Origin of the sequence: Phytohabitans kaempferiae, from assembly GCF_042433955.1 — a bacterium.
Taxonomy (GTDB): domain Bacteria; phylum Actinomycetota; class Actinomycetes; order Mycobacteriales; family Micromonosporaceae; genus Phytohabitans; species Phytohabitans kaempferiae.
On the sequence record NZ_JBHLUH010000009.1, the window covers coordinates 1 to 113072 of the forward strand.

General features: G+C 72.1%; 100 protein-coding genes and 2 pseudogenes. 45 read left to right on the forward strand and 57 right to left on the reverse strand.

Annotated features, from left to right (window positions below):
• Nucleotides 1–77 precede the first annotated feature (77 nt).
• Nucleotides 78–1004, reverse strand: coding sequence for a PPOX class F420-dependent oxidoreductase (locus ACFFIA_RS06765; RefSeq protein ID WP_377247115.1), 927 nt, complete (start codon nt 1002–1004; stop codon nt 78–80).
• Between the two features lie 85 nt (nt 1005–1089).
• Here ACFFIA_RS06765 and ACFFIA_RS06770 point away from each other — a divergent pair, with 85 nt between their 5' ends.
• Complete coding sequence (locus tag ACFFIA_RS06770) at nt 1090–1830, forward strand: zf-HC2 domain-containing protein (protein WP_377248271.1); 741 nt, start codon at nt 1090–1092, stop codon at nt 1828–1830.
• Between the two features lie 196 nt (nt 1831–2026).
• Here the strand turns inward: ACFFIA_RS06770 and ACFFIA_RS06775 are convergent, their stop codons facing one another.
• Nucleotides 2027–3349: a glycoside hydrolase family 18 protein gene (locus tag ACFFIA_RS06775; RefSeq protein WP_377247118.1), complete on the reverse strand. Its 1323-nt coding sequence runs from the start codon at nt 3347–3349 to the stop codon at nt 2027–2029.
• A 272-nt stretch (nt 3350–3621) separates the two neighbouring features.
• Here ACFFIA_RS06775 and ACFFIA_RS06780 point away from each other — a divergent pair, with 272 nt between their 5' ends.
• The 4 genes from ACFFIA_RS06780 to ACFFIA_RS06795 all read left to right on the forward strand — a co-directional run bounded on the left by ACFFIA_RS06780 (nt 3622) and on the right by ACFFIA_RS06795 (nt 7787).
• On the forward strand, nt 3622–4962 hold the full coding sequence (locus ACFFIA_RS06780) for an ABC transporter substrate-binding protein (RefSeq protein ID WP_377247121.1): 1341 nt from the start codon (nt 3622–3624) through the stop codon (nt 4960–4962).
• A complete protein-coding gene (locus tag ACFFIA_RS06785) occupies nt 4962–5816 on the forward strand; it encodes a carbohydrate ABC transporter permease (RefSeq protein WP_377247124.1) in 855 nt (284 codons plus the stop codon). Before ACFFIA_RS06780 ends, ACFFIA_RS06785 begins: the two co-directional genes overlap by 1 nt.
• Nucleotides 5813–6628, forward strand: a complete 816-nt coding sequence (locus ACFFIA_RS06790) for a carbohydrate ABC transporter permease (protein ID WP_377247127.1) — start codon at nt 5813–5815, stop codon at nt 6626–6628. The genes ACFFIA_RS06785 and ACFFIA_RS06790 overlap by 4 nt, the downstream gene beginning before the upstream one ends.
• Nucleotides 6629–6713: 85 nt before the next feature.
• Entirely contained in the window at nt 6714–7787 is a 1074-nt protein-coding gene (locus ACFFIA_RS06795) for an ABC transporter ATP-binding protein (protein ID WP_377247130.1), read from the forward strand.
• Nucleotides 7788–7808: 21 nt separating this feature from the next.
• Here the strand turns inward: ACFFIA_RS06795 and ACFFIA_RS06800 are convergent, their stop codons facing one another.
• Complete coding sequence (locus tag ACFFIA_RS06800; RefSeq protein ID WP_377247133.1) at nt 7809–7997, reverse strand: hypothetical protein; 189 nt, start codon at nt 7995–7997, stop codon at nt 7809–7811.
• A gap of 145 nt (nt 7998–8142) precedes the next feature.
• On the opposite strand from ACFFIA_RS06800, the gene ACFFIA_RS06805 reads away from it, so the two are divergent.
• The 3 genes from ACFFIA_RS06805 (at nt 8143) to ACFFIA_RS06815 (ending at nt 10325) form a co-directional block, all read left to right on the forward strand.
• The gene (locus tag ACFFIA_RS06805) at nt 8143–9177 is read left to right on the forward strand and encodes an ABC transporter permease (RefSeq protein ID WP_377247136.1); all 1035 of its coding nucleotides are present in this window, start codon (nt 8143–8145) and stop codon (nt 9175–9177) included.
• A gap of 156 nt (nt 9178–9333) precedes the next feature.
• Entirely contained in the window at nt 9334–10017 is a 684-nt protein-coding gene (locus tag ACFFIA_RS06810) for a GntR family transcriptional regulator (protein WP_377247139.1), read from the forward strand.
• The gene (locus ACFFIA_RS06815) at nt 10017–10325 is read left to right on the forward strand and encodes a cupin domain-containing protein (protein ID WP_377247142.1); all 309 of its coding nucleotides are present in this window, start codon (nt 10017–10019) and stop codon (nt 10323–10325) included. Before ACFFIA_RS06810 ends, ACFFIA_RS06815 begins: the two co-directional genes overlap by 1 nt.
• A 673-nt stretch (nt 10326–10998) precedes the next feature.
• Here ACFFIA_RS06815 and ACFFIA_RS06820 read toward each other — a convergent pair.
• The 8 genes from ACFFIA_RS06820 to ACFFIA_RS06855 all read right to left on the reverse strand — a co-directional run bounded on the left by ACFFIA_RS06820 (nt 10999) and on the right by ACFFIA_RS06855 (nt 19856).
• The gene (locus tag ACFFIA_RS06820) at nt 10999–11292 is read right to left on the reverse strand and encodes a hypothetical protein (RefSeq protein ID WP_377247145.1); all 294 of its coding nucleotides are present in this window, start codon (nt 11290–11292) and stop codon (nt 10999–11001) included.
• A 50-nt stretch (nt 11293–11342) separates the two neighbouring features.
• The gene (locus ACFFIA_RS06825) at nt 11343–12326 is read right to left on the reverse strand and encodes a carbon-nitrogen hydrolase family protein (RefSeq protein ID WP_377247148.1); all 984 of its coding nucleotides are present in this window, start codon (nt 12324–12326) and stop codon (nt 11343–11345) included.
• Between the two features lie 51 nt (nt 12327–12377).
• Nucleotides 12378–13454: an ABC transporter permease gene (locus ACFFIA_RS06830; protein ID WP_377247151.1), complete on the reverse strand. Its 1077-nt coding sequence runs from the start codon at nt 13452–13454 to the stop codon at nt 12378–12380.
• On the reverse strand, nt 13451–15007 hold the full coding sequence (locus ACFFIA_RS06835) for a sugar ABC transporter ATP-binding protein (protein ID WP_377248274.1): 1557 nt from the start codon (nt 15005–15007) through the stop codon (nt 13451–13453). The genes ACFFIA_RS06830 and ACFFIA_RS06835 overlap by 4 nt, the downstream gene beginning before the upstream one ends.
• 2 nt (nt 15008–15009) lie before the next feature.
• Nucleotides 15010–16020: a sugar ABC transporter substrate-binding protein gene (locus ACFFIA_RS06840; protein ID WP_377247154.1), complete on the reverse strand. Its 1011-nt coding sequence runs from the start codon at nt 16018–16020 to the stop codon at nt 15010–15012.
• 64 nt (nt 16021–16084) lie between these two features.
• Nucleotides 16085–17521: an aldehyde dehydrogenase family protein gene (locus ACFFIA_RS06845; protein WP_377247157.1), complete on the reverse strand. Its 1437-nt coding sequence runs from the start codon at nt 17519–17521 to the stop codon at nt 16085–16087.
• A 279-nt stretch (nt 17522–17800) separates the two neighbouring features.
• Nucleotides 17801–19270, reverse strand: coding sequence for a flavin-containing monooxygenase (locus ACFFIA_RS06850; protein WP_377247160.1), 1470 nt, complete (start codon nt 19268–19270; stop codon nt 17801–17803).
• A gap of 142 nt (nt 19271–19412) precedes the next feature.
• On the reverse strand, nt 19413–19856 hold the full coding sequence (locus ACFFIA_RS06855) for a GbsR/MarR family transcriptional regulator (RefSeq protein WP_377247163.1): 444 nt from the start codon (nt 19854–19856) through the stop codon (nt 19413–19415).
• Nucleotides 19857–20116: 260 nt separating this feature from the next.
• Between ACFFIA_RS06855 and ACFFIA_RS06860 the strand changes: the two genes are divergently transcribed.
• Together ACFFIA_RS06860 and ACFFIA_RS06865 are read left to right on the forward strand one after the other, a co-directional pair.
• Nucleotides 20117–21016 (forward strand): SDR family NAD(P)-dependent oxidoreductase, encoded by a 900-nt coding sequence (locus ACFFIA_RS06860; protein ID WP_377247166.1) that lies wholly within the window; start codon nt 20117–20119, stop codon nt 21014–21016.
• Entirely contained in the window at nt 21013–22416 is a 1404-nt protein-coding gene (locus ACFFIA_RS06865; RefSeq protein WP_377247169.1) for a dipeptidase, read from the forward strand. The genes ACFFIA_RS06860 and ACFFIA_RS06865 overlap by 4 nt, the downstream gene beginning before the upstream one ends.
• A gap of 113 nt (nt 22417–22529) precedes the next feature.
• Here the strand turns inward: ACFFIA_RS06865 and ACFFIA_RS06870 are convergent, their stop codons facing one another.
• Both ACFFIA_RS06870 and ACFFIA_RS06875 read right to left on the reverse strand, forming a co-directional pair.
• Nucleotides 22530–24119 (reverse strand): GMC family oxidoreductase, encoded by a 1590-nt coding sequence (locus ACFFIA_RS06870; protein WP_377247172.1) that lies wholly within the window; start codon nt 24117–24119, stop codon nt 22530–22532.
• 372 nt (nt 24120–24491) lie between these two features.
• A complete protein-coding gene (locus ACFFIA_RS06875; protein WP_377247175.1) occupies nt 24492–25055 on the reverse strand; it encodes a carboxymuconolactone decarboxylase family protein in 564 nt (187 codons plus the stop codon).
• 1138 nt (nt 25056–26193) lie between these two features.
• Between ACFFIA_RS06875 and ACFFIA_RS06880 the strand changes: the two genes are divergently transcribed.
• Complete coding sequence (locus ACFFIA_RS06880; RefSeq protein WP_377247178.1) at nt 26194–26607, forward strand: MmcQ/YjbR family DNA-binding protein; 414 nt, start codon at nt 26194–26196, stop codon at nt 26605–26607.
• Here ACFFIA_RS06880 and ACFFIA_RS06885 read toward each other — a convergent pair.
• From ACFFIA_RS06885 to ACFFIA_RS06900, 4 genes are read right to left on the reverse strand one after another with little or no spacing between them, the layout of a single operon-like run.
• Complete coding sequence (locus ACFFIA_RS06885; RefSeq protein ID WP_377247181.1) at nt 26586–27224, reverse strand: SRPBCC family protein; 639 nt, start codon at nt 27222–27224, stop codon at nt 26586–26588. The genes ACFFIA_RS06880 and ACFFIA_RS06885 overlap by 22 nt on opposite strands.
• Nucleotides 27221–27637 (reverse strand): ArsR/SmtB family transcription factor, encoded by a 417-nt coding sequence (locus ACFFIA_RS06890; protein ID WP_377247184.1) that lies wholly within the window; start codon nt 27635–27637, stop codon nt 27221–27223. The genes ACFFIA_RS06885 and ACFFIA_RS06890 overlap by 4 nt, the downstream gene beginning before the upstream one ends.
• Before the next feature lie 33 nt (nt 27638–27670).
• A complete protein-coding gene (locus ACFFIA_RS06895) occupies nt 27671–28042 on the reverse strand; it encodes a VOC family protein (RefSeq protein WP_377247187.1) in 372 nt (123 codons plus the stop codon).
• A 25-nt stretch (nt 28043–28067) separates the two neighbouring features.
• Nucleotides 28068–28208 (reverse strand): hypothetical protein, encoded by a 141-nt coding sequence (locus ACFFIA_RS06900; RefSeq protein ID WP_377247190.1) that lies wholly within the window; start codon nt 28206–28208, stop codon nt 28068–28070.
• Nucleotides 28209–28388: 180 nt separating this feature from the next.
• Between ACFFIA_RS06900 and ACFFIA_RS06905 the strand changes: the two genes are divergently transcribed.
• A complete protein-coding gene (locus ACFFIA_RS06905; protein WP_377247193.1) occupies nt 28389–30326 on the forward strand; it encodes a PPC domain-containing protein in 1938 nt (645 codons plus the stop codon).
• Between the two features lie 92 nt (nt 30327–30418).
• Here the strand turns inward: ACFFIA_RS06905 and ACFFIA_RS06910 are convergent, their stop codons facing one another.
• The gene (locus ACFFIA_RS06910; RefSeq protein ID WP_377247196.1) at nt 30419–31801 is read right to left on the reverse strand and encodes a YibE/F family protein; all 1383 of its coding nucleotides are present in this window, start codon (nt 31799–31801) and stop codon (nt 30419–30421) included.
• Nucleotides 31802–32022: 221 nt separating this feature from the next.
• Between ACFFIA_RS06910 and ACFFIA_RS06915 the strand changes: the two genes are divergently transcribed.
• Both ACFFIA_RS06915 and ACFFIA_RS06920 read left to right on the forward strand, forming a co-directional pair.
• Nucleotides 32023–33828 (forward strand): VanW family protein, encoded by a 1806-nt coding sequence (locus ACFFIA_RS06915; RefSeq protein ID WP_377247199.1) that lies wholly within the window; start codon nt 32023–32025, stop codon nt 33826–33828.
• Nucleotides 33829–33902: 74 nt separating this feature from the next.
• Nucleotides 33903–36116, forward strand: a complete 2214-nt coding sequence (locus ACFFIA_RS06920) for a peptidase M6 immune inhibitor A (protein ID WP_377247202.1) — start codon at nt 33903–33905, stop codon at nt 36114–36116.
• On the opposite strand, the gene ACFFIA_RS06925 is transcribed toward ACFFIA_RS06920, so the two are convergent.
• Nucleotides 36113–36550, reverse strand: a complete 438-nt coding sequence (locus ACFFIA_RS06925; protein WP_377247205.1) for a winged helix-turn-helix transcriptional regulator — start codon at nt 36548–36550, stop codon at nt 36113–36115. The two genes, ACFFIA_RS06920 and ACFFIA_RS06925, sit on opposite strands and share 4 nt — an antisense overlap.
• Nucleotides 36551–36658: 108 nt before the next feature.
• On the opposite strand from ACFFIA_RS06925, the gene ACFFIA_RS06930 reads away from it, so the two are divergent.
• Complete coding sequence (locus ACFFIA_RS06930) at nt 36659–38104, forward strand: MFS transporter (protein WP_377247208.1); 1446 nt, start codon at nt 36659–36661, stop codon at nt 38102–38104.
• 141 nt (nt 38105–38245) lie between these two features.
• On the opposite strand, the gene ACFFIA_RS06935 is transcribed toward ACFFIA_RS06930, so the two are convergent.
• From ACFFIA_RS06935 to ACFFIA_RS06945, 3 genes are read right to left on the reverse strand one after another with little or no spacing between them, the layout of a single operon-like run.
• On the reverse strand, nt 38246–38788 hold the full coding sequence (locus ACFFIA_RS06935) for an NADPH-dependent FMN reductase (protein WP_377247211.1): 543 nt from the start codon (nt 38786–38788) through the stop codon (nt 38246–38248).
• 26 nt (nt 38789–38814) lie between these two features.
• The gene (gene ligD, locus ACFFIA_RS06940; protein WP_377247214.1) at nt 38815–40032 is read right to left on the reverse strand and encodes a non-homologous end-joining DNA ligase; all 1218 of its coding nucleotides are present in this window, start codon (nt 40030–40032) and stop codon (nt 38815–38817) included.
• Nucleotides 40033–40044: 12 nt separating this feature from the next.
• Nucleotides 40045–40794, reverse strand: a complete 750-nt coding sequence (locus tag ACFFIA_RS06945; protein ID WP_377247217.1) for a TapB family protein — start codon at nt 40792–40794, stop codon at nt 40045–40047.
• 129 nt (nt 40795–40923) lie between these two features.
• On the opposite strand from ACFFIA_RS06945, the gene ACFFIA_RS06950 reads away from it, so the two are divergent.
• The 3 genes from ACFFIA_RS06950 (at nt 40924) to ACFFIA_RS06960 (ending at nt 44505) form a co-directional block, all read left to right on the forward strand.
• Nucleotides 40924–41448, forward strand: coding sequence for a PadR family transcriptional regulator (locus ACFFIA_RS06950; RefSeq protein WP_377247220.1), 525 nt, complete (start codon nt 40924–40926; stop codon nt 41446–41448).
• Entirely contained in the window at nt 41445–42158 is a 714-nt protein-coding gene (locus tag ACFFIA_RS06955; RefSeq protein ID WP_377247223.1) for an ABC transporter ATP-binding protein, read from the forward strand. The genes ACFFIA_RS06950 and ACFFIA_RS06955 overlap by 4 nt, the downstream gene beginning before the upstream one ends.
• A gap of 94 nt (nt 42159–42252) precedes the next feature.
• Nucleotides 42253–44505: an FtsX-like permease family protein gene (locus tag ACFFIA_RS06960; RefSeq protein WP_377247226.1), complete on the forward strand. Its 2253-nt coding sequence runs from the start codon at nt 42253–42255 to the stop codon at nt 44503–44505.
• Nucleotides 44506–44605: 100 nt separating this feature from the next.
• Here the strand turns inward: ACFFIA_RS06960 and ACFFIA_RS06965 are convergent, their stop codons facing one another.
• Entirely contained in the window at nt 44606–45082 is a 477-nt protein-coding gene (locus ACFFIA_RS06965; RefSeq protein ID WP_377247229.1) for an OsmC family protein, read from the reverse strand.
• A gap of 100 nt (nt 45083–45182) precedes the next feature.
• Complete coding sequence (locus tag ACFFIA_RS06970; RefSeq protein WP_377247232.1) at nt 45183–45692, reverse strand: MarR family winged helix-turn-helix transcriptional regulator; 510 nt, start codon at nt 45690–45692, stop codon at nt 45183–45185.
• Nucleotides 45693–45784: 92 nt separating this feature from the next.
• On the opposite strand from ACFFIA_RS06970, the gene ACFFIA_RS06975 reads away from it, so the two are divergent.
• Nucleotides 45785–46357: an NADPH-dependent FMN reductase gene (locus ACFFIA_RS06975; protein WP_377247235.1), complete on the forward strand. Its 573-nt coding sequence runs from the start codon at nt 45785–45787 to the stop codon at nt 46355–46357.
• Between the two features lie 177 nt (nt 46358–46534).
• Nucleotides 46535–46753, forward strand: a complete 219-nt coding sequence (locus ACFFIA_RS06980) for a hypothetical protein (protein ID WP_377247238.1) — start codon at nt 46535–46537, stop codon at nt 46751–46753.
• A 73-nt stretch (nt 46754–46826) separates the two neighbouring features.
• Here the strand turns inward: ACFFIA_RS06980 and ACFFIA_RS06985 are convergent, their stop codons facing one another.
• Nucleotides 46827–48551, reverse strand: a complete 1725-nt coding sequence (locus ACFFIA_RS06985) for a substrate-binding domain-containing protein (RefSeq protein ID WP_377247241.1) — start codon at nt 48549–48551, stop codon at nt 46827–46829.
• Nucleotides 48552–48731: 180 nt separating this feature from the next.
• Between ACFFIA_RS06985 and ACFFIA_RS06990 the strand changes: the two genes are divergently transcribed.
• Nucleotides 48732–49556: a DUF1206 domain-containing protein gene (locus ACFFIA_RS06990; RefSeq protein WP_377247244.1), complete on the forward strand. Its 825-nt coding sequence runs from the start codon at nt 48732–48734 to the stop codon at nt 49554–49556.
• Between the two features lie 47 nt (nt 49557–49603).
• Here the strand turns inward: ACFFIA_RS06990 and ACFFIA_RS06995 are convergent, their stop codons facing one another.
• Genes ACFFIA_RS06995 through ACFFIA_RS07005 form a run of 3 tightly spaced genes read right to left on the reverse strand, consistent with a single transcriptional unit; the run spans nt 49604 to nt 51872 of the window.
• Nucleotides 49604–50314, reverse strand: a complete 711-nt coding sequence (locus tag ACFFIA_RS06995; protein ID WP_377247247.1) for an anti-sigma factor family protein — start codon at nt 50312–50314, stop codon at nt 49604–49606.
• A complete protein-coding gene (locus tag ACFFIA_RS07000) occupies nt 50314–50853 on the reverse strand; it encodes a sigma-70 family RNA polymerase sigma factor (RefSeq protein ID WP_377247250.1) in 540 nt (179 codons plus the stop codon). The genes ACFFIA_RS06995 and ACFFIA_RS07000 overlap by 1 nt, the downstream gene beginning before the upstream one ends.
• A 59-nt stretch (nt 50854–50912) precedes the next feature.
• The gene (locus ACFFIA_RS07005) at nt 50913–51872 is read right to left on the reverse strand and encodes a DUF1996 domain-containing protein (RefSeq protein WP_377247253.1); all 960 of its coding nucleotides are present in this window, start codon (nt 51870–51872) and stop codon (nt 50913–50915) included.
• Nucleotides 51873–52041: 169 nt separating this feature from the next.
• On the opposite strand from ACFFIA_RS07005, the gene ACFFIA_RS07010 reads away from it, so the two are divergent.
• Complete coding sequence (locus ACFFIA_RS07010; protein WP_377247256.1) at nt 52042–53031, forward strand: hypothetical protein; 990 nt, start codon at nt 52042–52044, stop codon at nt 53029–53031.
• A gap of 113 nt (nt 53032–53144) precedes the next feature.
• Here the strand turns inward: ACFFIA_RS07010 and ACFFIA_RS07015 are convergent, their stop codons facing one another.
• The 4 genes from ACFFIA_RS07015 to ACFFIA_RS07030 are packed head-to-tail and all read right to left on the reverse strand — an operon-like array spanning nt 53145 to nt 55175.
• The gene (locus ACFFIA_RS07015; protein ID WP_377247259.1) at nt 53145–53630 is read right to left on the reverse strand and encodes a glutathione peroxidase; all 486 of its coding nucleotides are present in this window, start codon (nt 53628–53630) and stop codon (nt 53145–53147) included.
• A gap of 51 nt (nt 53631–53681) precedes the next feature.
• Entirely contained in the window at nt 53682–54215 is a 534-nt protein-coding gene (locus ACFFIA_RS07020) for a DUF2231 domain-containing protein (RefSeq protein ID WP_377247262.1), read from the reverse strand.
• Nucleotides 54216–54247: 32 nt separating this feature from the next.
• Nucleotides 54248–54712: an SRPBCC family protein gene (locus tag ACFFIA_RS07025; RefSeq protein ID WP_377247265.1), complete on the reverse strand. Its 465-nt coding sequence runs from the start codon at nt 54710–54712 to the stop codon at nt 54248–54250.
• 28 nt (nt 54713–54740) lie between these two features.
• On the reverse strand, nt 54741–55175 hold the full coding sequence (locus ACFFIA_RS07030; protein WP_377247268.1) for an ATP-binding protein: 435 nt from the start codon (nt 55173–55175) through the stop codon (nt 54741–54743).
• Nucleotides 55176–55318: 143 nt separating this feature from the next.
• Here ACFFIA_RS07030 and ACFFIA_RS07035 point away from each other — a divergent pair, with 143 nt between their 5' ends.
• Complete coding sequence (locus ACFFIA_RS07035) at nt 55319–56545, forward strand: PP2C family protein-serine/threonine phosphatase (protein WP_377247271.1); 1227 nt, start codon at nt 55319–55321, stop codon at nt 56543–56545.
• 691 nt (nt 56546–57236) lie between these two features.
• On the opposite strand, the gene ACFFIA_RS07040 is transcribed toward ACFFIA_RS07035, so the two are convergent.
• Genes ACFFIA_RS07040 through ACFFIA_RS07055 form a run of 3 tightly spaced genes read right to left on the reverse strand, consistent with a single transcriptional unit; the run spans nt 57237 to nt 58601 of the window.
• Nucleotides 57237–57644 (reverse strand): VOC family protein, encoded by a 408-nt coding sequence (locus ACFFIA_RS07040; RefSeq protein ID WP_377247274.1) that lies wholly within the window; start codon nt 57642–57644, stop codon nt 57237–57239.
• On the reverse strand, nt 57628–58269 hold the full coding sequence (locus ACFFIA_RS07045) for an SRPBCC domain-containing protein (RefSeq protein WP_446686959.1): 642 nt from the start codon (nt 58267–58269) through the stop codon (nt 57628–57630). The genes ACFFIA_RS07040 and ACFFIA_RS07045 overlap by 17 nt, the downstream gene beginning before the upstream one ends.
• Nucleotides 58266–58601 (reverse strand): ArsR/SmtB family transcription factor, encoded by a 336-nt coding sequence (locus tag ACFFIA_RS07055; RefSeq protein WP_377247277.1) that lies wholly within the window; start codon nt 58599–58601, stop codon nt 58266–58268. The genes ACFFIA_RS07045 and ACFFIA_RS07055 overlap by 4 nt, the downstream gene beginning before the upstream one ends.
• A 96-nt stretch (nt 58602–58697) precedes the next feature.
• On the opposite strand from ACFFIA_RS07055, the gene ACFFIA_RS07060 reads away from it, so the two are divergent.
• The 5 genes from ACFFIA_RS07060 to ACFFIA_RS07080 all read left to right on the forward strand — a co-directional run bounded on the left by ACFFIA_RS07060 (nt 58698) and on the right by ACFFIA_RS07080 (nt 63023).
• A complete protein-coding gene (locus tag ACFFIA_RS07060; protein ID WP_377247280.1) occupies nt 58698–59309 on the forward strand; it encodes a GvpL/GvpF family gas vesicle protein in 612 nt (203 codons plus the stop codon).
• A 30-nt stretch (nt 59310–59339) separates the two neighbouring features.
• Nucleotides 59340–60281, forward strand: coding sequence for an anti-sigma factor family protein (locus tag ACFFIA_RS07065; RefSeq protein ID WP_377248280.1), 942 nt, complete (start codon nt 59340–59342; stop codon nt 60279–60281).
• 2 nt (nt 60282–60283) lie between these two features.
• Nucleotides 60284–60847 (forward strand): RNA polymerase sigma factor, encoded by a 564-nt coding sequence (locus tag ACFFIA_RS07070; protein ID WP_377247283.1) that lies wholly within the window; start codon nt 60284–60286, stop codon nt 60845–60847.
• A gap of 170 nt (nt 60848–61017) precedes the next feature.
• Nucleotides 61018–62202: a phosphotransferase gene (locus tag ACFFIA_RS07075; RefSeq protein ID WP_377247286.1), complete on the forward strand. Its 1185-nt coding sequence runs from the start codon at nt 61018–61020 to the stop codon at nt 62200–62202.
• A 56-nt stretch (nt 62203–62258) separates the two neighbouring features.
• On the forward strand, nt 62259–63023 hold the full coding sequence (locus tag ACFFIA_RS07080) for a putative protein N(5)-glutamine methyltransferase (RefSeq protein ID WP_377247289.1): 765 nt from the start codon (nt 62259–62261) through the stop codon (nt 63021–63023).
• A 60-nt stretch (nt 63024–63083) separates the two neighbouring features.
• Here the strand turns inward: ACFFIA_RS07080 and ACFFIA_RS07085 are convergent, their stop codons facing one another.
• Together ACFFIA_RS07085 and ACFFIA_RS07090 are read right to left on the reverse strand one after the other, a co-directional pair.
• Nucleotides 63084–65642, reverse strand: coding sequence for a rhamnogalacturonan lyase (locus tag ACFFIA_RS07085; RefSeq protein ID WP_377247292.1), 2559 nt, complete (start codon nt 65640–65642; stop codon nt 63084–63086).
• Between the two features lie 86 nt (nt 65643–65728).
• Entirely contained in the window at nt 65729–66169 is a 441-nt protein-coding gene (locus tag ACFFIA_RS07090) for a hypothetical protein (RefSeq protein WP_377247295.1), read from the reverse strand.
• A 342-nt stretch (nt 66170–66511) separates the two neighbouring features.
• Between ACFFIA_RS07090 and ACFFIA_RS07095 the strand changes: the two genes are divergently transcribed.
• On the forward strand, nt 66512–67333 hold the full coding sequence (locus ACFFIA_RS07095; RefSeq protein WP_377247298.1) for a universal stress protein: 822 nt from the start codon (nt 66512–66514) through the stop codon (nt 67331–67333).
• Between the two features lie 559 nt (nt 67334–67892).
• Here ACFFIA_RS07095 and ACFFIA_RS07100 read toward each other — a convergent pair.
• Nucleotides 67893–68966 carry an ATP-dependent DNA ligase gene (locus tag ACFFIA_RS07100; RefSeq protein WP_377247301.1) on the reverse strand — a complete coding sequence of 358 codons (1074 nt, stop codon included), beginning with the start codon at nt 68964–68966 and terminating at the stop codon, nt 67893–67895.
• Nucleotides 68967–69023: 57 nt separating this feature from the next.
• Between ACFFIA_RS07100 and ACFFIA_RS07105 the strand changes: the two genes are divergently transcribed.
• Nucleotides 69024–69686, forward strand: a complete 663-nt coding sequence (locus ACFFIA_RS07105) for an ion channel (protein ID WP_377247304.1) — start codon at nt 69024–69026, stop codon at nt 69684–69686.
• A 7-nt stretch (nt 69687–69693) separates the two neighbouring features.
• Nucleotides 69694–70395 (forward strand): response regulator, encoded by a 702-nt coding sequence (locus ACFFIA_RS07110; protein ID WP_377247307.1) that lies wholly within the window; start codon nt 69694–69696, stop codon nt 70393–70395.
• 12 nt (nt 70396–70407) lie between these two features.
• Here the strand turns inward: ACFFIA_RS07110 and ACFFIA_RS07115 are convergent, their stop codons facing one another.
• Both ACFFIA_RS07115 and ACFFIA_RS07120 read right to left on the reverse strand, forming a co-directional pair.
• Nucleotides 70408–71523 (reverse strand): cytochrome c3 family protein, encoded by a 1116-nt coding sequence (locus tag ACFFIA_RS07115; RefSeq protein WP_377247310.1) that lies wholly within the window; start codon nt 71521–71523, stop codon nt 70408–70410.
• A gap of 173 nt (nt 71524–71696) precedes the next feature.
• Nucleotides 71697–73550, reverse strand: coding sequence for a hypothetical protein (locus ACFFIA_RS07120; RefSeq protein ID WP_377247313.1), 1854 nt, complete (start codon nt 73548–73550; stop codon nt 71697–71699).
• Between the two features lie 77 nt (nt 73551–73627).
• Here ACFFIA_RS07120 and ACFFIA_RS07125 point away from each other — a divergent pair, with 77 nt between their 5' ends.
• Complete coding sequence (locus tag ACFFIA_RS07125) at nt 73628–74809, forward strand: RNA polymerase sigma factor (protein ID WP_377248283.1); 1182 nt, start codon at nt 73628–73630, stop codon at nt 74807–74809.
• 35 nt (nt 74810–74844) lie between these two features.
• Nucleotides 74845–75507, forward strand: a complete 663-nt coding sequence (locus tag ACFFIA_RS07130; RefSeq protein WP_377247316.1) for an MOSC domain-containing protein — start codon at nt 74845–74847, stop codon at nt 75505–75507.
• Between the two features lie 8 nt (nt 75508–75515).
• Here the strand turns inward: ACFFIA_RS07130 and ACFFIA_RS07135 are convergent, their stop codons facing one another.
• Nucleotides 75516–76952, reverse strand: coding sequence for an MFS transporter (locus ACFFIA_RS07135; RefSeq protein WP_377247319.1), 1437 nt, complete (start codon nt 76950–76952; stop codon nt 75516–75518).
• 210 nt (nt 76953–77162) lie between these two features.
• On the opposite strand from ACFFIA_RS07135, the gene ACFFIA_RS07140 reads away from it, so the two are divergent.
• On the forward strand, nt 77163–77768 hold the full coding sequence (locus ACFFIA_RS07140) for a phosphatase PAP2 family protein (RefSeq protein WP_377247322.1): 606 nt from the start codon (nt 77163–77165) through the stop codon (nt 77766–77768).
• A gap of 20 nt (nt 77769–77788) precedes the next feature.
• On the opposite strand, the gene ACFFIA_RS07145 is transcribed toward ACFFIA_RS07140, so the two are convergent.
• The gene (locus ACFFIA_RS07145) at nt 77789–79021 is read right to left on the reverse strand and encodes an MFS transporter (protein WP_377247325.1); all 1233 of its coding nucleotides are present in this window, start codon (nt 79019–79021) and stop codon (nt 77789–77791) included.
• 56 nt (nt 79022–79077) lie between these two features.
• Between ACFFIA_RS07145 and ACFFIA_RS07150 the strand changes: the two genes are divergently transcribed.
• On the forward strand, nt 79078–79533 hold the full coding sequence (locus tag ACFFIA_RS07150) for a MarR family winged helix-turn-helix transcriptional regulator (RefSeq protein ID WP_377247328.1): 456 nt from the start codon (nt 79078–79080) through the stop codon (nt 79531–79533).
• 788 nt (nt 79534–80321) lie between these two features.
• Here ACFFIA_RS07150 and ACFFIA_RS07155 read toward each other — a convergent pair.
• From ACFFIA_RS07155 to ACFFIA_RS07170, 4 genes are all read right to left on the reverse strand, one after another.
• A complete protein-coding gene (locus ACFFIA_RS07155) occupies nt 80322–81431 on the reverse strand; it encodes an endonuclease/exonuclease/phosphatase family protein (protein WP_377247331.1) in 1110 nt (369 codons plus the stop codon).
• Between the two features lie 107 nt (nt 81432–81538).
• Nucleotides 81539–82822 carry a vanadium-dependent haloperoxidase gene (locus ACFFIA_RS07160; RefSeq protein WP_377247334.1) on the reverse strand — a complete coding sequence of 428 codons (1284 nt, stop codon included), beginning with the start codon at nt 82820–82822 and terminating at the stop codon, nt 81539–81541.
• A 135-nt stretch (nt 82823–82957) separates the two neighbouring features.
• Complete coding sequence (locus ACFFIA_RS07165; RefSeq protein WP_377247337.1) at nt 82958–85387, reverse strand: glycoside hydrolase family 3 N-terminal domain-containing protein; 2430 nt, start codon at nt 85385–85387, stop codon at nt 82958–82960.
• Between the two features lie 289 nt (nt 85388–85676).
• Nucleotides 85677–86597, reverse strand: coding sequence for a MerR family transcriptional regulator (locus tag ACFFIA_RS07170; protein ID WP_377247340.1), 921 nt, complete (start codon nt 86595–86597; stop codon nt 85677–85679).
• 106 nt (nt 86598–86703) lie between these two features.
• Between ACFFIA_RS07170 and ACFFIA_RS07175 the strand changes: the two genes are divergently transcribed.
• Nucleotides 86704–87612 (forward strand): phytoene/squalene synthase family protein, encoded by a 909-nt coding sequence (locus ACFFIA_RS07175; protein ID WP_377247343.1) that lies wholly within the window; start codon nt 86704–86706, stop codon nt 87610–87612.
• A 77-nt stretch (nt 87613–87689) separates the two neighbouring features.
• Here ACFFIA_RS07175 and ACFFIA_RS07180 read toward each other — a convergent pair whose 3' ends face one another.
• Nucleotides 87690–88577: a HEAT repeat domain-containing protein gene (locus ACFFIA_RS07180; protein WP_377247346.1), complete on the reverse strand. Its 888-nt coding sequence runs from the start codon at nt 88575–88577 to the stop codon at nt 87690–87692.
• A gap of 233 nt (nt 88578–88810) precedes the next feature.
• Between ACFFIA_RS07180 and ACFFIA_RS07185 the strand changes: the two genes are divergently transcribed.
• The 5 genes from ACFFIA_RS07185 (at nt 88811) to ACFFIA_RS07205 (ending at nt 94270) form a co-directional block, all read left to right on the forward strand.
• Nucleotides 88811–89311, forward strand: coding sequence for a sigma factor (locus ACFFIA_RS07185; RefSeq protein ID WP_377247349.1), 501 nt, complete (start codon nt 88811–88813; stop codon nt 89309–89311).
• 176 nt (nt 89312–89487) lie between these two features.
• Entirely contained in the window at nt 89488–91554 is a 2067-nt protein-coding gene (gene ligA, locus ACFFIA_RS07190; RefSeq protein ID WP_377247352.1) for an NAD-dependent DNA ligase LigA, read from the forward strand.
• A 158-nt stretch (nt 91555–91712) separates the two neighbouring features.
• A complete protein-coding gene (locus tag ACFFIA_RS07195) occupies nt 91713–92474 on the forward strand; it encodes a GntR family transcriptional regulator (RefSeq protein ID WP_377247355.1) in 762 nt (253 codons plus the stop codon).
• Between the two features lie 29 nt (nt 92475–92503).
• Nucleotides 92504–93772: a hypothetical protein gene (locus ACFFIA_RS07200; protein WP_377247358.1), complete on the forward strand. Its 1269-nt coding sequence runs from the start codon at nt 92504–92506 to the stop codon at nt 93770–93772.
• 129 nt (nt 93773–93901) lie between these two features.
• Entirely contained in the window at nt 93902–94270 is a 369-nt protein-coding gene (locus ACFFIA_RS07205; RefSeq protein ID WP_377247361.1) for a DUF6069 family protein, read from the forward strand.
• A gap of 30 nt (nt 94271–94300) precedes the next feature.
• Here the strand turns inward: ACFFIA_RS07205 and ACFFIA_RS07210 are convergent, their stop codons facing one another.
• From ACFFIA_RS07210 to ACFFIA_RS07225, 4 genes are all read right to left on the reverse strand, one after another.
• Nucleotides 94301–94525 carry a hypothetical protein gene (locus tag ACFFIA_RS07210; RefSeq protein WP_377247364.1) on the reverse strand — a complete coding sequence of 75 codons (225 nt, stop codon included), beginning with the start codon at nt 94523–94525 and terminating at the stop codon, nt 94301–94303.
• Nucleotides 94526–94589: 64 nt separating this feature from the next.
• A complete protein-coding gene (locus tag ACFFIA_RS07215; RefSeq protein ID WP_377247367.1) occupies nt 94590–95960 on the reverse strand; it encodes an aldehyde dehydrogenase family protein in 1371 nt (456 codons plus the stop codon).
• Nucleotides 95961–95990: 30 nt separating this feature from the next.
• Nucleotides 95991–96821 (reverse strand): fumarylacetoacetate hydrolase family protein, encoded by an 831-nt coding sequence (locus tag ACFFIA_RS07220; RefSeq protein WP_377247370.1) that lies wholly within the window; start codon nt 96819–96821, stop codon nt 95991–95993.
• Nucleotides 96822–96962: 141 nt separating this feature from the next.
• The gene (locus tag ACFFIA_RS07225) at nt 96963–98069 is read right to left on the reverse strand and encodes an ADP-ribosylglycohydrolase family protein (RefSeq protein WP_377247373.1); all 1107 of its coding nucleotides are present in this window, start codon (nt 98067–98069) and stop codon (nt 96963–96965) included.
• 59 nt (nt 98070–98128) lie between these two features.
• On the opposite strand from ACFFIA_RS07225, the gene ACFFIA_RS07230 reads away from it, so the two are divergent.
• A complete protein-coding gene (locus tag ACFFIA_RS07230) occupies nt 98129–100054 on the forward strand; it encodes a hypothetical protein (protein WP_377247376.1) in 1926 nt (641 codons plus the stop codon).
• A gap of 109 nt (nt 100055–100163) precedes the next feature.
• Here ACFFIA_RS07230 and ACFFIA_RS07235 read toward each other — a convergent pair whose 3' ends face one another.
• Nucleotides 100164–100982, reverse strand: coding sequence for an endonuclease/exonuclease/phosphatase family protein (locus ACFFIA_RS07235; protein ID WP_377247379.1), 819 nt, complete (start codon nt 100980–100982; stop codon nt 100164–100166).
• 104 nt (nt 100983–101086) lie between these two features.
• On the opposite strand from ACFFIA_RS07235, the gene ACFFIA_RS07240 reads away from it, so the two are divergent.
• Nucleotides 101087–102445, forward strand: coding sequence for a glycosyl hydrolase family 18 protein (locus ACFFIA_RS07240; protein WP_377247382.1), 1359 nt, complete (start codon nt 101087–101089; stop codon nt 102443–102445).
• Between the two features lie 37 nt (nt 102446–102482).
• On the opposite strand, the pseudogene ACFFIA_RS07245 reads toward ACFFIA_RS07240, so the two are convergent.
• Nucleotides 102483–103730, reverse strand: a pseudogene (locus ACFFIA_RS07245) (glycoside hydrolase family 6 protein); the annotation flags it as partial.
• Nucleotides 103731–104556: 826 nt separating this feature from the next.
• Between ACFFIA_RS07245 and ACFFIA_RS07250 the strand changes: the two are divergent.
• Nucleotides 104557–107695: pseudogene (locus tag ACFFIA_RS07250) on the forward strand (discoidin domain-containing protein).
• 145 nt (nt 107696–107840) lie between these two features.
• Here the strand turns inward: ACFFIA_RS07250 and ACFFIA_RS07255 are convergent.
• Nucleotides 107841–109478 (reverse strand): ABC-F family ATP-binding cassette domain-containing protein, encoded by a 1638-nt coding sequence (locus ACFFIA_RS07255; protein WP_377247388.1) that lies wholly within the window; start codon nt 109476–109478, stop codon nt 107841–107843.
• 241 nt (nt 109479–109719) lie between these two features.
• Here ACFFIA_RS07255 and ACFFIA_RS07260 point away from each other — a divergent pair, with 241 nt between their 5' ends.
• Nucleotides 109720–110631 carry a phosphatase PAP2 family protein gene (locus tag ACFFIA_RS07260; RefSeq protein ID WP_446686960.1) on the forward strand — a complete coding sequence of 304 codons (912 nt, stop codon included), beginning with the start codon at nt 109720–109722 and terminating at the stop codon, nt 110629–110631.
• Nucleotides 110632–111094: 463 nt separating this feature from the next.
• Here ACFFIA_RS07260 and ACFFIA_RS07265 read toward each other — a convergent pair whose 3' ends face one another.
• The 3 genes from ACFFIA_RS07265 to ACFFIA_RS07275 all read right to left on the reverse strand — a co-directional run bounded on the left by ACFFIA_RS07265 (nt 111095) and on the right by ACFFIA_RS07275 (nt 113037).
• On the reverse strand, nt 111095–111808 hold the full coding sequence (locus tag ACFFIA_RS07265; protein WP_377247391.1) for an SRPBCC domain-containing protein: 714 nt from the start codon (nt 111806–111808) through the stop codon (nt 111095–111097).
• Complete coding sequence (locus tag ACFFIA_RS07270; protein WP_377247394.1) at nt 111805–112410, reverse strand: winged helix-turn-helix domain-containing protein; 606 nt, start codon at nt 112408–112410, stop codon at nt 111805–111807. Before ACFFIA_RS07270 ends, ACFFIA_RS07265 begins: the two co-directional genes overlap by 4 nt.
• A gap of 90 nt (nt 112411–112500) precedes the next feature.
• Nucleotides 112501–113037 carry a hypothetical protein gene (locus tag ACFFIA_RS07275; RefSeq protein ID WP_377247397.1) on the reverse strand — a complete coding sequence of 179 codons (537 nt, stop codon included), beginning with the start codon at nt 113035–113037 and terminating at the stop codon, nt 112501–112503.
• Between the last annotated feature and the right edge of the window lie 35 nt (nt 113038–113072).

Sequence of the window (113072 nt, forward strand, 5' to 3'; positions counted from 1 at the left end):
CGGGACGCTGCCCCGCGTCCGGTCACCGTCGATTTTCGAGTTAGACGACCTATGGCGCGTATGACGCCACAAGTCGTCTAGATCTCACCGAGGGCGTGTGTCGGCGGCGAGTGCGGCGGCCAGCAGGGCGCGCAGCTCGGGCCGGTCGAGGTCGGCGGAGTCGCGGAGCTTGACGTGGCGGTGCACCTTGCTGCCTCCTCGGCAGCGGCGGGGCCCGCGGCGGCCGGGTCGGGGATCAGTTCGAAGTGGACGGTGCGGCCGGTCCTCGACCGCGCGAGGCGGTGCGTCAGCGGCACGGCGACGCCGTGCAGCAACGGATACTTGGCGCGCAGGACCCGCGCCGCGTACCGGCTCTCGGCGCCGTCGAGCAGACGCAGCGTCGCCGGTACCCCCGGACCCGTCTCCCGACCGCGACCGGTCGACGGCGCGATCACCGCGCGGGGGTCGCGGCGCAGCCGCCGGGTCTTGAGCGACCTCTCGAAGCTGCGCACGAAGGCGCGGTCGCCGTCCACCGCGATGCTCACCGGGCTGGCGCCCGGGCGACCGTCCCGGCGGTACGTGGTGAGCCGCACCGTCTTCTGCCGCGCGAACGGGGCGAGCGCCGGGCTGGTCGCCACCGCCACCGGGCCGACGACCCAGCCGAGCTGGCGCAGCCGTGCCACCAGCGCGGCGCCGGTGAGCAGTGCCATCGCGCCGATCAGCCAGGGGTCCGAGCCGCGGCCGCCGAGGTCGAGGTCGCCGGCGTGGTTGACCGCGTGCACGACGTTCGCGACGAGGAAGCCGGCCAACGCGGTGGCCAGCCCGTCCGCCCAGACGAGCGCGAGCAGCAGGGAGACGGCGAGGCCGAGCTGGAAGGCGCCCAGGTCGTGGACGAAGTGCTCGTGCCTCGGGAAGTCCACGAGGTCGGCGAACGAGCCGGGCGCGGCCAGGCACCACACGGCGGCCGTACCGGTCAGCAGGGCGCCCAGGAGCGTCACGATCGTGACGAAGGGGTTTTTGGTCATGTGGGAGGGACGGGCCGGCGTCGCGAATCGTGACAACCGGCACCCCGCCGGGAACCGGGGACGCCCAGTGACCGACTATCCCTACGTGGGGTGCGAAGAGTATCGCGAGGCGCTGTCGGCGCGCCTCGACGGGGAGGACGATGCGGCCGAGCGCGCGGCGACCGACGTGCACCTGGCCGGTTGCGCGGCGTGCCGGCGGTGGTTCGACGCTGCGGCGCGGGTGACCCGGATGGCCCGGACGAGCGTGGTCACGCACGAGGTACGGGTCAGCGACGCGGTGCTCGCCGCCGCTCCCGGCCGGGGTCGGGCCCGGCTCGTGCGGGGGGTGCGGGTCGCGCTCGGGGTGCTGGGCGTGGTGCAGTTCCTGCTCGGCGCGGCCCAGATCGGGGGGTTCGCGGCCGGGCAGCACCTGCACACGTTCGGCGTGGGGCCCGACCACCTGTGGCACGAGTCGGCCGCGTGGAACGTCGCGGTCGGTGCCGGTTTCGCCTGGATCGCACTGAGCCGTGGCCGGGGCTCGGGGCTGATCCCCACGCTGACCGCGTTCGTGGCGGCGCTCAGCCTGCTCACCGCCAGCGACGTGATCGCCGGCCGGGTCGACCTCGACCGCGTGCTGAGCCACGGGTTCATCCTCGCCGGGTACGTGCTGGTCGTCGTGCTCAGCCGTCTCCAGCCTGCGCGCGGTGAGCCGCCGAACGGCCAGCGCACGCCCCGGCCGGCGTGGCGGGCTCGCTTCGACGAGCCGGACCCCACGCCGGCCCGCCCGGCGCTCCGCCTGGTCCGCGAGCGTCCCGCCCAGGCCCGGGTCGGCCGCCGCGCCGCCTGAGGCCTGTCCGCGACCGCCGCTCAGGCCGGTCGAGCAGGCCCTTGCCACCACCGGGCTCCGCCGGCGCGGCGACCGCACTCCCCGGCAGGGCGGTGACGGCGGTCAGGACGGCGGCGAGGCTTCTGGGGCAGGACGACCGCGGAAGGCCCGAGCCTGACCGCCTGGAGTGGGTCGTCCTGCCCCAGAAGCCACACCGTCACAACAGACCGAAGTGGATGGTGCGGGTCAGCGTGGCGTTGTCGTCGTCGCCGTCGAGTGACCACATCATCGCGCCGCCGAGGCGTTGCGTGCGGATGTAGAGCATCTTCTGGAGCACCACGGCCGGGTCGTCGTACGTCCAGAAGGTCGTGCCGTTCCACAGCCAGGCGTGCCCGGCGCGCAGGTCGCGGTGCACGGTGAAGCCGTTGCCCGACAGCGTCTTCAGCTTCTTGTAGTCCTCGCTGCCCGCCTCGAAGGTGGCCGGTGCGGGGCCGGTCGCCGGGCCGAAGAGACCGTTGCGCCCGCCGGTCACGCCGGTCCAGCCGCGGCCGAAGTACGGGATGCCGAGCACGAGCGCCTTGCGCGGCGCGCCCCGGTCGATCCACGCCTTGATGGTGGAGTCGACGGAGAAGTCGGGGTTGTCGGGCGCGCCAGCCGGCACGCGCAGCGCCGACTGCTGGTTGGCCCGCAGCTCCCAGGTGCCGTGGAAGTCGTACCCCTGCACGGTCGCGAAGTCCAGGTACTTGAAGATCTTCTTGACCTCGAAGCCGGCGTCGATGGTGGCCGGCGCGGCCGGCACGAACGCGGTCAGCTCGTAGTGCTTGCGGTTCTTCTTGCCGAGCGCGTCGAGCTGCTTGCGGAACTCGGCCAGGAGCTTGGTGAAGTTCTGCTTGTCCTCCGGGCGGATGACGTTGCCCGGCTCACCGGCCGAGCCCGGCCACTCCCAGTCGAGGTCGATGCCGTCGAAGACGCCGGCGAGCGAGCCGGGGCCGCCGGCGCTGCCGTCCGGGTTGGGCAGGTCGCCCTTGAGGTACAGGTCGATGCAGGAGGCGACGAACTTCTTGCGCGCCGCGTCGGTGGCCGCCGCGTTGGAGAAGTACGTCGACCAGCTCCAGCCGCCGAGCGAGATGAGCACCTTCAGGCTCTTGTGCTTGGCCTTGAGCTTCTGCAACTGCCCGAAGTTGCCGTTGAGCGGCTCGCCCCAGGTGTCCGCGACGCCGTCGACGCTCTCCTCGGCGGGCACCGGACGCTGGTAGTCGGCCCACGGGTCGCCCTCGCCCGGACCGCCGTCCACATAGCAGCGACCGTCCTCGGTCACGTTGCCGAACGCGTAGTTGATGTGCGTGAGGCGGCTCGCCGCGCCGGAGGTGTCGAGGTTCTTGACCGGGAACGCCCGGCCGTAGATACCCCATTGGGTGAAGTATCCGACCCGGACGAAGCCGTCCCGGTGCTTCGTGGTGGCGCCGGCGGCGGTCGGGGCGGCGGCCGCGCCGGCGAGAACGGTCGTGATGGCTATTGCGGCGCCGAGCAGTCTGCGCATGGGCACTCCCGGATAGTGGCGACTGGAACTCTGGCCCGAGCTGCGCCCGGGCGGCTCGTGCGCCGTGGAGCCGCCCGGCAGGTCACGGTCGCTCCGGTCGCTCTCGCTCTGTGGCCCACGGGCGGCGGCGCCCTCTCGCAGAACAGTAAGGAGTCTTATCTGTTATGGCAAGACGGTGATGTGGTCGCCGATTCGTATCCGGTGGAACGGCAGCGGATCAAATACATTAACTCTCACGTATCGGTGCCGACATCAGTACCTGGGGAGTAAAGATGACGAACCGCATGGACAACCGACTCCGGATCTCCCGCCGTGGGCTGCTCGGACTCGGCCTCGGCGTCGCCGCGGCGCCCGCGCTGACCGCCTGCGGCGGCGTCTCGACCAGCGGCGCCGACGGGGGCGAGGGCGCCGTCAACTTCCTGTCCAGCCAGTTCACGCAGGTCGAGGAGAGACAGCGCTTCGAGAAGATCCTCGCCGACCGGATCAGCGGCCAGCGGATCGCGTTCAACCCCGTCGACGCGGGCACCTTCGCCACCACCGTCCAGTCCCAGGTGGACGCCGGGAAGGTGCAGCTCAGCCTCCTCGGCGGCCTGCACGGCGACCTCGCCCCGCACGCCGGCCGGCTGGCCGACCTCGACGACGTGCTGGGCTCGCTCGGCGACCGCGGCTTCGCCACCGATCTCACCGACCTGGCCAAGCTCACCGGCGGCACCACGAAGTACATCCCGTGGATGCAGGCGACGTACGTGCTCGCGCTCAACAAGAAGGCGCTGGAGTGGCTGCCCAGCGGCGCCGACGTGCGGACGCTGACGTACGACCAGCTGCTCGCCTGGATGACCGCCGCGCGCCAGGGCAACGGCGGCAAGCCGGTCTTCGGCCTCCCCGCCGGCCCGAAGGGGCTGTACCACCGCTTCTTCCAGGGCTACCTGCTGCCCAGCTTCACCGGCGGGCAGGTCACGACGTTCCGCGGCCCCGACGCGGTGGTGGCCTGGGAGTACATGAAGCAGCTCTGGGCGCAGACCGTGCCCGCCTCCACCAACTACGACAGCATGCAGGAGCCGCTCCAGCGCGGCGAGGTGCTGGTCGCCTGGGACCACGTGGCCCGGCTGCGCGACGCGCCCGGGGACAAGCCCGACGACTGGCTGATGGTGCCGGCGCCGAGCGGGCCGAAGGGACTGGGCTACATGCTGGTCGTCGCCGGACTCGCGATCCCCACCGGCGCGCCCGAGGCCGACCGGGCCAAGGATGTCATCAGGTCGCTGACCACCGGCGACGTGCAGGCCGAGGTGCTGCGGCAGAACGCCTTCTTCCCGGTCACCAACGCCCAGCTCCCGGCCGACCTGCCCGGCGCGGTCAGCCTGGAGGCCGCCGCGGTCAAGGCCCAGCAGGAGGCGGCGAACACGATCGTCTCGCTGCCGCCGGTCGGCGTCGGTGCCCGGGACGGCGAGGTCGGGCAGGTCTTCAAGAACGTGTTCAAGGAGGTCTGCCTCGACGGCCGGCCGGTCCAGCAGGTACTCGACGCGCAGGCCGGCCAGCTCAACACGATCCTCGACGAACTCAAGGTGGCGTGCTGGCGCCCCGACCCCGCCGGCAGCCCGTGCCGGGTCGCCTGATGCCGGGGGCGAGACGCCGGGCCCGGGTACCGGCGGCGGTGCTGCTCATCGCGCCGTCGCTGATCGTGATGACCGCGCTGTTCGCCTGGCCGCTCGTCGTGGGCATCGGCCAGGCGTTCAGCGGGCCGGACGGCCCCACGCTCGCCTACGTGCGGCGGATGCTCGACGACCCGTACTTCTGGCCGGCGGCCCGCAACACCGCGCTGCTCATCGTGGTGCTGATCCCGGTCCAGTTCGCGTTCGCGCTGACGATGGCGCTGCTGCTGCGCGAGCGGCCGCGCTTCGCCGGCGTGCACTTCTACATCTGGGTCATCCCGCTCGCGATCAGCGACCTGGCCGCCGGGCTGGTGTGGCTCTCCGTCTTCACCGACCGCGGCTACCTCAACTCCACACTGGACCACCTGGGGCTCGGCGGCTACGCCTGGCTCTCGTACGAGAACACCACCACGATGTTCCTCGCGGTGGTGGTGGCCGAGCTGTGGCGCTCCACCTCGCTGGTGCTCGTCATCGTGGTCGCCGGGCTCCAGGGCGTCCCGAAGGACTACGACGAGGCGGCGGCGGTCTTCGGCGCCACGTACTGGCAGCGGCTGCGGCACGTGGTGCTCCCCCAGCTCCGGCCGAGCCTTCAGGTCGCGCTGATCCTGCGCACGATCCTGGCGCTGGAGACGTTCGCGGTCGCGCAGGCGCTCACCGGCCGCAGCCTGCCGCTGCTCGTCGGCGAGACATACCAGTGGTACAACGCGCTCCAGAACCCCAACGTCGCCACCGCCATCGCGCTCGTCGTGCTGGCCGTGTCGATGCTGGCCGCCGCCGGCTACCTCCGGCTGCTGCGCGACCGGACGGTGGCGCGATGAGCCGCCGCCGTCGCTGGAGTCGCGCCGCGGTGCAGGCCGCGTGCGTCGCGATCACCCTCTTCATGGGGGTACCGCTGTACCTGATCACGCTCGCCGCGCTCTCCAGCCGCGAGTCGCTCAACCGCTTCCCGTTGCCGCTGCTGCCCACCGACCCGTCGACCGAGACGATGTCCACGTTCCTCCGGTCGACCGGCGTGACCGGCGGCTTCCTCAACTCGCTCACGGTCGGCCTCGGCACGGTGCTGCTCGCGCTTCTGGTGGGCGTGCCGGCGGGCTACGCGGTGGCCCGGTACGCGTTCCGCGGGCGGGACACGTACCAGCTCTTCCTGCTGCTCACGCGGGCGCTGCCGATCGTCGTGCTGTCGGTACCCCTGGCCCGGATCTTCCTGGACGCGAGCCTGTACGACACGACGTACGCGGTGATGCTCCTGCACACTGCGCTGGCGCTGCCGACGACGGTGCTGATCACCGCGGCGATCTTCGTGGGCGTGTCGCACGAGCAGGAGGAGGCCGCGATGATCTTCGGGGCGTCGCCGCTCCAGGCATTCCTGCGCGTGGTGGCGCCGCAGGCGCTGCCGGGCATCGCGGCGGCGGCGATGTTCGCGTTCATGCTCTCCTGGAACGAGGTGCTCGGTGCCACGGTGCTGACCCTCAACCAGCGCACGCTGCCCGCGCAGGTGCTCACCACGCTCGCCGACTCGCCGCTGGCGTACCGCTTCGCCGGCGGCCTCGCGCTGGTGCTGCCGGCGCTGGTCTTCATCGCCGTGATGCGGCGCTACTTGCTGAACATGTGGGGGACGACTCTCCGGTGAGGGCGAGGGATGAGCTTCGACGGCCCGCGGGGGCGGTGGCGGCCAACCTGCGAGCCTCGCAGCCGCGAACGAAAGGGTGGCTCAGTTGAGTGCTGTCACGGTGGAAAACCTGGTGAAGACGTATGCGGCCGGCGGTAGGCGTGCCACCGACGACGTGTCGCTGGAGGTGGCCGACGGGGAGTTTCTCGTGCTGGTCGGGCCGAGCGGCTGCGGCAAGACCACGCTGCTGCGCATGGTCGCCGGCCTGGAGACGCCGGACAGCGGCACGGTGCGGATCGGCGGCCGGGACGTCACCGACCTGCCGGCCCGCCAGCGCGGCCTGTCGATGGTCTTCCAGTCGTACGCGATCTTCCCGCACATGAGGGTCCGGCAGAACATCGGCTTCGGCCTGACGATGCGCAAGGTGCCGAAGGACGAGTTCGACCGGCGGGTCAGGCGGGCGGCCGAGCTGCTCCAGCTGAGCGACTACCTGGACCGCTACCCCGCCCAGCTCTCCGGCGGCCAGCGGCAGCGCGTGGCGGTGGCCCGGGCGATCGTGGTCGACGCGGCCGTACTCCTGATGGACGAGCCGCTGTCCAACCTGGACGCGCTGCTGCGGCTGCAGTTTCGGGCCGAGCTGAAGCGGATCGTGGGCCAGCTCGGCACCACCACGCTGTACGTGACGCACGACCAGGCCGAGGCGATGTCCCTCGGCGACCGGGTCGCGGTGATGCGCGACGGCAAGGTGGCACAGATCGGCCCGCCCCTGGACGTGTACGACCGCCCGGCCTACCGGTTCGTCGGCGGCTTCCTCGGCTCGCCGCCGATGAACTTCCTGACCGCCCGCGTACGCGACGGCGCCCTGGCCATCGGCGACACCGCCCTGCCCGCGCCCGCGCATCTGTCCACGTGGGACGGACGCGAGGTCGTGGTCGGCGTACGCGCGGAGAACGTCCAGGTCGCGAAGGACGCCGTGGCGGGCTGGGTACCGGCCCGGGTCGAGGTGGTCGAGCCGACCGGGGCCGCGCTGCTGCTGACGGTGTGCCTCGCCGGCCACCAGCTCAAGGTGCAGGCCCCCGCGACGTTCCCGGCGGCGGCCGACGACGAGGTCCACCTGCGTGCGGAGGTGGAGGCGCTGCGCTTCTACGACCCGGAGAGCGGGCTCGCGCTGATGCCGTGACCGCCCGCTCCACCGCGTCGATCAGCGGCACCGCCGCCGGACCGGCCGCACCTCGGCGCACGCGATCAGCCCGGTCGGCGGCCTCCTCCGCGAACACGCCTCGACCAGTCGGTCGGTGGCCTCCTCGACGAAGACCTCGATCGGCCGGTCGGTGGCGTCCTCGGCGACCGTCGCGATGGTCTCGTCCTTGCCGCCGGAGTGTTGGCACACCGCGCCGGCCGGGAGCCCTGTCGCGGTACGCGTCCGCGCGGCGTGGCATGGCACACATCGTAAAACGAAGGCTCGTTCTTGACAGTGGCCATCGACCGGTGACAGCCTGAATTCAGGAGAACGAGTGTTCGTTTTAGGAGTCGACATGGCACAGCCGGGAGATGGCACCACCCACGCGCCAGCCCGCCGCCACCCCTCGCCCGCCCTCCTCGCCCTGGTGATCGCGGTCGGCGTGGTGGCGTTGCAGGCGCTGCTCGTACCCCTCTTCAGCGCACCCGCCGCCCACATCGAGCCGCGCGACCTGCCGGTGGTGGTCGCCGGCCCGGCGCCCGCCGCCGAAGGGCTCGCGGCACGGCTGGAGAGCGCCCGCCCGGGCGCGTTCGACGTGACCACCGTGCCGGACGCCGTGGCGGCCGACGAGGCGCTGCGCGACCGCGCCGCCTACGCCGCCTTCGTCGTCGGCCCGGACGGGCTGGCGCTGCACACCGCCCCGGCCGCCAGCCCCACCGTCGCGACGCTGCTCACCCAGGCCTCCGCCCAGCTCAACGGCGGCCAGGCCCCGCGCGTCGTCGAGGTCGTCCCGCTGGACCCGGACGACCCGCGCGGCACCGGCTTCGCGAGTGGCTTCCTGCCGCTGGCGATCACCTCGCTGCTGGCCGGCGTCGCGGTGTTCTCCGTCATCCGGCGGCGCGGTCCGCGCCTGGCCAGCCTCATCGGGTACGCGGTGCTGGCCGGCCTCGCCTCCGCCGCCGTGCTCCAGTTCTGGCTCGGCGTGATCCCGGGCGACTACCTGCTCAACGCCGCCGCGATCGGGCTGTTCACGCTCGCCGTCGCCGCCTCGGTGAGCGGGCTCGCCGCGGTGCTCGGCACGCCGGGCGCGGGGCTGGGCGCGCTGGTCATCTTCCTGGTGGGCAACGCGCTCTCCGGCGTCGCGGCCGCACCCCAACTGCTCCCCCAGCCGTGGGGCGAGGTGGGCCAGTGGCTGCCGATCGGCGCGGGCGGCACGCTGCTCCGCTCCACCGCGTACTTCGACGGCGCGGGCGGCGGCCAGGCGATGTGGATCCTCGCCGCGTACGCGATCGTGGGGCTGGTCCTCGTGGCGCTCGGCCGGGCGAGCGCCGGGCCGGCCACGGCGACGCCCACCAGCACCGCGGCGGAGCGCGTCGGCGCGACCGTCTAAAGCGGACCGTCCAGGTGGATCCCGCCCCGAGCACCGGGGCGGGATCTTGGCGCGTATCTGTCGCGATATTTCCAGCGCGCCATGATGTAGCATCGGGCCCCTTGGGCACTGCGCGACAATTCCCTTCTGATATTTGCTCTGTTTCGAGGAGGCTCGATGCCGACGGGCCGGCCGGCTCCCCCCACCCACCGGACCCTCGCCGACGCCGCCACCGCGCAGCTCCACGAGGCGATCCTGGCCGGCGATCTCGCCGCCGGCTCCCCCCTGCGCCTCACCGACCTGGCGGAGAGCCTCGGCATGAGCATGATGCCGGTCCGCGAGGCGATCCGGCGGCTGGAGTCGCTCGGCCTGGTGGAGGTCGTGCCACACAAGGGCGCGTGGGTCCGCGAGCTGACGCTCGACGACGCCCACGACACGCACGAGATGCGCCTGCTGTTGGAGGTCACCGCGATCGAGCGGGCGGCGCCGCGGTTCACCGACCGCGACACCGAGAAGGCGCGCGCCGCGCTCGACCGCCACATGAGCGCGAGCCAGCTCGGCGACGTCGCGGCGGCCCGCCAGGCGCACACCGACTACCACTTCGCGATCTACGCGGCGGCCGGCTCGCGGTGGCTGCTGCGCGCGCTGGAGCCGGTGTGGCAAAACAGCGAGCGCTACCGCTTCGCCGGCACTCGCAGCCCCGAGGCCGCCGCCGAGCGTCACCGCGAGCACCAGGCCATCCTCGCCGCCTGCATGGCCCGCGACGCGGTGGCCGCGGCCGACGCCCTGCGGGTACACATCCACAACTCCCGCTCCCGCGTCATCCAGAAGATGACCCGGCTCGACGACAAGGACGCGTAGTGACGCAGGAGCAGCCCGAGCTGGGGCCGGTCGGCTACCGCATCATCCTGGAAAACGAGCTGGTGCGGGTCTGGCAGGTCATGCTCGGCCCGGGCGAGACGCAGGCGCTGCACCACCACGAGCACCCCTACCTGGTGATCGCGGTCGAGGGCGCCATCAACCTCGTCGAGACGGTCGACGGCCAGCTCCGCGACGCGCCCGAGCCGACCGGCAGCGTGGTGTTCCGCCCCGCCGGCGACACGCACACGCTGACCAATGTGGGCGAGACCCGGTACGTGGCCCGGATCGTCGAGCTGAAGACGCAGTAGCCGGTCCGGGCGTTCCAGGTCGGTTCGCGTGGCCTGGCGCTCTCACGCGTTGGAGGCGCGGGCCGGCGCTCGGCAGGCTGGCCCTCGACGCCCGCTCTCAACGATGGCGCCGGCGCACGCCCGGCTCGACGGTTACGGCCGACAGAGGCCCGCCACGTCGATTGCCGCCGGCAGATGCCCGCCGCGTCGGTTGGGGCCGCCAGACGCCCGACGCATCGGTTGGGGCCGACACGCGCCCGACGCATCGGTTGGGCCGCCCGGCGCGCGGCGCGGAGAGCACGCGGACCGCTACAGGCGGCACCGCACCGGACGCAGCATCCGTCCCTGGTGGATCGCCGCCCCGGCGGGGTCAGCCGAGGGCCACGTAGAGCAGCACGCCGACCAGGGCCGCGAACGCCAACAGCAGGCCGCCGACCAGCAACGTCTCCCCCGCGCCGCCGCCTTCTCCACCGGTCTTCCGGTCGCCCACGATTCCACTCCAAGATTTGATATCTGATCAAGTCCGGTTCCGGAGCATAGCGAGGCACCACAGGCTTGGGAAGGTCAGGCGGAAGTGTCCAATTCCGGGCGTACGAGGCGACGGGCCCGCGCCTCCTCTGTGTAGAGAAGGTGTCATACCGGTAGGGCAGCTCGCCCGCAGCCCGCCACCAGCGCTCGCATGCCCGAGCGAAACTCACTCCATGCCCGCACGGCCGCAGGATTTGGCCTCTCGCCCAAACAGGCAGTTGATCGAATGGTGGCGCACCAGGTCGTCATGCACCGGCGGACCGGCCTTGGCGGCCTTGCCGCGGCGCCCCTTCTTGCCGAACGTGCTCCACCAGCCGTTGCCAGAGCAGATCCGCCAAGCGGTCCGCTCGGCCATCGGTTGCCCTACGACGCGGGCCTCATCGGCCAGGAACCGGTAGCCGAACTCCGGGTCGTCACGGTGGGCGTCGAACGACACGTTCGCCCGGTACGCCGCCACCACCTCGACATCCCTTCCAGGCCGCCCACAGGACAAGCCAGATCAGATGTCACCTACTGCTGCAGCAGACCCGGTGTTTGGAAGAAGGTTGAGGCTCGGCGACGGCTGCGATCGACGCGAACGTTGAAGATGTCGGGTCTGGCGTAGTGGCCTGTCGGGTCGAAGTTTTGTCGTTCGGCGTAGACCTTGGCCGTGTCGATGTCGCCTACGATGAGCCGTTCCTCGTGGGCTACTGGCTCAACGAGCCATGAACCGTCTGGAGCCGCGAGCGCGGAGCCGCCCGTGCAGAAGTCGGTGGTCGTGAGTTCAGCGAGCTCCTCGTAGAGGGAGAACGCTGGCGGCACATCGGCCAGGGAGATGAGGCCGTTGGCGGCCAAGGAGTACACGCGGCCCTCGAGAGCGATGAACCTGGTCAGGTCAATGGTGTTGCGTGGATGTCCGGGCCACACGCTGACGTGCAGTTCTTCGCCGAGGGCGTAGAGAGCGTGCCGGGGCTGTGGCATCCAGTTCTCCCAACAGTTCAGCCCACCAACGTTGAGCCCGCCCGACTGGTGGACAACGAGACCGTTCCCGTCGCCGAAGCCCCAGACCAGACGCTCCTCATGGGTCGGCATCAGCTTGCGATGTACGCCGACGAGCCCTTGGTCGGGATCGATGGCAAGCAGGGAGCAGAAAACCGTCCCCCGTGCCTGGTCGGTGGCGCGCTCGAGTGCGCCCAGGTATACGAAGACCCCAAGGTCACGTGCCGCCTCCACGATCGACGTGATCTCCGGTCCAACTGTCTCGACCGCAGCACCGAGGTACTCGGCATACGCCTTTTTCTGGCGTGCGTCGTTGAATCTCGCACCGCCTGTCAGCTCGACCCAGAACGGATACCCGCCCAGGAAGGTCTCGGGAAAAGCGACGAGCTTGACATCCTGAGCAGCCGCATCTTCAAGCCACCGGACTACTTTCCTTGCTGTCGCCGCCGGGTCCAGCCAGGCTGGGTGGGCTTGAGCAGCCGCAACACGGGTCACTGTGAACTCGCGATCCGTCATCGGAGCGCCTCCGTCTCTCGAGAGCAGGTGAGCAATGCTGTCGTTCTGCTGTCACGTCGCGGACCTCGCTGGCTCATGTGGTCGTGGGTTTGCAGACTTGCCCTGCTCGGCGGGCCGAAGCGGGTTCGCCCCTGGGTCGTTGCCCGTTTGACTTGCCCGGGGGACGACTCGTGTTGCGTTTGCGACTCGATCAAGTCCGGCTGCAACGATCAGCGCGATTCCGGAGGCCACAGACTGCCAATAGGACGGCACTCCCATGAGCAGCATGCCGTTCTTTAGCACGCCGAGGAATAGCACGCCGATCAGCACACCACCGATGGTTCCCCGGCCGCCGGTGAACGCGATGCCACCGAGGAGCACGGCCGTCAACACATCCAACTCGAATCCGACACCGAGGGAGCCCGATCCTGCTGAGTCCAAGCGAGCCGCGAAGAGAATGCCGCCGAGCCCCGCGCTCGCGCCCGATACGACGAAAGCCAGGGTCACGATGCGCTTGACGCGCACGCCGGACAAGTGTGCCGCTTCGGCGTTGACGCCGATGGCGTAGACATGCCGCCCTTGGGGAGTGCGTGCGACAAAGAGCCACACCGCCCCCAGCACTATAGCGGCGATCAGGACCGAGACGGGTATGCTAGCGATGCTTCCCCGACCGAGGAAGGCCATCACGCTGCCGAAGGTGTGTGGAGGTGTATCGGCGATCAGTTGAGCCATGCCTCGGTAAAGTGCCAGTCCTGCGAGTGTCACAATCACAGGCGATAGGCCTGAGTACACGCAGAGCAATCCGTTGATGCTGCCAACGATCGCACCGATCAAGATCCCTGTGCCGATAGCGAGGCCAGGGGATATGCCGTCATTGATCATGAGGCCAGCGACAACACCGCACAGACCTGCGACCGATCCAATTGAGAGGTCGACGTAGCCCATGAGCACGAGGACCGCTTGGGTCGACGCGGCGATGAGGAGGATCGCAATTGCGATCGCAATCTGTTCGGCATTTCGGATCGTCGCAAAGCGTTCTGGGATCTGGACTAGGAAGTAGCAGACCAGTACGAGCAAGCCGATCTTTAGCGCGTGCCGGGCGAGCCAGCTAGAAGCTAGCTCACGCCGCCTCGAGTCGTGTGTGGTCATCGGGCCTCCGTGGAAGTCTGGTCGGTGAGCTCAGCTGTGAATTGCTCGACTTGGTGGGCAGCGGCGAGCAAGTTGGCCTCGGTGATGTCCGCTCCGGTCAGTTGGTTGATCACTCGGCCGTTGTCGAAGATGAGAACTCGATCAGCGAAGGCGACCAGTTCCTCGGCGTCACTAGACGAGACGACAACCGCGAGGCCCTCTGCGGCTGCCTCGACTAGGGCTTTGTGGATCTGTTCGCGGGCCCGAATGTCGACCCCGTTTGTGGGCTCGTCCACGAGTAGAACCTGGAGCGACCCCATTACGGCCAGCCAGCGGGCAACGAGCACCTTCTGTGCGTTGCCGCCCGACATCGTTGACACCTCGGTGTCGGGGTGTGGTGGAACAATCTCCAGGGAATCGGCCAGTTCTGCGTACGCGATCCGCTCTGCCCCGGGGCGACGTAGGATCCCATGTCGAGCAATGCGCCCGAGGCTTGGCAGGAGAGCATTCATACTGGCCGACTGCGACGGCCATAGCCCTTGCCGTCGACGATCGGCGGGTATGAGGGCGATTCCTTGCCGTTGAGCAGCGTTGATGCTGCGAAGCGTGATGGTCTGGTCGTTGACCTGAACTGACCCGTCTTGGCTCGGGTATCGACCCGCGAGCGTCTCAAGTAGAGACGTCCGGCCAGCACCCAGAGCCCCGTACAGGCCGAGGATCTCACCCTTCTTGACGTCAAGTGACACGGGCCCGAACCGCGGCCCCCGCAGGCCCTGCACGGCCAGAGCGACAGGACCGCCAGCTCCATTCCGCTTAGCGTCGTTCGGCTCCCCGTCTGTGGCGGAGAGCGCGCGATAGACGTCGATGGGCTTGACCGCGTTGATGGCCTCGGATAACTCGACGTGGCCGTTCTTTAGGACGGTCACCTGATCGGCGATCCGGAAGACCTCACCGAGTCGGTGGGTGACGTAGATGATGGAGACACCCTCAGCCTTGAGACGAGCGATCTCACCGAAGAGGGTCTCGCTTTCGTTGCCCGAGAGGGAAGCGGTCGGCTCATCGAGGATCAGCACCTTCGTCTCGCCTTGGGCGAGCGCTTTGGCGACCTCGACGAGCTGCTTCTGACCGGCACCTAGGCTACTGACGGGTGCGTCAACCAGATGACTCATCCGGAACGGACCGAGGATGTCGTGCGCGTGCACACGCTGTGCCCGGCGCCTGAGCCACGGCCCACGACGCATCTCTCGGCCAAGGAAAATGTTCTCTGCAACTGTCAGGGAGTCGATGAGGGAGAGGTGCTGGTGGATTGTCGCCACGCCCAACTCTCGTGCCCCGCCGGGCGTCAGTCCGCTCAACGGTGCACCGTCAATGGTGATGGTGCCTTGCTCCCAGCCGACGACTCCATTGACACACTTGATGAGTGTTGACTTGCCCGCACCGTTGGGCCCCAGGAGGGCGTGCACCGACCCTGGGCCTGCAGCAAAGTCGAGGCCGTGGAGGATCCGGGTGGATCCGTAACTCTTGGTCAGTCCGCGGACCTCCAGGCCCGCGGACTGACCACCCCGTTCAATCATCGTCACCCCGCCGTTGCGTTGGCCAGGAACTGGTCGATCCTTGGGTCACCTTGCGGAAGGAACACGTAAGGCAACTCGTACGTGCCGGGGTCTTTACCTTCAAGTACATCGGCCGGGATGTCGACCAGGGCCGAACCGACTTCCTTCATGTCGACGGCGGATGAGCCACGATAGGCGTTGTTCTTCTTCAACTCTTCCAAGGCTTGGATGCTGCCGTCGATGCCTCCGACCCAGAGTTTTGCATTCGGGCCTGTGTCGCGGCCGAGGTTGCGCATCGCCTGGAGAGCGGCGAGTGCGTAGTTGTCGTTGAACGCGACGATGACGTTGATGTCCGGGTTTGCTTGAAGCACCTGCTGGGAGAGCGACGCTGCTTCTGCGTCAGTCGCCGCCTTCTGATCGGATACGATCTCCACATCCACGTCAGGATCCGACTTCAAACCCTCTAGCAGCCCTTTGTAACGCAACTTTCCTGGGGCGAGGTCGTTGTTGTTGATAATCAGCACCTTGGGCGAAATGCCGTTCTCCTTCGCCCAGGCAACTGCACCCTCAGTGAGGATTCGTCCAGATTCGACGAGGCTCAGACCGATGTGCGCGTCCGTTCCCTCGAGTTCGCCGGCGTACGAAACGACCTTGGTGCACGCCTCTCGTAGCTGCTCAACGGCAGGCGTGACCGCGTTCGTGTCCAGCGCGAAGATGGACACGGCGGGAACCTTCTGGGCCGCAAGGGCCTGGAGGTTGGACGCCTGGGTTTCGGCCTTATCGGCGTCGTTGGTCCACGTGAGTTTATACCCGCGCTTCTGCGCCTCCGCGAATGAGTGAGGTTTGAGCGTGGCGACGATGGGGTTGTTGTCGTACCCGAAGCTGATGTAGATCTCTTTGGCGTCGCTTGGTGTGCAGTCGCTGGCCTTACCGTCGGTACTCGACCCCTGACCACTTTCGACGCACGCCGTGAGCGTGCCCGCCAAGGCCAAGACCACCAGCGTTGTGGCTGACCTCCGTAAGAGGAACTTCATGAAGTGGGACTCCTTTTACTACTGGGTTTCTCTTTGACGTCGAAATCTAAGTACTTTATTCCGACTATCGAGCCTTGGCGCGCGCGTGGACGATTGTCATCGGGCGGGTCGCGGCGTCGTACGAGGCAGCACCGCCAGTCGCCCCCATGCCGCTGATGCCGGCCGGCTCATACGTCCGGTCGAAACCGCCGCCTTGCCACTCATTGATCCAGACGATTCCCGCCGGGAGTTCCTGCGCCCTACTGATGTTCCGAGGGTCTGCGGAGAGGATGGTGGCGGCCAGCCCGAAGGGACTGCGTTGCGCGCGGTCTATGGCTTCGTCGAAGTCCCGCACCACCACGATGGGTGCTACCGGTCCGAACGTCTCCTCTTGCAGCAGGTCTGCTTCATCCTCGACCCCAAGGAGGACCGTGGCTGGGTAGTAGAAGCCCGGCCCGTCCGGAAGGTAGCCGCCGGCTAGGAGTTCCGCGCCGCGCGATACAGCGTCGGAGACGTGTCGGTGAACGATCTGTCGCTGTCTGGCGTCCACCAGAGGTCCAAGCGGGGACGGTTCGGAACCGTCGCCTCCCTTGGTGTAGACCTCGGCCTGCGCAACCAACGCCTCAATGAACGCGTCAGCGATCTCAGTGTGCACGTAGATGCGCTCGACCGAGGTGCATATCTGGCCACTGTTGACGAAGCAGGCATAAGCGAGCTGTTGCGCGGCCCATGCAGGGTCGACACCGGCGTCGACGATCGCCGGGTCGTTTCCACCGAGCTCCAGGACCGCGCGATGAAGGTTGGACGCAGCGAGGGCCCCCACCGTCTGCCCCGTCTTGACGGACCCCGTGAAATGTACGAGGTCGACACCCGGATGCGCCGCTAGAGGCTCCCCGGCACGACCGTCCCCGAGGAGCAGGTTAAGAACCCCACGGGGAAGCTCAAGCAGCTCGAACATCCGCACCGCGGAGAGTGGCGCCTTCTCCGAGGGCTTGACTACGACAGTGTTGCCAGCGAGGAGGAGTGGACCAACTGCGAGGAGCACGTTGGTGACGGTGAAGTTCCAAGGAACAATGAGCGCGACAACGCCGAGCGGAAGCCGCACCACCTCGATCTGAGTGTCGCCTTCGCCGGCGTGCGCCTCGACAAACTGGTATTCGTGCGCGTGCTTGATGCTTGATCGGAGGGCTTGAACTCCACTTCTGATGAACAGCTCCGCCTCACGGAGCGGCTTGCCCATCTCTCGCCGCTCTAGCTTCGCAAGGTCCGCGATGTGGCTCTCCACGGCGTTTGCGACCCGTTCAACGAGGCGTACCCGCTCCCTCAGAGGTGTCGCGGCCCAGTCAGATGTTGCCGCACGAGCGGCCCGGACTGCCGCATCGGCATCTTCCGCAGAACCGGCAGGGACACGCACAACGAGTGTCTCGGTGCGGGGATCGACCACAGGCACCTCTGCGCTAGCGGCCGCCGGTACCCACTCGCCGCCAATGAAGTTCTTCAGCAGAGTCGGCCCCGCAGGCATGCCGCCACGCGATCCAATTCGAGTGTGGTGACTCACCGATCTGGCCTCCTGGCTCTGATGTAGCGGTTGGCGGCATGGTCACCGCACCCCTTGAGAGCGACTCGCGCTTGACGGAGTCTCGCAGAACAGTGAGACTTCACGCAACCTCGAATATTCATAGGTCTGTAAACTCTCGGTCTCGCCGGCGGTGACCGGCCTGCGCGGCTGTCCGAGCTGGCAGGGCTGCTACGCGATGAGACGCTCGGGCTGTTCTGGCCACCGAACTCGGCGGTGCGCGGCCTAGCGCACGCGGCAAGCAAGTCGTGGTCGGATGAGGCGCGTCAGGACCCAGTACGTCGTCTGGCTGAACGGCCACTGAGTCACCACTCTGCCGGTGGTCGACGTGTAGTAGTTGTTCTGGGTGTGGGACCACACGAACCTGGAGTTGCCCCAGGCGACGAGCTTGTCGCACAGCTCGACGACGCGCGGCCGCACCTCAATCGACCGGCGGTGTCTCTCGGCGACACCGAGGGCCTTGCTGATCCATTCAGCCTGTCGCTCGACGAAGAAGATGATGCTCCCGCCGTTGGTGTTTGGTCCGTAGGTCACGAAGAAGTTCGGGAAGCCTGGGGTCATCATGCCGAGGAACGACCGTGGCTCTGCCCCCCATTGCTCCTTGAGTCTGGCGCCACCCTTCCCGATCACATCGAAGGTGGCGAGGAAGTTCGAGGGCTGAAAGCCGGTGGCAAGGATCACCACATCCACGACGGTCTCCTGGCCGGACACGTCGACCACGCCCTTCTGGGTCAGGTGATCGACGGCCTTGGGGATGAGGGTGACATTCGGGCGATTGAGCGCGGGGTAGAAGTCCTGGCTGAGAACCACTCGCTTGCCGAAGAACGGGTAGTCCGGCAGCAGTGCCGTGCGCAGAACGGGGTCCTCGATGGTCTTGGCGAGATACTCCTCCGCGGCCTGCTGCATACGGCGATTCGCTTTCGTGCCCTTCCGCGCCGAGGCCGTCAGCCGCTCCATATCGACGTACGTGCGCAGCCGCGCCAGCCGTTGACGTACGCGCGAGCGCTCGAGCCTGGCGCGCTCCGCTTGTGAATAGGTTCGGTCTTCCTTCGGAAGGACCCATCCTGGCTGTCGCTGGAACACGTAGACCGACGCAGCGGTCTTGGCCACCTCAGGTACGACCTGCGCACTGGTCGAGCCGGTGCCGACAACTGCGACCGACTTGCCGTTCAGCGCGATCGCGTCGTTCCAGCGCGCCGTGTGGACCAACTCGCCCTGGAATGGTGAGTCCACTGCCCACGCGGGGTAGCCGGGGTTGTTCAGCTGGCCCACGCAGCTGACGACGTAGCGGCTCCGCCACCTACTCCCAGCGACGGTCTCCACCTCGTACTCGGCGGAGGCGCTGTCCCACTCAACGCGTTCGACCTTCTCCCCGAAGCGGAAGCAGCCAGCGAGGTCGTGTGCTCGGACCACCTCGTTCAAGTACGCGAGCATCGCGCCCGCGTCGGCATGCGTGCGGGAGAACACATGCGGCGCGAACGAGAAGGAGTAGAAGCTGGACGGGACGTCCACCTCAACCCCGGGGTAACGGTTGTCCCACCAGGTTCCTCCTGCTCCCTCGCTCATCTCTAGAACAACGAAGTCATCGATGCCCCGCTTCCGGAGATTCACCGCCATGGCGATGCCAGATACCCCTGCGCCGATGATCAGGACGGTCGTCCGTTGTACAGGTGCGGGGCGAGATGCTGAGGTCACCAGTCGACTCCCAACTTTCAGGTACGGGTGAGTTTTCACTCGATCGTAAACCATCAGTGGGGTCGGGTCTAGCGGCGCGTGATGCCGATGCCGCGGTTACCATGGGCAGGCCCGCCTATGGGTCAGCCGGAGGAGGGGTTTCCTACGGCTCCTGGAAGCCGGCCGCCTCCTTGAAGCTGTCCTCCAGGTTGGTCAGGCTCCTGGTCATGAAGTCCTGGTAGTGCCTCATGTCCTCGAACCGGCGCCTGATGTGCTTGGGCTTTCGGCGCAGCGTCTTGCACGCCGAGGTCGCAAGGTCCCGGAGTTGTACGCTCATCGCGATCTGATGTTGAAGACACGCCACCCATGCATCTGGCCGATAGGCGTAGCTCCTCTTCCGAGTGCCAGCCGTCTTGATTCGCTCCACCACGCCGCTCTCCATCAGGATCCGGGAGCACTCGGAGATGCCACCAGCGCTCGCGCCCAGCTCCTCTCGCAGCTGGTCCGCGGTCATAGGGCCATCGTTCAACATCAGCGTGGCCATCATCCGCCCGGCGAGCGGCGGCCAGTTCATGACCGCGCCCACGCGGACCCCGTACTCCTCCACGACCGACTGGGACTCGTCTCGCACTCCGTTTGCGCCTGCGGTGGATCCCATGACCCGCCTTTCAATGTTTAGTAGAACATGAACATTCACTCTTGCGTGAAGACTCGCGCAAGTATACCGTGCCCTCAGTCTTCTGCATCTGTTGACCGCTGGCCGTTACTGACCGAACCACGGCCAGGGCCCTTCGAACTCCGTGACCAGCCGGGTCAGAATCAGCTGAATGCCCGAATCGCCCAGAACCAAGAAGGAGTTGAGGAACGATGAACCTCGAGGATCGTGTCGCGGTAGTCACAGGCGGTGCGTCGGGCCTTGGCTTCGCCGTTGCCCAGCGATTGGCTGCCCAAGGAGCCACCGTGATCATCACGGATATCGACCAAGCAGCTGGCTCGCAGGCGTCGAAGCAACTGGATGCCACGTTCGTAGCACACGATGTAGCGGATGAGACGAGTTGGCAGAACCTATGCCAGGTTGTGCGACAGAAGTTCGGTCCGCTCAACGTGCTTGTCAACAATGCAGGCGTCGTTGCGAAGGCGGAGGCGGCAGATCCCGAGCATCAGAGCCTCGCAGAGTGGCATCGCCTGTTCGCCGTGAACTCGGACGGAGTGTTTCTGGGATGCAAGACTGCGATCGGCGCGATGAGAGAGGCTGGCGGCGGCGCGATTATCAACGTCTCATCCGTTGCCGCGCTCTTGGCTACTCCCTTCGGGACAGCGTACGGAGCTACCAAAGCTGTAGTAGCGCATCTCACGCGCACCGTGGCTCAGTACTGCGCGCGAGAAAAGCTCGATGTGCGATGCAATTCCATCCACCCCGGTGATATTCGCACTCCTTTGTGGGACCAATGGGCCACAGGGCTCGCGACCGAACGGGGTGTTACTTTTGAGGCCATCGTGGCGGAGTTCGAGGGCATGATCCCAACTGGCCGCATGACGACTCCCGAAGACATTGCGGCCAGCGTCGCCTTTCTGGCGTCCGATGAAGCAAGGCAGATCAACGGCGCACAGATCGTCGTGGACGGGGGCTTCGTTAGCTGTAACACGTACGCCCTGACCACATCAGGCGGCCCCCTCGACCCACATAGATCGTTTCCCGCATCCGACGGCGTTTCACTCGTCCACCCGCCCAGCGGTGACACATCGGGCAAGGAGCCGGCCCGATGACGGCCCTGCCCGAACTCGTGGAGCTGCGAGAGCACTTTCGGATCAATCGGGCACAGGTCATCGACGACATCTCGGCTCTGGTCGGCATTCCGAGTGTCAGCGCACTCCCAGAACACCGCACCGACATCGACCACGCAGCTACATGGCTGGCAGATCGCCTGCGTCGGGCCGAAGTGCCGACGGTCGAGGTCATGCAGACTGCAGGGCACCCAATCGTTTGGGGGAGCTGGCCAGCGCCTCCGGGCAGACCAACGATCCTCATATACGGCCACTACGACACCCAGCCAGCGGGCCCGAACGAGGAATGGCATTCGGACCCGTTCAAAGCATCGGTTCGTGAAGGGAGGCTCTACGGTCGCGGAGCCACCGATGACAAAGGCAACCTAATGATTCCCGTCGCAGTTACGGAAGCGTACGCACGGCTCGCTACACGCCCGCCCGTGGGGCTCATCTTCCTTTTCGAAGGAGAGGAGGAAGTCGGTTCGCCAAGCCTTGTGGACTTCATAGCCTCCCACTCCGACCGCCTTCGAGCGGACTACGCGGTAAGCGCAGACAGCGCGATGTGGGGGCACGATGAGCCGTCTCTGATCCTCGGGAGCCGAGGGCTCGTCGCGCTGCAGTTAGATGCCTACGGCGCACCTTCGGATCTGCATTCCGGCCTCCACGGCGGCCTCGCGCCCAACCCGCTCAACGCGCTCGCCTCGGTGCTTGCAAGCATGAAGGCACCCAACGGAAGGATAACCATCGAGGGCTTCGATACGGGCATTCGTCCCCTTGCTGATCTCCATGAGCGCGACCATCCCTTCGATGCTGGCACGTATTCAGACTCCGTTGGGATCCCGGCGATCGTCGGAGACCCTGCTTACAGCCCCGTCGAGCGCAACTCAATCCGGCCCACGCTGGACGTCAATGGGATCTGGGGTGGGTTCCAGGGGACCGGCTCGCAGATGATCATTCCTGCCGAGGGACACGCAAAGGTCAGTTGTCGACTTGTCGCTGACCAAGATCCCAATGAGGTCATCCATGCGATCCGCAGTCACGTGGCGAGACATTGCCCACCAGGGGTCACGATGGAGGTGCGATCGATCATCGAGTCGTCGAGAGCGTACACAATCGACCCCCATCATCATGGCTTTAGCATGGCGCGCGAAGCCTTGGCTGCGTCATACGGGCGCGATCCGCACCTGATCTACATGGGCGCCTCGCTGCCGGTTGCGGCGATCGTGAAATCGATGCTGGACATCGAAACAGTCTTCCTTGCTTGGGAAATGCCCGATGAGAATCTCCACGGCCCGAACGAGTTTCTTCGGCTCGAGAATCTCGATCGCGGCCTCATGGTCTATGCCGACTTTTTTCGCAGGTTGGGCGAACAGGCACACGAGTATGAAAGCGACGAGTAGGTCACCCTGCTTAAGGCGTTCGCGTAATGCAGCTTCAGTGAGGTGGATGGTTCAGGGGGCTGCTGGATCTCGAGCTGACCGGACGCCGGCTGCGGCCCTTTGCTCAGCGACCGTCAGACTTTGGCGAGGTCGTTAGCCATCTTCTCGCCGATCATGATCGTAGTGAGGTTCGTATTCGCTCTGCAGTCAAGCGGCATGATTGACGCATCGACCACGCGGAGCCCATCGAAGCCGTAGACCCGACATGCCGAATCGACGACCCCTGTGCCCGCGGGGCCCATGCAGCAGCCGCCAGCACCGTGCTGGGCGTCTGACGCTTGGTTCAACAAGAAGTCTTCGAGCTCAACATCTCGCGCCGATGCGAGCCAGGACAGTGGGAGGTCAGAGTTGCCCAGCAGCGCGCCGTCGGTAATCACTCGGAACGGTTCCTGGGATGCCAACAGTCCTAGGTGGCGATAGCCGCGACTCATACGCTCAAGGTCAGAGGGGTCGTCGAGCATGTTCTCCTCGACCACGGGCGGCGCGAGAGGATCTGTTGAATCGAGCGATATGGTTCCGCGACTTTTCGTCTCCATGAGAAGCAGGTTGATCATTGCCTCGCCGAACTGTGCGGCGTCGATCTCTACTCCCACACCCCCATGGTTCATGGCCACGACTAGGAGATCGTCGCCCGCTGAATGATCCGCGCCCGAACCGATCCGAAGACAACAATTGGTGTGGCGGGCATCGGGATCAGTCACTCGAAAGTTTGGCTTGAGCTTAAGCTCAATACGGCAGAATGGGTGATCGAAAAAGCCTTGACCGACAGGGAGATCGGCCCGCACATCGATTCCAAGCTGTGCGAGGTTCTCGGCCGGGCCTATGCCGGAGCGTTGCAGGATCGCGGGTGAGTGGATGGCGCCCGCGGCAAGGACGACGAGTGGTGCGTGAAAGTCGATTCTTTGACGCCCAATCACCGTCCTCACGCCGACCGCCGTACGGTCCTGAAAGATCACCGTATCGACCGTCGCGTCGCCGAGTATCGTCAGGTTGTTCCGTCCCCGCGCCGGTTCGAGGTATCCGTCGTTGACCGAGACGCGACGCCCTTCTCGGCTGTTGATTGGGTAGGCGCAGACGCCTTCGGCGCCTGGTGCGTTTACATCCTCGTTCCACTGGTAGCCGAGCCCCATTGCCGCGTCCCGTAGTGCCAGATCGACCCATCCCCATCTATCAACTGGTGCTCGATAGATGGGAATGGGCCCGCCTGACCCGTGGTAGCTCGCCTCGATGGGGTCGTCCTCCAGGCGGTTGAAGAACGGGAGTACGTCGGCGGTCGACCATCCGACGCATCCCGCCTCGGCCCAGCGGTCGAAAGTGCCAAGCACGCCTCGGATGGCGATTTGGCCATTCACGGCGGTCGAGCCGCCGGCGCCCTTCCCTCGCCAGTAGACCCTGTGTTCCTGGCTCCTCGTGCGCCTTGCCTTGAGGTCGGGATACATGAACGTCGCTTGAAGCTTGGGGTCGAGAAGGAGGTTGAACGGATTGGGGCTTGCCATCTCGGCAGGTTGGTCGACACTCCGGTAGTCCGGTCCGGCCTCAAGGAGCAGCACACGCCGGGCCGGATTCTCCGAGAGCCTGCTCCCCAGGACGGCGCCAGCGGCGCCGGCACCCACGATGATCACGTCGTATCGCGGCCCGGAGGTTGGCTCGGCTGATTCGCTCATGCCTGGAGTCTCGCAGAATCATGAGACTTCACACAAGAGCGAATATTCGTGCCCTGTCGCGGCAGTGCTGTCCGCGGATGCCGCGTTCGCGGAGATGTAGGTCAGGAGGAATCTCAGGCGTTGGGCAATCAGCAGGGTTACCCCGGCGAGGGCCGCGTCTCTTCGGCGATGGGCGCGCACGGGGTGTGGCGGCACGGAGATTCAGCGGACCGGGCGGATGTGTGGTCGAGCCGCAGCGAGATGATCTGGCGCGGGAGATTGGGAACGAGATTCGTGATTACGTGGAGGAGCGGAACCGGACGCTCTGCCCGCCGCTGCGGGCACGTCCTGATCGAGCAACCGCAAGAAGTCGGTGATCCAAGTGGCGATCGGCTAACGGTCGGCGCCCCATGGGGCCGCCACGTCGGCGAAGCGCGTCAGGCCCGGCTCCGGCTCGACCCGCGCGGCGCGCACGATGAAGCTGACCGCGTGATACCAGCCGCAGAGGGCGAGCAGGTCGAGCAGTTGCTCCTCGTCGAAGTGCGCGCGCAGGTCGCCCCAGAGCCGGTCGTCCACATCGGACCTCTGGTGCAACTGCTCGGCCAGCTCCATCAGCAGCCGGTCTCGCGGCTCGGTCCAGCAGGGATCGCCGCTACAGCCCAGCGCGATCGAGCGCATCTGCGCCCGGGTGAAGTGGGCCCGCTCGGCCCAGACCGCCATGTGCAGGCCCCACTGGTACTCACAGCCGCACAGCGCGCACGTCCGCCCGATGACGATCTCGCGGGCCCGGAGGTCGACGCTGAGCGCGGTGCTCAGCTCGTACCCCATCCACTCGGCCATGGCGTGTGACATCTGCCGGTTGCGCGCCATGGTGCGGAGTACCCGCAGCGGCGGCAGGCCCGGCGGGATCATACGGGCGAACAGGGCCTCGATCTTCGGCGGAAAGGGCTCCTCCACCGGAGTGATCCTGGGCGTCACAGCCACGCCATCGCCTCCAGCCAGCGTCGCCCGCCGGCGCCCGGGCCGCCCACCGGCCCGGCCCCATGCCCGCTCGCGAGCCGCCGGCACCGGCCACCGCCGACGCCAGCACCCCCGCGCCGGCGAAGAAATCCATCTACGACGATATACGCCCAGCCGGCACGACGAAATCTCCGCCAGGGCCGGATCACGGCGACGCGCCCCTCCCCCGGGGCCGCGCCCGAGAGCCGGGCCACGCCGTATGACGGCGACGCACCCCTTCCCTCGGCGCCGCGCTGGACGGAGCCGCGCCGGAGAGCCGGGCCACGCCGTCACGCGCGGAGCCGAGGTTCGCGTCGCGGGTTCTCGTCGTGCCCCAAGGCCGAGGAGCGCACGTCAGACTTCCGCAGAAACGCCCCCTGGTCCGGACAGCGGACGCCCAAGCCGTCCGGATCGTCTATACCGCTTTCGCGGTCGGGTTGGCGCCGCTGCGCGGGTTCTTGTGGTAGCTCCGGCGGGCGCTCGTGCTGCGGGCCGGGTCCGCGCGGGGCTGTGCCTGGTTGCTGGATGGCGTGTCGGCGTGTTCGGGGCGGGCCGCTCGCGGTCATGGGGATCCAGGTCGTGCGTGGCGAGAAATCCACTGTCTGGGCGCGATCAGTCGCCAGGGACGGACGCCGCGCCCCGGGTCTGGTCGCTTCGCGAGAAGCTATGTCGGGGACATAGCCCTTTGCGACCGGTTTGAAAGGGCTATGTCCCCGACAACGTCCACGCACCTGCCAGGTCAGGGGCGGCTACCCATCCGGACCCAGCGTCCATGCCACGAGCCGCGTGTGGGGTCCCTGCGGGGGTGGGCGCACCGATGCGCCCAGCTCGACAGCTTCTCCAACAGAGCTTCGGGGTCAGATCTCGGGCCCGTCCGCGCTGCAAGCCCGCCACGCGCGGAGACACTGCGCGATCCACTCAGACCTCGACCGCGGGTTTGGTTGTGCACCGCGGAGAATGCGGCTGCGGGAGCGGCGGTCTGGAGCGCGGCGGACGTCGCGGTAGCCCAGGTCTATCCCTTGGAACAGATCGTCTGGGGGATCGGCGCGGAGGCAGATCCACGAACCCCAGACCCGAAGGTCTCTAGAGTGTGCCTATGGCGAGCTGGGACGACGTACGGCGGCTGGCGCTGGAGCTGCCCGAGACCGACGAGGTGGCGGGGCGCGAGGGGCACCTGTCCTGGCGCGTGAAGGAGAAGGCGTTCGTGTGGGAGCGGCCGCTGCGCAAGAGCGACCTGGCGGCGCTCGGCGAGGCGGCGCCGGACGGGCCGATCCTCGGCGCACGCGTGCCCGACGAGGGGGCCAAGCATGCGCTGATCGCGGACGACCCGTCCGTCTACTTCACGACGCCGCACTTCGACGGCTACCCGGCGGTGCTGGTCCAGCTCGACCGGATCGGCACGGCCGAGCTGGAGGAGGTCGTGGTGGAGGCGTGGCTCGCGCGGGCGCCCAAACGCCTCGCCAAGGCGTACCGCGCCGAGGCCATGCCTCAGGCCGGATCGGGCACGTAGAACTTCGTCGTGTTCCGCACCGAGGTCGCCACCTGCTCCGGGTCGCCACCGGCCGCCAGGTGGGCCTCGCCCCACGCTGCCGCGCTGCGAGTGCTGAACTCGCGCGCCTCGGGCGACGACTCGAAGTCGGACGGCTTCTCGACGTGCTCGCCGCGCAGGTACATCGCGAGGCCGAGCAGCCCGAGGTCCCAGCCGACGCCGGTCGCGCCGGGGCCGTACGTCGGGAAGAAGACCTCTTCGACCACCGCGGAGTGGATCAGCTCGAACTCGGTGTCGCCGGCCGGCCCGGGCGTGAGCCGCACCTCGACCTCGCTGCTGCCGGGCGGGGCGTCCGGGCCGAAGAGCCAGGAGACCTTGAGCAGCCGGGGCGGCTCGCACACGAGGATCTCGCCGCCCGCGTTCCCCTCCAGCTGGTACGTCCCGCCGAGCCGCAGGTCGCCGCTGACCGGGAGGAACCAGCGACTGAGCCGCTCGGCGCTGGTGATGGCTTCCCAGACGTCGTCGATCTCCGCGTCGTAGCGGCGGCGGAGCACCACCGCGTACGCCTCGCCGGCCGGCACCGTGCCCTTGCCCAGCTCGCGGTGCACGGCGGCCAGCTCGTCCAATACGTCCTTCATGTCATGTCCTTGTCGGTTGGCGGGTCGGCGGCTCCCCCATCGCCGGCACCACTCCCGGGCGGCGCGGCGGGCGGACCGCCGGAATCGATACGGCGTGCGCGCTTGCCCCGCGCCAGCTCCGTGGCCAGGGCGTCCAGCCGCTGCTCCCAGAACCGGCGGAACCGGTCCAGCCACGCGTCGACCTCGCGCAACGGCGCGGCCTCGACGGCGTAGAGCCGGCGAGTGCCCTCGGCCCGGACCGATGCGAACCCGCTGTCCCGCAGCACGCGCAGGTGCTGCGACACAGCGGGCTGCGAGATCCCGAACTCGGCCCGGATCACCTCCGTGACCGCCCCCGAGGACTGCTCACCGTCGGCGAGCAGCTCCAGGATCCTGCGACGCACCGGGTCACCGAGGACGTCAAACGCGTGCACGGCGCCGACTATGCCAGCCGCCGCTTATATAAGTCAAGAACTCTGGAGTACCGACAGCACGTTGCCCGCCGGGTCGGCGAACCAGGCGATCGGCGGCCCTTCGCCCCGCATGATCCCCCGCTCGTCCTGGCCAAAGCCCTCGTATCGGATCACCTCCACGCCCCGGGCGGCGAGGTCGTCCACCGCCCGGTCGATGTCCTCGACCGGGAAGTTGAGGACCGTGTACGTGGCCGCCGTGTGGTTCTCCTTCGGGTACACCAGCACCTCCGCGCCGGTGCCGAGGTGGAGGCTCAGCATCCCGTGCTCCTCGGTGACCTTCAGGCCGAGCGTTTCCGCGTAGAACGCCTTGGCGGCCGGGATGTCGCCGACCGAGAAGCCGCTGAACGCCTTCGTACTCCCAAACATGTTTCGCCCCTTCTGTCTATTGTGCCTATCTTGCCCCTGTCGTGGCGTACGTATGCCGTGTCCCGTACACCTCGTCGACCACGCACCGCGCCCACCGCATGGAGAGAGGACTGGCGAACAGAGCCTCGGCGCGGGCGGCGGTCAGCGGGTCGACGGTGACGTTCATGGGATTCCCCTCCTCGGCGAGTGCCTTCGGAAGGTAGGACCGGCCGCGGGCCGCCAACTCATCGGTGCGCCGGCGGAAATCCGACTTCCATTCATAGATCTATCTATTCGCCTTCATCGTGAGTAGTGTCGCCGGTGCCGACCGGGGCGGGGGCCTCGGCCGGTTCGAAGGGGGAGAAGCATGCGTCGAACCATCGCGATGGTTGCTGCCTGCTTACTGGCGGCGGTCACACTCGCACCGGGCGGTGCCACCGCCCGCGCGCCCAGAGACGTGGACACCGAGCAGGCGATGTCCGCCGGTTTCCAGGTCGCGAAGAAGTCGAACGGCAAGAACCGGTCGGCGAGCGCGAAGCCGGCCGGAGTCAACCCGTACCTCGCGCTGCTGCCCGACCCCGCCGCGGCCGACCTCTCCGGCTGGGACTGGCACCTCGCCGCAATGGGCAAGGAGCGCGCGGCCGTGCGCGACAGCCAGCGGAAGGCCCTCGCCGCCGCGCCGATCCTGGTCGACGAGGACGAGCCGGCGGGCATCCGCGGCTCCAACGACACGCCGGCCACCGCCCAACGGGTCGCCGGCTTCGGCACCAACTCCGGGCAGAACCCCAAGGCCCGCGTGCTCGGTGCCCTCTCGCCCGAGGCGGTGACCGCGGACGAGGTGGAGGCCACCGCCGAGGACGACGGCTCGATCACGCTCGCCGGCGAGACTGGCATCGGCGAGACCCGCGCCGGCATCAGGACCTCGGCCACCGTCGGCGACGGGCCGCACGGCAGCGCCGGCACCGGCTCCGGCGACTTCGACGTGTACAAGGTGACGGCCCAGGCCGGCGAGAGCCTCACGGTCGACATCGACACGCCCGCCGGCAGCAACCTCGACTCGATCCTGCTGCTGCTCGACGCCGAGGGCGAGTTGCTGGCGACCGCCGACGACACGGCGAACAGCTTCGACAGCCTGCTCACGTTCCAGGTCACCGAGACGGGCGACTACTACGTCTTCGTCACCGGCTTCCTGACGCTCCCCAACGACCCGTTCGACTCCGGCAGCGGCACCGGCGCGGAGAGCGAGGGGCCGTACGACGTCACGATCCTCGTGGGCGAGGCCGACGTGGACTACTTCGCCGTACGCCTGCGCAAGGGCGACGTGCTCGGCGCGTCGGTGAGCGGCGGCGCGTCGCTGCTCGGCGTGTACGACACGGTGCCCCGCCTCGTGCAGGGCTCCACTCAGGACCTCACCGCGATCTTCCCGGCCAACACCCCGCTCCCCGGCGGCGGCAACGCGGTCGTCGACCACGTGGCGGAGAGCACCGGTTGGCACTACCTCGCGGTGACCTCGGGCAGCGGGCGGTACGACGTCACGGTCGAGGCGTACCGGCCGGCGCTGGAGACCGAGGCGCCCCCGGTGCAGACGCTCTTCCTGGACTTCGACGGCGCGCGGCTCAACACCGCCATCTTCGGCGGGCCGGGCGTGCGGACGCTGAGCCCGCTCAGCGCGTTCCTCGGCCGGTGGGGGCTCACCCGCGCCGACGAGGACGAGGTGATCGACGCCGTGCTCGCCACGGTGGAGGAGAACATCAAGACGGACCTTGTCGCGAGCGGCCTCAACGGGCGCTTCCGCATCCAGATCAAGAACAGCCGCGACCACCGGGACACGTTCGGACAGGCGAACGTGAGCCGCATCGTCGTCGGCGGCACGATCGACGAGTCGGGCGTCCCCACCATCGGCATCGCGCAGACCATCGACCCCGGCAACTTCGCCACCGAGGAGACCGCGTTGGTGCTGCTCGACGTGCTGAGCGACCCGGCCGGTGACGACGCCTCGCTCAACACGTACATCACGCCGGCCAGCGACAAGGTGGCCTTCGTCGGGCGGGCGCTCGGCAACGTGGTCTCGCACGAGGCCGGCCACTTCTTCGGCGACTGGCACGTCGACCAGTTCAACGACATCCCCAACCTGATGGACCAGGGCGGCAACTTCCCGGTCATGTTCGCCGTGGGTCCGGACGGCGTCGGCGGCACCGCCGACGACATCGACGTCGATTTCGGCGAGGACGCCTTCAACCCCGGTGAGGGCTTCACGGGTACGGAGGACACGCTGAGCCGGATCGTCTTCGGCGTCACCAGGTAACCAAAGGCGGCGGGCGGGCCTCCAGGCAGAGACCTGGGGGCCCGCTCACGCGTTCGGGCCGCGCTCACTCCGCGTGCTGGTCAGGGGCGGGCTCACCGAAGACCGCCGCCGTACGCGCCTCCGGCATCCTCCGGGAGCTGGGCCTGCCGTCCCGCACGGAGATGGCCGGTGTCGTCGGGCGTGCCCAGCCACTCGTCGCTCGTCACGTCCATGCCGCGCCGCCGCCTCGGCTCGGCCCGCCGAGGCTGCTTGACCTTCGGCTTGCGGGTCGCGGCGAACGCCGCCAGCGCCGTCGTGATCGGCACCGCCGCGATCAGCCCGATCGTGCCCACCACGCTACGGACGATCTCCTGCGTGAGCATCTGCGAGGTGAGCGCCTCGCCCAGCGGCGTGTTGCCGGCGGCGAGCAGGATCAGCAGGGGCAGCGAGGCGCCCGCGTACGCCAGCACGAGCGTGTTGATCACCGAGGTGATGTGCGCCCGGCCGACCCGCGCCGCCGCCCGGTACAGCCGGGTCGCGGAGAGCGCCGGATTGGCGTGGGCGAGCTCGCTGACCGTCACCGCCTGTGTCACCGACACGTCGTCGAGTACGCCGAGCGAGCCGATCAGGATGCCGGCCAGCAGCAGGCCCTGCATGTTGACCGCGGAGTTGGTGATCGTGAGGAAGTTTGTCTCCTCGGTGCCCACGCCGGTCAGGTGCAGCGCTGTGGTGGCGACCGTCGCGAGCACACCGGTCAGCGTGAGGCTGGCGAGCGTGCCGAGCACCGCGACCGTGGTGGGGACGGTGAGCCCGTGCGTCAGGTAGAGCACCGACAGCATGATCGCGGCGGAGCCCACGACGGCGACAAGCAGCGGCGAGCGCCCGTCCAGGATCGCCGGCACGATGAAGAAGAGCAGCACGCCGAACGTGATCGCGAGCCCGCCGAGCGCGGCCAGCCCGCGCCACCGCCCAAACGCCACGACCGCGAGCGCGAACGCGATGCCGAGGATCCAGAGCTGCGTGCCGCGCTGGTGGTCGAGGATCTGGTACGCCACACCGCTGGCCGTGCCCTCGGTGTTGATCAGCACGATGTGGTCGCCCTCGCCGACCTCGGGGGCGCCGGGGCCGCGGGGCAGGTCGGTCTCGATCCGCTGCCCCTCGTCGGGGCCGGAGGTGAGCTGGACCGTGACGGTGCCGCACTCCTGCGGGCCGCCCTGCGGGCCGCCCTGCGGGGCGATCTGCGGGTCGCCGGGCAGCTCCGGGCAGGGCGTGAGGGCCACCGCGACGACGTCGCCGGTGGCCTGCACCGAGCCTTCGGCCGCCTCGCGGCCGACCTCGTCGCGCGGCCAGAGCAGCATCATCGCCGCGAGCGTGACCGCGGCGGCGCAGGCGAGCACGATCAGGGCGGTGCGCCCCGCAAACCGGGCGTGCGGCCGGTCGGCGCCGTGGGCGTGCGCGTGACCGTGGCCGAGGTGTCCGGGTCCGTCGTCAGCCATCGCGCCACGCTATCGCGCCATGCCCGCCCGGATCCCGCCTCCCCACGCCGGCCGGCCCGCGCCTCCCGCCGCGCCGGCGAGCACCGCCGGAGGCGGCCCGCCACCGGCGCGGTGCCGGACACGTTCGCGTGGTTTCCGTGGTGTGACCCGGGGCTCACCGCCCGTACTCCATCGATCCGCATCGCCCCGCTCCTCTCCCGCGTCGCGTAGCATCTGCCCCCGTGACCCAGCCACCGAGACCGTTCGCCGACGACGCGCCGACCGTCCAGTTCTCCGCGGTGGGCGGCCAGGCCGCGCCGGGCGGGCCCGTCACCTACGGTGAGCCGGCGCCCGATCAGCCGAAGCGGAGCCGGGCGCGGATCCTCCTCGCCGGTGGGATCACCGCGGTCGTCCTCGTCGCCGTCGGCGGTTCCGTCGCCTACGGATACGCGGGCGAGGTGCCGCGCGGCACGACGGTGCTCGGCATCGACCTGGGCGCGCAGAGCAGATCGGAGGCGGCGGCCGCGCTCCGCGCCGGGCTGACCGAGCAGGCCGAGCGGCTGGAGGCGCCCCTGCCGGTGCGGCTGGGCGAGCGGGTCGTCGAGATCACTCCCGCCGACGTGGGGCTGGCGATCGACGTGGACGCCACGGTGGCGGCGGCCGCGGAGAGCGGCGGTGGCCCGTTCAGCCGGATCTTCGGCTCCCGCAACGTGGCACCGGTGGTCACAATCGACACGGCGAAGGCCGACGAGGTGCTCCGCGCCGCGCTCGGCAAGGACGCGCAGGCGATGACGATGCCGGCGGTGACGTTCTCCGGCACCACGCCCAAGGCGGTCCATCCCAAGCCCGGCCTGGGTCTCGACCCGGAAAAGTCGGCCCAGACGCTGCGCGAGGGCTGGCTCGGCATCCGCCCGGTGCCGGTGCCGCTGGTCGAGATCCATCCCGCGACCTCGGCGGAGGAGGTCGACAAGCTCGTCGCCGAGCTGGCCCGCCCGGCGGTCGCCGGCCCGGTCACGGTGACCACCGACCGGGGCGACGTCACCGTCCCGCCCGCCGCGATCGCGAAGAGCCTGGTGCTCACCGCCGACAAGACCGGCAAGATCAACCCGAAGGTCGACGAGAAGAAGCTGCGCGCCGCGCTCGCCACTCCGCTCGGCAAGGTCGAGGTGCAGGCGAAGGACGCGACGATGACGATCTCCGGCGGCAAGCCGGCGGTCGTGCCGGGCGCCGACGGCCACCGCCTCGACACCGCCAAGCTCAGCACCGACCTGCTCGGCGTACTGCCCAAGGCGGACGGGCGCACGGTCGCCGGCACCATGGCCACGACCAAGCCCAAGGTCACCGCCGAAGACGTCGCCAAGCTCGGCGTCAAGGAGAAGGTCTCCTCGTTCACCACCAACTTCACCGGCGGGCTCACCTCGGCCCGCAGCCAGAACATCGTGCTGGTCTCCAAGGAGACCAAGGGTGCGTTCGTGATGCCGGGCAAGGTCTTCTCGCTCAACACGCACACCGGCGAGCGCAGCTACCCGCAGGGCTACAAAGACGCGCCGACGATCGTGGGTGGCAAGCTGGTGCCGGGCGCGGGCGGTGGCGTCTCGCAGTTCGTGACGACGCTCTTCAACGCGACGTACTACGCCGGGCTGGAAGACGTCGAGCACAAGCCACACTCGTACTACTTCAGCCGCTACCCCTCGGTCATCGAGTCCACGATCTACCCGCCGCACCTCGACTTCCGGTTCCGCAACAACACTCCGTACGGCGTGCTGATCGACACCTCGTACACGTCGAGTTCGATCACGGTCACGATCTGGAGCACCAAGATCTACGACAGCGTGACCACCGAGTGGGGGCCGCGGCGCAACATCACCAAGCCGGTGACCAAGTACCTCGACCCCGGCCCGAGCTGCATCGCGACGTCCGGCATCGACGGCTTCAGCCAGGAGGCGTGGCGGATCTTCCGGAAGGACGGCAAGGAGACGAAGCGGGAGAAGTTCAGCTGGACGTACCAGGCTGAGCCACGCTTTATCTGCGCCAAGCCACCCGCTTAGGCCATATCGGACATACCCTCAAATAAGATCCTCCTTTGTGACGACCACTGTCGTCCCGTCACAAAGGGGGATCCATGGCACGCGCCCGCACCGTCGTAGCCGCCGCCACCGCTCTGCTCCTGCCCCTGTCGGTCCTCCCGGCCAGCGCGGCGCCGGCCAGCCCCGAGCGGACGCCGGCTGAGCGGCCGGCCGCCGACGTCCGGGAGCTGAGCCGCAAGGACTTCACGCTCGACGGCCGCCCGGTCCGGACGCCGGCCAGCTACCAGCCCAAGGTGGCCCGCTCGGGCGCCCGGGCCGGCGCCGACACGCCACCGGTCGGCACGAAGCGGCAGTGGCTCGGCCTCGACGACCTCGAAGGCTCGCTGTACCGCAAGAACTACACGCTGCGCGGCGTGGGCGAGCACGTCGAGGTGTGGGTCGCCGACGACCTCGCCTTCCCGGCCGGCGACTGCCGCGCCCAGGTGCCCGGCACCACCGAGGTCACCGACGCGCAGGTGGAGCACCTGATCGGCGAGTTCGACCGCAACATGTACCCGAAGGAGACCGCCGCCTTCAGCACGCCGCCGGACCGGGACGGCACCAACGCCCTGCTCGAACCGGACGGGAACGGCGACGGCGGCGTCTACACCGGCGCCGGCGACCGCACCGTCACGCTGGTCGACAACGTGCGGGACGACAACTACCACGACTTCCCGGCCGCGCCGACCTACATCGCCGGCTTCTTCTCCGCGCAGCTCAACGAACTCTTCGACCGCAACGTGATGACGATCGACGCGTTCGACTGGCTGCACCGCACCGGCGCCAACCCGCCCAACGAGCCGACCGACGACCTGTGCACCAGCCGGCCGGCCCGCCCCAACCTGTACGAGGGCACCTTCGCGCACGAGTGGCAGCACCTGCTCCAGTACTACGCGGACCCGTTCGAGACCACCTGGGTCAACGAAGGGCTCTCCGACTTCGCGCAGACCCTCACCGGGTACGTCGACGCCACCGCCACGATCGACCAGCGCGGCGCCGACAGCCACATCTTCTGCTTCCAGGGCTTCGGCACGGTCCGTACGGACTTCAACACCAACCCGCGCGACTGCGGCGGCCCGGAGAACTCGCTCACCCTCTGGGGCGAGAGCCCGAACCCGAACGCGACGCTCGCCGACTACGGCAACGCGTACTCGTTCATGCTCTTCCTCCACGACCGGTACGGCACCGCCTTCATCTCCCGCCTGCACCGCGACGGCGAGCACCAAGGGCTGGCGAGCGTGGCCGAGGCGCTGAAGGCGGAGGGCGTGCGCGACCTCTGGCAGGTGGTCCACGACTACCAGTCGATGGTGCTGCTCGACCGGATCGTCGGCGACTCCCGGGAGGGGCGCGTGTACGGCGTGCCGAAGAGCCGGGTCACCACGCGCAGCCTCCGCTCCACGGTCAACCAGGCGAACCCGGCGATCAACGCCACGCCCGGCGCCGCGCCGAACGGGGCCGACTACGTGCCGCTGCGGAGGGCGAACGGCGCGGTGCTGCGCGGCTCGGACCTGCGCTCGCTCGAGTTCGCCGGCGCCCGTACGCTGCCGCCGCTGCCGCTCGCCTGGAAGGTGGTCGACAACGACCCGGACCGCCCGGGCAACCCCGTGCTCTGGTCGGGCAACGCCAACAACCTCGACAACACCGCGGTCGTCCCGGTCGCCGTGCCCGCCGCCGACCCGACGCTGCGCCTGCTCGCCAAGTACGGCGCCGAGGAGGGCTACGACTACGGGTATGTGACGGTCTCCACCGACGGCGGCGCCACGTACACGCCGGTGGAGGGCGACCGGACGGTCGAGGGGCCGCTCGGCCCGGCGCTCAACGGCACCACGGACGGCTTCGAGCCGCACACCTTCGACCTGTCGGCGTACGCGGGCCGGACGGTGCTGCTCGGCCTCCGGTACGTCAGCGACGGCGGCGTCAACGAGGGCGGGCTGCTCGTCGACGACGTGAGGCTCGGCGGCGCGGCGGTCAGCGACGGGTCCAGCCTCGCCGCGTTCGACTCGCCGACCGAGATCGAGCCGACCGCGGTGCACAACTGGAACGTGCGCCTGGTCGGCCTGGACGAGCGGCGGAAGGTCGCGCTCCAACTGGAGCTGGACGGGCGGCACAGCGTGCGGCTCGACCCGGTGCGGCTGGCCGCCCTGCGCCTCTTCCCGAGGGTCGTCGCGATCGTCGCCTACGACGAGCCGACCGAGCAGGTCAGCCAGTACGCGCCGTACACGCTGACGGTGAACGGCGTGCGCCAGCCCGGCGGGACCGCGCCGGTCTAGACCGGCGTCTCGGCGGCCGCCCGCCGGTCGTAGGACGCGCGGGCGGCCGCGATCTCGTCCTGGTGCTCCTCGGTCCAGGTGACCAGCGCCTGGATCGTGGTGTGCAGCGTCGCGCCGAGCGGGGTCAGTGCGTACTCCACGCGGGGCGGGACCACCGGATACACCGTGCGCTCGACCAGCCCGTCGCGCTCCAACTGGCGGAGTGTGACGCTCAACATGCGCTGGCTGATCCCGTCGATCTTGTTACGCAGCTCGGTGAAGCGCAGCGTGCGCCGCTCCAGCAGCGCGATGACCAGCAGCGACCACTTGTCGGCGACGCGGTCGAGGATCTGGCGCACCTCGCAGTCTTCCCGCCGGTCCCACTGGAAAGGGTCCGAGTCGCCGAGGTCGGTATCGGCGCAGTTACTCGGTGACTTTGAAGTGCCTTCTTCCACGCCTGCCCATGCTGCCGCAGGATGCGAGTGGTTACAAGAGATAACCAACAGGCATTCGAGTAACGGGGGCGGTACGTGTCCACGACACAACCCACAGGACCGGGGCGGATGAGCGGGCGCGAGTGGGGCGTGCTGTTCGTGCTCTGCGGCGCGATCTTCCTGGAGGGCATCGACATCTCGATGCTGGGCGTGGCCCTCCCCTCGATCCGCGCCGACCTGGACATGTCGACCGCCGGGCTCTCCTGGGTCGTCAGCGCCTATGTCCTCGGGTACGGCGGCTTCATGCTCCTCGGCGGGCGCGCGGCGGACCTGTGGGGACGGCGCCGGGTCTTCCTGGTCTGCCTCGGGGTCTTCATCCTCTTCTCCGGGCTGGGCGGCCTGGCGACCGAGGGATGGGTCCTGATCGCGGCGCGGTTCGTCACCGGCGTGGCGGCCGCCTTCATGACGCCGGCCGGCCTGTCGATCATCACGACCACGTTCGCCGAGGGGCCGCGGCGCAACAAGGCCCTCCTGGTGTACGCGGGCGCCGCGGCCGGCGGCTTCTCGCTCGGCATGTTCGTCGGCGGGCTGCTGGCGGCGGTGAGCTGGCGGTGGGTCTTCTTCGCCCCGGTGATCCTGGCGGTGGCGATCCTGCTCGCCGGCATCCGGCTGATCCCGCGGGCCACGGCGCCCGAGCGGCACGGCGAGGGCGCGCCCGGCACCGCGCGGCGGGGCGGCTTCGACCTCGCCGGCGCCACCACGGTCACCGGCGCCATGCTGCTGCTCGTCTTCACCGTCGTGCGGGCGCCGGACGTCGCGCCGGCCTGGACCGTCACGACGCTCGCCGCGAGCGCCGCGCTGCTGGCCGCGTTCGTCGTGATCGAACGGCGGTCGGCGGCTCCCCTGGTCCGCCTCGGCATCCTCCGCTCCGGCCCGCTCGTCCGCGCCAACATCGGGGCGATGACGCTGACCGGCTCGTTCTTCGGCTTCCAGTTCGTGACCGTGCTGTACCTCCAGGAGCTGCGCGGCTGGTCGACCGTGCAGACCGGCCTCGCGCTGATGGTGATCGGCATCGACTCGGTCCTCGCCCCCACGCTCACGCCCAGGCTCGTCGAGCGGTGGGGCAACGCCCGCGTGATCTTCGGTGGCTTCCTGCTGGCGGCGCTGGCGTACGCGCTGTTCCTGCCGCTCGGGGCGGACTGGGCGTACCCGCTGATGCTGCCGACGCTGCTCCTCACCGGCCTCGGCTTCGCGCTGGCGTACGGACCGCTGACGATCGCCGCCACCGACGGGGTCGACGAGGCCGAGCAAGGGCTGGCCGGCGGGCTGCTCAACACGTCGTTCCAGTTTGGCGCGGCGCTGGGGCTGGCCCTGGTCACCGCGGTCAACGTCGCCGCCACCGGCGCGGGCGGCACGGCGGCGGACCGGCTGGATGGCTACCGCGCGGCGCTGCTCGTGCCGGTCGTGGCGGCCCTGGTCGGCGCGGCCGTGGTCGCGATCGGCCTGCGCCGCCGCGCCCGCCCGGCGACACCGGCCCGGGTCGAGGCGCCGGAGCCAGCCGCCATCCACGGCTGAACGGAAGCCGCCCGGTGCCCGCGCCCGCCCGGCGGCACCGGCCCGGGTCGAGGCGCCGGAGCCGGCCGCCATCCGCGGCTGAGCGGAGGCCGGTTGGTGCCCGCGGCCCGGCGCCGCGGGCACCGGCGCGTCGGGCCGCCTTTACGGACTGGCGGGCACGGCGAGGTGGCCGGCGATGGCGGCGGCGTGCCGGTCGGCCCAGGCTGCGGCCACGTCCCCCGCGCCGCCGGAGGCCGCGAGCTCCGACTCCAGCACGGCCAGGGGCGGCACCGGCAGGCGCGCGCCCAGCTCGGTGAGCAGGTCGCCGAGCGCCGCGGAGACCGCGCGCAGGTGCGGCTCGGCGGCCGCCACCGCCACGGGCACGGCGACCGCGCCGGCCAGCGCGCCGGCCGCGAACTGGTCGAGGAAGACCTTGAGCAGGCCGGTGTACGTGCCCTTGTAGGCGGGCGTGGCGACGACCAGCAGCCGGGCCTCGCGGACGGCCGCGAACGGGTCGGCCACCGCGCCCGAGCCGCGCGCCGGCTCCGGGCCGAACGTGACGCCGACGAGATCGGCCAGCTCCAGCACCACGCGGCCGTCGAGCGGGGCGAGCCGGGCGGTGAGCGCGTCGGCGGTCGCCTCGGCCAGGGTACGGGTGCGGGAGGCGGGGCGCGGGTTGCCCACCAGCACGACGAGTTCAGTCATGCCACTTATCCTATCGGAGAAATAGGCTATGCGGGACCGCCGTCGGGGCGCATCCCCTCCCACGGGTCGTAGTCGACCTCCAGCGGCTCCTGCGGCGGTCGCTCCCCCTCCGGCACGTGCTGGAGGTTGACCCGGATCCGGTACCAGAGCGAGCTGCGCCCGCGCATCCCGTCGACCAGCACGTCCGCCGGCTCCAGCCGCTCCACTGTGGATGGATGGCGGGCCTTCCACCGCTCCAGCCCGGCCAGCGCCTCGTCCTTCGTCTTCGCGCGGGCGATCTCGATGAGCGGCATGGTGGACTGGCGGCGCCCGGCGCCCTTCGGCGGCTTCTCCGCCGGGCCGAGCCGCTTGGCCAGGTCGAGCAGCCCGTCGAGCGCCCCGAAGGCGTTGTCGATGCCCTGCCACGGGTCGCCGCCGGCCTCGTACCGCTCACGCACCGCCGGCAGCGTGAACTCCTCCGGCCGGCAGTCCGGCACCTCCTCCCAGGCCAGCGGCGTGGAGACGCGGGCGTCCGGGGTCGGGCGCACCGAGTACGCGGAGGCGACCGTGCGGTCCTTGGCGTTCTGGTTGAAGTCGACGAACACGCCCTGCCGCTCCTCCTTCCACCACTTGGCGGTGGCGAGGCCGGGCGCCCGGTTTTCCACCTCGCGGGCGACCGTCTCGGCGGCCAGGCGCACGTCCCGGTAGAGCCAGCGCGGCTCGATCCGGGCGTAGATGTGGAAGCCCCGCGAGCCGGACGTCTTCGGCCACGCGGTCAGCCCGTGGTCGGCCAGCACCTCGCGGGCGACCTGCGCCACGTCGACGATCTGCCGCCACTCCACGCCCGGCACCGGGTCGAGGTCGATGCGAAGCTCGTCGGGGCGGTCGAGGTCTTCGGCGAGCACGGGATGCGGGTTGAGGTCGACGCAGCCCAGGTTGACGACCCAGGCCAGCCCGGCGGCGTCGCGGACCACGACCTCCTCGGCGGAACGGCCGGAGGCGTACTTGAGCTCGGCCACCTCGATCCAGTCGGGGCGCTTGCTCGGCGCCCGCTTCTGGAAGAACGCCTCCTCCTCGATGCCCTTGACGAAGCGCTTGAGCACCATCGGCCGCCCGGCGACGCCCCGCAGCGCGCCACCGGCCACGGCGAGGTAGTAGTTGACCAGGTCGAGCTTGGTGTGACCGCCGGCCGCGAACACCACCTTGTCGGGGTGCGTGATCGTCACCTCGCGGCCGGCGACCTCGAGGACCGCCGGCTTCGACATGCCCCTACTCTCTCAGAGCGGGACGGACGACTTCGCCAACTCCGTCGTCAGCGTCAGGCCGGAGATCGTGACCTCCTGCTTGACCAGGCCGAAGCCGGGCTTGAGCCAGAACTTCCCGCTCGCCTCCGTCACGCCGGCGATGCCCTGGCCGAGGTCGAGGTCGAGGCTGATCGCGTACGCCTCGGCGGTGCCCGCCGGCGTGGTCACCGACTCGGTGCCGACGCCGGTCACCGTGTATCGCACCTGCTGGCTCCGCCCGTCGAGCCCGGGCCCGCGCACCTCGACCGCCGTGCGGCCGGTGCCCTTCGTGCCCGCCTCCAGGTCGGCCACCGGAGGTACGGCCACGTCGTCGCCGGAGCCGCGCACCTCGAACCCGGCCGCGGCCGCGCCGAACGCGCCGATGTCGACGGTCAGCCCGCCGTCCGACCGGGTCACGAACTCCCGCTCGGCGGCCCCGCCGGTGCCCTTCTCGGTGACGGTCACCGTGCGCCCTTCGGCGCCCTGGACGACGCTGTCGACGGTCACCGAGGTGGTGCCGCTGACCACGCCACCGAGCGTGTACTCCAGCGTGGCGCCCTCGACCGGCGGGTAGAAGTAGAGGCCGGTGTCGGCCGGCGCCGCGGCCTCGGTGGACGGCGCACCGGTCGGGGCCGGCGCGTTGGCCGCGGGGGCCTCGTCGCCGCCCGAGCCGCAGGCCGTCACGGGCAGGGCCAGCACCAGCGCGGCCGGCAGGGCCAGCCAGCGCCGTCGGGGCTTGATCACGCCGCTTCCTCCGTACGCGAGGGGCTCGGGACCCCGCCCAGGCTACGTGGTCCTCGCCCGCCGCCGTCGCGGGCAGCTACACACAGCATCTATACATGGCGCGTATACCTATGGTGTAGAGTTCTCGGCATGTCGATCGGACAGACCTTCCTGGGGCTGCTGGAGTCCAGCCCACGGCATGGCTACGACCTCAAGCGGGCCTACGACGAGCGCTTCGGTCACAGCCGCCCGCTGCACTTCGGCCAGGTGTACGCCACGCTCTCCCGCCTGCTCAAGAACGGCCTCGTGGAGGTCGAGAGCGTGGAGCCGGGCGGCGGGCCGGAGCGCAAGCGCTACGCGATCACGCACGCGGGCGTGACCGACGTGTCCCGGTGGCTGGCCCAGCCGGAGAAGCCAGAGCCGTACCTACAGACCACGCTCTACACGAAGGTCGTGCTCGCCCTGCTCACCGGCCGGTCGGCGGCCGACCTGCTGGACACGCAGCGGGCCGAGCACCTGCGCCTGATGCGCGAGCTGACCCGCCGCAAGGCCACCGGCGACCTCGCCGAGCAGCTGATCTGCGACCACGCGCTCTTCCACCTCGAGGCCGACCTGCGGTGGCTGGAGCTGACCGCCGCCCGCCTCGACGAGCTGGCCAAGACGGTGACGGCATGAGTGAGCACGGCGAAGCCGCGTCGCGGGCGGGGCGCGCGCTGCTGGTCGCCGACGACCTGCGCAAGGCGTTCGGCGCGACGCCCGCCCTCGACGGCGCCTCGATGGCGATCGACGCGGGCGAGGTGGTCGCGGTCATGGGCCCGTCCGGCTCGGGCAAGTCGACGCTGCTGCACTGCCTGGCCGGCATCGTGCCCCCCGACTCCGGCCGCGTGCTCTACGAGGGCCGCGAGGTCTCCACGATGAGCGACGGCGAGCGGAGCGCGCTGCGGCGCGGGCAGTTCGGGTTCGTGTTCCAGTTCGGGCAGCTCGTGCCGGAGCTGACCTGCCTGGAAAACGTGGCCCTCCCGCTGCGGCTGGCGCGGACCCGGCGGCGGGCGGCGGAGCGGCGGGCGGCCGAGTGGCTGGAGCGGCTGGAGGTCGCCGGCGTCGCCGGCAAGCGGCCGGGCGAGGTCTCCGGCGGCGAGGGGCAGCGGGTCGCGGTGGCCCGCGCACTGGTCACCTCGCCCAAGGTGATCTTCGCGGACGAGCCCACGGGGGCGCTCGACTCGCTCAACGGCGAGCGCGTCATGCGCCTGCTCACCGCCGCCGCCCGGGAGACGCGCGCGGCGGTGGTGCTGGTGACGCACGAGGCGCGCGTCGCCGCGTACTCGGATCGGGAGGTCGTGGTCCGCGACGGCCGCACCCGCGACCTGGCCCGGATGGCGTCATGAGCGAGCGAGTTGGCGCGGCGGCGTCTGGACTGGGCGGCCCAGCCTTCAGCGCGGCACGAGCGAGCGGCACGGCGCGAGTGGCGTGGGAGGCCCGGTGAGGATCGTCAGCGACCTGCTGCTCGGCGCGCGGCTGGCGTTCGCTGGCGGGCGGGACGGATGGACCCGCGCGGTGCTCACCGCGGTCGGCGTCGGCATCGGCGTGGCCATGCTGATGCTCGCCGCGGCGGTGCCGGGCGCGCTGGACGCCAGGGAGGCGCGCGGCTCCGCCCGTGGCGCGCTCGGCATCGGCGACCAGGCCACGCCGGGCGAGGCGACGATGCTGGTCGCCCCCTTCGACACCGAGTTTCGCGGGATACCGGTGCGCGGGCGGATCCTGCGCCCCGAGGGGTCGAGGCCGCCGCTGCCGCCGGGCGTCGCCGCCATCCCCCGGGCCGGCGAGGTGGTCGTCTCCCCCGCGCTCCGCGACGTGCTGAGGTCGGGCGACGGTGCGCTCTTCGCGCCCCGCCTCGGCGGCGCCACGGTGACCGGCACGATCGGCGACGCAGGGCTTGCCGGCCCCGGCGAGCTGGCGTTCTACCTCGGCAGCGACACACTGACCGCGGATCGGGCGGGCCGGATCGACAGCTTCGGCGACCGGACGTTCAACGAGGGCCTCGGCCCGGTCCTGACCCTGCTCGTCGTGATCATTTTCGTCGTACTCCTGCTGCCCATCGCGGTCTTCCTCGGCGCGGCCGTACGCTTCGGCGGCGAGCGCCGGGACCGGCGGATGGCCGCCCTCCGCCTGGTCGGCGCCGACCGGCGGATGACCCGGCGGATCGCCGCCGGGGAGGCAGCCGCGGGCGCGCTGCTCGGCGTCGCGGTCGGCGCGGTGCTCTTCCTGCTCGGCCGCCAGCTCGTGCCGCTGGTCACGCTCTGGGACATCAGCGTCTTCGCCGGCGACGTACGCCCGCCCCGGGAGACCCAGATCCTCATCGCGGTCGCCGTGCCGGTGCTCGCGGTGGTGGTCAGCATGATCTCGCTGCGCGGCGTCGTGGTCGAGCCGCTCGGCGTCGCGCGCCGCACCGCGCCCACGCGCCGCCGGCTCTGGTGGCGGCTGATCCTCCCGCTGCTCGGCGTCGCCCTGCTATATCCGCTGATCGGCAACGTGCGCGACGCCGAGCAGGGCAACCAGTACCAGATCGCGGCCGGCGCCGTGCTCCTGCTGATCGGCGCGGTCACCCTCCTGCCCTGGCTGATCGACCTGGTGGTACGCCGCATGCGCGGTGGCGCCGTGCCCTGGCAGCTCGCCATCCGCCGGCTCCAGATCGACAGCGCCACCTCGGCTCGGCTGGTCAACGGCGTGGCGGTGGCGGTCGCCGGCACGATCGGCCTGCAGATGCTCTTCGCCGGCGTCCAGCACGAGTACCGCCACGACACCGGGCAGGACCCGGACCGCGCCCAGGCGTACGTGCACGTGCGGACCTCCGACGGGCCGGGCACGATGGCCCGGCTCGCGGCGGCGCCCGGCATCGCGGAGGTGACCGGCACGCTCCAGGCGGCGGCGACCCCGGTGGGCGAGCCGGAGCGACATGTCGAGGTCCACATCGGAGACTGCGCCGCGCTGGCCGAGCTGGCCACTGTGGAGGGTTGTACGGACGGCGCCGTCTTCCTCAGCGGCGGTGGCGTGGCCGCGGGCGACCGCCTGGTGCTCGGCGACGGCGGTCCACAGTGGATCGTCCCGGCCAGCGCCCGCCCGGCCCAGGTGCGCCCCGACCCGAACGGCTGGACCCGCGAGGGCGTGCTCGCCACGCCCGCCGCCCTCGACACCAGCCGGCTCGGCCCGCTGAACGCCAGCCTCTACGTCAGCACCGACCGGCGCGACCCGGACGCGATCGAGCACGTACGCAACGCGGCCGCCGCCGTCAGCCCACTCGCCTCGGTGGGGACACTCGTCGAGACACAGGAGGCGCGCCGCTTCACCAACATCCGGCGCGGCCTCTACATCGGGGCGGTGGTGACCCTCCTGCTGGTCGGTGCCAGCCTGCTGGTCGGCATTCTGGAGCACCTGCGCGAACGCCGCCGCCTGCTCGCCATGCTGGTCGCGGTCGGCACGCGGCGCGGCACGCTCGCCTGGTCGGTGGTCTGGCAGACGGTGGTGCCGGTCCTGCTCGGACTCGCTTTGGCCGTACTCTTCGGGCTGGCGCTGGGCGCTGTGCTGCTACGCATGGTGGGCGTGCCGATCTCCATCAGTTGGCCGGTGGTGGGCATGTCGGCCGGCCTGGCCACGGCCGTGATGCTGGCGGTCACGCTGCTCAGCCTCCCGCCCCTGTGGCGCCTCATGCGCCCCGACGGCCTCCGCACCGAGTAACGCCCCCGGCGCCAGCGGGCGAACTCCGCCCCGGCGTGCTGGGCCAGTGTGTGTCGGCGAACTCGGCGACCGCCTGCGATGGCGTCGAGCAGCGCCGCCGCTACGCCACCACCGCCACGCGGACCACCGGTGTGTGCCGCACCGGGAAGTTGACCGAGCTGGCGATGAAGCAGTCGCGGTGAGCATCCTCGTGCAGGCGGGTCGCCGTCTCGACCATCTCCGGCTCAGCGACCGTGACCTCCGGGCGGAGCACCACCTCGGTGAAGTGCCCGCCGTTGCCGGCCTGCTCCATCGAGCCGAGGACGGCGTCGGTGTACGCGGTCACCACCACGCCCGCCACCGCGCAGTGGTGCAGGTAGGCGAGCATGTGGCACTCGGCGAGGGCGGCGACGAGCAGCAGCTCAGGGTTCCACCGCGCGGGGTCACCACGGAACGCGGGGTCGGCGCTGCCGGCGATGTCCGGGCGCCCCTCGGTCTCCACGTCGTGGTCCCGGCCGTAGTCGCGGTATCCGCTCGTGCCCGTGCCGCGGTTGCCGGTCCACCGCACGGCGACCTCGTACGTGTGCGTCCGTCCCATGGGCGGCAATCCTAGGCGCCCCCGCCGGCACGGCAGAGGCCGCCCGCACTCGGCACCGCCAACCACGAGCCAGGCGCCGCCAACCACAAGGCAGGCGCCGTCAGCACCCCGGCGGGGCGCAGCTCTCCTCGTCCTGCGTGCCGGGGCGGCCGGCGGCGCGCAGGTTGGCGAGCACCGCCTCGGAGATCTCGGCCAGCGCGTCCAACTGCTCCTTCGTGAGCTGCTCGATCAGCCACCGCCGCACGTGCTCGGCGCGCAGGGGCGCCGCGCCCTCGATCGCGTCGCGGCCGGCGGGGGTGATGGCGATCTCGGCGCCGCGCGGGGTGTCCGCGCACTTCTCGCGCGTGACCAGGCCGCGCTCGGACATCCGGGTCAGGTGGTGGTGGAGGCGGCTCTTCTCGAAGTCGGTGACCAGGCCCAGCTCGAACGGGCGCATCCGCCCGCCCGGCGCGGCGGCGAGCGCGGTCAGCACCACGTAGTCGGGCTCGGACAGGCCGGTCTCGCGCGCGAGATGGTGGCTCAGCCGACGCCACAGCAGCACCTGCATGTCGTAGAACGCCTGCCAGGTGCGCTGCTCTCGGTCGTCGAGCCACTCGGCCGTGCCGGTCATGTGACCAATCCTACGGCCTAGTTGATACATCAACCCGGGATGCGTACAGTGCGGATGACACGTCAACCCGACGACAGACCGAGGGCAGACCCATGACCAAGATCGGCATCATCATCGGCAGTACCCGCCCCGGGCGCCGGGCGGAGACCGTAGCCCGCTGGGTGCACGGCATCGCCAGCAAGCGCACCGACGCCGAGTTCGAGCTGGTCGATCTCAAGGACTTCGACCTCCCCCACCTGGACGAGGAGGTCCCCGCCTCGCAGGGCGTCTACGCCAACGCGCACACGCGGGAGTGGGCCCGGGTCGTCGACTCGTACGACGGGTACGTCTTCATCACGCCCGAGTACAACCACTCCACCTCCGGCGCACTCAAGAACGCGATCGACTTCGTCTACAACGAGTGGACGAACAAGGCGGCCGGCTTCGTGTCGTACGGCTCGGTCGGCGGCGCGCGGGCCGTCGAGCACCTGCGCCTCGTGGTGGGCGAACTCCAGATCGCCGACGTGCGGGCCCAGGTCGCGCTGAGCCTCTTCACCGATTTCGAGAACTTCACGGTGCTCACGCCGTCGCCGTTCCAGGAGTCGCAGCTCACCACCATGCTGGACCAGGTCGTGGCGTGGAGCGCGGCGCTGCGGACGGTACGCCAGGCGGCCGTCCCGGCCTGAGTCCACCGGGGACACGGCGCGGCCGCCCCACCAGCGGCCGCAGCCGTGCCCGCCCCGCTGGCGCGAGCGGCGCGGACACCACCAGACCGGTCAGGAATCGAGAAGCATCCGCCCCGAATCCGCACTTAGCGTGACCGCCATGGACATCACGATCCGCCCGCCGTCCGAGGAGGTCCGTTGAACGGGAACAAGTGGATCCGGCAGATCCACCGCTGGCTGGCCATCGCCTTCACGGTGGCCGCGCTCGTCGTCACCGTCGCCGTCGCGACCCAGGAGGAGCCGCCCGCGGTGGTGTACCTCTCGCCGCTGCCCCCGCTCGCCCTGCTCCTGCTCACCGGCCTGTACCTCTTCGCGCTCCCCTACACCGCCAAGCGGCGGGCCGCCCGGCGACCCTAGAGCACAGATCCGAAGAGCACAGATCCGAGCTACCGCGATGCCCGTCGCGGTCCAGGCCGCTGCTCCCGCAGCCTCACCCTCCGCTCGGGCGGAGCGAGATGCCCTTGAGGAACGCCTCGCCGATCTGGGCCGGGTCCTTGGCGATCAGCACGCCGCCGCCGGTGGTGCGGGTGATCTGGTCGAGCTCGGTGCGGTTCACCGCGTCGCCCAGGCCCAGGATGATCACTTGGATCGGCCGCTTCGGGTCTTTGAGCTCCTCCAGGCGGTTGAGCAGCGCGGGGAGCGAGAGGCCGCCGTCCGGGTCGTCGTTGCCGATGCCGTCGGTGAGGATCAGCACCGAGTTGACCCGGCCCGCCTGCCAGCCGTCCTGCACCGTCTCGTACGCGGCGGCGAGCGTGTCGTAGAGGCCGGTGTCGCCGTTTTGCTTCGGCTGGATCTTGCCGATCTCCTCCAGCAGCGTGGCGCGCGTGCTGGCGAGCGGGCCGATCGGCGCGATCTCCCGCCAGTCTTTGCCGTCGCCGAGGTTGGTGGAGAAGACCCACACGCCGACCGCCCAGTCGTCGCCGAAGAGCGCGAGACCGCGGCGGGCCGCCTCCTTGGTGACCTCCATCCGGGTCGCGCCGCCGGCGCTCGGCACCGCACCGCGCATCGTGCCGGAGATGTCGAAGACGGCGAGCATCCGGGCCGGCGCGGTGACCGCCGTCCAGTTGGAGAGCGTACGGTCGACGGCCTCGGGATCGGGCGCGCCGCCCTTGCCCCCCGCGGCCGGCGGGGCGGTCTTCTCCGGGCCGCCGGCCGGCACCGCGAAGCCGCTGCCGGTCGAGCCGTCCGGCGCGCGCAGCCCGAGCGCGCCGAGCCGGTCCCGGAACGCGGACTCGTTGAGCGCCCTGTGCAGCGACTCGGCCGCGGCGGTCTTGTCCGGGTCGGTGCCGGGCATCACCGCGTACGGGTAGTCGAGCGGCGTGGGGGCCGGGTCGAGGTAGATCGCGGCCAGCGGCACCGGCGGCTTCTTCGCGTTGTACCGGATCACGTCCTCTTCGGAGAGCGTCGCGACGCCCAGCCCGGAGGCGAGCGACGCCGAGTCGGCCGCCTGCGGAAACTTCGCCGTGAGGTCGTCGCGGACCGTCGACCGGCCGGCCGCCAGCGCGCGGAGCGCGGCGGTCTGTACCGACTGCGCGTTCGCCCCGGACTGGGCCGCGGCGGCGAGCGCGAGGAGCCCGGCCAGGCCGGCCGCGTCGCGGGTCGGCTCGACGATGCCGGCGCGCAGGCCGCTGCCGGTGAGCATCTGCTGGAGGAGGGCGGGCAGATCGGGCTTCTTCTCCGGCCAGCCGAAGGTCTTCGCGATCGGCTCGGGGATCGCCAGGACGACCGGGCTGTGCGCGACCGACGCGCCGTTGGTCGGCGTGAACCCGGGCGCCGCCGCCTTGAGCCGGTGCAGCCAGATCGAGGAGTCGGAGATCCACACGTCGGGGATGGTGACGCTCCCGCTCGCCCCGCCGACGCCGGTCAGCGCCACGCCGTGCTTGGCGGCGAGGGCGGCGGCCAGGTCGACCGGGCTGGCCTCGCCGACCTCGACACCGACGCAGACTCCGCCGGTGGAGGCACCTTCGGCGACCCACTCCTCCGCGGTGGCGCGCACGTCGCCCACCAGCTCCTGCGGGGCGGCCACGGTCAGCTTGACCTGCCCGCTGCAATCGTCGCCGGAAAGCTCCCGGTATCCGAAGTATGATCCACCGACGACTACAATGAGCGCCACCGCCGCCGCGATGGCGCCAAACGCGGGAAATCGTTCTCGCATGCGATGACGGCCAGGCACGGGATCCATCCTGCTGAGCCGAACGGCTGGTTGCCACGGCTGTTCGGCGGAACGTTACCGAGTGGAAAGTTTTCACTAAACTTCTGTGACATCGGGTAGTCGGCGCACTCCAGGCCGTGTGTGAAGGTTTGGGAAACGGACCCCGAGGTCATTCAGTGCTCCATGGCGCGAACCCCCCTCGCGGTCCTCACCCGAGCCGGCTTCATCGGGTATGGCCTGGTCCATCTCCTCTTCGCCTGGCTGATCCTCCAGGTCGCCTTCGGCCAGCCAGCCGACGAGGGCGACCAGTCCGGCGCACTCCGTACTCTCGCCGAGCAGCCGCTTGGCGGGTTCCTCGTCGTCGCGGTCGCGGTCGGGCTGCTCGCGATGGCGGTGTGGCAGATCCTCGAGGCGGCCGGCGGTCACCGCGCCGACCGGGGCACCGAGCGCACGCTGGAGCGGGTCGGCTCCGCCTGCCGCGCGGCCGTGTACCTCTACTTCGCCTGGACCGGGCTGAAGGTCTACCAGGAGGCCGACTCGTCCAGCGCGGACAAGCAGCAGGAGCTGACCACCGAGCTCATGAGCTCGGCGGGCGGCCGCTGGGTCGTCGCGCTCGCCGGCCTCGGGCTCGCCGCGCTCGGTGCCGGGCTGGTCTGGTACGGCATGGTCAAGCGCTTCGAGAAGCACCTGCTCATCCACCAGATGGGGCCGACCGCCCGCAAGGTCAGCCGCCGGCTGGGCGTGGTCGGCTACGTCGCCAAGGGCTGCGCGTACGGCATCGCCGGCATCCTCTTCGCGGTCGCCGCGTTCACGTACGACCCGGAGAAAGCGCGCGGCCTCGACGCCACCCTGCACACGCTGCGCGAGCAGACGTACGGAACGGTGCTGCTGGTGGCCATGGCGGTCGGCATCGCCGCGTACGCCGGGTTCTGCCTGGTGCAGGCGAAGTACCGCGAGGTCGACGCCCCGGACGTGACGTCGCCCATCCGCGCCGGGGCGTCCGCCTGAGACGCGCCGCGGCGGCGCGCCCGACCGGGTGCGCCGCCGCCTCGTGCTCACACGGGGACCGACACGAAGGTCTCCCCCGCGGTGTTTCGCACCTCGATGGCGACCACGTCGTCGGGCGGCACCGAGGCGCTGCCGTCGAGGTTGGTGCCGTCGTGCTCGCCCTGCTCGGAGACGAGCCAGCCGGCCGCGATCTCCCGCTCGCCGGTGCTGCTGACCACGATCAACTGGCAGTCCTCCCCGGCCGGGATGCCGATTACGGAGGCGTTGACCCGGACCCAGCCGGCCGCCGGCACGACCCGGGCGGTCATCCGCACGCCGCTCGACGCGTCGGCGGTGGTGTTGACCCGCGTGCCGGGCGGCAGCGGCGAGACGGTCGGCGCCGCCGACGGCGGCACCTGGGCCGCCTGCTCCGGCGCGGTGCCCCGGCCGAGCGCGACGCCGGCACCGAGCGCGCCGGCCAGCAGCACCGCGGCGGCGGCCACGGCCGGCAGCCAGCGGCGGCGGCTCGCGGCGGTCACCTCCGTGCGCACCTGCCGGAGGGTGCGCTGGAGGACCAGGTCGGCGTCGGGCGGCCCGTGCGTCAACGCCTCCGGCGGGATGTCCTCGAGCACGTCCTTCACCGCCTCAAGCTCCACGACGTCGGCCCGGCAGATCCCGCACTCGGCCAGGTGGGCGTCGACATCGCGCCGCTCGTCGGGGTCGAGCGTGTCCAGCACGTACGCGCCGAGCAACTGCGCGTCATGCGCCTCGGCACTCATCATGCCGCCCCTTTCAGGGCGGCCGACCGCCCTACCAGCAGCTCTCGCAGGTTCTTCAACGCGTTGTGCGAACGGGACTTGACCGTACCGGCCGGGATGCCGAGGTGTTCGGCCGTCTCGGCGACGCTGCGCCCCTGGAAGTAGATCTCCACCAGTACGCGGCGGTGCTCCTCGGAGAGGTGCTCCAGCGCCTGCAAGGCCACCATGGAGTCCACCACGCGGTCGGCGTGGTCGCGCTCCACCGGCCCGACCGAGGCGGTCTCGGCCACCTCCACCGGACGGATCGCCCGGGCGCGGGCCCGGTCGGTCATGACGTTGCGAGCGACGGTGAACATCCAACCCCGGATCGAGCCGGTCTGCTCGGACAGCGTCTCCGCATGCCGCCAGGCCCGGATCAGGGTCTCCTGGAGCACGTCCTCCGCCAGGGCGCGGTCCCCCGCGATCCTGGTGACGTACGCCAGGATCGCCGCGCCGTGCTGCTCGTAGAGCGACCGGACCAACGCCTCGTCGCTGGAAGTCGGTGGCCGTCCCCTCGCCATCCGCCGTCCCGCCCTTCGTCAGAGAGTCACCACCACTACGGCCACGGGACCGGGCGGGTTCACGCGCACTCCGCACCGGTGTTGAGGCAGCGCACCACGCGAGTCATCAGCGGCTCCGGCATGAGGTTGACGAAGAACGCGTGATCGGTCTGCGGGGCGTTGCGCTGCGGCGGGAACGAGTCGATCGCGAACCGGTCGCCGTCGGGCCGCGGGTACTCCACCGTGACCCGCATCCGGGGCACCGGGAACGTGCCGGCCGGGCAGGCCCCGCTGGCCGCCGGGAAGACCAGGTGGGCGCGGTGGTTGGGGCTGTCCACGCGGCGCCCGTCCCAGCAACTCGGGAAGTCGAAGACCCGCACGACCCGGTCGCCGCGGGGGCAGAGCGGGTAGCGGTCGGTGCGCCGCTGCGGTGTGCCCGAACAGGTCCACGCGCGGGTCGCCTGGCCGGCGGGCGTGGTGGCGGTGTTGGCGTCGCCGACCGTGCCGCGCAGCAGCGGGGGCATCGCGACGACCGGCCCGGCCGGGTTGCCGTACGCGGTGAGCGTCACCGCCGCCGGCGCCGCGATCGTGCCGTGCGCCGGCCCGCCGGCCCGCTCGCCGGTCCGCAGCACCGGCCAGTAGTACGTGGACAGATCGCCGTTGCCGCAGCTCGTGGTGGCGGCGGCGAGGCTCGCGTCGGTGCTGTCCACATCGGTCGAGAGGTTGCCGACGTACTCGTGGACGTGGTGCGGCGGGCCGGCCACACCAGGCACCACGACGACGTTGGCGGTGTTGCGGTGCCCCTCCTCGTTGCGCCCGCACGACCACGTGTACGCCCGTGTGGCCGGCTCGGGCGGTGCGAAGGGCGCGGCGGCGATCTCGACGTACTCCCCGCCGCGCGGCGCCGGGGTCGTCCACTGTGGAATGACGATCGTCGCCGCGAGGAGGGTCAGCTCGACGCCGGCGATCAGGAGGTAGAAGCGCGCGGGGGAAAAGCCTGTGAACCGGCCGGCTCCACCAGTCGTATTGGAGCCAACCAACTGAATCACCTGCCCCGGCGACAGCTCCACCGAATGAGCTGCGCTCGGGAAACGCCGCCGCGCCCTGCCAAGCCCTGCGGCACAACACATCCCGCGTCGCTCCTGCTGACTATGCCAGGCGCGACCGGCGACCGCAATGCCGTCGTACCTCGCTGAGGAGTCAGTCCACATGAGAAACCGCCGCTTCCTCGCCACGCTCGGCGGCGTGATCGCCGTCGCCGGCCTCTCCGCCTGTTCGCTGACCGCGCCCAAGGCCGAGCCGGTCTTTCGGACCCCGCCCGCCGAGCCCGCCGCGACAGCCACGCCCGCGCCGGATTCCGGTGCCGCCGCGGGCGCCGAGGCGCCGCCGGCCACCGGTACCCCGCAGGTGCTGCGGATCGCCAAGCTCGACGGCTTCTCGCCGGTGGTCGTCAACGGCAAGGGGCGCACGATCTACCGCTTCGACCGGGACCGGAACGACCCGCCCGCCACCACCTGCGTCGACGGCTGCGGCCAGACCTGGCAGCCGGTGCTCGCCCCGAACGGCGTCGAGGTGGACGCCGGCATCGAGGACGACCTGGTCGGCACCGTCGCCCGGCCGGACGGCAACGACCAGCTCACGCTCAACGGCTGGCCGCTGTACTACTTCCACGAGGACCTGAAGCTCGGCCAGACCGCCGGGCACGGCACCGGCGACGTGTGGTGGGCGATCTCGCCGATCGGCGGCCGGGCGGAGAAGTCGGCCGACCCCGCGCCGGCCACGAAGCCGCAGGTGCTACGGCTCGCCGAGGTCGACGGCCTCTCCCCCGCGGTGGTCGTCAACGCCAAGGGCCGCACGATCTACCGCTTCGAGAAGGACGACAACAGCCCGTCCCGTACGACCTGCGTCGAGACTTGCGCGCAGACCTGGGAGCCGGTGCTCGCGCCGAACGGCGTGCAGGTCGGCGAGGGCATCGACGGCGGCCTGGTCGGCATCGTCAAGCGGCCGGACGGTGGCCGGCAGCTCACGCTCAAGGGGTGGCCGCTGTACTACTTCCACAAGGACCTGAAGCTCGGCCAGATCGCCGGCCATGGGACGAAGGACCAGTGGTTCGCGATCACCGCCGGGGGCGGCAAGGCGAAGAAGAGGTCTGCCTCCTCCGGCGGCTCCAACTCCGGATCCGGCGGCGACTCGTACTAGAAGGGGGACTCGTACTAGAAGGGGGGACGTGCCGGCCGGCGGCTGCACCCCGCCGGCCGGTTCGCCGTGCTCGCCCCTGTGGCGGGCCCGGGGGCGGCCCCTGGAAACAGGCCCTACGGGAGCGTGCCCTCGACGGCCTGGACCAGGTCGGGGTCGTCGGGCGTGACGCCGGGCCGGAAGCGCCGCACGACCTCGCCCTCGGGCGAGACGAGGAACTTCTCGAAGTTCCACTTGACGTCGCCGGCCTCGCCGTCGGCGTCGTACGCGCGGGTCAGCAGGCTGTAGAGCTGGTGCTGGCCCGGCCCGTTCACCTCGGTCTTCTCCAGCAGCGGAAACGTCACGCCGTACGTGGTGGAGCAGAACTCCGCGATCTCCTCGGCCGTGCCCGGCTCCTGCCCGCCGAACTGGTCGCAGGGGACGCCCAGCACGCTGAAGCCTCGGCCGGCGTAGGCCTCGTGCAGCCGCTCGAGTGCGGCGTACTGGGGCGTGAGACCGCACTTCGAGGCGACGTTCACGATGAGCAGGGCCTGGCCCCGGTAGTCCGCCAGGGAGGCCGGCTCGCCGGCCAGTGTCCGGACCGGGACGTCGTAGATCGTCATGCCCCCATCATGACCCGCCTAGCCGGCGTTCCACCGCGCGGGCCGACCAGGTCACATCTGGGAGGTACGCGGCCGCCCGGTCGCGGGGCGTGCCGCGCCGGTGCCGGTACCCGGGCCGCCCAGCGAGCTGGGCGCGTCCGGGTGAGCCCTCTCGTGCACGCCGATGCCGAGCCGGTCGACCAGTTCGCCGCCGAACCACGCCGCGGTGCCGCCGAGCGCGACCGCGATCACCTCCAGCGCGAAGGCGCCCCCGCCGGCCGCGTGGTTGGTGTTGCCGACCCGGATCAGCCAGGCGATGACGAAGAGCACGAGTACGGCCGCGTTGAGCAGCCCGTGCACGCGTCCGACCCGCTTGGCCCGCGTGCCGGACGGGATCGAGGTGAAGTCGGCGAAGCCGGTGAGCGCGGCGAGCACCGCGCCGATGATCCCGGCCGAGATCATCCAGAAGCCCACCTCGGCGAACACGCCGTTGTCGCTGAACAGGTGGATCAGGTCGAAGATGGTACCGGTGACGAAGAGCCCGAGCGGGAACACCACCAGCATCGGGTGCACCGGGTGTCCCAGGACTCGCACACGTGTCTTCACTGGTTCTCCCCCTAGAAGTCGGGTCCAGCTCGCTAGAAATCGGGTACGACGGACCGGTCGGTGGCGCGGCGCTCGGCCAGGTCGGCCAGGCGCCGCAGCGACTCCCGGTTGCGCCGGTGTATGACGAGGTCGTTCACAGCGGTGCGGAGCCCGCGCAGCGGTCCGGCGTGAAAGTCCTCGGCCATCCGCACGGTCGTGTGTCCCGGATCGAGCTCGACCAGGGTGATCAGCACGTCGGCCTCGCCCAGCGGCCACAGCCGGGGACGCAGGTGCAACTCCCGGAACGTGTCGCTGGCGATCACCATCGTGCTGTCGTGGATCGAGACCGGCCACGGCCCGGCCTTGTGGTGGATCTGCGTGCCGGGCGCCGGCCAGTCGGGGTCGACGTCCCGGATGTGGGCGGTCCCCACTACCCAGTCGCTGTACGTCCAGCCGTCGGCCAGAATCGTCCAGACCCGGTCGGGAGTCGCCGCCACGGTCCGTTCCACCTCCGCCATGGCGGAGGGATTCCCCTGGTGCGGTGCCTCATGCGCTCCCGGGCAGGCGGGTGCTGATCCGCACGATCGTGCCGGCGGGACCGCTCTCGATCTCCATGCTGTCGCTCATCTGGCTGGCGATCCACAGCCCCATCCCGCCTTCGCTGGAGGGCAGCGGACGCTCTCGGCGCTCGACGTACGGCGCGGAGATGAAACCGGGACCGCCGTCCCGAACCTCGCAGTGGAGCCGCTGGTCGGCCCAGATCCGCAGCTCGCCGGTGCCGCCGCCGTGGCGTACGGCGTTCGCCATCAGCTCGTTGACCGCCGTGACCCAGTCGCTCGCCTCGTCCCCGGGCATCCCGCAGTCGAGCGCGATGGTCTCCACCTGCACACGGATCGCGGGCAGGCGCCCCGGCCCGATCGGGACATGGAGCAGCGGACGCACGTCGGGGACCAGATGGCGATCCGGCGAACGCCCGAGCACGACCACTCCCTCCTCGCGGTCCTTCCTACGGCTGGATCACACGCACGGAGGAATGTACCCACCTACGCGGAACCAAACCCGTCCTTTCCGCCAGTGGTGTGGTGGCCCACAGTCCCGCCGGTCAGGCGTACTACGCTTCTGCCGTGATCCACGAGCAGCGAGAAGAGAGCGACGAGCGGCTGCGCCGCCTCGAAGCGCTCACCGACACCTCGCTGTCCCAGCTCGACCCGCACGACCTGCTCGACGAGCTGCTCGACCGGGTCCGCGACGTGCTGCGCACCGACACCGCGGCGATCCTGCTACTCGACGCACACGCGCAGCAACTCGTCGCGACCGCCGCCAAAGGGCTGGAGCGGGAGGTGCGGGAGGGCTTCCGGATCTCGGTCGGGCGGGGCTTCGCCGGCCGGGTCGCCGCCGAGAAGCGCCCGGTCGTCATCCCCGACGTCCGCCCCGGCGACGTGGCCAACCCCCTGCTGCTGGAGGCGGGGATCCGCTCGCTGCTGGGCGTGCCGATGTTCGCCGCCGGCGAGGTGATCGGCGTGCTGCACGTCGGCTGCCGCAGCCCGCGCCAGTTCACGCCGGACGACATCCGGCTGCTGCGGATCGCCGCCGACCGGGCCAGCGCGGCGACCCGGGTACGGGCCAGCGGCATCGACCGCACCGCCGCGCTGGCGCTCCAGCGCAGCCTGCTCCCCACGCGCCTGCCGGAGGAGCCGGGCCTCGACAGCGCCGCCCGGTACGTACCCGGCCACGACGCGGGCGTCGGCGGCGACTGGTACGACGTCTTCCCGCTCCCCACCGGCTGGCTCGGCGTGGTGATCGGCGACGTCTCCGGGCACGGCCTGGCGTCGGCGGTGGTGATGGGGCGGCTGCGCAGCGCGCTGCGGGCGTACAGCCTGATCGGCGACGACCCGGCCGAGGCGCTCACGCGGCTCGACCGGAAGGTGCACCACTTCGAGGCGGGCAACCTCGCCACCGTGCTGTACGCGACAATCTCGCCGGACCGCTCGACCATCCGGATGTCCCTCGCCGGTCACCTGCGTCCCGTGCTGGCGGCGCCGGGCCAGCCGGCGGTCGTCGCGGAGGCGCCGGTCGACCTCCCGCTCGGCCTCGGTGGCCACCAGGCCGAGCGACGCGTGGCGGAGCTGCCGTTCCCGCCCGGCGGGGTGCTGGTCTGCTACACCGACGGGCTGATCGAGCGCCGCAACGAGGTGATCGACGAGGGCATCGAGCGGCTGCGCGCCGCCGTCTCGCCCGGCCCGGCGGAGTGGGTCTGCGACACCGTGATGGCCCGACTCGCCGAGGAACGCCCGGGCGACGACATCGCCCTGCTCGCCATCCGCCGCGCCGGCCCCGAGAGCGCCTCCTAGCACGGCACCAGCGGCCACCGGCCACTGATCACCTCGCCGGACGCAGCCGCCAAGAGGCCGAGGTGGTCGCGTGGCTGGGCCGCGTTCGGACCTGGTGTCGTCTGTGGGAGAAGCTGTCGAGCTGGGCGCACCGGTGCGTCCAACCCCGGGACGGGCGCCGGATGCGCGGCTCGTGGTGTGGATACCGGGTCCGGCGGGCCAGCCGCGCCGGACCCGGCGGGGGTGTATGTGGGCGTTGTCGGGGACATAGCCCTTTCAAACCGGCCGCAAGGGTCTACGTCCCTGACATAGCCTCTTGCGAAGCGACCGGGCCCGGACCGGGCGCCGCTGGTCCAACAACTATCCCGACCTATCGCTGGGCTGAGGGAGCGTGCCGGCGATTCGGCGCGAGTTGGGCGCGTTGGTGCGCCCAGCTCGACAGTTCTCTTGAACACGGACCCGACCTGCCGCGCCCGCGGCAACCCCGGGCTGGTCGCGGACAACTTCTTGCCGTGAGTGAGGACCCGAGATCCGCAGGATGGTGCCCGGGACCGAGACCCGCCCGCGTTGGGTCGGGTCGAGATCGTGGGGACGCGGAGGGTGCGGCTGCGGGAGCAGCGGCCCGGAGCGCGACGGGCATCGCGGCAGCTCCCCTCTGTCAAACCGGAATCGAACCGCGACGCAAAGCGCGAACCTCGACCGCGACAGATCTCTAGACACGCGACGAGATCTGCTGCACGGCCCAGGCGTTGCCGTCGGGGTCGGCGAAGAAGACGAAGCCGACGTTGTCCAGCGGGTCGTCGACCGGACGCGGGTTCTCCCCCATCACCCGCACCTCGCTCACCTCGACCCCGCGCTCGACGAGCTGCGCGCGCGCCTTGTGGATGTCGGCGACCACGAGCTGGAGCCCTTTGAGCGAGCCGGGCGGCATCTCCGGCACCGCGCCCTTGCCGATCACCACCGAGCAGCCGGAGCCGGGCGGGGTCAGCTGCACCACGCGCACGTCCTCGCTGATCACCGTGTCGTGGTCGACGTTGAAGCCGAGCCGGTCGGCGTAGAACGCCTTCGCCCGGTCCACATCGGACACCGGTACGACGACGACCTCAAGAGTCCAGTTCATCGGGGATTCCTTCCATGAGTAGCTGGTCGAGGCGGTCGAAGCCCTCTCCGACGCCGCGGGCCATCGGGTAGCGGAGCACGCGGTCGCGCCCCTCGGGAGTCGCGTAGCGCACCGTGCTGGTCAGGTCGGTGCGGCCGGCACGCTCGACGAACTCATGCGTGATCAGCGTCTCGCCGGGATAGGACTGGTCGTCGAAGACCTCGGTGAGGACCAGCCGGGCGTCCGGCTCGACCTCCCGGTAGACGCCGCTCTGCGCCATCCGCTCGCCGCCCGCCCCCACCGAGTCGAAGACGCCGCCCCGCGCCATCCGCTCGCCGCCCAGCGCCGTCGCCTGCGAGTCGAAGGCGCCGCCCCGCGCAGTCTTCTCCGAGACGCGGACCGTGCCCAGCGCCGCCCCCTCCGAGCCGGCGCCGCCAGCCCGCGCCATCCGCTCCGAGACGAACCGGTACGCGCCGCCGACCCGCAGGTCGATCTCGCAGGTGACCAGGTGCCAGCCCCGCGCGCCGTACCACCTCGTGAGCAACTCTGGGCGGGTGAACGCGGCGAAGACCAGCCGCCGGGGCGCGTCGAACGAACGGGCCAGCACGATCTCCCGGTCGGACGGCGTGGTGACGACGAGGCTCATGCCTCCGCCTCCCCCTGGAGCTCGCGCAGCAGCCCGTCGAGCCGCTGGTAGCTCTCCTCCCAGTAGTCGCGGTAGCCCTCCAGCCACTCGACCGCCTCCTTGAGCGGGCGCGCCTCCAGCCGACAGGGTCGCCGCTGCGCGTCGCGGCCACGGGTCACGAGCCCGGCGCGCTCCAGCACCTTGAGGTGCTTGGAGATCGCCGGCTGGCTCATCCGGAACGGCGCGGCCAGCTCGGTGACCGTCGCCTCCCCGGCCGCCAGGCGGGCCAGGATCGCCCGCCGGGTCGGGTCGGCGAGGGCCGCGAACGTCGCGTCCAGCACATCGGCAGTCATTTATAACCTCTTGGTTTCATAACCTTCTGGTTTTGTACCCGCCCGCCAGCCGCGATGTCAAGTGATCCGCCCTCGTCCGGGGCGCGTACCAGGGGCGTGAACGGCGCAGCCGTGTACGTCTTCGGAGTGGTCGCGGCCGACCACCCCGCCAGTCCGGCCGACCTGGTCGGCCTCGGCGGGCCCGACACGCCCCTGTGGCGGGTCCCCGCCTCCGCGACCGCCGCGGTGGTCGCCGCCGCGCCGGGCTGGCTCCGCGCCCGCCCGCGTGACCTACTCGCCCACCAACTCGTGCTCGACTGCCTGTGGCAGGGCGGGCCGGTGCTGCCGGTGCGGTACGGCGTCGTCGCGCCGAACGAGGAGACGCTCCGCGCCGAGCTGCGGCGGTGGACCGTACGCCACATGGAGGGGCTCGCCCGCGTCGCCGGCCGGATGCAGCTCGACGTGACCGTGCGGCCGGCGGCGCTCGCCGGTCGGGTTCACGACACACTGGCACCGCTCGCGGTCCGCCGGTCCGGAGCGCGGTTCCTGGTCGAACAGGACACAGTGGACACCTTCCGCGCCGCGGTCGCCGCGCTCGACCGTGCCCTGGCCAGCGAGGGGCGGGTACGCGCGATCGGTCCCCTGCCGCCGTACGGCTTCACGGAGCCGATCATCGGCCGGCCGGCGCGGCTGCGGGCGGGCGGGCCGCTGCTCGACCGGTCCGGTTGACGGGCGGTACCGTCGGGGGCGGTGACCGCGATGCATGCGCATGACGAGGTGCTCGACCTGATCGGTGCGTGGGCCCTGGATGCCTGCGACCCCGACGAGGCGGCACGTGTGGACGTCCACCTGGCGGGCTGCCCACCCTGCGCGGCGCAGGCGCGGCGCCTGCGGGCGGGCGCCGGCTGGCTCGCCGCCGACCGCGTGATACCGCCGCCCCGCGCCCTGCGCCACCGTGTGCTGGCCACGGCCCGTGCCGCCCGCCCGCCGACGCTGATGCCCACGCTCGTCGGGGCGTACGCGGGGCAGGCCGCCCTCCTCGACGGCCTCCTCGGCGCGGTGCGCGACGACGACTGGGCCCGCACCGACCCCCGTCACGAGACGGTCGGCGGCGTGGTGGCTCACCTCGCCGGAAACGACGCGATGCTCGCCGCCGACCTCGGCCTGGCGGTGGTGCCGGTGCCCGACGGGCCGGTCGCCGAGGTGCACGCCGCGTGGCGCGAGCAGAGCCGGGTCATCGTCGACGGCCTCGCCGGCCAGGAGAGCGCGCTCGACCAGCCGGTGCGGCTCGCGCACACCGGGCCGCCGCCGCGGCGGCCGCTGCGCGACGCGCTGGTGCAGCGGGCCTTCGAGACCTGGATCCACCTCGACGACATCGGCGCCGCGGTCGGCCGTGGCACCACCACGCCCCCGCCGGAGCAGGTGCGCCGCATCGTCGACCTGGCCGCCGCGCTCCTGCCGGAGGCCCTGGAGGGGAGCCCGGCGGGCACCGTCCGGCTCGTGCTCGACGGGGCCGGCGGTGGCGAGTGGACACTCCCTTGTGGACCGGGCGGCGAGACCACGATCTTCGCCGACGCGGTGGAGTTCACCCGCCTGGTCGCCAACCGGCGCAGCGCCGAGACGCTCCCGCACTCCGCCACCGGCAGCCCGGCCGTGTCGACGCGTGTCCTGAGCGTCGCCGCGACGCTGGGATGTGACTGAGCGTGCCCGCCGACGACAGCGACGTACGGCTGCGGGAGCGGCTCGTCGCCGGCGACGGTGACGCGCTCGCCGAGGCGTACGACCGGTGGTCCGGCCTGATCCACACGCTCGCGCTGCGGATCACCGACGACGCGGCGGCGGCCGAGGACATCACGCAGGACGTGTTCGTGGGGCTGTGGCAGCGCCCGGAGGCGTACGACCCCGAGCGCGGCGCGCTGCGCACCTGGCTCTGCATGCTCGCCCGGAGCCGCGCGCTCGACTGGACCCGGCGGCGGGAGACGCGGGCCCGCTACCACGCGGCGGCCGGCGCGGCGGCGGCCTCCTCCTACGCCGACATCGACGACCTGGTCATCTGGCACACCGAGACCAAGGTCGTGCGCGAGGCGGTGCGGGCACTCCCCGATCTCCAGCGGCAGGCGGTGCACCTGGCGTACTACCGGGGGCACACCTACCGGCAGGTGGCCCGGGCGCTCAACATCCCGGAGGGCACCGCCAAGTCGCGACTCCGCCTGGCCCTCGCCAGCATCGCCGACCGCCTCGCGGCCGAGGGCATCCTGGAGCGCTGACGCTTGACACTCGCCGGTCGGGGCGAGCTAGTCTCGGCGCAGCGCGTTGGGGATCGCGCCGCGACTCGCCGGAAGGCTAGAAGCCACCCCCGCGCTTGCCTGCCCAGTGAGGCCCGCCGAAGCTCTCACCTCTGCCCGTGCGAGTCCGGGCGCCAAGTGAGGTGTTTGGCGTGAAGACGCTCCCCGACAACCCCCATCTCGACCACCTGCGCCAGCAGGCCAAAGACCTGCTGGCCGGGCTCCGGGACACCGACCCCGCCGCCACGCTCGCAGACGCGCAGGCGTCGCTCGCCGGGCAGTACGGCTTCCGCGGCTGGACCGACCTCAAGGCCGAGGTCGACCGCGTGCGCGGGCGGGCCGACGTGGCCGACCCGGAGCTGGCCCGGGCCGTCGCCGAGCGGTACGACCTGGGCGAGGTCACCGGCCCGATGCGCGCGCTCGCCCGCCCCGACGACATGGGGCGGCGCTGGTCGCTCGACACCGACCGCGGCCGGTGGCACCTGCGCGGGCTGGACACCTGGTGGCCGATTGTCGACGCGGAGACCGACACCGCCCTCCAGGAGGCCGCCGCGGCCGCCGGCGTGCTGCTCCCCACGCCGGTACGCAGCCGCGACGGCGCGGTGGTCGAGTCGGTCGGCGGCCACCGGTGGCGGGTCTACACCTGGCCGCCGTCCGGTCCCGCGCTCGCCGCGCCGGCCAGCGCCCGGGTCACCCGCGCGGTCGGCGAGGTGCTCGCCACGGTGCACGGGCTCGCCCTCCCGGTCGAGCGCACCTGCCCCTGGCACACGACCCGCCTCTCCGGCGTGACCTGGGCGCAGTGGGCCGCCCGCGCCGAAGCCGGCGGCGCCGCCTGGGCACCGGCGATGGCCGCCGCGGCGCCGGTGCTCACCGACCTGGAGGCACTGCGCGACAGCCACGCCGGGGCGGACGGCGAGCCGGTGCTCTGCCACAACACGCTCGGCCCGGCGAACGCCCGCCGTACCCGCGACGGCCGCCTCCTGATCGTGGGCTGGGAGCACGCGGGCGGCCAGCCGCCGCACTGGGAACTGGCCAACGCGCTCCTCGACTGGGCGGTGGAGCCCGGCGGCGGGGTCAACGTGGCCGGCGCCCGCGCGCTCGTCGACGGCTACCGGGCCACGGCGGGCGAGGTCCCCGCGCTCAGCCTGGCGAGCTTCCGCGGGGCGGTGACCAGCCTGGCCAACTACGTCGCCGGCGAGGTCGACACCGCGCTGGCCACTCCTCCCGGCGAGCAGCGGCGGTACGCCGACCGCGTCGTCCACCACGTCCTGACCCACCTGGCGACGCGGTCGACACTGGAGCGACTGCTCGACGCGGTCACGCCCGTCCACCGGTGACCCGCGCCGCTCCGCGGTGGCGGTCGGCGCGGCGGGCCTGGGTAGCATCGGGTCGCGTGTCGGTCGTCAACCGGCTGCGCGCCGCCGGATGCGTCTTCGCCGAAGACGAGGCGCGCCTGCTCACCGCCGCCGCGGGCACGCCCGCCCAGCTCACCGCGCTGGTCGACCGGCGGGTCGCCGGCGAGCCGCTGGAGCACGTGCTGGGGTGGGCGGAGTTCTGCGGGCTGCGGATCGCGGTCGACCCGGGCGTCTTCGTCCCGCGCCGCCGCACCGCGCTGCTCGTCCGCGAGGCGGCCGCGCTCCTCGCCGGCCGGGGCGCCGCGCCGGTCGTCGTCGACCTCTGCTGCGGCTCCGGGGCCGTGGGCGCCGCCGTGGCCGAGGCCACCGGGCCGGTCGAGCTGCACGCCACGGACGTCGACCCCGCGGCGGTACGGTGCGCGCGGCGCAACCTCGCGGCCGCCGGCGGCCAGGTGCACCAGGGCGACCTCGACGCGCCCCTCCCCGCCGGCCTGCGCGGGCGGGTCGAGGTACTGGTGGCCAACGTCCCCTATGTCCCGACCGCCGAGGTGGCGCTGATGCCGCCCGAGGCCCGTGTCCACGAGCCGCGGGTCGCGCTCGACGGAGGCGCGGACGGCCTCCAGGTGCTCCGCCGCGTGGCCGCCGCCGCGCCGGGCTGGCTCGCGCCCGGCGGCCACCTGCTGATCGAGACCAGCGAGCGCCAGGCCGCGGCGGCCGAGGCCGCGTTCAGGGCCGCCGGCCTCACGACCCGCCTGGTCACTGACGACGACCTCGGCGCCACAGCCGTGGTCGGCCGGCGCTGACCCCGCCGGCGGTGGCGGGCCGGGCGGTTGACCCGCGCCGGCCCACCACCCGCCAGCCCGTCAGAGCAGGCCCGTGGCGTGGGCCGCGTAGAGCAGGCCGGCCCGGACCGCCGGGGAGACGCCGCGCGCGCGTTCCACGTACCCGGTGAAGCGGGACAGGTCGGCGGCGGCCGCGGTCAGGCGGCCGGCGTCGGCGTGCCGGCCCGCGGAGGCCAGCACACCGCGGAGGTCGCGGGCCGCCGAGCCGGTGACGTCCCGGCTGGCCGTGTACGCGTCGAGCCGCTCCCGCAGCGCGTCCAGGCTGCCCGGCGCCCAGTTGCGCGGCACCGGCACCGCCGACCAGTCTAGGTCGGAGGCGAGGTAGAAGCTCGTGTACGACGGCTGGTTGTACGTGGTCTGCTGGCGCGCGACCTCGGCCCGATACTGCGGGTCGTGCATGAGCGTGTAGAGCTTGCGGTCGGTGACCTCGGTGCTCAGGTGGACCCGGACGGCGGTGCTGTCGGCGGTACGCACCAGCAGCTCCTCGCGCCAGTCGCCGAGCACGTCCGCGACCAGGCCGGGGTTGCCCTTGGTGCCGTTGTTGGTGGTGGTGCCGGTCGCGGTGAGCAGCCGCCCCCGCTTCCAGTCGTCGATGGTGGTGTCGGCGGGCGCCTGCCCGTTGACGATCTGCGTGGTCATGTCGGCCGCCCACCGGATGCTCATGTTGGTGCCGGGCGTGGTGGGCGCGATCAGGTCGCCGCTCGCGGAGAAGAGGCCGATGCCGAGGTCGGCCGCGTTCGGCGGCATGGCCGGCCACGCCTCCATGCCGGGCACCGCCGGGTCGACGTCACCGACCATGGCGCGACCGGTGTCCCGGCCGGTGTAGTCGCCGAAGAGCACCTCGCCGGTGGCCGCGTCACGCATCGCGTGGCCGTACGGCGCGAACGTACCGCCCTCGTGCGAGGTGTAGATCTCCAGGCCGGGGCGGGCCGGGTCGATGTCGGTCACGTGCATGGCGTCGCCGTGGCCGAGGCGCACGTTCTGGCCGGCGACCGCGCTCTCCGGCGGGCCAACGTCGAACGAGCTGTAGAGCAGGTCGCCGTCGTGGTCGATGGTGGCCGAGCCGTACACGATCTCCTGCTTGCCGTCACCGTCCACATCGGCCGCGCTGAGCGAGTGGTATCCCTGCGTGGTCAGCGTCTTGAACTCCGGATCGGTGCCGTCCCGCCCGTGCGGCCCGTCGTTGAACGGGTTGGTCATCGGGACCCAGCCGCTGTCGACGTACCAGTGCTCGGAGAGGCGCCTACCGTCCCAGTCGTACGCGACCAATGTGGACCGCGTGTAGTAGCCGCGGGCGAAGACGGCGGAGGGGCGCTTGCCGTCCAGGTACGCGACCGCGGAGAGGAAGCGGTCGACCCGGTTGCCCGGCTCGATGCGGGCCATCGCGTAGTCGCCCCACATGAGACCGTCGTCGTGGCGGCCCGGCTTGTAGTCGATGGTCTGGAGCTCGCGGCCGGTGGCGCCCTCGAAGACGGTCAGGTACTCCGGACCGTCCACGATGAACCCCTCGAACGAGCGGAGCACGTTGCGGGCGCTGCGGGCCGGGGCGTACACGTCGATGAAGTGGTCGACCAGCGCCTCGGCGTCCACACGGGACAGTGGGTACGCGTACGCCGGCGGAATGCCGAGCGCGGCCTCCAGTGTGGACGGCCACCGCCCCGCCACCACCTCGGGATGCCTGTCCCAGCCCTGGAAGACGCCGACCAGCCGCTCCCGGTAGTCAGCCGCGCTGAGCCGGTAGTCGTCGGCGTGCGAGTAGCCGGCCCGGACATCCCGCTTGGGCATGGTGACGAAGCGCGTGGAGGCGACGCTCCCGTCCGCGCGGTAGCGGATGATCTTCGTGCCGGGCGCGGTCTTGAACATCATCTCGGACCGGCCGTCGCCGTCGAAGTCGTACACAAGGAACTGCGTGTAGTGCGCGCCGGCCCGGATGTTGACGCCGAGGTCGATGCGGTGCAGGAGCGTGCCGTCCGCCTCGTACGTGTCGACGTAGACCGGCCCGGTGTAGCCGACCTGGGAGACGTCCTTGGAGTTGGAGGGGTCCCACTTGACCACGTACTCGTACTGCCCGTCGCCGTCCACGTCGCCGACGCTGAGGTCGTTGGCCGAGTACGTGTACGCCTCGCCGGCCGGGGTCACGCCGTCGGCCGGCTTGCGCAGCGGGATGTCGTGGGAGGCGCCGGACCACGGCCGGGCCGCCGCGCTGAGGGCCACCTCCACGCCGCGGACCAGCGTGCCGATCCGGTACGTGGACGCGGCCGACCCGCCCGCGTCGAGGTGGTTGGTGCTGCCGGTGACGGTGGCGATCGGCCTGCCGTCCCGGTAAACGCGGAAGTCGGCGCCGGTGAGGCCGGTGGCGGAGTGGCCGGTGACCTCGTGGCCGAGCAGCCGCCAGCTGAGGAAGACCCCGTCCGGCGTGGCGGCGGCGACGAGGCCGCGGTCGAGGCGTTCGAGCTGGACCGCTCCCCCGCCGGGACGGCCGTGGGCAGCCGGGGAACCGGCGGACGCGGGGGCGGCGCCGAGGGTCATGAGGGCGATCGTGCAGGCGCTCGCGAGGAGCGCGCGCGGGCGGGTATTCATCAGCGCCTCCGTGGGTGGGCGGCCGATTGACAGAGTCGTACAAGATCGACGTGCGTGACAGTGAAACGTTTAAAGCACGTAGAAGGCTATGGATGCAGGAAAGCGCTTGTCAAGGCAGTGGCCTGCGATATCCGCCAGGTGCGGCTACGCGCCGGAAGGCGGCGTTTTGTCCGGCTCGGCGCCCACCGCCAGGTCACGCCCCGAAGCTCGGCCGCCCCGGCCTGATCACGCCCACCAACCTCAGCCTGATCACGCCCGCGAAGCTCAGCCTGATCACGCCCGCGAAGCTCAGCCGCCGCCTCACCGCCGCCAAGGTCCGCCGCCCCGGGCTGGTCACGGCCGCCGGGGGCGGCCGACGCCGCCGGGTCACGGCCGCCAAGGTCCGCCGCCGCCCCGGGCTGGTCGCGCCCGCGGAGCACCGCCGGCAGCCGCGCCGCCACGGCCAGCGTCACCACCGCGCCCGCGCCGCCGGCGACCAGGAAGGTGACCGGCGCCGAGGTCGCGTCCAGCAGCAGCCCACCGGCCACATAGGACCGCGCGACCGTCCGCGCAGGCCAGGGCCACCCGGGGGCGCGATGGTATGCATCAAGAGGTATGGAACGTGACGCAAGCTTTAGCCGATTTATCCAGATACGACAGCAATGTTCCCTGTCCTGATCGGCTCCCGGGCTTCGGCCGAAGTGTGGGATGTGTCCCGATCCGCCCCCAGGACTGTCGTCGCGGCGTCACATGCGGTTAGGTGGGCTGATAGAGGGGTAGAAACTGGGCCCCCTGGACTTGGTCGGTGGATCTTGGTGGCACCCTCACGCCACCGGATCCACCGGATGACCCTCAGTCGGCGATCGAGCCTCAGCGTGGAGGTGGCGGCCATGGCAAGCACAGAGGCACCTGTCGCGGTTGGTGTCAAGGATCTGGTGACGGACGCGCCCGCGGTGCGGATGGCCGCCGCGGAGGCGGCACAGAGCGGCCGGCCGCTCCACGTCGTGCACGCGTTCGTGTGGCCGCTCGAGCTGCCGCCCGGTGGCAGCGGCGAGGAGCGCGAGCTGGCCGAGCGCACGGTGGTGGACGCCGCCGCGCAGGCCCGGGAGCGGCACCGCGGCCTTGTCGTCACGCCCGAGGTGGTCGACGGCGACACGATCGAGGTGCTGCTGCGCACCGCCGCCCGGGCCTCCGTCCTCGTCCTGGGCAGCGACGACCCGACCGGCCCCAACGACCCGACCGACTCGGTGTCGTTCCAGGTGGCGGCGCGTGCGGTGGGGCCGGTGCTCTGCGCCCGCGGCTCCGGCACCGCCGCTGGCCCCGTGGTGGTCGGCATGGACGGCTCGCCGGACGCCTCGGTGGGGCTGGAGGCCGCCGTCGAGGAGGCCCGCCGCCGAGGTGCCGAGCTGGTCGTGGTGCACGCCGAAGACGCCGAGTGCGTGGAGAAGGTGGTCGCCGACGGCGTGCGGGTCGAGCACCGCCGGGTCGAGGGCCCGGCCGGACAGGCGCTGATCGCCGCCTCCGCCGACGCCCAGCTCGTGGTGGTCGGCGCGCAGGGCGACCGGCCGACGCCGCTGGGCCCGGTGACCCAGGCGGTGCTGCGGCACGCCGACTGCCCGGTGCTGGTCGCCCGCCAGCGGCACGTGCCCGCCCGGGCCCGCATCGCCTCGACCACGCGCCGCGCCGCCCGCACGGGCTCCTCCCGCGCCTGAGCCGTCCCGGTGGCCCGGGGTCCGGGCCCGTGCGGCGGCCCCTGGCCGATCTGTGCCAAGGGGCAGACATGGGCTGCCGCGATGCTCGTCGTGGTCCGGACCGTCGCTCCCGCAGCCTCACCCTCCGCGGTTTCAAGCCCCGGTCTCTCCAGGAAACACCTGGGCGTCCGCGCGGCTCCGGCCGCCGCGCGTCCGTGGCGATTTCTCGATCCCAGCGAGCCTGTTGCAAAATCGTCAGATTCGCGCGAACTGAGGGTCGCGCTAACCCTCGCTGGCCGCCGTTCGACGGCCAGCGACCGATACAGCCGTGTTCTTCTCGACACTCACTGTGATCGAGCAATTTTGCAACAGGCTCCAGCGGGTCAACTTTTCGCCATGGACGGACCCGACCCCTCGGGGCGACCCGCGAGAGGGCTGCTTCCCGGAAATTGCCCTCTCAGTGCCGCGGGGCGAGGGCAGATCTGGTTGTGCACCGCGGACGGTGCGGCCGCGGGAGCGACGGTCTGGAGCGCGACGGACATCGCGGTAGCCCAGATCTATCCCATTTGGACCAGATCCCCTAGGAGACGGTGCCCAGCACGTCGGCCAGGTCGAAGTTGACCGGCTCTTCGAGCTGCTCGTACGTGCAGGAGCGCGGGTCGCGGTCGGGGCGCCACCGGACAAACTGCGCCGTGTGCCGGAAGCGGATGCCCTCCATGTGGTCGTACCGCACCTCGACCACGCGCTCGGGCCGCAGCGGCACGAACGACAGGTCTTTGCCCGCGGCCCACCGGCTGCCCTCGGAGTTGCGCGGCGTGCGGTGCCCCTCCTCCTGGCGCGCCCAGGCCCACGGATGGTCGTCGAACGTGGTCACCAGCGGCTGCATCTCCTCGAACAGCTCCGCCCGCCGGGCCATCGGAAACGCCCCGATCACGCCGACGCTCGCCAGCACGCCCTCGTCGTTGTAGAGGCCGAGCAGCAGCGAGCCGATGCGGTCGGGGCCACTCTTGTGCGGCCGGTAGCCGGCCACCACGCAGTCCGCGGTGCGCTCGTGCTTGACCTTGAACATCAGCCGCTTGTCCGGCTCGTACGCCACGTCGAGCGGCTTGGCGATCACGCCGTCGAGCCCCGCGCCCTCGAACTGGTGGAACCACCGCTGCGCCACCTCGCGGTCGGTGGTCACCGGCGTGATGTGGATCGGCGCCTTGGCCGGGGCGAGCGCCTCCTCCAGCGCGGCCCGCCGCTCGGCGAAGGGGCGCCCGGTCCAGTCGGTGTCGCCGAGTGCGAGCAGGTCGAAGGCCACGAACCGCACCGGTACGGTCTCGGAGAGCATCTTGACCCGGCTGGCGGCGGGATGGATCCGCTGCTGGAGCATCTCGAAGTCGAGGCGGTCGCCGGACTCGCCGATCAGGATGATCTCGCCGTCGACGACCGCGCGCTCCGGGAAGTTGGCCAGCACCGCCTCGACGAGCTCCGGGAAGTAGCGGGTCATCGGCTTCTCGTTGCGGCTGCCGATCTCCACCTCCTCACCGTCGCGGAAGATGATCGAGCGGAAGCCGTCCCACTTCGGCTCGAAGCTCATCGCGCCCTCGGGCAGACCCTTGACCGCCTTGGCCAGCATCGGCGGGACCGGCGGCATGATCGGGAGTCGCATGCCCCCATTCTGGCCTGCCGCGCTCGTGAGGGGCGTCCGGGCTCGTAACCTGTGCTGGTGGACCGCTCCCGGCCACCTCATTTCGGCGCACTGCTGGCCGCGATCACGATGCTGTACGTGCTGGTCATCGCGGCGGGTCGCAGTGACGCCGCCGCGCCGCTGCGGGTCCTGGTGCTCGGCGCGGCGCTGGTGCTGGCCGCGCGCGTGGCGGGGCACCGGCGCTGGATCCGGGCCTCGCTCACGGCCGCGGTGGCGGCGGTGGCCTTCAGCGTGGCCGCGGTGGTCGCCGGCGGCGTTCGCCTGGCGACCGCCCTGACCAGCGCCGCCACGGTGGTGCTGGTGTGCGCGACGATCGCGGCGGTGGCCGTCACCGTGGTCCGCGGGCGGCGGATCGACGTGCAGGCGGTGGCCGGGGCGCTCGCCACGTACCTGCTGCTCGCGCTCCTCTTCTCCGGCCTCCACCAGATGGTCGCCGCGATCCTCGGCGGCCCGTACCTGACCGGGATCGACCGGGTCGACGACGCCTCGGCGTTCCTCTACTTCAGCGTGATCACGCTGACCACCGTCGGCTACGGCGACATCGTGCCCGCGTCGGACGCCGCCCGGGCGGTGGCCGTGGCCGAGGCGCTCACCGGCCAGCTCTACCTGGTCTCCATCGTCGCGGCTGTGGTGACCCGCTGGACCCCGCGTACCCCGCCGCCCGCGCCGCCGGCGGCATGATGTGGCCATGCCCATCCGAATCCTGGTCGTCGACGACGAGCCGCAGATCGTACGCGCGCTGCGGATCAACCTGCGGGCCCGGGAGTACGAGGTGGACACGGCCGCCGACGGGGCGAGCGCGCTGCACGCCGCCGCCAGCCGCCATCCCGACCTGGTCGTGCTCGACCTGGGGCTGCCCGACATGGAGGGCGTCGAGGTGATCCGCGGGCTGCGCGGCTGGACCCAGGCGCCGATCATCGTGCTCTCCGGGCGGGCCGGCAGCACCGACAAGGTGACCGCGCTCGACGCGGGGGCGGACGACTACGTGACGAAGCCGTTCGGCGTGGACGAGCTGCTCGCCCGCATCCGCGCCGCGACCCGCCGGGTCACCGCCACGGCCGGTGCCGGGGCCGGCGCGCCCACCGTCCAGATCGGACAGCACACGGTCAACCTCGCCGACCGCGTGGTGACGGCCGCGGACGGCACGCCGGTACGCCTCACGCCGACCGAGTGGCACCTGATCGAGATCCTGGCCGGCAATCCGGGCAAGCTGGTCAGCCAGCGCCTGCTGCTGGAGCGGGTCTGGGGGCCGACGTACACGCGGGAGACCAACTACCTCCGGCAGTACATGGCCCAGCTGCGGCGCAAGCTCGAGGACGACCCGGCGCACCCCCGGCATCTGCTCACCGAGCCCGGCATGGGCTACCGCCTGCTGCCCGGCCAGGGCTGACCCGGCGTGCGGTCAGCGGCGGTACGGGCGGGGCGACGGGCCGGGGCGGCGCTCCTGCTGGCCATCACCGCCGGCGCGCCGGGCCCGCAGCGACTCGCCGATCGTGGGCAGGCTGATCATCTGGGTCGGCGCGGAGAGCGCGGCCCGCAGGCGGTCGTCATGGCTGGGCGGCACCACGCCCGGCGGCGGCTCCTCGCTGGGCGGCACCACGCCCGGCGGCGGCTCCTCGGCGTGCGGCAGCGCCTCGCGCAGCAGCAGGTCACGCCAGTGCGCGGCGACCTCCTGCCCGGCGGCCAGCTCCTCGCCGCGCCGCTGGAGTTCCCGGTCGTCGGCCGCCCGTCGCCGCCGCCGGTTGCGCTCGGCCGCGTCGCGGGCCACCTGGCGGGCCAGCGCCGCGCCCCGGGACAGCGCCGGGGGCACCGCCAGGCTGCTCCGGCGCAGCCACTCCTCCCGAGCCGCCTCCTGCGCCGCGACCACCTTGCGGCGGTTGTCGGCGATCTGGCGGTTGACCGGGGGCAGCGGGGAGTCGTCGGTGTCGAGCCAGCCACGCAGCCGGCGCTTCAGGTATGCCTCGGTGGTCTTCGGGTCGGCGGACGCGGTCGGGATCTCGCCGGGCTGCCCCTCGCCGGTGGGCAGGTGGTCGAGCGCGTACAGCACGTCGCGCGGCGTCCATCCCGCCTCGAACCACATCTGGAGCAGCACGCGCAGCCGGTCACTGCCGGCCCGGCGCAGCGTCGGCGAGACGTAGCAGAGCCACTCGCAGGCCATGAGCTGCTCGGTGTATCCGTCCGGCACGTCGTGCATCGGCCACTGCGCGGGCGGGCGGCCGAGGGGATGGCAGGCGCGGCACTTGCGCACACCGTCGGCGTCGCGCACCATCCGGTCGCGCTTGTCACACCGCCCGCACCAGGCGCGCCGGCGGTACGGGTCGTCGTCGCGCCCGGCGAGCGGGTTGCACCGCTGGCAGCGCCGCCCGTCGGCGGTGAGCCGGCTGCGCCGGTGGCACTCGCCGCACCACCGCCGCGCGTCCTCCACGGGCAGGGCCGACGGATGGCAGGCGACGCAGTGCTGGCCCTCCGCGTCGGCGCGCGTGTGCGGGTCGCACGCGCCACACCACGGAGAACTCACCCTACGGTTCTACACCGCCGCCGCGCCGCGTCCGCGCAAGGTCCGGTATGTCACCTTCACCCGTGTCCGCCGAAAGCTACGAACGGCGCGGCGCGCGGGCCGGACCGGCGCGCGCCGCCGAAAGCTAACGAACAGCACGGCGCGCGGGCCGGACCGGCCGCCACGGCTGAAGGCTACGAACGGCGCAGCGCGCGGGTCAGGCCGGCGGCGATGGTCGTCGCGAGCAGCCAGCCGGCCGCGATCAGGAGGTACGCCAGCCACTGCTGCCCGCCGTGCGGCTGGAAGGCCCGCTCCTGCCCCAGGTCGACGATGGGCAGCAGCAGGTCGAGCGTGTAGACCACCGGCTGGAAGGTCGTGGCCTGGTCGCGGCTGGCCGGCACCGGCTGGAGGCCGCGGTGCAGCACCGCACCGACGACGAGCAGCGCCAGCAGCCACGCCGCCGCGCGCAGGGGGCGGTAGCCGTAACCGACCGTGACGTCCTGGAGCAGGCCCCACGCGCGGGCGTACCAGGCGCCGACCACGCTCTGCCGGCGTTGCTTGGCGAGCAGCACCGTGCGGGACTGGGCGCCGTCGCCGAGCCGCTGGTAGAGCGCGGCGAGCTGCTCGTACGGCTGGGGCCGGAAGCCGTCCGGCCCTCGGGAGAGCCACGGCAGCCGGGCGGTCGCGTCGCCGGGCGGCTCCAGCACGTCGTAGCGGAGGCCGTCGAGGTCGAGCGCGGCGGGCCAGGTGGCGGGGCTGTCGCGGAGGATGCCGACCGTGGCGTACCGCAGGTCGACCGAGCCCTCCGGCGCCCGCGCCCAGCGGAGGGCGAGTTCGGCCGTCTCGACCCGCCAGCAGGAGACAGCGCGCTCGCCGGGGGCGCGTACGGTGGCGCCGTCGAAGCAGATCCGGCTCCCCACCTTGGCGCCGGCGAGGCGTATCCGCCCCTCGGCGGTGAAGCCGTCGCAGAGCTGGAGCAGCGCGCCGACGGCGAGGCCGTGTGCGGTGAGCGCGGCGCCGCCGGGGTTGCGCAGGTGGGCGCCTTCGAGGTGGAGCGGGCCGGTGACGGTGGCGTCGAGCAGGCTGGTCTCCCCCTCGACCGTGAGCCCGCGCCGGCCGTCGAGCATCCCCTCGATCGTCGCGAAGTCGGCGCAGAGCGCGACCTGTCCGGGGTTGCTCAGCCGCGCCCCGTCGAGCCGCAGCGTGCGTACGACCCGGGCGCTCACCACGCGTACCTGCCCCTCGGCGGTGAAGCCGTCGTGCAGGTACAGCCCGCCCTCCAGCGTCGCCCGGCTGACCCGCACCGCCACGCCACCGGGGTTGCGGACGGTCGAGCGGCTGAACGACGTCGCCGCCGCGATCCGGGCGTGCCGCAACGTCACCTCGCCCTCGATCTCCGCGTGGCGGCAGTAGAAGGCGGCCTCGACGGCGAGGTTGTCGGCGTCCATCGCGCGCTCGGTGCCGGCCGCCGTGACCCGCAGCCGGTCGAGGTCGGCGGTGCCGCCCAGCCGCGCGTTGGTGAGCGCCAGCCCGCCGGTCAGCCGCGCGCCGGTGAGCACGAGGTCACCGCCGATGGCCGAGCGGCGGGCGTACAGGGCCCAGTCGGAGGTGCCGCGGAGCACCGCGTCCGCGAGGAGCAGGCCGCCGGAGATCTGCGCGCCGGGGAGGCGTACGCCGTCGGTCACCGTGCACCGGCTCATCTGGAGGTGCCCGTCGACCCGCACGTTGGAGGCGTGGAAGCCGGGCATCCGCGAGCCGGCGAAGCTGGTGTGCGCGAGGCGGGCCCAGTACAGGTCGGGCGCCTCGTCGAAGTCGCACTCCTCGAACAGCATCGGGTGCGCCACCTCGGCGAACGCGAGCCGCAGCGGGCCGGTGAGCCGCCCGCCGCGCAGGTGTACGGCCGCGGCCTGGCCGGGCGCCTCCTCGCGGAGCAGCGCGGCGACCACCTCCGCCCGCACGGGGGAGCCGGCCGCGTCGACCGGCGCGCCGGTCGGGAAGCCGTCCCACAGGGCCTGTTCGACATCGGTGAGATCATCGGGCGCCGGCACGCCATACATTGTGCGGTGTGAGTCGAGAGGCAGCCGAGCGGGCCGTGGCCGAGGCGCACCGCCGCGAGTGGGCGTTCGTGCTCGCCGCGACGGTGCGGGTCACGCGTGACCTGGACGTGGCCGAGGAGTGCGTGCAGGACGCGTACGTGACCGCGCTGGACACCTGGACCCGGGACGGCGTGCCGCGCAACCCCGGTGCCTGGCTCACCACCGCCTCCCGAAACCGGGCTCTGGACGTGTTGCGGCGGGACAAGCTGTTTCGTACCAAGATGCCCTTGCTCGTCGAACGGGACGGCGCGGACGCCGAGCCCGCCGGCGGCGACGGCATCCCCGACGACCGCCTGCGGCTGGTCTTCACCTGCTGCCACCCGGCGCTGGCCCGCGAGGCGCAGGTGGCCCTGACGCTGCGCCTGGTGTGCGGGGTGGCCACGCCGGACATCGCGGGCGCGTTCCTGGTGTCGGAGCCGACGATGGCCGCGCGGATCACGCGCGCGAAGAAGAAGATCGCCGCGGCGAGCATCCCTTACCGGGTACCGTCGCCGGCTGAGCTGCCGGAGCGGCTGAACGCGGCGCTGACGGTGATCCACCTGCTGTACACGACCGCGCACACCGCCCCCACCGGCGCCAGCCTGACCCGGGCCGACCTGGCCACGCGCGCGCTCGACCTGGCCCGCATGCTGCGCGCGCTGATGCCGGCCGAGCGCGAGGTGGCGGGGCTGCTCGCGCTGCTGCTGGTCACCGACGCGCGGCGGGCCGCCCGCACCGACGCGGAGGGGCGGCTGGTGCGGCTGGAGGAGCAGGACCGCGCGCTGTGGGACCGGGAGGCGATCGAGGAGGGCCACCACCTGGTGGTCGAGGCGCTGCGCGAGGGGGGCGGCCGCTTCGGGCTCCAGGCGGCGATCGCCGCGCTGCACGCGACCGCGCCGACCTACGCCGAGACCGACTGGCCGCAGGTGGTCACCCTCTACGACGCGCTGCTGCGGGCCTGGCCGTCACCGGTGGTCGCGCTCAACCGCGTGATCGCGGTGTCGATGGTACGGGGACCGGAGGCCGCCCTCGCCGACCTCGAGGCGCTGGCGGCGGACGAGCGGCTGGCCGGATACCGGTACCTGCCCGCCACCAAGGCCGACCTGCTGCGCCGGCTGGGCCGCGACGCGGAGGCGGCCGCCCAGTACAAAGCCGCGCTCGACCTGGCCGACAACGAGGCCGAGCGGGAGTTCCTGGAGGGGCGCCTCGCGGAGCTGTCGACGTCGCGGTGACCCGGGCGCGGCCGGCGCCCGCATAGAGTTGACGCGTGGCGGACCTGCTCTCGGTAAACCTCGGTGTGCCCCGTTCGAGCCCGGCGACCCGGGTCGGCGTGACGGGGATCGACAAGCGGCCAGCGGAGGGGCCTGTGCTGGTGCGGGCGCCCGGACCCAAGGGCACCGGGCTGGGCAGCGGCGTCGCCGGCGACCGCATCCTCGACGGCGGCCACCACGGCGGCGACGACCAGGCGGTGTACGCGTACGCCCGGGAGGACCTCGACGCCTGGGCCGCCGAGCTCGGGCGCGAGCTGCCCGGCGGCGTCTTCGGGGAAAACCTCACCACGCACGGGCTCGACGTGACCGGCGCGCTGGTCGGCGAGCGGTGGCGGGTCGGCGGCGAGGTGGTGCTGGAGGTCTCGGTGCCGCGGATCCCGTGCAACACGTTCGCGCACTGGATGGCCGAGCAGGGCTGGGTCCGGCGCTTCACCGAGCGGGCGGCCCCGGGGGCGTACCTGCGCGTGGTCCGCACCGGCGAGATCCGGGCCGGCGACCCGATCGAGGTGGTCCAGCGGCCCGGCCACGACGTGACGATCGGGCTGGCCTTCCGGGCGCTGACCCGCGAGCCGGAGCTGCTCCCCCGCCTCCTGGCCGCCGACGCGCTCCCCGAGGAGGCGCTCGCGAAGGCCCGCCGGCGGGTCGCGGCGGCCGGCTGAGCCGCCGATCAGCCCGAGGCCACGTGCGCGTGGGGGTCGGGATGGGCGGTGCCCGCGCCGGCCGGGCGGCGGCGGTCGGAACGCCACTCGGCGCCGGCGATCACCAGGGCGGCCGCCACCGCTACGGCCGCGGCCGTCACGGCGACCATCACGGCCACCGTGTTGTCGCGCGTCATGGCCAGCACGACGTAGTAGAGGCCGGGCAGGAGCGCGGTGCCCACGGCGGCGCCGACCCGCTGGCCGGTCTGTAGCGCGCCGCCGGCCGCGCCGGCCATCTGGACGGGGACGTTGCGGAGCGTCATGGTGACGTTCGGGGAGATGACCAGGCCGCTGCCGACGCCGCCGATGAGCAGGGCGGGCACGAGTGCGGCCGCCGGGGCGTAGCGCAGGACGACCGCGGTGGCGACCAGGCCGGCCACGACCGTCACCAGGCCGAGCACGGTCAGCTGGCGGCCCAGGCGGTCGACCAGGCGGCCGGCGACCACGGCCGCGAACGCGGAGCCTACCGAGAACGGGGTGACCGCCAGCCCCGAGTGCAGCGGCGACCAGCCCAGCCCTTCCTGGAAGTAGAGGGCGAGCACGAGCCAGATGCCACTGAAGCCGACGAAGTACACGGTGCCGAGTGCGATGCCGCCGGCGTACCCGGGGGTGCTGGTCAGGAGGCGGGGGTTGAGCAGGGGCTCGCGGCCGCGCCGGAGAGCGCGGGTCTCCCACCACGCGAAGAGGGCGAGCAGCGCGGCGGCGGCCGGAAACGGCCACCACAGCCTGCGCAGGCCCCCGGCCTCGGCCTGGATGAGCGGGAGCATCACGGCCAGGACGCCGCCGCCGAGCAGGAGTATGCCGAGCGGGTCGAGCTGGCGGCCGGCCCCGCCTCCGCGGGGCGAGCGGGGCAGGAGGCGGACGGCGAGGACGAGGGCGACGAGGCCGATCGGGACGTTGACGTAGAAGATCCAGCTCCAGCTCGTGACCGACAGGATGAGGCCGCCCACGACCGGGCCGACGGCGGTGGAGACGCCGATGGTGGCGCCGAAGAAGCCGAACGCGCGGGCCCGCTCGGAGCCGCCGAACATCTGCTGGATCAGCGCGGAGTTCTGCGGGGCGAGGCTGCCCGCCGCCACGCCCTGCGCCAGCCGCGCGATGACCAGCACCTCGATCGACGGCGCGGCGCCGGCGGCCGCGCTGCACACGACGAACGCGGCCAGCGCGAACAGGAACATCCGCCGCCGCCCCAGCGCGTCGCCGAGCCGCCCGGCCACGACGAGCGTGAGCCCAAAGGTGAGCGCGTACCCGGAGACGACCCACTGCACCGCGGCCGGCGTCGCCCCCAGCTCGCGCTGCATCGACGGGAGCGCCACGGCCACGATGCTCACGTCCAGCAGCGTCATGAACCCGGCGGCCAGGGTGACCCAGAGGGCCCGCCAGCGGTGCGGCAACGGCTGGCTCAACCGGCCCTCCTCTCCGGGGCGCTCAATCCCATGGCTACCACAGCATCACGCGGCGATGTCCGGGGCCGGCGGATCCGCGCCGCGACCGCCGCCCCGGCCGGGATGCTGGGTAGCCTCGCCGTATCGCGCCGAGCCACCGAGCGCCAGGCCGCTGATCTCCCGGGCACCGGCACGGCGGGCACCGCACACCGCGAGGCGGGAGGTACGAGCGTGACGGCAGCGAACGCCGGCCGGGGCGGCACCGACCGGTTCGCCCGGGCCGTGACCGAGGTCTTCGCGCCGGCCGTGCTGGCGGCGGCGATGGCGGTGGTCTTCGCGTCGCATGGCGCGGACTCGTGGCGGGGCCGGGTCGGCTGGGGCCTGCTGGCGGTGCTGTTCACGGCCGCCGTGCCGTACGCGATCGTGGGGGTCGCCGTCCGCCGGGGCCAGCTCACCGACCACCACATCGGCGTACGCGAGCAGCGCCGCGCTCCCCTGCTGCTGGGGCTGCTGTCGTGCCTGGCCGGACTGGCCGCGCTGGCCTGGCTCGGCGCGCCCCGGCCGCTGGTCGCGGCGGTGACCGTCATCCTCGTCGTCGGCGTGGTGGTCACCGCGGTCAACCAGGTCTGGAAGCTCAGCGTGCACGCCGCCACCGCGGCCGCTTCGGCGCAGATGCTGGTGGTCGCGTTCGGGCGGTGGATGGTCCCGTTCTTCGCGGTCGTCGCGCTGATCGCCTGGTCGCGCGTGCGGCTCGACGCGCACAGCCCCGCCCAGGTCGCCGTGGGCGCGATCGCCGGCGCGTTGCTCACACCTCCGGTGTTCCTGCCGATCGCCTAGCCTCCGCCCGCACGCGCCGGTCAGTACGCCTCGCCGACCGCCTCCTCGGGCGTGTGCTGGCCCTCGCGGGCGCGCCGGTTCCACCGCTGCCACAGCACGCGCTCGCCGTGCCCGGCCGCCATCACGTGCGCGGACCCGAGGAAGACCAGCACGCCGGCGACGAGCACCGCGGTCGCGACCCAGTACGGCAGCGCGAGCGAGTGCTCGGCAAGCTTGCCGGCGATGATCGGCGCGGGCGCGGCGGCGCCCCACCGCACGAGGTTGAACGCACCGGTCGCCACACGCCGGTCTCCCCCGCCGAGGGCGAGCGCGAGGTCGGTGAGGTTGGCGTTGGCGAGCCCCATGCAGAGCCCGGAGGCCACGAGTACGACGATCGACTGCACCAGCCCGCCCGACGTCGCCAGCAGCACCAGGCAGACCAGCAGCCCGGCCAGCGCCACGCCGACCGTCTGGACCGCGCCGATCCGGTGCGCCAGCCGGTGGCCGACGACCAGGATGCCGGCGGCGAGGCCAAGGCCCCAGCCGGTGAACGCCAGCCCCAGCGGGATCACGTCGATGTGCAGGAAGAGCGGCGTGTAGCCGAGGATCACGAAGAAGACGAAGTTGTACGTCGCGGTGACCACGCAGAGCGCCACGAACGCGGGCCTCCGGTAGGCGCGGGCGATCGCGCCGACCCGTACCGGTGGCTGTTTCGTGGCCGGCTCGCGGAGGGCGCCGGCGGCGACGGCGAGGGCCACGAGCATGAAGAGCCCGCAGACGAAGAACGGCAGCCGCCAGCTCACCTCGCCGAGCAGGCCGCCCAGCAGCGGGCCGACGGCGAAGCCGAGGCCGAGCGCGGTCTCGAAGAGGCCCACGACCCACTCCCGGTCGACCGCGAGCGCGACGAGCACCACCATCGCGGTGGCGAAGAAGAGCGCGTTGCCCAGCCCCCACACGCCGCGCAGCACCGAGAGCTGCGTGATGTTGTGGCTGAACGAGGCGAGGATCGCCGCCACGCCCACGGTCCCGACGCCGGCGACCAGCACCGGCTTGAACCCGAACCGGCCGGTCGCGAGCACGGCCGGGATCATGCCGATGGCCATGACCGCGATGTACGCCGTGAAGAGCAGCTCGACCTGCCAGGCCGTGACGCCGATCGCCTCGCCGATGGCGGGCAGGATCGGGTCGACCACGGCGATGCCGGCGATCGCGAGAAACGCCACGAGCGTGGTGGCGTAGATGGCCCTGCGGTTTGGTTCGTCGCGCCGGGACACGCGCGCCTCCCTCAAACTAGCTGTATATTACAGGTATCTTGCTGTATCATACAGCCATGCAGGCAGGAGAGTCCGCGCTGGAGCGGATCGAGACGCAGATCGCACTGCTCATTCGCCTCGGCGAGACCACGCGCCGGGCCACTCCGGTGGCCGCGCACCGGGCGCTCGACCGCGCGGCGTACGTGATCCTGCGCCACCTCGCCGACGCCGGCCCGCAAAACGTCTCCGCGCTGGCCGACCGGCTCGGCCTCGACGGCTCGACGGTGACCCGGCAGGTCTCCGCGATGCAGCGCGACGGCCTAGTGGTCCGCGAGGCCGACCCGCGCGACGGGCGCGGCACGGTCATCGCCCCGACCGGCGCCGGGCTGCGGCGGATGGCGGCGGTGCGCGCGGCCCGCGTCGACGTGTACGGCCAGATCCTCGCGAGCTGGACCGACGACGACCGCGAGCAGCTCGCGACGCTGATGGGCCGCCTGATCGAGGCGCTGGAGGCCCACCGCCGCTCCGGCTGACCGCGTTTCACCAGTGCGCGTTCGAGCCGGGGGCGGCGCGCGGTGGTGCCGGAGAACGACGCCTGGTCCGGGCACGCTTTGAGCTACCGCGACGCCCGTCGCGTGACGTGCACATTCTCCCGGAGCGCCAGGAACCGCCGGGTCCTCGGACGCGCATGGGTTTTCCCTGCTCGCTTCCGCAGCCGCACCGTTCGCGTTCACAACCCCCGCCCGGACCGCCGGCCACAGGGTTGGCGGACACGCTCGACATCACCCCCAGTAACCGCCGCGCCGGTGCCGGTGGTGGCAGATTCGGGATCAAGACGAGTTGTGGCGTCAGCCGTCTTGATCGCGGCCTCCCATACCGGGGTAGTGACACAGGAAGGCCGGAGGCCGGAAAAGCACCTAGCGCGGACAGACCGAAGCGAGCACACCACCAAGATCCCGACAATTTCCCTGTCTTTGCTGCCTCCCGCTGCGGACGAGGCAGCATAGTCCCCGATATTGCTGTCACGTGCCGCCGGTCGCACCCCGGCGACGCACGCTGGAGCGCCGGGCGCGGCCGCGGGAGCGGCGGTTTGGGCCAAGCCACTCGGCTTAATTGCTCGATCACAGTGAGTGTCGAGAAGAACACCGCTGTATCGGTCGCTGGCCGCCGAACGGCGGCCAGCGAGGGTCAAGGCGACCCTCGCCTCGCTCGAATTTGGCGATTCTGCAACAGGCTCCACCGGGTCGACTTCTCCCCCACGCACGGGCCGGAAAGCCCGCGCGTTCCCGGGCGACGAGCCGGCGTCGGGGCGTCGGCGCGGTCAGAGGTCGATGTCGGCGTAGATGCAGGCGTGGTCGGAGCCGGCGTGCACGGCCTTGGTCATCGTGTCGTAGATGGGCCAGAGCACGCCGCGCCGGCCGCCCCACACGCCCTTGCGGAAGATGCCGCCACCGGTCGTGCGCGCCCACAGCGACGGCGACAGCAGCACGTAGTCGATCTTGCTGCGCGACGTGCAGTACCCGTACGTGCCGGGGCGCCCGCCGTCGTCGAACCCTGGATGCGTGGAGATGTCACGCAGGTCGGTGCCGTGCAGCAGCGGGGCCAGCGGCTCGCTCTCCGGCGTGTCGTTGAGGTCGCCGACCACCGCCACGTCGGCGACGCCCTCCGCCACCAGGCCCCGGTAGATCTCGGCGACCCGGACCGCCTGCCGCCGGCGTGTGGCGTCGGAGGCGAGCTTTCCGCCGTACCCCTTGCTCTTGAGGTGGTTGACCAGCACGACCAGGCGGCCGCCGCGCGGCGTGGCGAAGTGGTACTCCGGGCAGTCGCGGCTGAAGATCCGGCCGCGGGCGTCGGTGTCGTCGACGTGGCTGCGCTGGCCGACCAGGGGGTACGCGGCGGTCGCCAGCACGCCCACGTCGATCCCCCGCTCGTCGTTGCCGTCGACGACCATCACCTGCGGATAGCGTGGCACGCCGCCGACCAGCAGCCCGGCGTCGGTGAAACGCTTGAGCGCGGTGCGGCTCTCCGCCTCGATCACGCCGAGGATGTCGGCGCCGACGTCGTGGATGACCCGGGCGGTGTTGAGCATGCCCTGCTCGTCGACCCGGTCGGTGGTCAGCTCGACCCAGCCGATCCAGTCGCCGCGCCCCCTCGCCACCACCAGCACGCCGTCTTTGCGCGAGCGGCGCAGCAGCCGCCCTCGGTTTTGCCGCAGCCGCGCGAACCTCGCGGTGTCGCCGTGCAGCAGGCCGAGCCTGCGCAGCAGCCGCAGGATGCCGGCCTGGATGTCCGATGTGTACTCCGGCTCCTCCAGCAGCGCGCAGATCTGCTCGTACGCCTCCAGCGCGGGGCGCCCGGCCGACCAGGTGCGCTGGTCGAGGGCGCGGGCCCGGTTGAAGAGGTTTTCGACGTTGTAGGTGCCGATCCGCACCGGGCCTCCCGGGGGCGATGGACGGTGGCGCGGTGTCGAGAGTAGAGCGGCGGTATGACAGTGGGCTGGACCGGTCGCCCCGGTCCAGCCCACTGGAGAGCCGTGCGTCAGCGGGTCGGTTTGAAGTACCTCGGGATCATGTACGCCAGCGTCCGGGCGCCGATGATCGCGCCCTGCACGTCAGCCGTTCGGGTGTGGATGCCGCCCCAGATGCGCGCCTCGATGACCTCCGCGACCGCCTCGGAGAAGCGGTCGAAGTGGCGGGTCGTCCCGGTGTCGGCACTCGTCGCGCTGAACGACATCCGGTCGGTGCCGTAGAAGTACGCCATCGCGCCCATCGACGCGGCGGTGAAGCAGGCGTGGCCGGAGGTGTAGTCGGGGTGCGGCGGCGTGACGAGCAGCGGCGTCCAGTTGGGGTCGGGCGCCGTCGCCGGGTTGCCGTCGCCGCCCGCCGCCGGGATCGCGGTGATCGGGCGCCAGAAGCTCCACCGGTACTTCTCGTAGTAGCAGGCGATGAGCGCGTCCATCTCGGTCATGTCGACCATGGCGAACATCCGCGCCGCCTGGAGGTTGGTCAGGTTGTTCTTGACCGCGAGCTGCCGCTTGATCTCCCACTCGGTGAGCTTGCGGTCGTGCCACCACCGCGCCGCGTCGGTCTGGTCGGCGGTACGGGTGGTGCTGTTCGCCGCGCCGATCGACTTCACCTCGTTGAAGTCCCGCGCGTACTGGGCGCTGGTGAGGGCCGGCGGGCCGGACGTGGTGAACATCGTCGCGTCCGGGATCAGGAACGGCTTGACGTCCATGACCCAGCCACCGTCCGAGGCGAAGCTCGGCGCGGTACGCCGCCACTGGCCGGGCGCGGTCCCCTCCCGCCACACGCGCGAACCGAAGGCCCCGTCGTTGGTACGGGCGGTGATCATGCGGGCCGCGGTCAACTGCCCGATCGCGGCGCCCCGGATCTTGGCGGTGCCGTTGGGGACCCCCGCCATGAAGTTGTCGTACTTGGTCTGGATCGCCGCCTGCTGTGCCGGGAAGAGCCACACCAGGGTGCGGAACGCCGCGGTCGCCACCGCCGCGTCGACCGACTCGCTTCCCGTCGCCGGTGGGGCGCCGAGGTACGGCTGGTAGGGCTTGCCCGCGATCGCGTTGACGGCGTCGTAGATGGCGCCGTGGATGATCGAGAAGCTGCGGGCCTGCACGTGCGGACCCTGCTGTGCGACGTCCCAGATCGACTCCTGGGCGAGGGCGTCCCAGGTGACGACGGCGTTGGGCGTGGGCGCGGCGGACGCCGGTGTGCCCGGTGAGCTGAGAAGGAGTGGTGACCCGAGCGCGACGGCCGCGGCGAGAGCCACTCGCAGCGCGGTACGGCGCGTCCGACCTCTACGTGTCATGGATTCTCCTTGCTGTGCCCGCATGGTCAATTCCACATGCGAGACTCGGTGGAGAATCTCACCGGCGAACGCACTCCCTGTCCGCCAAACGCCACGGGGGCACCGTCCGGACGGCGCCCCCCGCGCGCACTCCCGCTATCCGGCGGCGCACGCCGTCCCGTTGACGGTCGCGGAGGTCGGCGCCGCGTTCGTTCCGCTGTACGTCGCCTGGAAGCCGAACGTCACGCTGCCGCCGGCCGGAACGCTCGCGTTCCAGCCCTGGTTGACCGCCGAGACCTGGCTGCCGCTCTGCGTGACGGTCGCGTTCCAGGAGTTGGTGATCGCCTGGTTGCCGGGGAAGCCGAAGCGCACCGTCCAGCCGTTGACCGGTGCCGGGCCGGCGGTGACGCGCACCTCGGCGACGAAACCGTTCTGCCACTGGTTGCTCACCGCGTACCGGAACGTGCACGATGCCGCGCCCGCCGTCGGCGTGGTCGGAGCGGCCGTGGTGGCCGGCGGCCGCGTGGTCGGCGTGGTGGGCACCGGCCGGGTCGTCGCCACCGGGGGCGTGGTGGGGCCACCGGTGGTGGGGCCGGCGGTCGGCGTGCGGGTCGGCGACGGCGACGGCGTCGTGGGGCCGCCGGGGTAGCTGAGCCCGAAGCCGTACGCGAAGAGGGCCGGCTTGCCGTCGCCCGCGTTGATCGGCTGCTGGGAGGCGCTGCGCATCCAGGTCACCGGCAGCTTGCCGGTCGGGTTGTAGTCGCCGAACAGCACGTCCGCCACGCCCTGCCCCTCGGTGCCGGGCAGCCAGGAGGCGACGAGCGCGGCCCATCCGTCCACCTGGGCCGCGATGTCCAGCGGGCGTCCGGAGACCAGGACCACGATCACGGGTACGCCGGACGCGCGCAGCCGCGACAGCACCTGGAGGTCGGCGGTGTCCAGCCCCATCGCGCCGGTGCGATCGCCCTGCCCCTCGGCGTACGGCGTCTCCCCCACCACCGCGATCGCGGCGCGGTACGAGGAGTCGATGCCGGTGCCCTCCCGGTTGTACGTGACCGTGGCGCCCGTGCCGACCGTGTTGCGGATGCCCTGGAGGATCGTGGTGCCGGGCGTGATGTTGCCGGCCGAGCCCTGCCACGAGATCGTCCAGCCGCCGGACTGGAGGCCGATGTCGTCGGCGCTCTTGCCGGCCACGAAGATCTTGCCGCCGGCCTTGGCGAGCGGGAGCACGTCGCCCTGGTTCTTGAGCAGCACCTGCGAGCGGCGTACGGCGTCGCGGGCCAGGTCGCGGTGTGCCTGGTTGCCCACAGTGGACGTGAGCGCGCGGTCGGTGAAGCGCCGCTCGAAGAGCCCCAGCTCGAACTTCTTGGTGAGGATGCGGCGGTTGGCGTCGTCGATCCGCTCCAGCGGGATGCGGCCGGCGTCGACCTCGTCGCGCAGCAACTGAAGGAACTGGCGGTAGTCGGTCGGCACCATCACCATGTCGATGCCGGCGTTGACGGCGGTGGCGATCTCCGCGCCGGTGAAGCCGCGCTGCCCGTCGATCTGGTCGATGCCGGCCCAGTCGGAGACCACGATGCCGGTGAAGCCCAGCTCGCCCTTGAGCATGTCGGTGAGAAGCTGGCGGTGGCCGTGCAGCTTCTGCCCGTTCCAACTGCTGAAAGACACCATGATCGAGCCGACGCCCTGCGCGATGGCCGCCTGGAACGGGGGCAGGTGGACCGCGCGGAGCTCGGCCTCGGAGATCTCGGTGTTGCCCTGGTCGCGCCCGCCGGTCGTGCCGCCGTCGCCGACGTAGTGCTTGGCGGTGGCGAGGATTGACGTGGGCTCGCCGAGGTTGCCGCCCTGGAGGCCGCCGATGATCGAGGTCATCGCGGTGGGGATCTCGGCCTGCTCGCCGAACGACTCGTACGTGCGCCCCCACCGGTCGTTGCGGGCCACGCAGAGGCACGGCGCGAACGTCCAGTCGATGCCGGTGCCGGCCACCTCCTCGGCGGTGGCACGCCCGACCGCCCGCACCAGCCCCGCGTCGCGCGTGGCGCCGAGGCCGATGTTGTGCGGGAAGATCGTCGCACCGCGCACGTTGTTGTGCCCGTGCACCGCGTCGATGCCGTAGATGATGGGAATCCCGAGCGGCGTGGCCTGGGCCGCGCTCTGGAACCCGTCGTACATGTCGGCCCAGCCGGTCGGTGTGTTGTCCGCCGGCGCCGAGCCGCCCCCGGAGAGGATCGAACCGATGCGGTACGCCGCGATGTCCTGCGGGCTGGTCAGCGCGGCCCGGTCGACCTGCGTGAGCTGGCCGAGCTTGTCTTCCAACGTCATCCGCCCGAGCAGGTCGGCGACCCGCGCCGGCACCGGCTGCGCCGAGTCCTGGTAGGGCGGGACCGCCGCGCCGGCGGTCGCCCCCGCGTTGTGCGCCGGCCCGATGATCTCCAGGGCCGAGGCGACGAGGGTGGCCGCCGCCAGGCACACGCAGGCGACCGTGACGGCGATCATCGTGCGGCCGTGGCGGTCCAGGCGCAGCACCTTGCGGTGGTGCGCCGGAGCGTTGGGCTCCTCGTCTTCCGTGGGGGGTGTTGCGGACATGCGGGCACTCCTTGTGGACCTGGGGCGAGGAGGCCGGCGAGTGCGCTGAGGGCACCACCGACCGCCGGAACGGCACCGGTCAGCGCCGACCGGCACGGATGCCCGGATCCCGCAGTGACTAAAATCTATGGGTACGCGCCCGACCGGTCAAGGCCGTCCTGACCCGTGGATCAGCCCCCCGGGAGGGTCGCCGGTCCCGCCCCGCGGCGGCCGTGCCCGGGCAGGTTTCAGAAGTTCACCGGCTCGCGGATGATCGGGCAGGTCATGCAGTGCCCGCATTTTTGGCGGATTAGCCGGATTCGGGTAGCCACCGCAGCGCGAGGTCGAGCGCCTCGGCGAGGCTGGCCGGGCGGGCGACCGCCGGGGGCAGGCCCTCCGCGGGCCAGCCGGGACCGGCGGCGACGACGAGCGGCGTGGCCCGGAGGCCGCCGAGCTGGTCGAGGTGTGCGGTCACCGGCGCGTGCGACCAGAGCACCACGACGGTCGGCCCGAGGCGGCCGACCACGGCGGCCAGCGCGGGCGGCGGGACGCGGGCGCCGAGCAGCAGCGAGCGGTGGCCCTGCTCGGCGAGCGCCGCGGCGAGGGCCTCCACCGGGAGGCTGTGCTGCTCCTCGTCGGCGCAGGCCAGGAGCGTGCCGGGGGCGGGCGTGCCGGGCGGGCGGGGCACCGCGGCGAGGGCCTCGGAGATGGTGCGGGAGAGCAGGTGCTCGACCTCGACCAGCGCGCCGGTGGCCGCGTGGCGGTCGCCGACGCCGCTGAGCACCGGGCGGAGCAGGTGGTCCCAGGTGTGCACCACGCCGCGCTCGACGAGCATCCGGGTGATCACGGTGGTCATCGTGGCGGCGTCGAGGCGCATCGCGGCGCGGGCCAGCCCGCGCGCCTCCGGGCCGGCGCCACCGACCGGGATCGTGTTGCCCCCGCCGGCCCGCGTGCCGGGGACCACCGAGGGCCGGTCGGTCACGTCGAGCGGATGGACGGCCAGCGCGGCGCGGGCGGCCTCGGCGGCCGGCATCCCCTCGCCGGTCAGGCGGCACATCACCTCGAGGCGGGAGATGTCGGCTCCGGTGTACCGCCGGTGGTGGTGCGCCTCGTGCTGGTCGGGGCCCAGCCCGTATCGCCGGTGCCAGCTGCGCAGCGTCGTCACCGCGACGCCGAGCCGCCGGGCCACCTCGCCCGCACTCAGCCCCTCCTCGGCGACCCTCGTCCCCACGGCGTCAGGGTAACGTACAGTAGAGTCACCATTGCATCGTTTGTTGCATCGGTTACTCTCAGCCGAGACTGCCACCACGGAGGCCACGCTTAGCGAGAGGAGCGGCATGGATCCGGCACTCGCCGCAGCGTACGCGCGGTGCCGCGCCCTGCACCGCCGGCACGGTCGCAGCTACTACCTGGCTACCCGGCTCCTCCCTTCCGGGAAACGTCCACACGTCCACGCGTTGTACGGATTCACCCGATACGCCGACGAGATCGTCGACCGCGCCGACGGCACCTCCCCCGCCGAGCGCGCCCGCCGGCTGCGCGAGTGGTCCGACCGCTTCCTCTCCGGGCTCGCCGGCGAGCGGGTCGACGACCCCCTCCTCCCCGCCGTGCTGCACACGATCGACGTCTTCGACATGGACCGGGCCGACTTCGCCACGTTCCTCGCCAGCATGGCGATGGACCTGGAGGTCCGTGAGTACGGCGGCTACGACGACCTGCTGTCCTACATGGAGGGTTCGGCCGCCGCGATCGGCACGATGATGCTGCCGATCCTCGAGCCCGCCGACCGGGCCCTCGCCCGCGAGCCGGCCCGCCAGCTCGGCCTCGCCTTCCAGCTCACCAACTTCATCCGCGACGTCGGCGAAGACCTCGACCGCGGCCGGCTCTACCTGCCAAAGGCCGACCTGGACCTCTTCGGCGTCACCCGGGCCGACCTCCGCGCGGCCGCCGACCTCCGCGCCTCCTCGCCCGCAGTCAAGGCTCTCATCGCGTACGAGGTGAAGCGCGCCCGCGAGCACTACGCCGCCGCCGCACCCGGCGTGCCGATGCTCGCCCCCACCTCGCAGGCGTGCATCCGGGCCGCCTTCCACCTGTACGGCGGCATCCTCGACGAGGTGCGGCGGGCCGGGCACGACGTGTTCGCACGGCGGGCGGTGGTGCCCAAGCGGCGGCGGCTGGCCACCGCGGTCCGGTGCGTGCTCACCCCGCCCGGCACGCCGGTCGGGCTGGCGGCGGGGAGGCCCTGAATGCGGACGGCGGTCGCCCTCTTCGCGTACGAACGACTATCGGATCGCGCCGACACCGCGAGTACCGCACAGGCGGCTCAGCCGCGGTCGAGGACCAGCGTCGCGTAGCCCACGAGGTCGCCGTCGAGGAACGGGATCCGCTCGTCGCGCCCGGCCTCGGTCGTCCAAAAGCGCAGCTCGTCGAACGCCTCCTGGCCCGCCGCCATGCCGTGCACGCGTGCCTGGGCGACCGCGGTGGCCCAGCGCACCAGCGGGCGCGGGTCGTCGAAGGGAGGCGCGGCGCCGAGCAGGCCCATCGACACGACGGCGGTCGCGGCCAGCGCACCGTCCTCATCGGACGGATGAAGGGCGGCGAGCGCGGCGAGGGCGGGGATGCTGCCCTCCGCGTCTTCCGGGAACCACCCCAGCGCGTACGCCGAGGCGGCGCGCACTCCTGGGTCGTCGTGGGCCAGCAGCGCGCGGAAGAGCGGCACGCCCCGCCGCACGGCCTCGTGGGCGGCCACCGCCACGTGGGCGAGCATGCTCTCCTGCTCCTGCGCGGTGAGCGCCTCGACGTAGGCCGCGTCGCCATCCTCCTCGTCGAACTCGTCGTCGCCCGGATGTGGCGCGGCGGCGAGCAGCGTCGCCCCGCCCTCGGCCGTGCGGCGGTGCTCGGCGATCGGGATGCCGTCGGGCAGCCAGTATGCGTCGTAGCCGATCGCGATCGCGGTGAGCAGCAGCACCAGCTCGCCCTTGTCGGGCGCCTCCGGGTCGGCGAGCACCTCCAGCAGGAACGGCACCGCGTGTGCCGTCGCCTCGTAGCGCGTGCCTTGGTGGAAGATGGTGCCGTAAAGGTGCCAGCGCGCCTTCTCCCGCTGGTCGGGGTCGGCGGCGCAGAGATCTCTGATCATGTCGGGAACGTCGGTGGCCGGCCCGTAGGCGTGGGTGATGCGGGCCCAGTCGACGTCAGCGAGTCGCTCCAGCACGCCGTCATCGTGCCATCCCGCAACACTTTTCGCGACCCGCCACGCGCGCTATCCACATGGGACACGATTAGGTCCACAAAGGACTTGGAAGTGGTTTGGCGCGCGACGCGGTTGGCGGGGCGCCTCCAACCAGCCGCCCGAGAGCGGCACCGCGACGACCGCGCCGCGTTCCGGAGCGGGCGGCGTCCCAACCTTCTAGTGGTCTGTGGCGTTTACCTGGGAGAGGAAGTGCGATGGACAGGTACGAGGGTCTGCGCGAGTTCGTGGTGGCGCGTGGAGCGGCACTGTCGCGCACCGCGTACCTGCTCACCGGGGATCATCAGCTCGCCGAGGATCTGCTTCAGCACGCGCTGGTCAAGACGGCCGTGCACTGGCGGCGGGTCGTCGCGGGCGGCAACCCCGAGGGCTACGTGCGCCGGGTCATGGTCAACGAGCGAACGTCGAGGTGGCGGCGGGGCCGCCACGTGGATGTGCGGGGCTTGGCCGCCGGCGACGAACTCGGCGGCGCGGCACCGGTTCCAGGCGACGAGGCCGAGGCCGCCGCCCCGCCGGCGGCGGACTGCGCGGCGCACGCGAGCCGGTTCGCCGTCCTGCTACCGATCGGGCGCAACAACGGCGAGGTGTACATCGAACTCGACGGCTGCCGCCGGATCCTGACACCGCCCGCCGACGGCCGCGGTCATGTGCTCGCTCAAGGCGGCGAGGCGCTCACGCGGCTGATCGACCGCCCATAGCGGTACGAGGCCACCGGTCCGGCTGGACGGTTCGCGGCCGCACCGCCGGGGTGGTTCGCGCGCACCGCCCCCGACCAGCCACAATGTTCGCGGTACACGCTGAGTTCGCGGTACACGCTGAGTTCGCGGTACACGCTGAGTTCGCGGTACACGCTGAGGCTGAGGGGGCGGCGGGCATGCGGGAGCTGGTGGATCCGGTCGTGGACGCGGCGGAGGCGACGCCGTTCCCGGACCCCGCAGATTACCAGGCCGCGGTCGAGCGGATCCGGGGCGCCGCCGAGGCGTACTACAGCGGTCCCGACCTGGCCATGGACGACGCGACGTACGACGCGCTGATGGCCCGGGTCGCGGCGACCGAGGCGGCCCATCCGGAGTGGAAGGACGCCGAGTCCCCCACCGAGGCGGTGGGCGCGGGCGGCGACGTGGTCGGCGACGTCGTGCACAGCGAGCCGATGCTCAGCCTCGACAACGTCTTCGGCGAGGAGCCGCTGCGCAAGTGGGCGGCCCGGCTGGAGAAGCTCCTGGGCCGTCCGGTCGCCGGCTTCACGGTCGAGCCGAAGATCGACGGGCTGGCCATCGCCGCCCGGTACACCGACGGCGTCCTGACCCTGGTGGCGACGCGGGGCGACGGGCGCGCGGGTGAGGACGTGACCACGCAGGCCCGCCGCGCGGCCGGGCTGCCCGAGCGGCTGCGCGAGCCGGTGACGGTCGAGGTGCGCGGCGAGGTCTTCATGACCGACGACGACTTCGCCGCCGCCCAGGTGATGCGCACCGGGGCGGGCGAGCCGGCCTTCGCGCATCCGCGCAGCGCCGCCGCGGGCACTCTCCGCGCGCCCAAGCGGGTCTACGAGGCACCGCTCTCCTTCCTCGCGTACTCGGTGCACGGCGTCGCCGAGCCGACCGCCCACTCGGCCGCGATGGCGTGGCTGGCGGAGCTCGGCGTGGCGACCACCGGCTGGACGCTGTGCGCCACGGTCGACGAGGTGCACGCGGCGGTCGAGGCGCTCACCGCCGCCCGGGGCACGCTCGGCTTCGGCGTCGACGGCGCGGTCATCAAGGCCGACCAGCCCGCCGACCGCCTCGCCGCTGGCTCGTCCAGCCGGGCGCCGCGGTGGGGCGTGGCGTACAAGTTCCCGGCCGACACGCGTACCACCACGCTGCTCCGCATCGAGGTGCAGGTGGGCCGCACCGGCGTGATCACTCCGGTCGCGGTGCTGGAGCCGGTGCAGGTCGGCGGCGTGATCGTCACCTCGGCCACGCTGCACAACTTCGACGACCTGGTGCGCCGCAACGTCCGCGCCGGCGACACCGTCTTCGTCCGCCGGGCCGGCGACGTGATCCCCGAGGTCACCGGTGCCCAGCTCGACCTGCGGCCGGCCGGCGCGGTGGCGTTCGAGCCGCCCACGCACTGCCCCCGCTGCGGCGGCGAGATCGACCGCACACAGAAGCGGTGGCGGTGCACGCAGGGCCGGGCCTGCGGCGCCCAGGAGTCGCTGTCCTACTACGTCGCGCGCACGTCGATGGACATCGAAGGGCTCGGCGACAAGATCCTCCACGCGGTGGTCGCCGCGGGCCTGGTCACCGACCCCGCCGACCTCTACGACCTCGACGTGCCCACGCTCGCCGCCCTGGAACGCCTCGGCGAGGTCTCCGCCACCAAGCTGGTCGCCAACATCCAGGGCTCGAAGGCGCAGCCGCTGTCGCGCGTGCTGACCGCCCTCGGGGTGCGCATGACCGGCCGTTCCATGTCCCGCCGCCTGGCCCGGCACTTCGGCACGATGGACGCCCTGCTCGCCGCGACCGCCGACGACCTGCAGCGGGTCGACGGCGTGGGCCCCGAGCGCGCGGTGACCATCGCGGCCGAGCTGGTCGAGCTGGCCCCGCTGATCGCCAAGCTCGCCGCCAAGGGCGTCAACATGACCGAGCCGATCGAGGCCACGCCGGACGTCTCCTCGCTCCCCCTCCAGCGCCCCGACGGCAGCCCGATGACGGTGGTGGTGACCGGCGCGGTGCCCGGCCTGACCCGCGACGAGGGCAACGAGGCGGTCGAGCGGCTCGGCGGCAAGTCCTCCGGCTCGGTGTCGAAGAAGACCGACCTGGTCGTGGTCGGCGAGGGCGCCGGCTCCAAGGCGGCCAAGGCCGAGCAGCTGGGCATCCGCGTCCTGCCGGCGGAGCGCTTCGCCGCGCTGCTCCAGGCCCACGACGCGGGCGACCCCGACACGGTCGCGGAGATCCTCGCCTAGGCGCCCGGCCCCGGGCGGGGTCGGGCACCGCGGGCCGGGCCGCCCCGCCGTGCGTACCAGATTGGACCAGATGGACCTCGGCGGAGCGTGAGCGGCGGGGTCGTGGTCCAGTGAGATCGGCGTCGTGGTCTGGCCCAAGCCGCCCGGACGTGCTTACGGTGCCCCCAGCGGCGATCGTCCGGGAGGAGGTGGGCGTGCTGGCCGGAGGGGCCGACCGGGCGGGGGAGGCGCGGGCGCGCCTGCTCGACCTGATCGACTCGCTGCCCACCGGAGAGCGGATCCCGGCCGAGCGGGAGCTGGCCGCGCGCTGGTCGGTGGCGCGCATGACGCTGCGCAAGGCGATCGACCGGCTCGTGCTCGACGGGCTGCTGGAGCGCCGGCAGCGGCAGGGGACGTACACCTGCCGGCCACGCGTGCCGCGGCACCTGACCATCGCCTCGTTCACCGAGGAGCTGACCCGGCGGGGCGTGCGGCCCGCCAGCCGCACGCTCGACCTGCGGCGCGTGCGGGCCACCGTGCGGATGGCCCGCCAGCTGCGGCTGCCCGTGGGCGATCCGGTGACCCGCTTCGTCCGGCTGCGGCTCGGCGACGGCGAGCCGCTCGCCGTGGAGAACATCATGGTGCCCTCGCGCCTCTTCCCCGACCTCACCGAGAAGGACCTGGAAGGCTCCTGGTACGCGCTGATGGCCGAGCGCTACGGCGTCGAGGTCATCTCCGGCACGGCCCAGGTGGAGCCGGCCCTGCCCGACCGGCGCACCGCCGAGCTGCTGCGCGTCCCCCCGGCCCAGCCGTGCTTTCGCATCCGGGCGCTGATGTGGGACCGGCGGGGGCGTGCCGTGGAGTACGGCGAGTCGGTGTACCGGGGCGACTACTACACGCTCACCGTCGAGCTGCTGCCCGACGGCGGCCGCCGGGCCTGAGCGGCGACTCGACCATGGAGGTACCCCCGGTGACCGAGCCTGTGCGGGTCGGCCATGCCAGCGCCGCGCTCGACGTGCCGCTCGGCTCGCCCCTCGGCGGATACGCCGCCCGCCCCGGCCCCGCCACCGGCACCCTCGACCGGCTGGAGGCGCACGCGCTCACCATCCACAGTGGTGGGCGGCGGCTGGCCTGGGTCGTGCTCGACACGCCGTACGCGCACGCCGACCTCGCCGCCGCCGTCGCCGCGCTGCTGCCCGGCACCGACGTGTGGGTCTCCGCCACGCACACGCACGCCGGCCCCGAGACGAGCTGCCTCCCGGCTTCGCCGGTCACGCCCGAGCGGTGGCTGGCCGAGATCCCGCCGGTCGCGGCCGCCGCGGTCGAGGCCGCCACCGCCGCCGAACGGGACGTGCGGCTGAGCCTGCACCGCCAGCGCCTGGCCGGGGTCGGCGGGCAGCGCTCGGGCGCCCGCCCCCGCCGCACGGTACCGGTCGACGTGCTCCGCTTCGAGCACGCGGACAGCGGCGGGCTGGCCGGCCTGCTCGTCGTGCTGCCGGTCCATCCCACCGTCATGCCGGCCGACAACCTGCTGGTCAGCGCGGACCTCTCCGGGGCGGTACGCCGGGCGCTCGCCGCGCGGCTGGGGCCGGGCACGTTCGCCGTCGTCGCCACCGGCGCGGCCGGCGACATCAGCACGCGACCGCACCGCCACGCGCAGACGCCGGCGGAGTGCGACCGGCTGGGCGGGCTGGTGGCCGACGCCGTCGTACGCGGCCTGCGCCGCCCGCCCCGCGCCACCGCCGCCGGCCCGCTCACGGTGGCCCGCGAGCGGCTCGCCCTGCCGCCCAAGCCGGCCACCGCCACGCCCGAACTGGCCCGGCGGCTGGAACGCCGGCTGGAACGGGCCCGCCGCGCGGGCGACGCGGTGGCCGTCCGCACCGCGTGGACCGCGCTCCAGGCAGCCCAGCTCGCCCAGCTCGAGCCGGCGCTGGCCGACCCCGCGTGCGCCATCTCCGTGGTGCGGCTGGCCGCGGAGCCCGGCGTGGCGGGCGGTGGACTCTCGCTGGTCGGGCTCGGCGCCGAACCGTACCTCGACCTCGCCGCGCGACTGGACGGCCTGGTCGACCACCCCACCGTCCTCATCGGATACACGAACGGATACCTCGGCTACCTACCGGTGCGCGGCGCCTACCGGCGACCCGACTACGAGGTGCTCCGCTCCCCCGTCGCGGCCGGCAGCGCCGAACGCGTGGTCGACCGGGCCGCGGAGCTGGCGCGGCACGGCGCCACGTCCTAGGGCACCAGGGACGCGGGCTCCTCGCTCACCTGGCTGGCGATCCGCAGCGCCTCCACGAGCTGCCGGTACAGCTCGTCCCGCGACCTCTACCACGCGAACACCTCGTACGGCGGGGAGCGCTCCGCCGCTATGCCGCGCGATCGCGAAGGCCGGCCCGGTGGCGCGGCGCATCAAGGTGAGCGAGGCGCCCTGTGCCAACGCGCACGCGGCCTCGGCGCCGATCTCACCGCCGGCGGGCGGACGGTGACGCTCGCCGCGGTCGCCGTGGCGACCACCGTCGCCGGCCTCGCCGCGTGGGGGCTGCTCGCGATCCTGGAACGGTCGACGCGGCGCGCCGCCACCGCGTGGACCTGGATCTCGGTGGCGGTGCTGGTGCTGTCGCTGGCCGGCCCGGCCGGCGCGGAGACGGCGGGCGGGCTGGTCGCCCTGGTGTCGATGCACGTCGCGGCCGGCGCCGTGCTGATCGCCGGCCTGCGCCGCACGGTCCGGAGCCGATGAGGTCCCGTCACACCGACGGGCAGGCCACGGTCAGGCGCCGTAGCGGCCGGTCTCCGGATCCCAGTGGGTGATCCGATTGAGCGCCCGGTGCAGCTCCTCGGCCTGCTCCGGCGTGGGCGAGACGCGGTCGGGGCCGGTCTTGCCGCCGGCGACCCAGTCGGCGTCGTCGATGCCGTATCGCTCCTCCCACTCGCGCTGCGCCTTGTCGACCGCCATCAACATCCGCCTGCGCTCCGGGTCCATCGCCAGCGCCATGCGGCGGAGTCTATCCGTCGTGGCGCCGGTCCGGCTCCACCACCGCGCGCCCCCGCGGCGCCGGTCACGGCGTGAGGGTGACCGTGGTGGTGCGTGTGTAGAACTCGCGCGCGGCCGGCCCCTGCTCGCGCGGCCCGTAGCTGGACTCCTTCGCCCCGCCGAAGGGCGCGTGGAAGTCGACGCCGGCGGTCGGCGCGTTCACCTTGAGCATGCCCACGTCGAAGCGGGGCGAGAGGGTGAGCGCGGCGCCAAGGTCGCGGGTGAAGAGGGCTGCGACGAGCCCGTGCCGTACGGAGTTGGCGGCCTCGACCGCCGCCTCCGGCGAGGCGGCCGGCACCACCGCGCAGATCGGCCCGAACACCTCCTCGGTGAGCAGCTCGTCGCCCTCGGGCACGCCGGTGACCACGGTCGGCGCCACGAACCAGCCGGCGTGGTCGAGCGCCGCGCCGCCGGTGAGCACCTTCGCGCCGCGCCCGGCCGCCCGGCGGGCCGCGCCGGCCACCGCGTCGCGCGCCTCCACCTCGATCACCGGGCCGACCGCGGTGCCGGGCTCGGCCGGGTCGCCCACGCCCAGCTCCTCGACGGCCGCGACCAGCCGCTCGGCGAAGCCATCCGCGTCGCCCACCACGATCGCGCGGCTGGTGGCGGTGCACTTCTGGCCGGCGTACCCCATCGCGGCGAAGGCGATCGTGCGCGCGGCGGCGTCCAGGTCGGCGTCGGGAAGCACGACCGACGCGTTCTGGCCGCCCATCTCGCACTGCACCGGGATGCCCCGCTCGGCGGCCGCCCGGCGGACCCGCGCGCCGGCCCCCACCGAACCGGTGAACGAGACCGCGTCGGCCGCCTCCACCAGCGCCGCGCCGGCCGCGCCACCGCCGGTGACGACCGTGAGCACGCCGCCCGGCAGCGCGTCCGCGAACAACTCGGCCAGGCGCAGGGCCACCGCCGGTGACTGCTCGGCCGGCTTGAGCACCACCCCGTTGCCGAACGCGAGCGCCGGCGCCGCCTTCCACAGCGGGATCGCGACCGGGAAGTTCCACGGCGTGATCAGCCCGGCGACCCCGTGCGGGCGGCGGCGCGTGTGCAGCAGCGAGGCGCCGTCGGAGGCGGGGAAGACCTCGCCCTCGGGCAGCAGTGCGGCCTGGGCGAAGTACCGCAGGATCGCCACGCCCCGGGCCACCTCGCCGACCGCCTCGCCGACCGGCTTGCCCACCTCCCGGACGACCAGCGCGGACACGTCGGCGGCGGCGCCGGCCAGCGCGTCGGCGCAGGCGGTCAGGGCGGCGGCCCGCTCTCCCGCCGCGCGCCGGGCCCAGTCGGCGCCGGCCGCCCGGGTCCGCTCCACCGCCGCCGCCACGTCGGCCGGCCCGCTGTCGGCCACCTTGACCACCAGGTCGTCCGGCCGCTGCGGCGAGCGGCTCTCGATCTGCTCCACGTTCGTCCCCCTGTCGAATAGCTGGCGTGCTCAGGCGCGCCCCACGACCACCACCGGGTTGCGCAGCGTGCCCACCCCGGCGACATCGATGGTCACCACGTCACCGTCACGCAGCGTGAAACTCCGGTCCGGCACCACACCGGTGCCGGTGAGCAGCACGACCCCCGCGGGAAAGTCCAGCGCCCGCGTCAACCAGGAGACCAGATCCTCCGGGGTACGGGCCAGCCGATCCGTCGAGGTCGTCGCCGCCCACGCCGTGGCGCCGCCGCGCTCCACGCGCACCGACACGGGGAACGGGCCGGGGCCCGCCTCCCAGGCCGGCACGATCGCCGGGCCGAGCGCGCAGGAGCGGGCGTACACCTTCGCCTGCGGCAGGTAGAGCGGGTTCTCCCCCTCGATCGAGCGGCTGCTCATGTCGTTGCCGACCGTGTAGCCGAACAGCTCGCCGGCCGCGTTGACCACCAGCCCCAGCTCCGCCTCGGGCACGTCCCATCCGGAGTCGGCGCGGATGCCGACCGGCTCGCCGTCGCCGATCACGCGGGCGGCGGTCGCCTTGAAGAACAGCTCCGGCCGGTCGGCGGTGTACACGCGGTCGTACAGGTCGGCGTGCCCCGCCGGCTCCGACTCCTCCCGGCGCCCTTCGCGGCTGCGCTGGTACGTGACGCCGGCCGCCCACACCTCCTGCGCGTCGACCGGCGCCAGCGGGGGCGCGTCGAGGAGCGCCCCGTCACCGGCCTCGTACGCCGCGCGCGCCTCGGCGAGCGGGAGCGCGAGCAGGTCGGCGAGGGTGGTGCCAAGCGCGAAGAGGCCGGCCTCCCGGCGTACGGCCCAGCCTGCCGCGGTGCGCACGAGCTCGGTCACGCTGCCCCCTCCTCCGGCCGCCGCCGCGCGGCGAGGCGGCCACGCGCCCGGGCGGCCGCGGCTAGCACGGTGCGGTGAGATCCGCGCGCAAGGATGGTATCCGCGCCGCCTCGACGGCGCCCGCTCGACGCCGCGGCGGCGTCAGGCCCCGGGGTAGCGGCGGGTCCAGGCGGTGTGCGGGCCGTGGTCGCCGTGCAACTGGCCGCCCTGCGTGTACTCCATCGCCAGGTCGTCGGCGAGCGCCAGGATCGTGCCGCGCCCCTCGACCACCGCGGCCCAGTCGGGCGGCAGGGCGGTCTCGCCGTGCCAGGCGCCGAGCAGGTTGCCGCAGACCGAGCCGGTCGAGTCGCTGTCGCCGGAGTGGTTGACCGAGAGCAGCAGCGCCTTCCGCACGTCGGCCGGGTCGGGATAGGACAGTGCACAGTAGACGCCGATGGCCAGCGCCTCCTCGGCGATCCAGGCGCCGCCCAGCCGCTCGACCTCGTCTGGAGCCGGCGGGCGCCCGGTGGCGGCGAGCGCCGCGCGCAGCGCGGCCGTGGTCTCCTCGTGCCCGGGGCGGCCGGCGAGCAGGTCGAGCCCGACCGCGACCGCGGCGCGCAGGTCGCGACCGGCCACCAGCGCCCGCACGATCGCCGCGAACGCGCCGGCGGCCAGGTATCCGGTCGGATGCCCGTGCGTCTGCGTCGCGCACTCGACGGCGAGGTCGAACGCGCGCTCCGGCGTCGCCCACTCGCGCGGGTCGAGGCCGAAGGGCGCCGAGCGCATCACCGTGCCGCAGCCCTTGGAGTCGGGGTTCTTCGGGTCGTCGGGCGTGCCCATCCCCGGCGACTCCAGGCCGGAGAGGCAGGCGTTGCCGGGGGCCCGCCGCGCGTACAGCCAGGGCTGGGCGGCGAGCCAGCCGTCCGCCGGCCGCGGGGGCGCCGCGAGCCGCTGCGTGTCGAGCCACCGCAGGTAGGCGCGGTGCACCACGGAGGGCGGATGGCAGACGCCACGGTCCCACCGCACGGAGGCGCGGATCAGCCCTTCCACGGTGAAGAGGGTCATCTGCGTGTCGTCGGTGACCGGCGCGACCGCGTCCGCACCGACGACGAGGTCGGTGAGGCCGGCCGGGCCGTACCGCTCGCGGATCCGGTCGAGCGACAGGAACTCGATCGGCGCGCCGAGCGCGTCGCCGACCGCCCCGCCGACCAGGCAACCGCGCACGCGGGAGCGGTAGCGCTCAGCTTCGGTGCGATCCCAATCGATCATGGCGGAGGCGATCGTAGCAATCCCGTACCAGATGGCGCCGAGTTGATCAGAATGGCGGTATGCGCGGGCGGCGGTTGCGACGGTGGGCCATCGCGCTGGCCCTTGCCGGCGGCGGCGTGCTGGCCGCCGCGGCGCCCGCGGGCGCGGACCTGGCCGGCGAGACCGCGCTCGCCGAGCGGTACGCGCCGGTGGTGCGCCTGGTCGAGCAGGCGGAGGAGTGCGGGTACGGCGAGCCGTACCGGCCGCTGGACGTCGACGTGCTCTTCGGACAGTCCACCGTGGCCCTGCGCGGGCCCTGGTCCTCGGCCGACCTGGTGCGGATCGGGCCGAGCGCGGAGGACCTGGCCGACGGGCGGTACGAGTACCACCTCGACTTCCCGGGCAACCCGCTGCACCCCGGCTGCGGCTACCAGCGGTGGGCGGACCGGATCACCGGCGGCACGCCGCCCACCGTGTACGCGCACGTGGCGACCGACCCGGGCCACCCCGGCAAGCTCGCACTCCAGTACTGGTTCTTCTACGCGTTCAACGACTTCAACAACACGCACGAGGGCGACTGGGAGATGATCCAGCTCGTCTTCGACGCGCCCGACGCGGCCGCGGCGCTGGCCACGCCGCCGGTGGAGGTGGGCTACAGCCAGCACGAGGGGGCCGAGCGGGCGGCGTGGGGCGACCCGAAGCTGGAGGTGGTCGACGGCACGCACCCCGTGGTGCATCCGGCCGCCGGCTCGCACGCCAACTTCTTCGAGGACGCGCTCTACCTCGGCAGCTCCGGCTCGCAGGGCGTGGGCTGCGACGACGCGAGCAGCCCGAGCGTGGAGATCCGGCCGGTGGTGAAGGTGATCCCGAGCGACCCGGCGGCGGCGCGGGCGGCGTACCCGTGGATCGCCTTCGAGGGGCGCTGGGGCGAGCTGCAGACGGCGTTCTACAACGGACCGACCGGCCCCAACCTGAAGCGGCAGTGGACCGAGCCGATCGCGTACGCCGAGACGTGGCGGGAGCGGAGCTACGCCGTGCCGGCCGGCGGGCTGCTCGGCACCGACGCGACCGACTTCTTCTGCTCCGCGCTGCGTACCGGCTCCGACGCGCTGCGCCGCACCGTCGACCAGCCGGACCGGATGCTGCTCGTGCTCGGTGTCGGGCTGGCGATCGGCCTCTACGCCGTACGCCGCACGCGCTGGCGCCCGGCCGCGCCGCTGCGGGTCAGCCGGCGGCGGGCGTGGGGGCAGATCCTGGCCGCCGCCGCCCGGATGTACCTGGGGCGGTGGCCGCTCTTCGCCGGCATCGGCCTCGCGCTGCTGCCGATCGCCGGGCTGATCGCGCTGCTCCACTGGCTCGTGCTCGGCGCGCGGAGCGTGCTCGGCATCGACATGGACGGCGAGAGCGGCGGGCTGCTCGCCACGCTCTCGGTCGCCGCCGGCGCCACGCTCACGCTCGCCGCGGTCGGCCTGGTGCAGGCGGCCACCGCGCGGGCGCTCGCCGCGGTGGACGAGGGGCGGCCGATCGACCCGCTGCGGGCGTACGCGCTGGCGCTGCGCCGCCTGCCCCGCCTGCTCGGCGCCGTCGCGCTGGCCGTGGCCGCGGTGGTCCTGCTCGGCGCGACGGTGGTGCTGCTGCCGCTCGCGGTGTGGCTGGCCGGCCGGTTCGCGCTGGTGGCGCAGGTGGTCGAGCTGGAGGGCGGCACGGTGCCCGGCGCGCTGCGGCGCAGCAGCGGGCTCGTGCGCGGCCGGTGGTGGAAGGTCGCCTGGCTGGTCGTCGCCGGCGCCGGCATCGTGCTCGCCCTCGGCCCGCTGGTCGGCATGGTGCTGATCCTCGCGACGGAGGCCCCGTTCGCCCTGGTCAACATCGTGGCCGGCGTCGTCTACGCGCTGGCGCTGCCGTTCGTCGCGCTCACCACCGCGTACGTCTACCACGACGCCGCGGTGAGCGACGCGATCGAGCCGCGCCAGGAGGCCAGCCGGCTCCCGTCCGAGCTGCCCGCCTGAGCCGTACTCCACAGTGGCCGGTTCGGCGCGGCGCGGCGTCACGTTCCAGGACACGGGCCGGCGCCGGGGGTGGCCCCCGGGCCCACTGTCCGAACTGGAGGTATACGGCTCAGTTGCCGTCGGTGCCGGGCCGTCGTGGGGGCGGCCCGGCGTGCATCTCCACGACGAGCGGCCGGTGGTCGGAGAAGGGCACCGCGGGCGTCTCCGCGGCGGGCTCACCCGGCCAACCGGCCGCCCCCCGCCGGTCGAGCAGCACGTGGTCGAGCTGCACCTTGGGGCTTCCGGCCGGAAACGTGGCCACTTTGGCCAGCGGCCGCCAGCCGGAGACCAGCGCCGCCGCGCGGGCCGGCATGTTGAGGTCGCCGAGCAGCACGCGCGGCGAGGGCAGCCGGCGCAGCGCCCGCACCGCCAGGCGCAGCTGGCCGGCGTTCCAGGCGGGTACGAACGACAGGTGCGTGGTCGCCACGGTGAACGGCCCGCGCGGCCCCTCGACCACGGCGGCGAGCACGACCCGCGGCTCGTCGCGCAGCCACAGGAAGCGCCCGCCCGGCCCGGGCGAGAGGATCGGCGAGCGCAGCGGCGCGCCGGTCAGCCGGGTCACGTGCCACGACCGCACCGGCCACCGGCTGACCAGGCTCACCCCGAAGCTCGGCTCGTCGGCGCCGTCTTCGTCGTGGGCCAGCCGGCGGTAGGTCTCCCCGGGCGTGCCGATCAGCGCGGGGGCGAACCGGTGCGCGACCGCGCCGCTCGCCTCGGCGGCGAGCGCGGTGAGGTCGAGGTGGCCGCTGCGCACCTGGGCCCGGTCGACCTCCTGGAGCCCCAGCACGTCGGCGTCGAGCGTGGCGATCGCCGCGCGGAAGCGCTCCCGCTCCACCGCCCCGTCGTCGAGGGACCTCCCGTGCAGGACGTTGAAGGTGGCCAGGCGCACGGGTTCCAGGGTACGTGGGCACGCGATCGCGGCGGACCGGTCTCTTACTATGAAGAAAGTTAACTGATAAGCTTCCTGCCCAATCGACGATGATTGGGGTTCTCATGGGCGCTCGGCGTTTGGTGTCGGCCCTGGTGACAGGGGTGGCGGCGGCGGTTGTCGCCGGGATCGGCCTCGCGCCGAACGTCGGGGCGGCGCCCCAACTCCTCGTGGTCTGCAACGCGCCGGCGTGGGCCGAGGGCAACACGTACCCGGCCGGCGCCCAGGTGGTCTACAGTCTCCGCCTCTACCAGGCGCTGGTCACGCACACCGCGCACCCCGGCGCCGGCTGGAACCCGGCGGCCACCCCCTCGCTCTGGCGGGACCTCGGCGCCTGCGACGGCCAGCCGCCGCCGACCCGTACCCCGTCGGCCTCCCCCACTCCCACGCGGACGCCCTCCGCGTCGCCCACGCCGACCCGCACGCCGTCCGCGTCCCCCACCCCCACCACACCGGCGCCGACCGGCACGACCTGCGCGGTCAAGTCCCGGCCCGCGGGGAAGGTGCTGCACGGCTACTGGGAGAACTGGGACGGCGCCGTCAACGGCGTGCACCCGCCGCTGGGCTGGATCCCGATCACCGACGCACGGATCCGCCAGCACGGCTACAACGTGATCAACGCGGCCTTCCCGGTGATCCGCTCCGACGGCACCGTGCTGTGGGAGGACGGCATGGACTCGACGGTCAAGGTGGCCACGCCGGCGGAGATGTGCGCGGCCAAGGCCGCCGGTCTCACGATCCTGATGTCGATCGGCGGCGCGACCGCCGGCATCGACCTCTCCTCGTCCACCGTGGCCGACCGGTTCGTCGCGACCATCGTGCCGATCCTCAAGCGGTACAACTTCGACGGCATCGACATCGACATCGAGACCGGGCTCACCGGCAGCGGCAACATCAACCAGCTCTCCACCTCGCAGGCCAACCTGATCCGCATCATCGACGGCGTGCTCGCCCAGATGCCGGCGAACTTCGGGCTCACGATGGCGCCGGAGACCGCGTACGTGACCGGCGGCAGCGTGGTCTACGGGTCGATCTGGGGCGCGTACCTGCCGATCATCAAGAAGTACGCGGACAACGGCCGGCTGTGGTGGCTCAACATGCAGTACTACAACGGCAGCATGTACGGCTGCAACGGCGACTCGTACCCCGCCGGGACCGTGCAGGGCTTCACCGTGCAGACCAACTGCCTCAACAGCGGGCTGGTCATCCAGGGCACCACGATCCGGGTCCCGTACGACAAGCAGGTGCCGGGCCTGCCCGCCCAGGTCGGCGCCGGCGGCGGCTACATGTCACCGAGCCTGGTGAGCCAGGCGTGGAACGCGCACTCTGGCCAGCTCAAAGGGCTGATGACCTGGTCGATCAACTGGGACGGCTCGCGCAACTGGACCTTCGGCGACAACGTCCGCGCCCTTCAGGGACGCTGAGCGGAGGGGCGCCCCCGGTGGGGCGCCCCTCCACGGTTCACAGCGGCGGGTACGCGTTCGCGATCAGCTCGTCGAACTGGGCCTGGAACCAGTGGCCCGAGATCGGCGCGTCCGGCAGGGCGCCCGACATGTTGTGCTGGTTGCGCGGGTTCCCCTCGTACGTGGGGTCGCACATCCGGTCGAAGCCCTTGCCCTCGTCGTTCGGGATCTCCCGGCTGGAGCCGTCCGACTCGCCCGGCGGCTTGATCCACACGTACGCGTCGATGCCCGGCTCCGGCGCCACGGTCGGCCGCTCGCCGATGCCCGCGCCGGCCTGGTTGCACCAGTTGCCGAGGTGGATCCGGCGGTCGGTACGGGACTCGTCGACGAACGTGTTCGGGTCGGTCGAGGTGCTCGCCGCGGTGGGCCGGTCCGGGCCGCCCCAGCCGTTGCGCGAGGTGTCGATCAGCATGCCGAGGTTGTCGTCGAACGCCATCCCGGCGAGCAGGTCACGGTACGCCTGGGCGTACGACAGCTCGTCCACGTACCGGTTCCAGTCGACCCACTCCGTGCCCTCGCGCACCGGCCTGCCGCCGACCACGGTGTCCGCGTCGAAGAAGGGCTCTTCGAGCACGCCGTAGTTGGCGGTGTTGGTGATGAAGCCGTGCACGTCCGCCGGCGTGGCGCCGTTGGCGTTGGCGGCCTGGAGGAACACGTCGGCCGAGGCCTGGAAGTTGTCGTCCCAGCCGAGCCAGCCGTGGTGACCGGCGTCGATGTAGTTGTAGACGTTCTCGATCGCGCCGAGCCGCGCCAGGGCGTAGCCGACGCCCTCGACGTAGTTGCCGTTCGCCTTCATCTCGTCACACTCGGGCGTGGCGGTCTCGCGCGGGCTGACGTTCGTCACCAGGTTGGGCAGCGAGTCGATCTCGATGATCGTGACGATCCGCAGGCCGGCGTAGGCCGGGTCGCCCAGGATGCCGGCGATCACGTCGATGTACTCGGTCTCGTACCGCGCCAGCTCGTCCGCGGCCAGCTCGCCGTTGGAGGCGAGCGCGGCGCAGTCGCGGCCGGGCAGGTTGTAGATGACCACCTGGATCAGGTCGGCGCCCTGGGAGAGCGCCTCGTCGAGGTGGTCCCGCAGGCCCATGGTGTTGGACCCGGCGGAGCCGGACTCGATCGCCGCGATCCGGTCCAGCCAGATCGCGGTGGGCTGGTCGGCGATCGCCGCGCCGCCGTTCGCCGCGGCCTGCGCGGACCACTCGGGGTTGACGTAGACCTGAGCGCCTTCGTAGGGGTTGTCGACCCGTTCCAGCGCGCTGGCCGAGCCGGTGCCGACGGCGACCGCGGCCGCCATCAACGTGAACGCCGAAGCCAGAGCGAGGCCACGGCGCAACCGACGGTTGACGTGCATGCGAATACTCCTTGTGGGGTCGCGTGCGGACTCCCCGGCAGGTCCCACGACCGCATCCGCGCATCCGACGCGGTGCGGCCCCTCCGGGGGCGGTGGCCCGCGGATCACGCGCGCGACAAGCGTGCCGCGGGCACACCACCGGAAGGTCAGCCCATCCCGGCTGGACTGCCGGGCGGCTGTGCGTCAGTGCAGCGGCGGGGCCGTCGCGGGGCGCACGTCAGCGCCCCCGTGCCCTTGTGGTAGCCCTCGGCGATCGGTCTCCACGAGACCCGGATCGCTCCTCGACCGGCTGCCTGGCGTGGCTCTTGCCCGTAGCCTATTGCCCCACATTGCAGCAATCAAGAGAACTTCATCAATTTATTTCACGAACTTTGTGATTGAACGGATGTGCGGTCCATAGTCCTATTTGGACATGCTGTACCTGATGTACCCCTACCCCGTGCCCTTGACCTGAAACCTCGGATCGGTCGCCGGGGCCGGTGCCGGCCGGGCCGAGCAGCGCCACGCCGGCGGCCAGCGCCCCGGCGGCGATCGAGAGGCCGGCCACAACCCGCCCCGGCTGAGCCCGGTCTCGATGTCCGCGTGCGGGTCGGCGACGAGCGCGGCGTCGAGCGCCTTACGGAAAACCGGTCCTTGACGCGTGGAGGGATGTCGATGACTCTGATTCCCAGAAACCGCCTCTTCGGCGCTGTGGCGGCCCTTCGCGGGTCCGCCTCGGGCGGTGCGTTCACCATCGCCCGACGCCTGGAGGTGTCATGTCGCAGTTCACCCATGTCCGCGCACGACCACGCAGAGCCCTCGCCGCGGCCCTGACCGTGGTCCTCGCCGGCCTGCTCGGCGCGGTCGCCCTCGCGCAGGGGGCCGGCGCGGCCGGCGCGCTCCTGTCCCAGGGCCGCCCGGCCGCCGCCTCGTCCATCGAAGGCGACGGGCTGGCCGCCGCGTTCGCGGTCGACGGCAACCCCGGCACGCGGTGGTCCAGCCAGTTCAGCGATCCACAGTGGATACAGGTCGACCTGGGCCAGACCGCCGCGATCGACCAGGTGATCCTGAGCTGGGAGGCGGCGTACGCGACCGCGTTCCGGATCGAGACCTCGACCAACGGCACCACCTGGACCCAGATCCACGGCACGACCGCGGGCACCGGCGGCACGCAGACGCTCGCGGTCACCGGAAACGGACGGTACGTGCGCGTGTACGGCACCGCGCGGGCGACCGGCTACGGCTACTCGCTCTGGGAGTTTCAGGTCTTCGGCACGATCGGCGGCGCCCCCACGACGCCACCGACCAGCCCGCCGCCCGCCGGTGGGACACCCATCTCGGAGTTCAAGACCGTGACCGCCTCCTCGTGGGAGGGGGGCAACGCGCCCGCGGCGGCGCTCGACGGCCGCATGACGACCCGGTGGTCCAGCCAGTTCGGCGATCCACAGTGGATCCAGGTGGACCTGGGCGGGGCGGCCACCATCACCGGGGTCACGCTCGCCTGGGAGGCGGCGTACGCGACCGCGTACCGGATCGAGACCTCGACCAACGGCACCACCTGGACCCAGATCTACGCGACCACCGCCGGGCGCGGCGGCACCGAGCGGCTCACCGTCAGCGGCAGCGGGCGTTACCTCCGCCTTACCGGTACGGCACGCGCCACCGGCTACGGCTACTCGCTCTGGGAGCTCCAGGTCTTCGGCTCCGTGGACAACCAGGCGACCACTCCCCCGCTGCTGTCCGGGCCGACCCGCCCGCCGGGCACGACCGGCCAGTTCCAGCTGAGCGCGCCGGCCAACGGGGCGATGGTCACGAACACGCGCCGGCCCCCGCTCTCCTGGGCCGCCGTCGGTGGCGCGGCCCGCTACCAGGTGTGGCTCAACGTCAGCCGCACCGACTACGACTTCGCCGCCACCGGCAACCTCGTCGACCTCTACACGAAGGTCGCCGAGCCGACCGGCACCAGCTACACGCCGACGTGGGACATCGCCGACCGGTGGACCTACAAGTGGTACGTGGTCGCGGTCAACGGCTCGGGCGGCACCGTCGCCACGTCGAACATCCGGCAGTTCAGCCTGTACGTGCCGACGCTGGAGACCGTCTCCGACGGCGTCGGGACCGTCAACGGCGCCCGCGACGCCAACCGCAACGGCACCATCGAGCCGTACGAGGACTGGCGGCTGCCGGTCGAGTCGCGGGTCAACGACCTGCTCGGGCGGATGACGCTCGAGGAGAAGGCGTACCAGATGTTCTACAACGCGCAGGCGTTCGCGCAGTCCGGCTGGCACTTCGGGCCGGCCGACGCGCAGGACCTGCACGCCAACCTGATCCGGTCCAGCGGCACCAGGCTGGGCATCCCGTTCATCTCGGCGGGCGACACGATCCACGGGTACAAGACGACGTACCCCACGCAGAGCGCGCTGGCCGCGGCCCGCAACTACCCGCTGGACTACCGGCTCGGCGACATGCAGCGGCGCGAGCAGCTCGAGGTCGGTACGCGCGGCGTGCTCGGCCCGCTCGCCGAGGTGGGCACCAAGGTCATCTACCCGCGGATCCAGGAGGGCAACGGGGAGAGCGCCGAGGTGGCGGCCGCCCAGGTGCGGGCGCTGGTCGCCGGCCTGCAGGGCGGTCCTGAGCTCAACCCTCGGTCGGTGCTCGCCACGGTCAAGCACTGGCCCGGTGAGGGCGCGGGCGGCGAGGCGCTGATCGTCTTCGACGGCGTCACCATCAAGTACCACATGATCCCGTTCCGGGCGGCGATCGAGGCCGGGGCGGTCAACATCATGCCGGGATACGCGGGCAGCTCCTTCCTCGACCCGGGCGGGCCGGGGGCCGGCGACAGCGCGCCGATCCTCACCTACCTCCGGCAGAACCTCGGCTACACCGGCCTCATCACCACCGACTGGCTCCCCTCCGGCTCGTGGGTCGGCGCGGCGCGGGCCGGGTCGGACGTGATGGGCGGGGCCGACCCGGGCGCCCCCGGATACAGCATCGGCACGTTCACCGCCGGCGTGCCGGCCGCCCGGATCGACGACGCGGTGCGGCGCGTGCTGCGGCTGAAGTTCCAGCTCGGCCTCTTCGAGAACCCGTACGGCGACCCGGTCAACGGCCCGTACCGCCAGCACACGCCGCAGTACGCCGCGCTCGCCAACCAGGCGGCGCGGGAGTCGACGACGCTACTGCGCAACACGGGCGTGCTGCCGGTACGCCTCAACGCCGGCGACAACATCGTCGTGGCCGGACCGCGCGCCACGGACGGCGGCGCGTGCTGCGTGTGGACCAGCTTCTTCCACCAGGAGTACGGCTCGCAGAACTTCCTCGACGCGATCCGTACGCGGGCCGCGCGGGCCGGCGTCAACGTGTACCAGGACAGCGGCCCGTCGCCGAAGCTCGCGGTGGTGGCGGTCGGCGAGTCGTCGTACACGCACGGCACCAACTGGGTGAAGGAGCAGCCGTACCTGCCGCCGGACCAGCTCGCCGTGATCCAGAACTTCCAGCGGCAGGGCATCCCGGTCGTCGTCCTGCTGGTCATGCCGCGGCCGTACGTGATCACCGAGTGGCACACGCTCGCCAGCGCGGTGGTCGTGACGTACCGCGGCGGCGAGGAGATGGGGCCGGCGGCCGCCGCGCTGCTCTTCGGCGACTACCAGCCGAGGGGCAAGCTCCCGTGGCAACTGCCGCGCAGCCTCGACCAGGTGCTCCGGCCCGGCGGTAGCGACGTGCTCGCCGACGCCAACGAGCACTGGGACCTGCCGTACGACCTCGGCGCCACCGCCGCCCAGCGCAACGAGATCCGGGCCCGGATCGACGCGGGGCAGCCGGTGCCGACCAACTACGGCAACCCGCTGTACCCGTTCGGCGCGGGCATGAGCACGTTCTAGGAGGTCGCGGGCGCTCGCTCCGGCGAGCGCCCGCACACTACCTCGCGGTGTGTCTCTTCAGGATCTGCCCCCCGACCGGCTGGCACTGCGGATAGGCGATCCGGAGCGCGACCGGGCAGGGGCGCGACTGAACGCGCCCCCCGCGCTACGCCGCGCCCCGCGGCTGGGCCACGCCGCCGACCGCCACCTGCCGGCCCGGCCAGCGCGCCCGCAGCCAGCGGTCGTGGCTGGCGACCACCACCGCGCCGGGACCGGTGCCCAGCGCCTCCTCCAGCTCGTCGCAGAGGCGGGGCGAGAGGTGGTTGGTCGGCTCGTCGAGCAGCAGCAGCTCCGGCGGGTCGGCGACCAGCAGGGCCAGCGCCAGGCGGCGCCGCTGCCCCACCGACAGCTCCCCCACCGCCCGCGCGGCGTCGCGCGGGGCGAGCAGGCCGAGCGACCGCAGCGGTACTGACTCCGCCCGCTCCGGGCCCAGCGCCAGCTCGTACGTCTGCCGCGCCGTCCGGTCCGGCCGCGCGAACACGGTGTCCTGGGTGAGCAGGCCGACCCGCAGCCCGCGCCGCCGGCGCACCTCGCCGCTACCCTCGATCCCGCCGGCGAGCACCGCGAGCAGCGTGGACTTGCCGGCGCCGTTGGGACCGGTGACCAGCAGCCGGTCGGTGGCCGGGATGTCGAGGCGGTCGAGCGCGAGGCGGCCGGGCACGCGCAGGTCGCGTACGGAGACCAGCAGCCCCTCGGCGACCGTGCTGGCCAGCCGGCTGGCCCGGAACCGCAGCGGCTCGGGCGGCTTGCGCACCTGGTCGCGCTCCAGCTCGTGGAGGCGGCGGGCGAAGTTTCGCACCCGGCGGGAAACCTGGTGCTCGACTCGGGCGCCCGTCGCGTCGTACCCCATCTTCTCGTTGTCCCGCGGCGGGCGACCCTTCGCGACCTGGTGTGCGGTGACGGCGACCGCGTGGCGCAAGCCACGCAGCTCCTCCTGCTCCTCGGCGAAGCGGCGCTGCCAGCGCTCCCGCTCGGCCTGCTTCTCCGCCTGGTAGGCGGTGTAGTTGCCGCCGTAGCGGGTCGGGCCGTCCACGGCGGGGTCGAGGTCGACGAGGTCGGTGCAGACCGCGTCGAGCAGCGTACGGTCGTGGCTGGCCAGCACGACCACGCCGGGCAGCCCGCGCAGTTGCTCCTCCAGGAAGGCGGCGGCCGCGTCGTCGAGGTGGTTGGTCGGCTCGTCGAGCAGCAGCGCCGAGGGGCGGCGGATCAGCAACGCGCCGAGCGCCAGCCGGCCACGCTGGCCGCCGGAGATCGAGCCGAGCGTGCGGTCGTACCCGATGTCGCCCAGGCCCAGCCCGTCCAGCACCAGCCGGGCGCGGCGGTCGGCGTCCCAGGCGTCGGTCTCCTGTGCCCGGTCGAGCCGCTCGCCGTACTCGGTGAGCAGATCGGAGTAGCCCGGCGCCGCCTCGGGCGTGGCGGCGAGCGCGGCGGTGAGCCGGTCCAGCGCGGCGAGTACGTCGTGGGCCTCGCGCAGCGCGTCGTCCACCACGTCGGCGACTGTCGCGCCGAGGTCGAAGGGCATCTCCTGGTGGAGGTAGCCCAGGTCGGGCGGGCGGACGACGCTGCCACTGTCCGGCTCGTCCGCGCCGGCGAGCAGGCGCAGGAGGGTCGACTTGCCCGTGCCGTTCTCGCCGATCAGGCCGATGCGGTGGCCGGGCGCGGCGACGAGGGACACGCCGTCGAGCACCGGGCGTGCGCCGAACGCGCGGACGAGGTCATGGGCGACCAGAGGATGACGGGACATGGGACACCACCGCGGAATAGACGCTTTCGCCCGCCGGGCAGTGCCTCGGACGCGGGCGGGACGGGGTGCCTGTGGATCACATCCCCTCCAGGCTATCCAGGCCCTCGCTGACCCGGCAAACGATTTACCGGCGCGTGGTTCGTTTCTTCACCGGAACCGGATGACCTGACCGCTAGCCTTATCGATCACGGCGAGCGCGGGCTGGGGTTGAAACGTGACGGACTCGGGGAAAGAAGTGCCCGTGACGACGACGGTCGGGGCACGGGCCAAGGCCCGCGAGGCGGGCGTGACCTTCCCCGCCGCATGGCTGACGCTACTCGGCCTCGCCGAGGCGGTCTGCGTGGTGGCGCTGTGGCGGTTCTTCGTCCGCGGCGAGCGGGGACAACTGCTCGACACCGTGGCCCTGGAGGGCAACGCCATCGGCCAAGACCGCGTCGACGGCCTCGCCACCACCGTGCTCAACGCCGTGTCGCTCGCGTCGCTCGCCGTCGCGACCATCGTGGTGGCGGTGATCGCGCTGGCCCGCGGACGCGTGCTGCTGACGCTGGTGGTGACCGCCTTCGTGGCCACCGCCAACGTGGTGACACAGGTGCTCAAGCACGGGCTGTACCGGCCGGAGTTCGGCATCGACCCGGAGCGGGCGGCGGCCGGCAACAGCTTCCCGAGCGGCCACGCCACCGTCGCGATGTCCGTGGTGATCGCGCTCGTCCTCGTGCTGCCACCCCGGATGCGGGGCGTCGCGGCGGTCGTCGGGGCCGGATACGCCGCCGTCGCCGGCATCGCCACCATGTCGCTCGGCTGGCACCGCCCCAGCGACGTGGCCGGCGCGATGCTCGTCGTCGGCGGTTGCGCCGCCCTGGCCGGACTGCTCCTGGTGCTGGCGCAAGGGCGGGACGCGCGGGTGAAGAGCGACGACGCCCATCCACTCGCCGTCGCGCTCCTGGTGATCACCTCCGTGGTACTCGTCGCGGTCTCCGCCGCCGCCTTCTGGTGGACCGACGGCGTGGCGACCACGCCGGTCGACGAGGTCGGCCGCCGCACGCTGCTGACCGCGTACGCGGGCGCGGCCGCGAGCATCGCCGGCGTCACCGCGGGCGTGACCGCGCTGACGCTCGCCGCGGTGCACCGCGTGGTGCCCTGGCGCACGGGCTGACCCCGAGCACCGCGTACGGTCCGGCATCGAGGTCGTCTGGCTGCGGAAGGCCAGGCCGCGTTCGGACCTGGTGTCGTGTGTTGGAGAAGCTGTCGAGCTGGGCGCACCGACGCGCCCAACCCCGCACACGCGGCCCGTGGCGTGGCTGCCGGGTCCGGTGGGCCCGCCGCGCCGGACCTGGCGGGGTGCGCGGGCGTTGTCGGGGACACAGCCCTTTGCGGTCGGTTTGAAGGGGATACGTCCCCGACATAGCCCTCTTCGAAGCGACCAGGCCCGAGGGCGGCGCGCGGTGAAAGCCGCTAGGGTCTGTCTGGTGGATCTTATGGATGCGAGGCGAGCCCAGGCGGCGTCCGGGCGTGCCGGGCGGAAGGTCGCATACCGGTGTTGTATGTGGTCTTTCGTCCGGTGCGGTCGGTCGTCGTCTGGGCCCGCCGCAGCCCCGCAAAGATCCACCAGACAGGCCCTAGCCCTCCGAAGGGAAGGGCGGGTCGAGGGGCGCCCGTCCAGTGTGGATCTCGCCGGCGCGGGCATAGGCGACCTCCACCTCCTCGCCGGCCTCGTGCTCGCGCGTGAAGAGCCACAGGTCGGAGCGGCCGAAGACGGGGGCGTCGCCGAGCCGCACCACGATGTCGCCGGGCTCGACGCCGGCGCGGGCCGCGAACGAGCCGTCGGCCACCGTACGCACCAGCGGGCCGGCCAGCACGTCGTCGGCCTCGAAGCCGAGGTCGGAGCGGAACGTGAAGAAGCGGTCGAGTCGCACGCCGGTGCGCAGGTACAGGTCGAGCGTGGCGAGCGTCTGCGCCCAGCCGAGACCCACGCCGTCGATCTTCGCCTGCCAGTCGACGCCCTCGCCGAAGCCGGACTGCGTGATCGTGAGGCGCGTGCCCGCCTCGGCCTCCTCGAACGTGACCGTGACCTCGGTGGTGACCGGGAGGATGCCCGGGCCCTCCCGGTAGGTCAGCTTCTCGCCCGGCTCGGCCTCGACGATGTCCCACACCAGTTGGCCGTACTCGTCGGGCGTCCAGCTGATCTGCCCGCCCGGCCGCACGTCGGCCTGCTCGACCGTGCCGGTCAGCCAGACCTCGATCAGCTTCGGGTCGGTGAACGCCTGCCACGCCTTGTCGACGGGCACCGCCAGCGTGAACGTCTTCTCGTACCGCGCGTACTGCTCGCTCATGTCTCCTCCTGCGGCTCCGTTGTCACCGATCCCGGCGACGGGTCGGGGTGGACGGCGAGGACCACGCGGTAGGGCTCGCCGTCCCGGTCGCCGTACTTCCTCAGCAGCGGTCCGACCGCCGCCACGTATTCACTGAGAAAGGCCGTCCGCTGCGCCTCGCCGGCCAGCCGCACCTCGGCCTCGACCGCCGCGCTGGCGATCTGCTCCCCGTCGAAGGCCGCCCGGTCGAGCAGCAGCGCCGCCGCCCGCTGGAGCCGCTCGCCGGTGGCGACCAGCGTCTCCAGCGCCACCTGGTCGGCGAGCGCGCCGGTGCGCCGAGGGTCGGTCCAGGCGACGCGGGGCGAGACGACGAACGTGGCGGCGACCGCCTCGTAGAGGCTCTCCACGAGGTTGCCCGCGCGCCGCTCCCCCACGCGCCGGACCAGCCCGACCCGCTCCAGCTCCTTGACGTGGTAGTTGACCTTTTGCCGGGGCTCGTCGAGGCCGCGCGCGACCACGGCCGGCGACGCGGGGGCGCGCAGGGCGCCGAGGATGCGCAGCCGGATGGGGTGGGCCAACGCCTGGAGTGTCTCCAGGTCGGCCACCGACGCCACTGCCTCCATGGACAAGAGTGTTGTCCGGAAAAGAAATCTTGTCAAGGAGCAACCGCGAGCTTCCCGCTGTCGGTTCGAAGCAGGTCGAGAGGCCCGGCGTCAACGGCCGGCGATCGTCACCGGCACCTCGTCGGCGAGCGGCTGGCCGTCCGCGCCGTACGGCGTCACCAGCACCGCCCGCGCCGACTCCGGGGCGATCCAGCCCGGCAGCAGGAAGACACGGTCGTGGACGGTCGCGCGCAGCGCGGTGCCGCCCGACTCGGCGCGCACCGACACGGAGCGCACCGGCTCCACCGGGGCGGTGGTGGGCACCGGCACGATGCCGACCAGGCCGTCGAGGACGACACTCGCCGTGTACCGGTGACGGGAGGTGGCCGCGCCGACCGCCCCCTCATGCTCGCCGCCCACCAGGCTCTGCACCCACCAGCCGGACGGGCTCACCCACAGCCGCAGCGTGCGGTCGCCGTCGAGCGTGACGGTGTCGACGGCCGTGAACCCGCTCGGTGCCCACTCGGTCGACGCGACCGGCCGCGTCTCCCGGCTGGGGACGAACATCACGATCGCCACCAGCGCGAGCGCCACCCCGACGAAGCCGGCGAGGCATCGGGTGACGGATCCGGCGGCAACGGCGTTCACATCCGGAATCGTCCCAGAGAATATGAATCTTCGCA

What these genes read in the sequence shown, in the direction of transcription:
- ACFFIA_RS06765 (WP_377247115.1), bottom strand. Translation starts at nt 1,004, where the DNA reads ATGACCAAAAACCCCTTCGTCACGATCGTGACGCTCCTGGGCGCCCTG.
- ACFFIA_RS06775 (WP_377247118.1), bottom strand. Translation starts at nt 3,349, where the DNA reads ATGCGCAGACTGCTCGGCGCCGCAATAGCCATCACGACCGTTCTCGCC.
- ACFFIA_RS06780 (WP_377247121.1), top strand. Translation starts at nt 3,622, where the DNA reads ATGACGAACCGCATGGACAACCGACTCCGGATCTCCCGCCGTGGGCTG.
- ACFFIA_RS06785 (WP_377247124.1), top strand. Translation starts at nt 4,962, where the DNA reads ATGCCGGGGGCGAGACGCCGGGCCCGGGTACCGGCGGCGGTGCTGCTC.
- ACFFIA_RS06790 (WP_377247127.1), top strand. Translation starts at nt 5,813, where the DNA reads ATGAGCCGCCGCCGTCGCTGGAGTCGCGCCGCGGTGCAGGCCGCGTGC.
- ACFFIA_RS06805 (WP_377247136.1), top strand. Translation starts at nt 8,143, where the DNA reads ATGGCACAGCCGGGAGATGGCACCACCCACGCGCCAGCCCGCCGCCAC.
- ACFFIA_RS06810 (WP_377247139.1), top strand. Translation starts at nt 9,334, where the DNA reads ATGCCGACGGGCCGGCCGGCTCCCCCCACCCACCGGACCCTCGCCGAC.
- ACFFIA_RS06825 (WP_377247148.1), bottom strand. Translation starts at nt 12,326, where the DNA reads ATGACGGATCGCGAGTTCACAGTGACCCGTGTTGCGGCTGCTCAAGCC.
- ACFFIA_RS06830 (WP_377247151.1), bottom strand. Translation starts at nt 13,454, where the DNA reads ATGACCACACACGACTCGAGGCGGCGTGAGCTAGCTTCTAGCTGGCTC.
- ACFFIA_RS06835 (WP_377248274.1), bottom strand. Translation starts at nt 15,007, where the DNA reads ATGATTGAACGGGGTGGTCAGTCCGCGGGCCTGGAGGTCCGCGGACTG.
- ACFFIA_RS06840 (WP_377247154.1), bottom strand. Translation starts at nt 16,020, where the DNA reads ATGAAGTTCCTCTTACGGAGGTCAGCCACAACGCTGGTGGTCTTGGCC.
- ACFFIA_RS06845 (WP_377247157.1), bottom strand. Translation starts at nt 17,521, where the DNA reads ATGCCTGCGGGGCCGACTCTGCTGAAGAACTTCATTGGCGGCGAGTGG.
- ACFFIA_RS06860 (WP_377247166.1), top strand. Translation starts at nt 20,117, where the DNA reads ATGAACCTCGAGGATCGTGTCGCGGTAGTCACAGGCGGTGCGTCGGGC.
- ACFFIA_RS06865 (WP_377247169.1), top strand. Translation starts at nt 21,013, where the DNA reads ATGACGGCCCTGCCCGAACTCGTGGAGCTGCGAGAGCACTTTCGGATC.
- ACFFIA_RS06870 (WP_377247172.1), bottom strand. Translation starts at nt 24,119, where the DNA reads ATGAGCGAATCAGCCGAGCCAACCTCCGGGCCGCGATACGACGTGATC.
- ACFFIA_RS06880 (WP_377247178.1), top strand. Translation starts at nt 26,194, where the DNA reads ATGGCGAGCTGGGACGACGTACGGCGGCTGGCGCTGGAGCTGCCCGAG.
- ACFFIA_RS06885 (WP_377247181.1), bottom strand. Translation starts at nt 27,224, where the DNA reads ATGAAGGACGTATTGGACGAGCTGGCCGCCGTGCACCGCGAGCTGGGC.
- ACFFIA_RS06895 (WP_377247187.1), bottom strand. Translation starts at nt 28,042, where the DNA reads ATGTTTGGGAGTACGAAGGCGTTCAGCGGCTTCTCGGTCGGCGACATC.
- ACFFIA_RS06900 (WP_377247190.1), bottom strand. Translation starts at nt 28,208, where the DNA reads ATGAACGTCACCGTCGACCCGCTGACCGCCGCCCGCGCCGAGGCTCTG.
- ACFFIA_RS06905 (WP_377247193.1), top strand. Translation starts at nt 28,389, where the DNA reads ATGCGTCGAACCATCGCGATGGTTGCTGCCTGCTTACTGGCGGCGGTC.
- ACFFIA_RS06910 (WP_377247196.1), bottom strand. Translation starts at nt 31,801, where the DNA reads ATGGCTGACGACGGACCCGGACACCTCGGCCACGGTCACGCGCACGCC.
- ACFFIA_RS06920 (WP_377247202.1), top strand. Translation starts at nt 33,903, where the DNA reads ATGGCACGCGCCCGCACCGTCGTAGCCGCCGCCACCGCTCTGCTCCTG.
- ACFFIA_RS06930 (WP_377247208.1), top strand. Translation starts at nt 36,659, where the DNA reads ATGAGCGGGCGCGAGTGGGGCGTGCTGTTCGTGCTCTGCGGCGCGATC.
- ACFFIA_RS06935 (WP_377247211.1), bottom strand. Translation starts at nt 38,788, where the DNA reads ATGACTGAACTCGTCGTGCTGGTGGGCAACCCGCGCCCCGCCTCCCGC.
- ligD (WP_377247214.1), bottom strand. Translation starts at nt 40,032, where the DNA reads ATGTCGAAGCCGGCGGTCCTCGAGGTCGCCGGCCGCGAGGTGACGATC.
- ACFFIA_RS06950 (WP_377247220.1), top strand. Translation starts at nt 40,924, where the DNA reads ATGTCGATCGGACAGACCTTCCTGGGGCTGCTGGAGTCCAGCCCACGG.
- ACFFIA_RS06955 (WP_377247223.1), top strand. Translation starts at nt 41,445, where the DNA reads ATGAGTGAGCACGGCGAAGCCGCGTCGCGGGCGGGGCGCGCGCTGCTG.
- ACFFIA_RS06965 (WP_377247229.1), bottom strand. Translation starts at nt 45,082, where the DNA reads ATGGGACGGACGCACACGTACGAGGTCGCCGTGCGGTGGACCGGCAAC.
- ACFFIA_RS06970 (WP_377247232.1), bottom strand. Translation starts at nt 45,692, where the DNA reads ATGACCGGCACGGCCGAGTGGCTCGACGACCGAGAGCAGCGCACCTGG.
- ACFFIA_RS06975 (WP_377247235.1), top strand. Translation starts at nt 45,785, where the DNA reads ATGACCAAGATCGGCATCATCATCGGCAGTACCCGCCCCGGGCGCCGG.
- ACFFIA_RS06985 (WP_377247241.1), bottom strand. Translation starts at nt 48,551, where the DNA reads ATGCGAGAACGATTTCCCGCGTTTGGCGCCATCGCGGCGGCGGTGGCG.
- ACFFIA_RS06990 (WP_377247244.1), top strand. Translation starts at nt 48,732, where the DNA reads ATGGCGCGAACCCCCCTCGCGGTCCTCACCCGAGCCGGCTTCATCGGG.
- ACFFIA_RS06995 (WP_377247247.1), bottom strand. Translation starts at nt 50,314, where the DNA reads ATGAGTGCCGAGGCGCATGACGCGCAGTTGCTCGGCGCGTACGTGCTG.
- ACFFIA_RS07000 (WP_377247250.1), bottom strand. Translation starts at nt 50,853, where the DNA reads ATGGCGAGGGGACGGCCACCGACTTCCAGCGACGAGGCGTTGGTCCGG.
- ACFFIA_RS07010 (WP_377247256.1), top strand. Translation starts at nt 52,042, where the DNA reads ATGAGAAACCGCCGCTTCCTCGCCACGCTCGGCGGCGTGATCGCCGTC.
- ACFFIA_RS07015 (WP_377247259.1), bottom strand. Translation starts at nt 53,630, where the DNA reads ATGACGATCTACGACGTCCCGGTCCGGACACTGGCCGGCGAGCCGGCC.
- ACFFIA_RS07025 (WP_377247265.1), bottom strand. Translation starts at nt 54,712, where the DNA reads ATGGCGGAGGTGGAACGGACCGTGGCGGCGACTCCCGACCGGGTCTGG.
- ACFFIA_RS07040 (WP_377247274.1), bottom strand. Translation starts at nt 57,644, where the DNA reads ATGAACTGGACTCTTGAGGTCGTCGTCGTACCGGTGTCCGATGTGGAC.
- ACFFIA_RS07045 (WP_446686959.1), bottom strand. Translation starts at nt 58,269, where the DNA reads ATGAGCCTCGTCGTCACCACGCCGTCCGACCGGGAGATCGTGCTGGCC.
- ACFFIA_RS07055 (WP_377247277.1), bottom strand. Translation starts at nt 58,601, where the DNA reads ATGACTGCCGATGTGCTGGACGCGACGTTCGCGGCCCTCGCCGACCCG.
- ACFFIA_RS07065 (WP_377248280.1), top strand. Translation starts at nt 59,340, where the DNA reads ATGCATGCGCATGACGAGGTGCTCGACCTGATCGGTGCGTGGGCCCTG.
- ACFFIA_RS07085 (WP_377247292.1), bottom strand. Translation starts at nt 65,642, where the DNA reads ATGAATACCCGCCCGCGCGCGCTCCTCGCGAGCGCCTGCACGATCGCC.
- ACFFIA_RS07095 (WP_377247298.1), top strand. Translation starts at nt 66,512, where the DNA reads ATGGCAAGCACAGAGGCACCTGTCGCGGTTGGTGTCAAGGATCTGGTG.
- ACFFIA_RS07100 (WP_377247301.1), bottom strand. Translation starts at nt 68,966, where the DNA reads ATGCGACTCCCGATCATGCCGCCGGTCCCGCCGATGCTGGCCAAGGCG.
- ACFFIA_RS07110 (WP_377247307.1), top strand. Translation starts at nt 69,694, where the DNA reads ATGCCCATCCGAATCCTGGTCGTCGACGACGAGCCGCAGATCGTACGC.
- ACFFIA_RS07150 (WP_377247328.1), top strand. Translation starts at nt 79,078, where the DNA reads ATGCAGGCAGGAGAGTCCGCGCTGGAGCGGATCGAGACGCAGATCGCA.
- ACFFIA_RS07160 (WP_377247334.1), bottom strand. Translation starts at nt 82,822, where the DNA reads ATGACACGTAGAGGTCGGACGCGCCGTACCGCGCTGCGAGTGGCTCTC.
- ACFFIA_RS07165 (WP_377247337.1), bottom strand. Translation starts at nt 85,387, where the DNA reads ATGTCCGCAACACCCCCCACGGAAGACGAGGAGCCCAACGCTCCGGCG.
- ACFFIA_RS07175 (WP_377247343.1), top strand. Translation starts at nt 86,704, where the DNA reads ATGGATCCGGCACTCGCCGCAGCGTACGCGCGGTGCCGCGCCCTGCAC.
- ACFFIA_RS07185 (WP_377247349.1), top strand. Translation starts at nt 88,811, where the DNA reads ATGGACAGGTACGAGGGTCTGCGCGAGTTCGTGGTGGCGCGTGGAGCG.
- ligA (WP_377247352.1), top strand. Translation starts at nt 89,488, where the DNA reads ATGCGGGAGCTGGTGGATCCGGTCGTGGACGCGGCGGAGGCGACGCCG.
- ACFFIA_RS07205 (WP_377247361.1), top strand. Translation starts at nt 93,902, where the DNA reads ATGCCGCGCGATCGCGAAGGCCGGCCCGGTGGCGCGGCGCATCAAGGT.
- ACFFIA_RS07210 (WP_377247364.1), bottom strand. Translation starts at nt 94,525, where the DNA reads ATGGCGCTGGCGATGGACCCGGAGCGCAGGCGGATGTTGATGGCGGTC.
- ACFFIA_RS07225 (WP_377247373.1), bottom strand. Translation starts at nt 98,069, where the DNA reads ATGATCGATTGGGATCGCACCGAAGCTGAGCGCTACCGCTCCCGCGTG.
- ACFFIA_RS07230 (WP_377247376.1), top strand. Translation starts at nt 98,129, where the DNA reads ATGCGCGGGCGGCGGTTGCGACGGTGGGCCATCGCGCTGGCCCTTGCC.
- ACFFIA_RS07240 (WP_377247382.1), top strand. Translation starts at nt 101,087, where the DNA reads ATGGGCGCTCGGCGTTTGGTGTCGGCCCTGGTGACAGGGGTGGCGGCG.
- ACFFIA_RS07255 (WP_377247388.1), bottom strand. Translation starts at nt 109,478, where the DNA reads ATGTCCCGTCATCCTCTGGTCGCCCATGACCTCGTCCGCGCGTTCGGC.
- ACFFIA_RS07265 (WP_377247391.1), bottom strand. Translation starts at nt 111,808, where the DNA reads ATGAGCGAGCAGTACGCGCGGTACGAGAAGACGTTCACGCTGGCGGTG.
- ACFFIA_RS07270 (WP_377247394.1), bottom strand. Translation starts at nt 112,410, where the DNA reads ATGGAGGCAGTGGCGTCGGTGGCCGACCTGGAGACACTCCAGGCGTTG.